This is a genomic window from Pseudomonas vlassakiae (assembly GCF_014269035.2).
GTDB lineage: Bacteria > Pseudomonadota > Gammaproteobacteria > Pseudomonadales > Pseudomonadaceae > Aquipseudomonas > Aquipseudomonas vlassakiae.
This window is the reverse complement of sequence record NZ_JABWRP020000010.1, coordinates 111,985-222,609: the sequence shown is the minus strand read 5'-3', so window position 1 is coordinate 222,609 and position 110,625 is coordinate 111,985. Positions and strand designations below refer to the sequence as shown.

The 110,625-nt window shown below is 63.2% G+C and carries 96 protein-coding genes and 1 pseudogene (1 of these 97 only partly in view); 58 read left to right on the top strand and 39 right to left on the bottom strand.

Annotated elements, in window-relative coordinates; translation table 11 throughout:
* Window positions 1-375: 375 nt before the first annotated feature.
* Window positions 376-1,257: a formate/nitrite transporter family protein gene (locus HU738_RS15295; protein ID WP_054886928.1), complete on the top strand. Its 882-nt coding sequence runs from the start codon at window positions 376-378 to the stop codon at window positions 1,255-1,257.
* Window positions 1,258-1,259: 2 nt separating this feature from the next.
* Here HU738_RS15295 and HU738_RS15290 read toward each other — a convergent pair whose 3' ends face one another.
* Window positions 1,260-2,354 (bottom strand): MBL fold metallo-hydrolase, encoded by a 1,095-nt coding sequence (locus tag HU738_RS15290; RefSeq protein ID WP_186601391.1) that lies wholly within the window; start codon window positions 2,352-2,354, stop codon window positions 1,260-1,262.
* Window positions 2,355-2,484: 130 nt separating this feature from the next.
* Between HU738_RS15290 and HU738_RS15285 the strand changes: the two genes are divergently transcribed.
* A complete protein-coding gene (locus HU738_RS15285; RefSeq protein ID WP_186601398.1) occupies window positions 2,485-3,558 on the top strand; it encodes a diguanylate cyclase in 1,074 nt (357 codons plus the stop codon).
* A gap of 55 nt (window positions 3,559-3,613) precedes the next feature.
* The gene (locus tag HU738_RS15280; RefSeq protein ID WP_186601390.1) at window positions 3,614-6,184 is read left to right on the top strand and encodes a bifunctional diguanylate cyclase/phosphodiesterase; all 2,571 of its coding nucleotides are present in this window, start codon (window positions 3,614-3,616) and stop codon (window positions 6,182-6,184) included.
* A gap of 8 nt (window positions 6,185-6,192) precedes the next feature.
* Here HU738_RS15280 and HU738_RS15275 read toward each other — a convergent pair whose 3' ends face one another.
* A complete protein-coding gene (locus HU738_RS15275) occupies window positions 6,193-6,513 on the bottom strand; it encodes a DUF2025 family protein (RefSeq protein WP_176507425.1) in 321 nt (106 codons plus the stop codon).
* Window positions 6,514-6,600: 87 nt separating this feature from the next.
* Complete coding sequence (locus HU738_RS15270; RefSeq protein ID WP_186601389.1) at window positions 6,601-7,542, bottom strand: LysR family transcriptional regulator; 942 nt, start codon at window positions 7,540-7,542, stop codon at window positions 6,601-6,603.
* Window positions 7,543-7,654: 112 nt separating this feature from the next.
* On the opposite strand from HU738_RS15270, the gene HU738_RS15265 reads away from it, so the two are divergent.
* Window positions 7,655-8,413, top strand: coding sequence for an SDR family NAD(P)-dependent oxidoreductase (locus HU738_RS15265; RefSeq protein WP_186601388.1), 759 nt, complete (start codon window positions 7,655-7,657; stop codon window positions 8,411-8,413).
* A gap of 38 nt (window positions 8,414-8,451) precedes the next feature.
* On the opposite strand, the gene HU738_RS15260 is transcribed toward HU738_RS15265, so the two are convergent.
* The 7 genes from HU738_RS15260 to HU738_RS15235 form a co-directional block, all read right to left on the bottom strand.
* The gene (locus tag HU738_RS15260; protein ID WP_186601387.1) at window positions 8,452-9,321 is read right to left on the bottom strand and encodes an efflux RND transporter periplasmic adaptor subunit; all 870 of its coding nucleotides are present in this window, start codon (window positions 9,319-9,321) and stop codon (window positions 8,452-8,454) included.
* An 11-nt stretch (window positions 9,322-9,332) separates the two neighbouring features.
* Complete coding sequence (locus tag HU738_RS15255) at window positions 9,333-9,539, bottom strand: DUF1656 domain-containing protein (protein WP_054886934.1); 207 nt, start codon at window positions 9,537-9,539, stop codon at window positions 9,333-9,335.
* The gene (locus HU738_RS15250) at window positions 9,526-11,514 is read right to left on the bottom strand and encodes an FUSC family protein (RefSeq protein WP_186601386.1); all 1,989 of its coding nucleotides are present in this window, start codon (window positions 11,512-11,514) and stop codon (window positions 9,526-9,528) included. Before HU738_RS15250 ends, HU738_RS15255 begins: the two co-directional genes overlap by 14 nt.
* Window positions 11,515-11,680: 166 nt before the next feature.
* On the bottom strand, window positions 11,681-11,797 hold the full coding sequence (ccoM, locus tag HU738_RS26135) for a cytochrome c oxidase subunit CcoM (protein WP_054886936.1): 117 nt from the start codon (window positions 11,795-11,797) through the stop codon (window positions 11,681-11,683).
* Window positions 11,798-11,932: 135 nt separating this feature from the next.
* Window positions 11,933-12,094, bottom strand: a complete 162-nt coding sequence (locus HU738_RS15245; RefSeq protein WP_165837386.1) for a hypothetical protein — start codon at window positions 12,092-12,094, stop codon at window positions 11,933-11,935.
* Window positions 12,095-12,161: 67 nt separating this feature from the next.
* On the bottom strand, window positions 12,162-12,491 hold the full coding sequence (locus HU738_RS15240; RefSeq protein WP_176507420.1) for an aspartate-semialdehyde dehydrogenase: 330 nt from the start codon (window positions 12,489-12,491) through the stop codon (window positions 12,162-12,164).
* A 106-nt stretch (window positions 12,492-12,597) separates the two neighbouring features.
* On the bottom strand, window positions 12,598-13,290 hold the full coding sequence (locus tag HU738_RS15235; RefSeq protein ID WP_186601385.1) for a M949_RS01915 family surface polysaccharide biosynthesis protein: 693 nt from the start codon (window positions 13,288-13,290) through the stop codon (window positions 12,598-12,600).
* A 132-nt stretch (window positions 13,291-13,422) separates the two neighbouring features.
* Between HU738_RS15235 and rapA the strand changes: the two genes are divergently transcribed.
* Both rapA and HU738_RS15225 read left to right on the top strand, forming a co-directional pair.
* A complete protein-coding gene (gene rapA / locus HU738_RS15230) occupies window positions 13,423-16,269 on the top strand; it encodes an RNA polymerase-associated protein RapA (protein ID WP_186601384.1) in 2,847 nt (948 codons plus the stop codon).
* A 197-nt stretch (window positions 16,270-16,466) separates the two neighbouring features.
* On the top strand, window positions 16,467-18,731 hold the full coding sequence (locus HU738_RS15225; RefSeq protein WP_186601383.1) for a putative bifunctional diguanylate cyclase/phosphodiesterase: 2,265 nt from the start codon (window positions 16,467-16,469) through the stop codon (window positions 18,729-18,731).
* Here the strand turns inward: HU738_RS15225 and HU738_RS15220 are convergent.
* On the bottom strand, window positions 18,631-19,518 hold the full coding sequence (locus HU738_RS15220) for an NAD(P)-dependent oxidoreductase (RefSeq protein WP_186601382.1): 888 nt from the start codon (window positions 19,516-19,518) through the stop codon (window positions 18,631-18,633). The two genes, HU738_RS15225 and HU738_RS15220, sit on opposite strands and share 101 nt — an antisense overlap.
* 198 nt (window positions 19,519-19,716) lie before the next feature.
* On the opposite strand from HU738_RS15220, the gene HU738_RS15215 reads away from it, so the two are divergent.
* Window positions 19,717-21,900, top strand: coding sequence for a hypothetical protein (locus HU738_RS15215; protein WP_186601381.1), 2,184 nt, complete (start codon window positions 19,717-19,719; stop codon window positions 21,898-21,900).
* Between the two features lie 160 nt (window positions 21,901-22,060).
* Here the strand turns inward: HU738_RS15215 and HU738_RS15210 are convergent, their stop codons facing one another.
* Window positions 22,061-22,366 (bottom strand): DUF2288 domain-containing protein, encoded by a 306-nt coding sequence (locus tag HU738_RS15210; RefSeq protein ID WP_186601380.1) that lies wholly within the window; start codon window positions 22,364-22,366, stop codon window positions 22,061-22,063.
* Between the two features lie 360 nt (window positions 22,367-22,726).
* On the opposite strand from HU738_RS15210, the gene HU738_RS15205 reads away from it, so the two are divergent.
* The 7 genes from HU738_RS15205 to HU738_RS15175 all read left to right on the top strand — a co-directional run bounded on the left by HU738_RS15205 (window position 22,727) and on the right by HU738_RS15175 (window position 30,144).
* The gene (locus tag HU738_RS15205) at window positions 22,727-23,842 is read left to right on the top strand and encodes a branched-chain amino acid ABC transporter substrate-binding protein (protein ID WP_054886945.1); all 1,116 of its coding nucleotides are present in this window, start codon (window positions 22,727-22,729) and stop codon (window positions 23,840-23,842) included.
* Between the two features lie 185 nt (window positions 23,843-24,027).
* Window positions 24,028-24,951, top strand: a complete 924-nt coding sequence (livH, locus tag HU738_RS15200) for a high-affinity branched-chain amino acid ABC transporter permease LivH (protein ID WP_054886946.1) — start codon at window positions 24,028-24,030, stop codon at window positions 24,949-24,951.
* On the top strand, window positions 24,948-26,204 hold the full coding sequence (locus HU738_RS15195; RefSeq protein ID WP_176507412.1) for a high-affinity branched-chain amino acid ABC transporter permease LivM: 1,257 nt from the start codon (window positions 24,948-24,950) through the stop codon (window positions 26,202-26,204). The genes livH and HU738_RS15195 overlap by 4 nt, the downstream gene beginning before the upstream one ends.
* Window positions 26,201-26,968: a high-affinity branched-chain amino acid ABC transporter ATP-binding protein LivG gene (gene livG / locus HU738_RS15190; protein ID WP_054886948.1), complete on the top strand. Its 768-nt coding sequence runs from the start codon at window positions 26,201-26,203 to the stop codon at window positions 26,966-26,968. Before HU738_RS15195 ends, livG begins: the two co-directional genes overlap by 4 nt.
* Window positions 26,969-27,670: an ABC transporter ATP-binding protein gene (locus HU738_RS15185; RefSeq protein ID WP_003254879.1), complete on the top strand. Its 702-nt coding sequence runs from the start codon at window positions 26,969-26,971 to the stop codon at window positions 27,668-27,670.
* Between the two features lie 88 nt (window positions 27,671-27,758).
* Window positions 27,759-28,433 carry a COG3650 family protein gene (locus HU738_RS15180; protein ID WP_186601379.1) on the top strand — a complete coding sequence of 225 codons (675 nt, stop codon included), beginning with the start codon at window positions 27,759-27,761 and terminating at the stop codon, window positions 28,431-28,433.
* Between the two features lie 103 nt (window positions 28,434-28,536).
* Window positions 28,537-30,144 carry an NAD(P)/FAD-dependent oxidoreductase gene (locus HU738_RS15175; protein ID WP_186601378.1) on the top strand — a complete coding sequence of 536 codons (1,608 nt, stop codon included), beginning with the start codon at window positions 28,537-28,539 and terminating at the stop codon, window positions 30,142-30,144.
* A 106-nt stretch (window positions 30,145-30,250) separates the two neighbouring features.
* Here HU738_RS15175 and HU738_RS15170 read toward each other — a convergent pair whose 3' ends face one another.
* The 6 genes from HU738_RS15170 to dinG form a co-directional block, all read right to left on the bottom strand.
* On the bottom strand, window positions 30,251-30,715 hold the full coding sequence (locus HU738_RS15170) for an outer membrane lipoprotein (protein ID WP_054885828.1): 465 nt from the start codon (window positions 30,713-30,715) through the stop codon (window positions 30,251-30,253).
* A 221-nt stretch (window positions 30,716-30,936) separates the two neighbouring features.
* On the bottom strand, window positions 30,937-31,584 hold the full coding sequence (gene pdxH / locus HU738_RS15165) for a pyridoxamine 5'-phosphate oxidase (protein WP_176507409.1): 648 nt from the start codon (window positions 31,582-31,584) through the stop codon (window positions 30,937-30,939).
* A gap of 19 nt (window positions 31,585-31,603) precedes the next feature.
* A complete protein-coding gene (locus tag HU738_RS15160) occupies window positions 31,604-32,581 on the bottom strand; it encodes an OmpA family protein (protein ID WP_176507408.1) in 978 nt (325 codons plus the stop codon).
* Between the two features lie 99 nt (window positions 32,582-32,680).
* Entirely contained in the window at window positions 32,681-33,826 is a 1,146-nt protein-coding gene (locus tag HU738_RS15155; RefSeq protein WP_186601377.1) for a serine hydrolase domain-containing protein, read from the bottom strand.
* Between the two features lie 144 nt (window positions 33,827-33,970).
* The gene (locus HU738_RS15150) at window positions 33,971-36,208 is read right to left on the bottom strand and encodes a beta-galactosidase (protein WP_186601376.1); all 2,238 of its coding nucleotides are present in this window, start codon (window positions 36,206-36,208) and stop codon (window positions 33,971-33,973) included.
* Between the two features lie 81 nt (window positions 36,209-36,289).
* Window positions 36,290-38,434 carry an ATP-dependent DNA helicase DinG gene (dinG, locus tag HU738_RS15145; RefSeq protein WP_099815178.1) on the bottom strand — a complete coding sequence of 715 codons (2,145 nt, stop codon included), beginning with the start codon at window positions 38,432-38,434 and terminating at the stop codon, window positions 36,290-36,292.
* Between the two features lie 99 nt (window positions 38,435-38,533).
* On the opposite strand from dinG, the gene HU738_RS15140 reads away from it, so the two are divergent.
* Window positions 38,534-38,998: a CopD family protein gene (locus HU738_RS15140; protein ID WP_176507404.1), complete on the top strand. Its 465-nt coding sequence runs from the start codon at window positions 38,534-38,536 to the stop codon at window positions 38,996-38,998.
* 99 nt (window positions 38,999-39,097) lie between these two features.
* Here HU738_RS15140 and HU738_RS15135 read toward each other — a convergent pair whose 3' ends face one another.
* From HU738_RS15135 to HU738_RS15120, 4 genes are all read right to left on the bottom strand, one after another.
* Window positions 39,098-39,856, bottom strand: coding sequence for a collagen-like protein (locus HU738_RS15135; protein ID WP_186601375.1), 759 nt, complete (start codon window positions 39,854-39,856; stop codon window positions 39,098-39,100).
* Window positions 39,849-40,124, bottom strand: coding sequence for a DUF1145 domain-containing protein (locus HU738_RS15130; protein ID WP_176507402.1), 276 nt, complete (start codon window positions 40,122-40,124; stop codon window positions 39,849-39,851). Before HU738_RS15130 ends, HU738_RS15135 begins: the two co-directional genes overlap by 8 nt.
* A gap of 101 nt (window positions 40,125-40,225) precedes the next feature.
* Window positions 40,226-40,939, bottom strand: coding sequence for a PA1041 family peptidoglycan-binding anchor lipoprotein (locus HU738_RS15125; RefSeq protein WP_186601374.1), 714 nt, complete (start codon window positions 40,937-40,939; stop codon window positions 40,226-40,228).
* A gap of 84 nt (window positions 40,940-41,023) precedes the next feature.
* Complete coding sequence (locus tag HU738_RS15120) at window positions 41,024-41,713, bottom strand: PA1041 family peptidoglycan-binding anchor lipoprotein (protein ID WP_186601373.1); 690 nt, start codon at window positions 41,711-41,713, stop codon at window positions 41,024-41,026.
* 159 nt (window positions 41,714-41,872) lie between these two features.
* Between HU738_RS15120 and HU738_RS15115 the strand changes: the two genes are divergently transcribed.
* The 5 genes from HU738_RS15115 to HU738_RS15095 all read left to right on the top strand — a co-directional run bounded on the left by HU738_RS15115 (window position 41,873) and on the right by HU738_RS15095 (window position 46,475).
* Window positions 41,873-42,367 carry a DUF6231 family protein gene (locus HU738_RS15115; protein ID WP_054885839.1) on the top strand — a complete coding sequence of 165 codons (495 nt, stop codon included), beginning with the start codon at window positions 41,873-41,875 and terminating at the stop codon, window positions 42,365-42,367.
* A gap of 2 nt (window positions 42,368-42,369) precedes the next feature.
* On the top strand, window positions 42,370-42,846 hold the full coding sequence (locus HU738_RS15110) for a YchJ family protein (RefSeq protein ID WP_186601372.1): 477 nt from the start codon (window positions 42,370-42,372) through the stop codon (window positions 42,844-42,846).
* Window positions 42,847-42,848: 2 nt separating this feature from the next.
* Window positions 42,849-43,325: an LEA/WHy family protein gene (locus HU738_RS15105; RefSeq protein ID WP_054885841.1), complete on the top strand. Its 477-nt coding sequence runs from the start codon at window positions 42,849-42,851 to the stop codon at window positions 43,323-43,325.
* Window positions 43,326-43,332: 7 nt separating this feature from the next.
* Entirely contained in the window at window positions 43,333-43,536 is a 204-nt protein-coding gene (locus HU738_RS15100) for an SEC-C metal-binding domain-containing protein (protein ID WP_060486211.1), read from the top strand.
* 497 nt (window positions 43,537-44,033) lie between these two features.
* Window positions 44,034-46,475, top strand: coding sequence for a penicillin acylase family protein (locus HU738_RS15095; RefSeq protein ID WP_186601371.1), 2,442 nt, complete (start codon window positions 44,034-44,036; stop codon window positions 46,473-46,475).
* A gap of 45 nt (window positions 46,476-46,520) precedes the next feature.
* Here HU738_RS15095 and HU738_RS15090 read toward each other — a convergent pair whose 3' ends face one another.
* A complete protein-coding gene (locus HU738_RS15090) occupies window positions 46,521-46,946 on the bottom strand; it encodes a type II toxin-antitoxin system HicB family antitoxin (RefSeq protein WP_186601370.1) in 426 nt (141 codons plus the stop codon).
* 271 nt (window positions 46,947-47,217) lie between these two features.
* Between HU738_RS15090 and HU738_RS15085 the strand changes: the two genes are divergently transcribed.
* The 5 genes from HU738_RS15085 to pdeM all read left to right on the top strand — a co-directional run bounded on the left by HU738_RS15085 (window position 47,218) and on the right by pdeM (window position 54,278).
* Window positions 47,218-48,234: a ligase-associated DNA damage response exonuclease gene (locus HU738_RS15085; protein WP_176506040.1), complete on the top strand. Its 1,017-nt coding sequence runs from the start codon at window positions 47,218-47,220 to the stop codon at window positions 48,232-48,234.
* The gene (locus tag HU738_RS15080; protein WP_186601369.1) at window positions 48,231-49,889 is read left to right on the top strand and encodes an ATP-dependent DNA ligase; all 1,659 of its coding nucleotides are present in this window, start codon (window positions 48,231-48,233) and stop codon (window positions 49,887-49,889) included. The genes HU738_RS15085 and HU738_RS15080 overlap by 4 nt, the downstream gene beginning before the upstream one ends.
* 98 nt (window positions 49,890-49,987) lie before the next feature.
* The gene (locus tag HU738_RS15075; RefSeq protein ID WP_186601368.1) at window positions 49,988-51,103 is read left to right on the top strand and encodes a succinylglutamate desuccinylase/aspartoacylase family protein; all 1,116 of its coding nucleotides are present in this window, start codon (window positions 49,988-49,990) and stop codon (window positions 51,101-51,103) included.
* A 68-nt stretch (window positions 51,104-51,171) separates the two neighbouring features.
* Window positions 51,172-53,622 carry a ligase-associated DNA damage response DEXH box helicase gene (locus tag HU738_RS15070; RefSeq protein ID WP_186601367.1) on the top strand — a complete coding sequence of 817 codons (2,451 nt, stop codon included), beginning with the start codon at window positions 51,172-51,174 and terminating at the stop codon, window positions 53,620-53,622.
* Window positions 53,619-54,278 (top strand): ligase-associated DNA damage response endonuclease PdeM, encoded by a 660-nt coding sequence (pdeM, locus tag HU738_RS15065; RefSeq protein ID WP_186601366.1) that lies wholly within the window; start codon window positions 53,619-53,621, stop codon window positions 54,276-54,278. Before HU738_RS15070 ends, pdeM begins: the two co-directional genes overlap by 4 nt.
* 1 nt (window position 54,279) lies before the next feature.
* Here the strand turns inward: pdeM and HU738_RS15060 are convergent, their stop codons facing one another.
* Together HU738_RS15060 and dcd are read right to left on the bottom strand one after the other, a co-directional pair.
* Window positions 54,280-54,507, bottom strand: coding sequence for a hypothetical protein (locus HU738_RS15060; RefSeq protein WP_099815169.1), 228 nt, complete (start codon window positions 54,505-54,507; stop codon window positions 54,280-54,282).
* Between the two features lie 99 nt (window positions 54,508-54,606).
* Window positions 54,607-55,173, bottom strand: a complete 567-nt coding sequence (gene dcd / locus HU738_RS15055) for a dCTP deaminase (protein WP_003254920.1) — start codon at window positions 55,171-55,173, stop codon at window positions 54,607-54,609.
* 328 nt (window positions 55,174-55,501) lie between these two features.
* Here dcd and HU738_RS15050 point away from each other — a divergent pair, with 328 nt between their 5' ends.
* Window positions 55,502-55,711, top strand: a complete 210-nt coding sequence (locus HU738_RS15050) for a cold-shock protein (RefSeq protein WP_003254922.1) — start codon at window positions 55,502-55,504, stop codon at window positions 55,709-55,711.
* 202 nt (window positions 55,712-55,913) lie between these two features.
* Here the strand turns inward: HU738_RS15050 and apbC are convergent, their stop codons facing one another.
* Entirely contained in the window at window positions 55,914-57,008 is a 1,095-nt protein-coding gene (gene apbC / locus HU738_RS15045) for an iron-sulfur cluster carrier protein ApbC (protein ID WP_186601365.1), read from the bottom strand.
* A gap of 156 nt (window positions 57,009-57,164) precedes the next feature.
* Here apbC and metG point away from each other — a divergent pair, with 156 nt between their 5' ends.
* From metG to HU738_RS15010, 8 genes and pseudogenes are all read left to right on the top strand, one after another.
* Complete coding sequence (metG, locus tag HU738_RS15040) at window positions 57,165-59,204, top strand: methionine--tRNA ligase (protein ID WP_054885852.1); 2,040 nt, start codon at window positions 57,165-57,167, stop codon at window positions 59,202-59,204.
* An 89-nt stretch (window positions 59,205-59,293) separates the two neighbouring features.
* On the top strand, window positions 59,294-59,842 hold the full coding sequence (locus tag HU738_RS26015) for an Rnf-Nqr domain containing protein (protein ID WP_225923470.1): 549 nt from the start codon (window positions 59,294-59,296) through the stop codon (window positions 59,840-59,842).
* Window positions 59,839-60,477: pseudogene (locus HU738_RS15035) on the top strand (RnfABCDGE type electron transport complex subunit B); the annotation flags it as partial. The gene HU738_RS26015 and the pseudogene HU738_RS15035, both read left to right, overlap by 4 nt.
* A gap of 25 nt (window positions 60,478-60,502) precedes the next feature.
* Window positions 60,503-61,474, top strand: a complete 972-nt coding sequence (locus tag HU738_RS15030; protein ID WP_186601397.1) for an RnfABCDGE type electron transport complex subunit D — start codon at window positions 60,503-60,505, stop codon at window positions 61,472-61,474.
* Entirely contained in the window at window positions 61,471-62,073 is a 603-nt protein-coding gene (locus tag HU738_RS15025; protein ID WP_186601363.1) for an RnfABCDGE type electron transport complex subunit G, read from the top strand. Before HU738_RS15030 ends, HU738_RS15025 begins: the two co-directional genes overlap by 4 nt.
* Window positions 62,066-62,584, top strand: coding sequence for an Rnf-Nqr domain containing protein (locus HU738_RS15020; protein WP_186601362.1), 519 nt, complete (start codon window positions 62,066-62,068; stop codon window positions 62,582-62,584). Before HU738_RS15025 ends, HU738_RS15020 begins: the two co-directional genes overlap by 8 nt.
* A gap of 4 nt (window positions 62,585-62,588) precedes the next feature.
* The gene (gene nth, locus HU738_RS15015) at window positions 62,589-63,227 is read left to right on the top strand and encodes an endonuclease III (RefSeq protein ID WP_186601361.1); all 639 of its coding nucleotides are present in this window, start codon (window positions 62,589-62,591) and stop codon (window positions 63,225-63,227) included.
* Between the two features lie 104 nt (window positions 63,228-63,331).
* Entirely contained in the window at window positions 63,332-63,508 is a 177-nt protein-coding gene (locus tag HU738_RS15010; RefSeq protein ID WP_027918964.1) for a PA3496 family putative envelope integrity protein, read from the top strand.
* A gap of 44 nt (window positions 63,509-63,552) precedes the next feature.
* On the opposite strand, the gene HU738_RS15005 is transcribed toward HU738_RS15010, so the two are convergent.
* Entirely contained in the window at window positions 63,553-64,179 is a 627-nt protein-coding gene (locus HU738_RS15005; protein WP_186601360.1) for a response regulator transcription factor, read from the bottom strand.
* Window positions 64,180-64,483: 304 nt separating this feature from the next.
* Between HU738_RS15005 and HU738_RS15000 the strand changes: the two genes are divergently transcribed.
* Window positions 64,484-64,912: a hypothetical protein gene (locus HU738_RS15000; RefSeq protein ID WP_186601359.1), complete on the top strand. Its 429-nt coding sequence runs from the start codon at window positions 64,484-64,486 to the stop codon at window positions 64,910-64,912.
* Between the two features lie 78 nt (window positions 64,913-64,990).
* Here the strand turns inward: HU738_RS15000 and HU738_RS14995 are convergent, their stop codons facing one another.
* Entirely contained in the window at window positions 64,991-66,208 is a 1,218-nt protein-coding gene (locus HU738_RS14995) for an argininosuccinate synthase (protein ID WP_186601358.1), read from the bottom strand.
* Between the two features lie 447 nt (window positions 66,209-66,655).
* Complete coding sequence (locus tag HU738_RS14990; RefSeq protein WP_176506030.1) at window positions 66,656-67,603, bottom strand: flagellar protein MotY; 948 nt, start codon at window positions 67,601-67,603, stop codon at window positions 66,656-66,658.
* A 130-nt stretch (window positions 67,604-67,733) separates the two neighbouring features.
* On the opposite strand from HU738_RS14990, the gene pyrC reads away from it, so the two are divergent.
* Both pyrC and rnt read left to right on the top strand, forming a co-directional pair.
* On the top strand, window positions 67,734-68,780 hold the full coding sequence (gene pyrC, locus HU738_RS14985; protein ID WP_186601357.1) for a dihydroorotase: 1,047 nt from the start codon (window positions 67,734-67,736) through the stop codon (window positions 68,778-68,780).
* A 59-nt stretch (window positions 68,781-68,839) separates the two neighbouring features.
* Complete coding sequence (rnt, locus tag HU738_RS14980) at window positions 68,840-69,451, top strand: ribonuclease T (RefSeq protein WP_225923474.1); 612 nt, start codon at window positions 68,840-68,842, stop codon at window positions 69,449-69,451.
* 96 nt (window positions 69,452-69,547) lie between these two features.
* Here the strand turns inward: rnt and HU738_RS14975 are convergent, their stop codons facing one another.
* A complete protein-coding gene (locus HU738_RS14975; RefSeq protein ID WP_027918971.1) occupies window positions 69,548-70,150 on the bottom strand; it encodes a peroxiredoxin in 603 nt (200 codons plus the stop codon).
* 214 nt (window positions 70,151-70,364) lie between these two features.
* Here HU738_RS14975 and HU738_RS14970 point away from each other — a divergent pair, with 214 nt between their 5' ends.
* Together HU738_RS14970 and bfr are read left to right on the top strand one after the other, a co-directional pair.
* Window positions 70,365-70,586, top strand: coding sequence for a bacterioferritin-associated ferredoxin (locus tag HU738_RS14970; protein WP_054885863.1), 222 nt, complete (start codon window positions 70,365-70,367; stop codon window positions 70,584-70,586).
* Between the two features lie 201 nt (window positions 70,587-70,787).
* Window positions 70,788-71,261, top strand: coding sequence for a bacterioferritin (gene bfr / locus HU738_RS14965; RefSeq protein WP_176506029.1), 474 nt, complete (start codon window positions 70,788-70,790; stop codon window positions 71,259-71,261).
* A 58-nt stretch (window positions 71,262-71,319) separates the two neighbouring features.
* Here the strand turns inward: bfr and grxD are convergent, their stop codons facing one another.
* Window positions 71,320-71,655, bottom strand: a complete 336-nt coding sequence (gene grxD / locus HU738_RS14960; RefSeq protein WP_054885865.1) for a Grx4 family monothiol glutaredoxin — start codon at window positions 71,653-71,655, stop codon at window positions 71,320-71,322.
* 91 nt (window positions 71,656-71,746) lie between these two features.
* Window positions 71,747-73,855 (bottom strand): molybdopterin oxidoreductase family protein, encoded by a 2,109-nt coding sequence (locus HU738_RS14955; RefSeq protein ID WP_186601356.1) that lies wholly within the window; start codon window positions 73,853-73,855, stop codon window positions 71,747-71,749.
* Window positions 73,856-74,239: 384 nt separating this feature from the next.
* On the opposite strand from HU738_RS14955, the gene argF reads away from it, so the two are divergent.
* Window positions 74,240-75,160, top strand: a complete 921-nt coding sequence (argF, locus tag HU738_RS14950; protein WP_186601355.1) for an ornithine carbamoyltransferase — start codon at window positions 74,240-74,242, stop codon at window positions 75,158-75,160.
* Window positions 75,157-76,266, top strand: coding sequence for an ABC transporter ATP-binding protein (locus tag HU738_RS14945; RefSeq protein WP_054885868.1), 1,110 nt, complete (start codon window positions 75,157-75,159; stop codon window positions 76,264-76,266). Before argF ends, HU738_RS14945 begins: the two co-directional genes overlap by 4 nt.
* 37 nt (window positions 76,267-76,303) lie before the next feature.
* Here HU738_RS14945 and ybaK read toward each other — a convergent pair whose 3' ends face one another.
* Window positions 76,304-76,774, bottom strand: a complete 471-nt coding sequence (gene ybaK / locus HU738_RS14940) for a Cys-tRNA(Pro) deacylase (RefSeq protein WP_054885869.1) — start codon at window positions 76,772-76,774, stop codon at window positions 76,304-76,306.
* Window positions 76,775-77,076: 302 nt separating this feature from the next.
* Between ybaK and HU738_RS14935 the strand changes: the two genes are divergently transcribed.
* From HU738_RS14935 to glpD, 4 genes are all read left to right on the top strand, one after another.
* Entirely contained in the window at window positions 77,077-77,928 is an 852-nt protein-coding gene (locus HU738_RS14935) for an MIP/aquaporin family protein (protein ID WP_176506026.1), read from the top strand.
* A gap of 42 nt (window positions 77,929-77,970) precedes the next feature.
* Complete coding sequence (gene glpK / locus HU738_RS14930; RefSeq protein WP_176506025.1) at window positions 77,971-79,470, top strand: glycerol kinase GlpK; 1,500 nt, start codon at window positions 77,971-77,973, stop codon at window positions 79,468-79,470.
* Window positions 79,471-79,571: 101 nt separating this feature from the next.
* Window positions 79,572-80,327 carry a DNA-binding transcriptional repressor GlpR gene (gene glpR / locus HU738_RS14925; RefSeq protein ID WP_054885872.1) on the top strand — a complete coding sequence of 252 codons (756 nt, stop codon included), beginning with the start codon at window positions 79,572-79,574 and terminating at the stop codon, window positions 80,325-80,327.
* A 251-nt stretch (window positions 80,328-80,578) separates the two neighbouring features.
* Window positions 80,579-82,105, top strand: a complete 1,527-nt coding sequence (gene glpD, locus HU738_RS14920; RefSeq protein ID WP_186601354.1) for a glycerol-3-phosphate dehydrogenase — start codon at window positions 80,579-80,581, stop codon at window positions 82,103-82,105.
* A 21-nt stretch (window positions 82,106-82,126) separates the two neighbouring features.
* On the opposite strand, the gene HU738_RS14915 is transcribed toward glpD, so the two are convergent.
* Window positions 82,127-86,263, bottom strand: a complete 4,137-nt coding sequence (locus tag HU738_RS14915; protein ID WP_367616170.1) for an NEL-type E3 ubiquitin ligase domain-containing protein — start codon at window positions 86,261-86,263, stop codon at window positions 82,127-82,129.
* Window positions 86,264-86,620: 357 nt separating this feature from the next.
* Between HU738_RS14915 and HU738_RS14910 the strand changes: the two genes are divergently transcribed.
* From HU738_RS14910 to aauR, 6 genes are all read left to right on the top strand, one after another.
* The gene (locus HU738_RS14910) at window positions 86,621-87,538 is read left to right on the top strand and encodes a glutamate/aspartate ABC transporter substrate-binding protein (RefSeq protein WP_186601352.1); all 918 of its coding nucleotides are present in this window, start codon (window positions 86,621-86,623) and stop codon (window positions 87,536-87,538) included.
* A 145-nt stretch (window positions 87,539-87,683) separates the two neighbouring features.
* Complete coding sequence (locus tag HU738_RS14905; protein ID WP_176506021.1) at window positions 87,684-88,430, top strand: amino acid ABC transporter permease; 747 nt, start codon at window positions 87,684-87,686, stop codon at window positions 88,428-88,430.
* Window positions 88,431-89,102: an amino acid ABC transporter permease gene (locus HU738_RS14900; RefSeq protein ID WP_054885876.1), complete on the top strand. Its 672-nt coding sequence runs from the start codon at window positions 88,431-88,433 to the stop codon at window positions 89,100-89,102.
* On the top strand, window positions 89,099-89,833 hold the full coding sequence (locus HU738_RS14895; protein WP_003258023.1) for an amino acid ABC transporter ATP-binding protein: 735 nt from the start codon (window positions 89,099-89,101) through the stop codon (window positions 89,831-89,833). The genes HU738_RS14900 and HU738_RS14895 overlap by 4 nt, the downstream gene beginning before the upstream one ends.
* Before the next feature lie 69 nt (window positions 89,834-89,902).
* Window positions 89,903-91,807 (top strand): two-component sensor histidine kinase AauS, encoded by a 1,905-nt coding sequence (gene aauS, locus HU738_RS14890; protein WP_054885877.1) that lies wholly within the window; start codon window positions 89,903-89,905, stop codon window positions 91,805-91,807.
* Window positions 91,804-93,132, top strand: coding sequence for a two-component response regulator AauR (aauR, locus tag HU738_RS14885; RefSeq protein ID WP_176506020.1), 1,329 nt, complete (start codon window positions 91,804-91,806; stop codon window positions 93,130-93,132). The genes aauS and aauR overlap by 4 nt, the downstream gene beginning before the upstream one ends.
* 10 nt (window positions 93,133-93,142) lie before the next feature.
* Here aauR and HU738_RS14880 read toward each other — a convergent pair whose 3' ends face one another.
* Entirely contained in the window at window positions 93,143-94,138 is a 996-nt protein-coding gene (locus tag HU738_RS14880) for an alpha/beta fold hydrolase (RefSeq protein ID WP_186601351.1), read from the bottom strand.
* A gap of 198 nt (window positions 94,139-94,336) precedes the next feature.
* On the opposite strand from HU738_RS14880, the gene metR reads away from it, so the two are divergent.
* Window positions 94,337-95,254 (top strand): transcriptional regulator MetR, encoded by a 918-nt coding sequence (gene metR, locus HU738_RS14875; RefSeq protein ID WP_003258025.1) that lies wholly within the window; start codon window positions 94,337-94,339, stop codon window positions 95,252-95,254.
* Here metR and HU738_RS14870 read toward each other — a convergent pair.
* Entirely contained in the window at window positions 95,238-95,651 is a 414-nt protein-coding gene (locus HU738_RS14870) for an NUDIX hydrolase (protein WP_186601350.1), read from the bottom strand. The genes metR and HU738_RS14870 overlap by 17 nt on opposite strands.
* Before the next feature lie 90 nt (window positions 95,652-95,741).
* Between HU738_RS14870 and HU738_RS14865 the strand changes: the two genes are divergently transcribed.
* Both HU738_RS14865 and HU738_RS14860 read left to right on the top strand, forming a co-directional pair.
* Window positions 95,742-100,025 (top strand): DEAD/DEAH box helicase, encoded by a 4,284-nt coding sequence (locus tag HU738_RS14865; RefSeq protein WP_186601349.1) that lies wholly within the window; start codon window positions 95,742-95,744, stop codon window positions 100,023-100,025.
* Window positions 100,026-100,161: 136 nt separating this feature from the next.
* A complete protein-coding gene (locus tag HU738_RS14860) occupies window positions 100,162-101,772 on the top strand; it encodes an FMN-binding glutamate synthase family protein (RefSeq protein ID WP_186601348.1) in 1,611 nt (536 codons plus the stop codon).
* Window positions 101,773-101,927: 155 nt separating this feature from the next.
* Here the strand turns inward: HU738_RS14860 and HU738_RS14855 are convergent, their stop codons facing one another.
* Window positions 101,928-103,346 (bottom strand): amino acid permease, encoded by a 1,419-nt coding sequence (locus HU738_RS14855; RefSeq protein ID WP_186601347.1) that lies wholly within the window; start codon window positions 103,344-103,346, stop codon window positions 101,928-101,930.
* A gap of 389 nt (window positions 103,347-103,735) precedes the next feature.
* Between HU738_RS14855 and HU738_RS14850 the strand changes: the two genes are divergently transcribed.
* The 3 genes from HU738_RS14850 (at window position 103,736) to HU738_RS14840 (ending at window position 108,256) form a co-directional block, all read left to right on the top strand.
* On the top strand, window positions 103,736-106,873 hold the full coding sequence (locus tag HU738_RS14850) for a transglycosylase domain-containing protein (protein WP_186601346.1): 3,138 nt from the start codon (window positions 103,736-103,738) through the stop codon (window positions 106,871-106,873).
* A gap of 86 nt (window positions 106,874-106,959) precedes the next feature.
* Window positions 106,960-107,505: a PadR family transcriptional regulator gene (locus HU738_RS14845; protein WP_186601345.1), complete on the top strand. Its 546-nt coding sequence runs from the start codon at window positions 106,960-106,962 to the stop codon at window positions 107,503-107,505.
* On the top strand, window positions 107,498-108,256 hold the full coding sequence (locus HU738_RS14840; RefSeq protein ID WP_186601344.1) for a siderophore-interacting protein: 759 nt from the start codon (window positions 107,498-107,500) through the stop codon (window positions 108,254-108,256). The genes HU738_RS14845 and HU738_RS14840 overlap by 8 nt, the downstream gene beginning before the upstream one ends.
* 119 nt (window positions 108,257-108,375) lie before the next feature.
* Here the strand turns inward: HU738_RS14840 and HU738_RS14835 are convergent, their stop codons facing one another.
* Entirely contained in the window at window positions 108,376-109,011 is a 636-nt protein-coding gene (locus tag HU738_RS14835) for a Pr6Pr family membrane protein (protein WP_176506005.1), read from the bottom strand.
* Between the two features lies 1 nt (window position 109,012).
* Window positions 109,013-109,234 carry a VF530 family protein gene (locus HU738_RS14830; RefSeq protein WP_186601343.1) on the bottom strand — a complete coding sequence of 74 codons (222 nt, stop codon included), beginning with the start codon at window positions 109,232-109,234 and terminating at the stop codon, window positions 109,013-109,015.
* Between the two features lie 163 nt (window positions 109,235-109,397).
* Here HU738_RS14830 and HU738_RS14825 point away from each other — a divergent pair, with 163 nt between their 5' ends.
* Window positions 109,398-110,625, top strand: partial view of a TonB-dependent receptor gene (locus tag HU738_RS14825; RefSeq protein WP_186601342.1) — the 5' portion only. 812 nt of this gene lie beyond the right edge of the window; only the first 1,228 of its 2,040 coding nucleotides appear in the window; its start codon is at window positions 109,398-109,400; the stop codon falls past the right edge of the window.

Here is a 110,625-nt window from a genome sequence, read left to right as displayed (position 1 = left end):
GATGCTGATAATCTTTGTGACTATCAGTCCGTACTCACAAGCACCCACACGAATTGCTTGATTCAATTTGTTAAAGAGCGTTTGGCCAAGAGCGTTTCGCCTCAACCGAGGCGCGCATTCTACGCCTTCCTCATTTGCTGTCAAGCGTTTATTTTGAAGTTTTTCGAAACCAATTTCTTTCAAAAGCCTTCAACTTCAACAACTTACGCCTGCCTCGTTGCGTTCAACGCTGCGAGGAGGCGAATAATACGCGCTTTGAAATCAGAGTCAACACCTTGATCTGAAAAAACTTTAGAGAGGCCTCTGCAGCGGCTTGGCAACTAAATGCATGCTGCACCGCTCTGTAGAGAATCCCCCCCTTGGAGCGTAACGACCATGAGCGATGCGCAGAGCGAAAAGACCCCTGGCCTGTCGGCGGACGAAGAGAAGGAAGTCAGCCATAACCAGCCGCCGCGGGCTGCGGTACTGCACGAGATCATTCGATACCAGGGCGACCAGGAACTGGAGCGCACACTCGCTGCACTCTGGTGGTCTGCCCTTGCCGCCGGCCTGACCATGGGCCTGTCACTGATGGCCATGGGGCTGTTCTATGCGCGGTTGCCCGAAGGCGGGAGCGCCCAGGTCATCGCCAGCATTGGCTACAGCGCCGGCTTTCTTGCGGTGATCCTGGCACGCCAGCAACTCTTTACCGAAAACACCCTCACCGCCGTGCTGCCGGTCATGACCACGCCAAGCCTGGCCAACCTCGGGCGCTTGCTGCGGCTGTGGGGCGTAGTGCTGCTCGGCAACCTGGCGGGCACCTTGCTGGTAGCCTGGGTAATGCTCGAACTACCGATCTTCGACAGCAAGACCGACGTGGCCTTCCTCGAAGTCGGGCGCAAAGTCATGCAGAACGACATCAGCCAGATGTTCGCCAAAGGCATCGTTTCGGGTTGGATGATCGCCACCATGGTCTGGATGATCCCGTCCATGGAGCATGCCAAGATCTGGATCATCCTCATGATCACCTACCTGATGGCGCTGGGCGACTTCACCCATATCGTCGTGGGTTCGGTGGAAGTGTCCTACCTGGTGTGGGCGGGCGACGAAACCTGGCGCAGCTTCTGGCTGGAGTTCGCCTTGCCGACCCTGGCGGGCAATATCGTAGGCGGCAGTTTCATCTTTGCCCTGATCAGCCATGCACAGGTGCGCAGCGACAGCGGCAAGCCGCCATCGCAGCTATTAAAGGACGAAGAGCGTCGACAAGGCCGGAATTGAACTCAGCGCGCTGCCAATGCCCGTTCGACCGCCCTGCCCCGCTGATGCGTGGGGTGCGGCTGCCACCAGTTCTGGCCCTCATGGGGAGAGTCGATACTTACCCGTTCGCCCATCTGAGGCGTGCTCAGGCGCACCTGGGCCGCCGCTGCCAGGGCGACAATACGTTCGAACGGCTCCTGCCATCCGTGGATGGACAGGTCGAAGGTGCCGTTATGGATCGGCAGCATCCAGCGCCCACGCAGGTCCAGATGTGCCTGCAGGCTCTGCTCTGGTTGCATGTGCACGTTGGGCCAGGCCACGTTGTAGGCACCGGTCTCGATCAATGTCAGGTCGAACGGCCCGAAGCGCTCGCCGATTTCGGCAAACCCCTTGAAGTAACCGGTATCACCGCTGAAGTAGACACGCGTCTGGTCGTCTATCAGCACCCAGGAAGCCCACAAGGTGCGGTTGCTGTCGAACAGGCCGCGTCCTGAAAAATGTTGCGCGGGCGTGGCGACGAAACGCACACCCTCGACTTCGGTTTCCTGCCACCAGTCCAGTTGCACGACCTTTGCCGCAGGCACTCCCCATTCGATCAGCAAGTCACCCACCCCGAGCGGCGCCAGAAAGCGCTCGGCACGCAGGGCCAGTCGGCGTATCGCCTGCTCATCCAGATGGTCGAAATGGTCATGGGACAGAATCACCGCCGTCAGCGGCGGCAACTCATCCAGCGCCAGCGGTGGCGCATGAAAGCGCAGCGGCCCGGCCCACTGCACCGGCGAGGCGCGTTCGGCAAACACCGGGTCGGTAATGAAGTAGCGACCGCGCAGCTTGAGCAATACCGTGGAGTGGCCCAGGCGCCACAGGCTGTGGTCCGGTGCATCGAGCACCTGCTGGCGGGTCATCGGCTGCACGCTGATCGCGGTTGCCGGCCGGGTTTCCGCCGGCTTGCGCAGAAAAAGGTACTTGAGGCCGATGCGCAGCTTCTTGAGCACGCCATCCTGCGGCAGGCTGGCCTGGTTGTGAAAACGTCCGTCCCGCTGTGGCGCCGGTTGGTCGCCAGGATTAGCCGTGGGAGCCATGAGCAGCAGCACTCCAAGCAAGAGGAAAGGCTTCATGTTACCCCACTGGGATCACATCAACCGTGAATTGGCTTGTAAGGTCATTTTTCGTCGATGAAACACTGTTCGACAATATTCACGTGAGTTATGCGATAAACGGCACCCCAGCAGAAGAACAACGACCATGATGGACAATCGCAGCGGCAAGGGACTTTCTTTCGTCAAACGCATCTACCTGCCGCGTGTCATCGGCCTGGGGATCGGCCTGTTCAGCGTAGCCGCCGGCGTGGCACCGCTGGCGCCGCCAACCTGGGTCTGGGTGCTGTTGCTGTTCAACGGTCTGCTGTGGCCCCATGTTGCCTATCTATGGGCAACACGTTCGGCAGCCCCTTATCAGGCCGAACAACGCAACCTGCTGCTGGACTCGCTGCTGGGTGGCTTCTGGACCGCGGCCATGCACTTCAACCCGCTGCCAACCGTGACCGTGCTGTCGATGATGACCATGAACAACGTGGCCGCAGGCGGCAAGCGCCTGATCGTTCGCGGGGTAATCGCGCAGCTGGCCGGCATGCTGCTGGGTAGCGCGTTGCTGGGCACCGGGCTAGAGCTGACCGCCACGGCGCTGCAGATCTACGCTTGCCTGCCAATGCTGACCCTCTACCCGATGGCACTGGGCTGGGTCTGCTACCGCCTGGCGATCAAGCTGGGAGAGCACAAGCGTCGCCTCAGCGCCCTGAGCCTGACCGACAGCCTGACCGGCCTGCTTAATCATGGTGCCTGGAAAGACCTGCTGCTGCTCAGGTTCCAGGCCTGCCGGCACCAACCGTCCGCGGCCGTGATCGCACTCATCGACATCGATCACTTCAAGACCATCAACGACACCTTCGGCCATGTGGTCGGTGATTGTGTGCTGCGCCAGATGAGCGAGGCGCTCAAGCGCACCCTTCGCGAATCCGACCAAGCCGGGCGTTACGGCGGCGACGAGTTCTGCGTGATCCTGCCCGACGCCAGTGAAGCCCAGGCCTGCCAGGCCATGGAGCGTTTGCGTGAGCACGTCGCCAGCTACCGCAACCCACAGCTGCCGCACCTGCGCATCAGCTTGAGCATCGGCCTGGCGGCTTTCCACGCCGACCTGCAGTCCGCCGAGCACTGGCTGGAGCAGGCCGACAAGGCACTGTACAGCGCCAAGCGCCGCGGGCGCGACCAGATCAATTTCGCCCAAGGCGAGGCCACCGCGCTCAGGCTGGCCTATCCTGACTGAGCCTCCTTGCTGATTGCCCGGCTGGGAGTTGCAGTCAACAAGGAGTCGTTTGCGCATGGCCAGGACCGCCAGCCCTCTCCCTCACCTTCACGTCCGTCGTCTGATCGGTTTTTTCTGCGTGGTGTTCGGCGTGGTCTGCCTGATCACCCTCGGCGCACTGTTCAACATCGCGTCCACCCTCGACCAGCAGGAAAAACAACGCAGCGCCTTCCATGCCAGCCAGGCGCTGAAACAACGCCTGCTGGCCTCACGGCAGTTTCTGTCCAGCTATGCAGTGTGGGACGCCGCCTTCGAACACCTGGCAGGCAAGGTCGACTGGCACTGGGCCTATGAAGAAAAGAACGTCGGCGAATCGCTGTACAGTGCCAGCGGCTACGAAGGTGTGTTCGTGGTCGATGACCAGCACACCCGCTACGCGCTGTTCAAAGGTGCGCCTACCGAGGCAGCTGCGGGCAGTTTCATCGATGCGCCCCTGCCTGAAATCATCGCGGCCGCACGCTCAGCCGCTAGCGCTCGCGGGCAGGTCAACCGTTTCGTCCTGTTCAACAACTGGCCGGCGGTACTCAGTGCTGCCGCCGTGCGCCCGGACAAGGACGTCACCGCAGCAGAGGTGAGCCAGGCACCGGTCATGCTATTTATCGACCAGCTGACCGAAGCCAAGCTCGCGCACCTGGGCGAAGTGGCTGGCCTTGCGCACATGCATATAGAAAAGAACGAGGAGCCCGAGCCCGGTCGCCAGCAGATTGCCTTGGGCGACACCGGCTATCGCCTGGCCTGGAGCAGCCCGGTGCCCGGTCGGCAGCTGCTCTGGGCCGTACTGCCGCCCTTGCTCTGCGCGCTGCTGATACTGGGCTTGGTGATGCTCTACCTGTTTCGTCTGGCGTTGCGCAACGCCCGCGTCATCGACCTCAGCCTGCAGCACCTGCAAACGAGCAATCAGGCGCTCGAGGCCAGTGAGCAACGTTTTCGCGCAGTGGCCGAGGCCTGCTCCGACTGGATCTGGGAAACCGACCGACAGCAACGGCTCACCTACCTTTCCCAGCGCTTCGTCAGTGTTACCGGCGACCCGGTCGAGACATGGCTTGGCCAACCCCTCAATCAACTGCTCAGCTGCGAAACCACGCCGTTATCAGCCTGGCTCGATGGGCAGATCGAGGCCGACTCGGAACAACCGGCCAACCTGCGTTGCGCCTACCCCGACCACAACGGCCTGAGCCGCTATTGCCGCATATCGGCACGGGCCATCAAGCTCGACGGCAAGCCCGTCGGCTTTCGCGGTACGGCCAGCGATATCACCGACGAAGTCGAGGCCCACGCGCGCATACAGCACCTGTCGTTGCACGACCCACTGACCGGCCTGGCCAATCGCAACAAGCTGGCCAGGCACCTCGAACAGGCGCTGTTGCGCGGCAGCGACTCACCGCCGCTGACCTTGCTGCTGCTCGACCTGGACAACTTCAAGCCGATCAACGACTCCCTCGGCCATACCGCAGGTGATGCCGTGCTGCAGGAAGTGGCTGCACGCCTGCGCGACACCACACGCGACGTCGACCTGGTGGCGCGCCTGGGCGGTGATGAGTTCGTCCTGGTACTGCAAGGCTTGGATAACCGCAGCGAAATCGACCGCCTCTGCCGGCGCCTGATCGAACTGCTGCAGCAACCCATTGCGTTTGAAAACCAGCAACTGGACATTGGTGTCAGCATCGGCATTGCCCAGACGCGCGAGCCGGGCTTCGATGCTGGCGAGCTGATCCGCTGCGCCGATATCGCCCTGTACCAGGCCAAGGTCGACGGCAAGGGCACTTGGCGCTACTTCGCTGCCGCGATGAACCAGCAGATCCAGTACCGCCGCCAACTGGAAAACGATTTACGCCGCGCCCTGAAGAACAACGAGCTCGTCCTCCACTACCAGCCACGCTATCGCCTGAACGATTTGCGCATCGTCTCGGTCGAGGCCTTGCTGCGCTGGCAGCACCCGCAGGAAGGCCTGCTCGCGCCGGATACCTTCATCCCGTTGGCCGAGCAAAGCGACCTGATCGTTGCCCTCGGCCGCTGGGTGCTGAGCGAGGCCTGCCGCAGCGCCCGCGACTGGCCCGCCCCTCTGCTGGTTTCAGTAAACCTGTCACCTGCGCAATTCATGCGCAGTGACGTGGTCGCCGACATGCGCGAAATCCTCTTGCAAACCGGCTTTCCTGCTCAGCGGCTCGAGCTGGAAATTACCGAGAATGTGATGCTCAACAACATCGAAGGCGCCCTGGGCACCATGCTTGCGCTCAAGGAACTGGGCGTGCGGCTGAACATGGATGATTTCGGCACCGGCTATTCCTCGCTGGGCTACCTGCGGACCTACCCGTTCGACAGCATCAAGATCGACAAGCGTTTCATCGCCGGCCTGGCCAACAACACGGGAAGCGACCGCGCCGTGGTACAGGCAATCATCAACCTGGGTGAGGCGATGGGGCTGACGGTGACGGCCGAGGGCGTGGAGACCGAGCAACAATTGCTGGCACTGCAGAACGACCGCTGCCATGAAGTGCAGGGCTATTACCTGAGCCGGCCTCTGGACAAGGCCGGCTTCGAGCGATTGTTGCAACAGGAGCCTGGCTGGGCCGCAAACGCCTCTTGAACCGCGGCTCAGCGCAGCGAGCGCTCAGCCACGATTTCCGGAAGGTCACTGCGCCGAAGGTAGATGCGCAACGGCTCGCCAATGTTCAGCCGGTCGTCCACATGCTGCTCCAGCAACAGTGCCAGACGCTCCCGGCACAGCGCCATGCGCGCGTCCTGTTGCGGCCGCCAGACGAACTCGCTGCAGGGGGTGATGCTGTCATCCGCCACGTCCATGCCGAACGCGTCCTCGGAAAACCGCACGATATGGACGCCGCGCTTGCGATGAAAACCGACAAAGCCATTGAGCTGGTCGGCAGCGCTGCAGATGTCTTGGGAAGTGATGGCCATGACGTAACCTCGCAAATGAACGGAAGTGACGCACGCCAGGCAGGTAACGGTCGCCTCTGATGGGCGACGCGCAGTGGGCAGCCTAGCTCATGTGCTCATCGTTGTGCCAAGGTTTTCGTTGCCCGGCAGCGGGTCGACCTGCGACGCCAGCAACCCGCCCAGCCAGCTCATGAAAGCCTGGACACGACGTGGTACATGGCGTTGCCGGGCATACAACAAGGACACCGGCATGGCCTGGGCCTGCCAGCCGTGCATGACCTCTACCAACTCGCCGCTTGCCAGGTGATGCGCGACACCCACTGCCGGCACCTGGATCAAACCAAGGCCCGCCAGGCATGCCGCCGAATAGGCCTCGGCGTTATTGACCGTGACCGCGCCGCCCATGGGCTGAAAGCACACCTGGCCACCCTGCACATATTCAAAACCGGCACTGCGCGCCCCCAGGTTGCGCACATAGTGAACCAGGCAGTGCCCGGCCAGGTCTTCCAGGCGTTGCGGCACCCCGCAACGGGCAAGGTAGGCGGGGCTGGCGCAATTACGCATGCTCAACTGGCCGACAGGCCGCGCCGCGACATCCAGGTCGCTCAGCGCACCGATGCGCATCACACAGTCGAAACCTTCGCGCAGCAGGTCAACGTGTCGATCGGTGCAACTGATCTCCACCTCCAGCCTGGGAAATCGTGACAGGAACTGCGGCAAGGCTGGAATGATCACCCGGCGGGCCATCATGGTCGGCATGTCGATCCGCAAGCAGCCGGCCAGTTCGGTATCATCGGCACGGAACAGGCTCTCGATCTCGTCCATGCCCGACAGCAAATCCTTGCTGCGCTCATACAGCAGAACACCGTCCTGGGTCGCCTGGACGCGCCGCGTGGTGCGGTTGAACAGGCGCGTGCCGAGTAACTGCTCAAGCGCCCTGACCTGCTCCGATACCGTCGAGCGTGGCAGGCCCAGGCTGTCTGCCGCCAGGGTGAAACTGCTCAATTCGCTGACCCGAACAAACGTGCGCAGCAGTTCCAGCTTGTTCATCTTCACCCCGACTGTTCGAAACACACGAACAGTATTTCCGATTCTGCTGGATTTAACAGCCGTAACGCGATCAATAACCTGTCCTTCATCCACCACCCAAGAGGGATACGACATGACTCGCAAGATCGCGCTGATCACTGGCGCCAGCCGTGGCCTGGGCCGCAATGCCGCCGAACATCTGGCTGCACGCGGTATCGACATCATCGGCACCTACCACAGCAAGGCTGACGAGGCCCAGCAGGTGGCCAAGGCCCTCGAAGCGGCTGGCGCCAAGGCTGTCATGCTGCAACTGGACGTCGGCGACTGCAGCAGCTTCGCCAGCTTTGCCGAACGCCTGGGCACGACCTTGCAGCAACGCTTCGGCCGTGAGCGCTTCGATTTCCTGGTCAACAACGCCGGTATCGGCCTGAATGTGCCGTTCAGCGAAACCACCGAGGCACAATTCGACCAGTTGCTGAACATTCAGCTCAAAGGGCCATTCTTCCTCACCCAACGGCTGCTGCCGTTGCTGGTCGATGGCGGGCGGATCGTCAACGTGTCGTCCGGGCTCGCGCGTTTTGCACTGCCCGGGTATGCCGCCTATGCGGCCATGAAGGGCGCGATGGAGGTATTGACCCGGTATCAGGCCAAGGAACTGGGGGCACGCGGCATTCGGGCCAATATCCTCGCGCCGGGGGCGATCGAGACTGACTTTGGTGGCGGAGTTGTGCGCGACAACCAGCAGGTCAATGATTTCATTGCCGGCAATACTGCGCTGGGGCGGGTCGGGTTACCGGACGATATCGGCGCTGCCATTGCGCTGCTGCTGGATGAAGGCAATGGCTGGATTACCGGGCAGCGGCTGGAAGTGTCGGGCGGGATGTTCCTTTAAGGCCGCAAAGACGGGGCCGCTTTACGGCCCCCATGGCCTCATCGTTCCGCCTGATGCTCATGCACCTGCACGCTGGCGGTCATTCCCGCGCTCAGGTGCACGTCCTCAGGAATCTGGTCCAGCCTGATCCGTACCGGTATGCGCTGCGCCAGCCGCACCCAGTTGAAGGTCGGTTCCACCACCGGCAGCAGCTGGCTGTCCGGGTTGCTGTTGCTGTCGGTGATACCACGGCTGATGCTTTCCACATGGCCCTGCATGGCATTGCCTGCGCCCATCAGCCAGACCTTGACCTCGTCGCCAACCTGAATGCGCGGCAGCTTGGTCTCCTCGAAATAGGCCTGGATGTAGAACGTCGAATCATCCACCAGGGCCATCACCGATTGGCCGGTATTGACATAGTTGCCCTCGGCCAGGCGCAGGTTGGTGATATGCCCGCTACGCGGCGCCCGCACTTCGCTGCGCGCCAGGTTGATCTTCGCCACCTGCAACTGGGCTTCGGCCTCGTGCAGTTCACCACGGGCTATGGCGGCGTTGATCTGGGCGTTTTCGCGCAGCTCGGCACTGATCGCCTCCGGGCCCAAGGCCGTGCGCCGCGCCGCTTCACGCTCACGCAGGTGCAACTGCTGGGCGCGGGTTTCAGCCACCGCGCTGGCCTGGTCGAAGGCGGCCTGGAAGCGCTCGCGATCAATGCTCATCAACAGGTCGCCCGCCTTGACCTGCTGGTTGTCCTGCACCTTGAGCTCACGCACCCATCCAGACACATCCGGGGCGATCACCACCACATCGGCGCGCACCCTGGCATCACGCGTCCACGGCGTGAGCATGTAGTACTGCCAGAGCTTGAAACCGGCCAGAACGGCAATGGCGACCACGCACAGGGTCACCAGCACACGAACGACAGCACGCATCGAATCACTCCTTACAAAGGCCCCAGCAGGCGAACCACCAGGAACAGCACACAAACGAACAACGCCGTGTCGAACAGCGCTTCATGCCAGATCCAGCGCCCCAACGGTGTGGCCTGCACCAGCAGGCGCAGCACGCCGGTCAGCGCCAGCGCCATCAGCACGTAAATCAGGAACGGGCTGAGCAGCACACCGCCCAGCTCCCACTCACGCAAGCCCATGTTCATCCCCCTGCGAACGGCACCATTTTCCCCAGCTCTTCTGCAACTGCAGCACCGCACCTTGGGCAAGGCGCAACGGGTCACTGGCCGGCGCTCGTTGCAAAGCCGCGATGAACCGCTCGCTGGCCGCATCCAGGCGCTGCTCGCGGCCTACCGCCGGGCCTTTGGCCAGTACCGCTTCGACCTGCTGCAGGTACTCGCGCTCCGCAGCCCCCAACGGCACCTGGGCCACCGCCAGGCACATGCGCAGATGCACCAGTTCGTCACCGATATCCAGCCCATGCAATCCGTCATCCCAGCGCTTGCGCTCGGTGGCCGGCAATTCGCTGGCATGCCGGGCCAATTGCATCAGGCGGTCGGCCATGCGCCCGCCAAACCAACTGTCGGCACCGCGCAGATCGCGCCGGGTCAGGCGCACCAGGTCACTCTGGGTCGCGGCGCGCAGGCGCCGGCCAAGCCAGGCCGGGTGGCGGAACACCAGCAGGCGGAACGCCAACACGGCGGCGCCCACGCCCACCAACATGGCCAGGGCGCTGTTGAGCATGGTCGCCACCCCGAAGGTCATGGCATTGAGCGGCGACACCAGCACGATGAAGTGCAGGCAATAAGAGGTCGCGGTGGCACCGGTACGCGGATGGGCCATGCCCAGCGCACCAAAGAACAGCGGCACGCCCATGCCCAGGCAGAGCATGGCGAAGCTACTCCACTGCGGCAGGATGATCTGCCCGACCAGAAAGGCCGTCGGGATCGCCAGGAAGATGCCGCGCAAGAAGCTCAGACCGATCTGTGCGCCATTCTCGCGGCTGGCGAACAGGCTACAGACCACGCAGGTCAGCACCAGGCCGCCCGGCGCCGACGGCCAGGCAGTGGCCAGCCAGAAGCTGCTCATGACCAGGAAGGCCAAGGCGCTGCGTGAACCGAACAACAAAGCCAGCGACCAGTCGCGGTGCGCCGCCAGGCCCTGGGCGACATCCTTCGGCGCCCTGCCCGCCTCGACATCGTCCAAGGCCTGGGTAGCAGCCATGGCGAAGTCCAGCAACAAGGCCATGCGTGCCAGGCAGAAGTGCTCGGCAGAACTGATCTGCTCGTCATGCGCGGCGTCCCAGATGCGCTGGCGCAGCACCAGCAGGCTCGGCTGATCAGGTTTGACCAGCAGGGCTCGCAGCTCTTCGAGCCAAGGACCGAGGTGCGCGGTTTCGCGCTCGTCCAGCTGCCGCCACTGCCGACGGACCGAGCGTGAAATACGCAGCAACACCATGAGCTTCTGGCTCAACCCGCGAATGGCCTTGGCCCGCAGCCGGCCGCGTCGGCCCTCGAACCAGGCGTGCTCACGCTGGGTATCGATGGCGACTATACGGCCGAGGCTGTCCAGCAACCCTTTGCGCGCTTCATCTTCGCCGCCGAGCATGGCGCTTGCCGCCTGCAGGCCATTCTGCCACGCCTGACGAGCCTGCCCGGCGAGCTGCTGCTCGACCCGCATGGGCCAGATCAGCGCACTGCTGGCCGTGGCGCAGAAGATACCCAGGCAGATTTCGGTGCAACGTGCCACCGCCTGGTCGAACACCTGCAAGGGATGACTGATGGCAGGCAAGGCGATGATGGCGGCGGTATAGCCGGCCAGCACGAACGAATAGGCCCAGGCACTGCGCAGCTGTGTGGAGGCCGCCGTGCACAGGGCCAGCCACAATGCCAGGGTGATCAGGAACAACCAGGGGGCCTGGGCGAACAGGCCGATGAACACCACCGACATCAGCGTGCCGACCAAGGTACCCGCCAGCCGCGCCAGGCCCTTCTGCACCACCATCCCGGACAACGGTTGGGCGACGATGAATGCGGTCATCAATGCCCAGGACGGTTGCTCCAGCCCCCAGCGCATGGCCAGCCACAGTGCCAGGCCCGCACCTAGCAGGGTCTTGATGGCGAACTTGATGGCAAGGCTGCTGGGTGCGAAAAGGGCCTGGAAGGTGATGGGCACGTAACGGACCTTGTGGGGGTGTATTGATAAACGATAGACAACGCAGCGAAGGATACCCACGAGACGATTAATTAGCTAGCTAATCATCTTTAGCGACAAAAACGCAGGCAAAAAAAAGGCGACCGAAGTCGCCCTAAATGCCTTGCGTGCTCGTGGATCCGGAAGGTCAGCGTGGCTTGCGCTTCTGTGCGTCCTTCCAGATGAAAATGCCCAGACCGGCAAAGAATGCAAACATCAACCCGACCGTTACCACGCCCGCGATAACCACATTGTCGAAGAACATGCTGGCCTCCCGATTCGTTTGCCGTTGTCCGATGGATGCAAGGTAACGAATACGGCGGCGGGGAAAATTGATCAGAGTCAATGCTGCCCGGGACCGGGCACGCGAGGCGGGTGCAGGTTTGACCTGCGTCAAGTTTCAGCGCTTCTTGGGCTTGCCCTTGGGCTTCTTTTTCTTCGCGGTGGCAAGTGGCATGGCCTGCTCGAATGCCTGGCGCACCTCGTTCAGGCGTTTTTCCTTGAGGTCATGGATGCGCTTGGCGCGCTCGGCATCGAAGTCGATGAGGTTGTCTTGGCTCATGGGTAGGCTCGACGATCTACAGAGACTTGCATCATGAAGCCAGGCGCTGGCCGTGACCAGCCCCGCGTCAGACTTCGATATCGACCAGCAGGCCCTGGCGCGGATGATCACCGATCAATGGCGCCACCGGTACGGTGTTGTCAGCGTTGACTTCATCGCCAGGCACGGCGCTGTAACGCTCCTCATCACCCTTATTGTTGCGCCGCTGCTGGCGGCGCTGCTCTTCACGCAGCAGCAAGGCTTGCTCCTGGGGATCGCGCTGCTGCTTGAGGTCGATGGCGCTTTCGTTGGACGAAGGCTGCACAGGCACCACCGGCTTGATGTCGGGGGTCTGTTTGACCGGGTCATGTTGCGAGGTCACGGGGGCAGCACTGAGCGGGATGATCGGCGGCAGCATGGAAATTCTCCTGTGCCCACTGTATCGGCCATCCGTTAGCCAGCTTGAGCGTCAAAGGTGAGGACGTGCGGCCACCACAGCCGCGCCTTGCCAGTATCGACCGCCGTTACTCGGCTTCATCCTCAGGGTCATCGTCTGCTGGCGGGCTGGCTTCGCTCCAGGGCCGCTTGTAGACCTGTTGCCAGACCGCATCCATGTGCTCACGCAGCACTTGGGGCGCGTTCTTCAACGAAGCGCTGTCTTCACGTTCGCCACCAACCGGCTCTTCACCTGCCGGGGTGATCAGCGACTGGCCAGTGATGGTGTAGGCATTCTGCCCTTCGCGCATCTCGATGGCGATGTCATGCGGGTCGATGCCACCACCACAGAAGGCGTGGCTGGCCACGGTCACTTCGGCGACGCCGTCCTTGTTCAAGTCACTGACATCACTGACATCGGTATAGAAGTCGACATCCAGGTCCAGCCCTGGGCAGGTGGTTTCCTGCTCGATCTGCCAACGCGGCTTGAACGCATCACCCTCGGCGGTGCGACCATACAGGGTGGCCTTCAGCACCACCTTGTCGACCTCCTGCTCGGACTCGGCATCGACTGCCTGGCCATCGCTGCGGCTAAGCACAAGCAGCCCTTCGCCGTCGCGGTCACGGAAATGCACGCTCTTGATCGGCGTCTGCACGCCCAGCACTTCGAGCTGCTCGACGGGGATCGCAGGCAAGGTTTCGAAATTTTTCTGCTCACAGGCGGCCAGCAGCAAGCTAGCTATGGCCAGGGAAGTGTGCAACCAGCGGTGCTTGAGCGGCATATCGGTGCGTAGCCCTCGTCAGCAAGACGGTATTCTGCAATGAAACAGCTAGACTCATGGACTTCTGGTCTATGGTCCGCCCGGCCTATCCGTTAACATAGCCGGCTTTTTCATCGCGGGAGTTCAGGCAGTATGGCGCAGCAGTATCAACCGGGGCAACGCTGGATCAGCGACAGTGAAGCGGAGCTTGGCCTGGGGACTATCCTGGCGCAGGATGGCCGCCTGTTGACCGTGCTCTACCCGGCCACTGGCGATACCCGCCAGTATTCCCTGCGCAATGCGCCGCTGACCCGCGTGCGTTTCTCTCCGGGTGACCAGATCACGCACTTCGAAGGCTGGAAGCTGACCGTCCGCGAGGTCGAGGACATCGACGGGCTGATGGTCTACCACGGCCTGGATGGCCAGAACCAGGCGCGCACCCTGCCGGAAACCCAGCTGTCGAACTTCATCCAGTTCCGCCTGGCCAGCGACCGCCTGTTCGCCGGGCAGATCGACCCGCTGTCGTGGTTCAGCCTGCGCTACAACACCCTGCACCACACCAGCAAGCAGATGCAGTCGTCGCTTTGGGGCCTGGGCGGTTGCCGTGCACAACCGATCGCCCACCAGTTGCACATTGCCCGCGAAGTCGCCGACCGCAGCGCCCCGCGTGTATTGCTGGCCGACGAAGTGGGCCTGGGCAAGACCATCGAAGCCGGCCTGGTGATTCACCGCCAGCTGCTGTCGGGCCGCGCCAGTCGCGTGCTGATCCTGGTCCCTGAAAACCTCCAGCACCAATGGCTGGTGGAAATGCGCCGGCGCTTCAACCTGCAGGTCGCCCTGTTCGACGCCGAGCGCTTCATCGAAAGCGACGCCAGCAACCCGTTCGAGGATGCCCAGTTGGCGCTGGTTGCCCTGGAATGGCTGGTCGATGACGAAAAGGCCCAGGACGCGCTGTTCGCCGCGGGCTGGGACCTGATGGTAGTCGATGAGGCGCATCACCTGGTGTGGCACGAAGATCAGGTCAGCGCAGAGTACGGCCTGGTCGAGCAGCTGGCGCAAGTCATCCCAGGCGTGCTGCTGCTGACTGCCACCCCCGAACAGCTCGGCCAGGACAGCCACTTCGCCCGTCTGCGCCTGCTCGACCCTAACCGTTTCCACGACCTCGCGGCGTTCCGCGCCGAGAGCGAAAACTACCGCCCGGTGGCCGAAGCCGTGCAAGAGCTGCTCGAAGAAGGCCGCCTGTCACCCCAGGCCCATGCCACCATCCAAGGCTTCCTCGGCGCCGAAGGCGAAGCCTTGCTGGCTGCAGTCAACGATGGCGATACCCAGGCCAGTGCCCGCCTGATCCGCGAACTGCTCGACCGCCACGGCACCGGTCGCGTGCTGTTCCGCAACACCCGTGCGGCCGTCCAGGGCTTCCCCGAGCGCCAGCTGCACCCCTATCCCCTGGCCAACCCCGCGCAATACCAGGACCTGCCCGCCGGCGAACACGCCGAGCTGTACCCGGAGGTGGCCTTCCAGGCCCAGGGTGACGTCAGCGATGACGAACGCTGGTGGCGCTTCGACCCACGGGTCGACTGGCTGATCGACACGCTGAAGATGCTCAAGCGCACCAAGGTCCTGGTGATCTGCGCCCACGCCGAAACCGCCATGGACCTGGAAGACGCCCTGCGCGTGCGCTCCGGTATCCCGGCCACGGTGTTCCACGAAGGCATGAGCATCCTCGAACGCGACCGCGCCGCGGCCTACTTCGCTGACGAAGAGTTCGGCGCCCAGGTGCTGATCTGCTCCGAGATCGGCAGTGAAGGCCGTAACTTCCAGTTCGCCCATCACCTGGTGATGTTCGACCTGCCAGCCCACCCGGACCTGCTCGAACAGCGTATCGGCCGCCTCGACCGGATCGGCCAGAAGCACACCATCGAACTGCACATCCCGTACCTGCAGGACAGCCCGCAGGAGCGCCTGTTCCAGTGGTACCACGAGGGCCTGAACGCCTTCCTCAATACCTGCCCGACCGGAAACGCCCTGCAGCACCAGTTCGGCCCGCGCCTGCTGCCGATGCTCGAAGGCGGCGATGCCAAGGCCTGGACTGCGCTGGTCAGCGAGGCCCGCGCCGAGCGCGAGCGCCTCGAGGCAGAGCTGCACAGCGGCCGTGACCGCCTGCTGGAGCTCAACTCCGGTGGTGCTGGCGAAGGCCAGGCACTGGTCGAGGCGATCCTTGAACAAGACGATCAATTCGCCCTGCCGATCTACATGGAAACCCTGTTCGACGCCTTCGGCATCGACAGCGAAGACCATTCGGAAAACGCCCTCATCCTCAAGCCGAGCGAAAAGATGCTCGACGCCAGCTTCCCGCTGGGCGACGACGAAGGCGTGACCATTACCTACGACCGCGCCCAGGCGCTGTCGCGGGAAGACATGCAGTTCCTGACCTGGGAACACCCGATGGTGCAGGGCGGCATGGACCTGGTGCTGTCCGGTTCGATGGGCAATACGGCGGTGGCGCTGATCAAGAACAAGGCACTCAAGCCGGGTACCGTGCTGCTCGAACTGCTGTTCGTCAGCGAAGTGGTGGCGCCCCGCAGCCTGCAACTGGGCCGCTACCTGCCGCCAGCAGCACTGCGCTGCCTGCTCGATGCCAACGGCAACGACCTGGCTTCGCGGGTGGCGTTCGAAACCCTCAACGACCAGCTCGAAAGCGTGCCACGAGCCAGCGCCAACAAGTTCGTCCAGGCCCAGCGTGACGTGCTGGCCAAGCGCATCAGCGGCGGTGAAGCCAAGGTCATGCCAGTGCACGTCGAGCGTGTGGCCGAAGCCCAGCGCCGCCTGGTCGCCGAAGCCGATGAAGAGCTGGCACGCCTGACTGCCCTGCAAGCTGTCAACCCGAGCGTGCGTGACAGCGAGATCGAAGCGCTGCGCAAGCAGCGTGAACAAGGCCTGGCGATGCTCGACAAGGCTGCGCTGCGCCTTGAAGCGATCCGTGTGCTGGTCGCCGGCTGATCGACTTGCCATAGGACTGGGGGGCGATTGCGCCCCTCCCGTTCGTTATGCCAACTGGCTATCAACGGCAGAACCAAATCGTTGAAGTCAAAGTGCCACTAGCCAGGAAGGTTCCACGACCTGTTTCTATACTGCCCCAGAACAGTCTCCACAGCGCTTGAACGGAGACGAGTGAAAACTCGAGCAAAGGGCAAGCAATGGAATGGCTGGGGCTGCAACTGTTCACCGAACTGCCGGCAACCGGGCGCATCGTCATTGACTGCCGCCATGAACCGCTGCTGATTCTGATTGCCTTCGCCGTGGCCAGCGCAGCCTGCTTTGCCACCCTCGACATGGCCGAGCGCCAATCCCATAGCGAACAGCGCGCAGCACAGCGGCAGTGGCGCATGCTCGGTGCCTGCTGCCTGGCTGGCGGTATCTGGGCCATGCACTTCATCAGCATGCTGGCCTTCCAGGCCCCGCTGGAAAAGCACTACGACGTTTCGCTGACCGGCCTGTCACTGCTGATCGCCCTGATAGCAGCCTGGTTGGCAATGACCAGCCTCGACCGTACCCATATGCGCCTGCACCACTACCTGCAAAGTGCCTTGCTCATCGGCCTGGGTATCATCCTCATGCATTTCGTTGGCATGGCCGCGCTGCAGACCGGTGCTCGGCAGTACTACCAGACCACGCTATTGCTGAGCAGCGCCGCCATCGCCCTGCTCACCAGCCTCGCCGCCTTGCTGCTGGCCCGTTACTTCCGCAATGGCAGCGGCAACCTGCACCAGACCCTGAAATATGGCGCCAGTTTGCTGATGGCCGGCGGCATCGTTGCTACCCACTTCACCGCCATGGCCGCCATGACCCTGGTCATCCCCGCCTCTACCGCCCTGAGCCTGCCAACGAGCGACAACAGCCTGCAGCTGGGGCTGACCGTAGCCTTCATCACCTTGCTGATCAGTGGCAGCAGCATCAGTGCCGCCCTGGCCGACAAGAAGCTGCAGAGCAAGGAAGACGACCTGCGCCGTTATGGTGTCCTGCTCAGCCAGTTGGACCAGGCCCGCGAATCCCTGCAACAGGCCGCCCATTACGACGCCCTGACCAACCTGGTCAACCGCCGTGGTTTCAACCAGATTTTTGCCGAACGCCTGGCAGCACAGAACCCCGGCGAACACCGCCTGGCAGTGATGTTTCTCGACATCGACCACTTCAAGCGCATCAACGACAGTCTCGGCCACGATGCCGGCGACGAATTGCTCAAAGTCATCGCCAACCACATCAAGGCAGCCACCCGCAGCCACGACCTGGTCGCCCGCTTCGGCGGTGACGAATTCTGCGTGGTCACGGCGCTCAACAACCGTGACGAGGCACGCCACCTCGCACAGCGCATCATGCAACGGATGAAAGACCCGATTGACCTGGGCGGCCGGCGCATGGTCATGACCACCAGCATAGGCATCAGCATCTATCCCGATGACGGGCTGAACGCCGAAGAACTGCTCAAGCATGCCGACCTGGCCCTGTATCAATCCAAGGGCAGCGGCCGCAACAGCCTGCACTTTTTCAACAGCAGCTTGAAAAACCGCGCCAGCCTGGCCTTGCAACTGGAAGAGGAACTGCGCATCGCCCTGCTCGAAGAACGAGGGTTGTGCGTGCACTACCAACCCATTTTCGACGTGCGCACCGGCCAGGTCGCCAAGCTTGAAGCGCTGGTACGCTGGCAGCACCCGCTGCACGGGCTGATGGGGCCTGACCGGTTCATCAGCATTGCCGAAGCCAACGGCCTGATGGTCGACCTCGACCTGTGGGTGCTACGTCACGCCTGCCAGGACCTGGCCCGGCTTCAGCAGCATGGTTTTCCCAGCCTCAAGCTCACGGTCAATTGCTCGGCGGTGACCCTGGGCGATGAAACCCTGCCTAATGAAGTGGAAATGGCGCTGTACCAGGCGGGCCTGGCACCTCGCCATCTTGAGCTGGAGGTCACCGAGCATGCATTGATGGGCGACATCGAGCACACCGTCAGCCTGCTCAAGCGCATTCGCGACCAAGGTGTCGGCCTGTCGATCGATGATTTCGGTACCGGCTATTCGTCGCTGGCCTACCTCAAGCGCCTGCCGCTGGACGTGCTGAAGATCGACCGCTCGTTCCTGCAGGACGTGCCCGACAGCCAGAAGGATCGCGAGATCATCCAGGCGATCATCGCCATGGCCCACACCCTGCACCTGGAGGTGGTCAGTGAAGGCGTGGAAACCGTCGAGCAGCACGAATTCCTGGCCTGCAATGGCTGCGACTATCTGCAGGGTTTTCTGCTCAGTCGCCCGCTACCGCTGAGCGAATTGCGCTCGCTGCTCGATCAGCTCGACCGCCAGGACGCTGTGTTCAGGCCTTGTTGCGATACAGCTCTACCAGGGTCGCCGGATCTTTTTGCAGATATCCCTGGCTACCGTGCAGGCGCATCAACTGCGCGGCAAGGCCACTGAGCGGCGTTGCCGTGCCCTGCTCGCGGGAGAGCTTGACGGCCCCGTCCAGGTCCTTGAGCAAGGTACGCACATGCCACTTGACCGGCTCGAAGCGGCTTTCGGCCATCTGCGGTGCCAGGATCTGCAACGGCTTCGAATCGGCAAAGCCACCAGCAAGCGCTTCGGCGATCAGCGTGGCGTCAACGCCTGACTGTTCGGCCAACGCCACCACCTCGGCAATTACCAGCGCGTTGCAGGCCACGATCATCTGATTGCAGGCCTTGGTCACCTGCCCTGCTCCCACCCCCCCCATGTGCGTCACCCGCTGGCCGAGCACCTGCAGGACCGGGCGGGCCCGCTGCAGATCCGTGGCCTCGCCCCCCACCATGATCGCCAACGTACCCGCCTCGGCGCCTGGCGTGCCACCCGACACGGGCGCATCCAGCCAGGCCATGCCACACAACGCAGCCAGTTCGGCAGCCATCTCCCGCGTGGCAGTCGGCTCCAGGCTGGAGAAGTCCACCAGCAACTGCCCGCTGCGCCCGCCCTCGGCGATGCCTTGCTCGCCAAACACCACCTCCCGTACCACCGCCGTGTCGGCCAGGCACAGCAACACCATGTCACTGACACGGCTCAGCTCGGCCGGGCTGGTCGCCAGCCGCGCACCGGCGGCCACCAAGCTGGCGCATTTGTCCGGGCTGCGGTTCCAGACCGTCAGCGGATAACCCGCCGCCAACAGGCGCTGGCACATCGGCAAGCCCATCAGGCCAATCCCGGCGAATCCCAACGAAGGCAGTGCAGTACTCATGAACGACTCCAGGCAGAAGATTAAAGAAGCGCGACAAACGGGCGATGCAATGCCAGCTCGACTGAAAGTTTCTTAAAACAAGTAAGGGAAACCCCTATCGCATCCGCAAATGGCGCACTGATAGAGTCGCGGCGCTTTGCGTGATGGCCATATGGCATAACCCTCTGATAATCACTTACACCAGGCAAATGGCGCACTATGACCTCTACGAACACTTCTGCCAATGCGGTCCCCGAGTCTTCGAGTCTCTCCCCCTTACCGACCGCCAATGGTGTTCGTGACACGCTGCCGGCACGCAGCTCACCGGCTCAGCAGTACCTGTACTTCACCGAGCAGGACATGCAGCGGATCCTCGACAACCTCGACGGCCTGCGTGACCTGGTGTTTCCCGGTAACCAGCACATCGAAGAAGACGGTCCCCTGCGCCTGGAGCAGCAGTTTCCGTCGGTCTGCCTGATCGGCCTGGGCCGTTGCGGCTCGAACATCGCCCTGGACGTGGCGGAACTGGTCTACAACGCCCGTACCTTCTTCCTCAACGAGTTCAACAATGAAGACCGCATCAAGGGCGAGTCGGGCTACAGCCCGGCACGCTGGATCCGCCAGAACCTGCGCCTGGTGCAGAACAAGGGGGTCAAGCCGGTGTTCCTGGTCGAACCGCTGGTGATGCTGGGCGACCTGGACAAAGACATCGCCGGGCGTATCCGCTTCTCGCGCAAGGGCGAGCGTGGCGAGTTCCTGCGTGACTACAGCAAGATGAAGATCATGGACCTGTCCGAGGTGCATGCCGGGGGTGCCGGCAACGCCCCGATCCTCGGCCAGTACCTGGCCAAGATCATCCTCAACAAGGACACCCAGCGCTTCTCCAGCGCCGACTGGAAGCTGATCCATTCGTACCTGATCGACTCCTGCGGCATCAAGGCCAACCAATCGCGGCTGTACTTCTACATCTTCAGTGCCGGTGGCGGTACCGGTTCAGGCATGGCCTCGGAGTTCGGCCTGGCCCAGCAGTACTCGTACATGAACAAGACCTTCGACACCAAGCCTGCCGACGAGAACGACGGCAAGAGCGGCCACTCGTTCGTCTTCGAACCGATCTTCACCAGCGGCATTTGCGTGCTGCCCAATGCTACGGACCATCGCAGCGAGATGTCCGAGGCCCTGCACATCAACGCCGGCCGGCTGTTGTGCAAATACCTCTCGGAAGAATGGGACTTCTCGTACAACTTCGATAACGAAGACAGCAGCGAGGCCAGCGTGATGGGCCGTATCCGCCCGTGGAACGCGATGATGCTGATCTCCAACGACATCATGCGCTACGCCGAAGAAAGCGATGACGGCACCATTCACAACATCGACGTCAACGCGATGGAGAAGCACGCCAACCAGTACATCTCCCAGCAGATCTTCAACATCCTCACCGCCCAGGCGGTGACCACCGACTACGACCAGAACTACTTCCGCCGCGCCGGCATCGATATTGGCGAAACCATCCGCCTGGATGCCAACGACCTGTTCATGAGCCTGGCCGGCCCGGTGGCGATTGCCTATGCTGAATCGGTGGTGCCGGAAGTGCCCGCGCAAGGCACGGACAAGTTCAAGGTGTTCGAGCGCGAAAGCCCGCGCCTGGATATCGACGACCTGTTCTTGCGCTCCATCGACCTGCCGCACTTCAACAAGCAGACCCAGGCCATCGAAGGCATCAGCCTGCTGCCGATCGAGTCGCGCCGTTACCGTGCGGCCCTGGAGCAATACCAGGCCTCCGGTTACGACGCCGCCGCGCTGCATGACCTGCACTTCTTCAAGAACTGCTCGTCGGTGGTGTCGATCGTCTCGCTGCCCAAGGACTACAAGCTGTCGTACATGGACCTGAACCGGCTCAAGACCCACCTCAACAGCCTGTTCCCCAACACCACGCTCAAGCGTTACGCCCTGGTGATCGGCGCCTCGGCCAACCTGTCACTGACCACCCTGATCGCCAAGAGCCCGTGCCTGTCGGATGATTTCCTGACCTTGATCGTGGCCTTCATCAAGCGCTGCTTCGCCCGCCCCCCATACCGCTTCGATGACACGCTGGACAACGCCATCCTCGAGTTCATTACCAGCGAGCACTTCGAAGAGGCGCGGATCGACGACCTGCTCAACGAGTTCGAAAACCCGGCCAAGATCCTCGATACCAACTGGTATGCGATCAAGCCGATGTACGAGAAGAAGTACCGCGAACTGATCAGCGACAAGAGCCGCTTCGTGTCGATCAACGATATTCGCCTGTCGCGCGAATGCGTAAAGAAGGCGGTGAAGTACCTGCGTGAGATCTTCCGCCACCGCATCGGCAAGACCCGGGTGATTTCGCTCAACAACCATACCGGCCGCGTCGACTACTGACCCTCATGGGGCCGCCCGGCGGCCCCGATTACGCATGCCGTAAATTGTTACCGCAGCGCCGAAACAACCCACCACTGTTACCAACTTCCACCTTACGTGAGCGTCAACACGCACCCGCATTGGGCAGCTGTGTGATTTTACGCACTAAAAAAGCGCATCGTTATTCCGCTTGCCTGACCTGGATCACGATGAACGGCGAAACCACCACCGCCCATATCTCTGGATCGCGGCTTTGCAGGTCGAGTGCCTGCTCGGCGCTGACCGGCCCGACAGTGCCATCACTACGCCACTTGGCGAAGATCTCGCTGCGATTCTCGGCCATTGCCGCAGCAACCTCGATCAGGTCGAGACTGTGGTCGACCCAAATCAGGTCACCCTTGGCCCAGAAACGCTCCAAAGCCTTCCACTCGATTGTCGCCGTCTCGCCGAGCAATTTGGCATAGAGGGTGCTTGTTTGATCAGTCATGGGTTTGTACCCGCAAATTCGGCCAATGAAAAAAGGCCGGCATTTTTGCAGAAAAACCCGGTTTCAAATATGTAATTTGGTCGATTGGCCCCGAAGTTGTGGGGTGGGGCCGTTGATGCAGGCAAAGTGATGGCGCTTTTCTGTATCTTTGTGTCGATCATGCGACAACCCGCGAACCAGGCACTTTTTGCCCGCTTTTCAAGCGCGCGAACAGCGCTCTACACTGTACCGGTACAGTTCCGGGACATGTTCCGGGGGAAGGTGGGCATGCAGTATGGCGTGGCCATGCCGCATATCCCGCCCGGTCTGTAGCCCTGGCCGCCAGGACTATAAGAATTACAACAGAATGAGTGGAGCACTATGATCAAGATTTCCAAGCTGTTCGCCGCAATGGTACTGGCCGGGGTAGCCAGCCATTCGTTTGCCGCCGATACCATCAAGATCGGGATCGCGGGCCCCAAGACCGGCCCTGTGACCCAGTACGGCGACATGCAGTTCATCGGCGCCAAGCAAGCCATCAAGGATATCAACGCCAAGGGCGGCGTCGATGGCAAGCTGCTCGAAGCCAAGGAATACGACGACGCCTGCGACCCTAAACAGGCCGTGGCCGTCGCCAACAAAGTGGTCAACGACGGCGTCAAGTTCGTCATCGGCCACCTGTGCTCCAGCTCCACCCAGCCAGCGTCCGACATCTACGAAGACGAAGGCGTGATCATGATCACCCCGGCCGCCACCTCGCCGGAAATCACCGCCCGTGGCTACAAGCTGATCTTCCGCACCATCGGCCTGGACAGCGCCCAAGGCCCTGCTGCCGGCAACTACATCGCCGACCACGTCAAGCCGAAAGTGGTTGCCGTGCTGCATGACAAGCAGCAGTACGGTGAAGGCATCGCCACTGCGGTCAAGCAGACCCTGGAGAAGAAAGGCACCAAGGTGGCCGTGTTCGAAGGCCTGAACGCCGGTGACAAGGACTTCTCCTCGATCATCCAGAAGCTCAAGCAGAACAACGTCGACTTCGTCTACTACGGCGGCTACCACCCAGAGCTGGGCCTGATCCTGCGCCAAGCCCAGGAAAAGGGCCTGAAAGCCAAGTTCATGGGCCCGGAAGGCGTGGGTAACGACTCCATCTCGCAGATCGCCCAGAACGCCTCCGAAGGCCTGCTGGTCACCCTGCCGAAGTCGTTCGACGCCGACCCTGAGAACAAGGCCATCGTCGACGCCATCAAGGCCGACGGCAAGGACCCGAGCGGCCCGTTCGTGTTCCCGGCCTACTCGGCCGTCGAGCTGATCGCCAAAGGTATCGAAGCCGCCAAGTCCGAAGACACCGACAAGGTGGCAGCCGCCATCCACGCCGGCAAGTTCAAGACCCCGACCGGCGAACTGTCGTACGACGAGAAAGGCGACCTGAAAGACTTCAAGTTCGTGGTCTACGAATGGCACTTCGGCAAGCCGAAGACCGAAGTCTCCCCTCAGTAACTGCGTGACTAATAGCTGACCTACGAGCCCACTGTGCGAGCAGTGGGCTTTGTTTTATGAGGTTCATGGGCCTGATCCCCGCGATCCGGGGGCCGACCCACCTGAAAATCTTAAAACCGTCACCCGCGGTTTCCTGGCCTTACCCCCGCCAGCGAAATGCAAATCAGGTTTTTAGGAGCGCTGTAATGCCTGAGATCTACCATTTCTTCCAACAACTGGTTAATGGATTGACCATCGGCAGCACCTATGCCTTGATCGCCATCGGCTACACGATGGTGTACGGCATCATCGGCATGATCAACTTCGCCCACGGCGAGGTGTACATGATCGGTTCCTACGTGGCCTTCATCGCCCTGGCGGGCCTGGCCATGATGGGTATCCATTCGCTGCCGATCCTGATGACCGTCGCCTTCGTCGCGACGATCTGCGTCACCAGTGCCTACGGCTACAGCATCGAACGGGTTGCCTACCGCCCCCTGCGCAACAGCAACCGCCTGATCCCGCTGATTTCTGCCATCGGCATGTCGATCTTCCTGCAGAACACGGTCTTGCTGTCGCAAGATTCGAAGGACAAGTCCATTCCCAACCTGATCCCGGGGAGCATCTCCTTCGGGCCGGGCGGCGCGGAAGAGGTCCTGGTTTCCTACATGCAGATCCTGGTGTTCGTGGTCACCCTGGTGGCCATGACCTGCCTGACCCTGTTCATCTCCCGTTCCCGCCTGGGCCGCGCCTGCCGCGCCTGTGCCGAGGACATCAAGATGGCCAACCTGCTGGGCATCAACACCAACAACATCATCGCCCTGACCTTCGTCATCGGTGCCGCCCTGGCGGCCGTGGCGGCCGTGCTGCTGAGCATGCAGTACGGGGTGATCAACCCCAACGCCGGTTTCCTGGTGGGCCTCAAGGCCTTCACCGCGGCGGTACTGGGCGGCATCGGCAGCATCCCGGGCGCCATGCTCGGCGGGCTGGTGCTGGGCGTGGCCGAAGCCTTCGGCGCCGACATTTTCGGCGACCAGTACAAGGATGTGGTGGCATTCGGCTTGTTGGTTCTTGTCCTGCTGTTCCGGCCGACCGGCATCCTCGGCCGCCCGGAGGTTGAAAAAGTATGAACAGAAATCTCAAACAGGCGTTCTTCAGCGCCTTGCTGGTGTGGGCCGTGGCCTTCCCGGTGCTGGGCCTGAAACTGAGCATCGACGGCATCAGCCTGGCGGTGCACAGCCAAGGGTCGTTCACCATCAGCATCATCGCCGTGTGTTCGGTGCTGATGTTCCTGCGCGTGCTGTTCGACAAGCAGTGGAATTCGGTGATGGGCCGTCGCTCGGACCGCAAACTGATCCCGCCAGCCGTCAGCAACTACCTGACCCTGCCGAAAACCCAGCGCTATGTGATCATGGGCCTGATCGTCGCGGCCCTGGTATGGCCGTTCTTCGGCTCGCGCGGGGCGGTCGACATCGCCACGCTGATCCTGATCTACGTGCTGCTGGGCCTGGGCCTGAACATCGTGGTCGGCCTGGCCGGCCTGCTGGACCTGGGCTACGTCGGCTTCTACGCCGTCGGCGCCTACAGTTATGCGATGCTCTCGCACTACCTGGGCTGGAGCTTCTGGGTCTGCCTGCCGATTGCCGGCCTGATGGCTGCCACCTTCGGCTTCCTGCTCGGCTTCCCGGTGCTGCGCCTGCGCGGCGACTACCTGGCGATCGTGACCCTCGGCTTCGGCGAGATCATCCGCCTGTTCCTGCGTAACCTCACCGACTGGACCGGCGGCCCCAACGGCATCAGCAACATCCCCAAGCCGGAGTTCTTCGGCCTGACCTTCGAGCGCAAGGCTGCCGAAGGGATGCAGACCTTCCACGAGTTCTTCGGCCTGGAATACAACTCGATCAACAAGGTCATCTTCCTCTACCTGGTCGCCCTGCTGCTGGCGCTGCTGGCACTGTTCGTGATCAACCGCCTGCTGCGCATGCCGATCGGCCGCGCCTGGGAAGCGCTGCGCGAAGACGAGATCGCCTGCCGTGCGCTGGGCCTGAACCCCACCGTGATCAAGCTCTCGGCGTTCACCCTGGGTGCCTGCTTCGCCGGTTTCGCCGGCAGCTTCTTCGCTGCGCGCCAGGGCCTGGTGACGCCGGAGTCGTTCACCTTCATCGAGTCGGCGATCATCCTCGCCATCGTCGTGCTCGGCGGCATGGGCTCACAACTGGGCGTGATTCTCGCGGCCATCGTGATGATCCTGCTGCCGGAGCTGATGCGTGAGTTCAGCGAATACCGGATGCTGATGTTCGGTGCGCTGATGGTGTTGATGATGATCTGGCGTCCGCAAGGCCTGCTGCCTATGCAACGTCCCCACATGGAGCTGCGTCGATGAGCCGCGAAATTCTGCAAGTCAGCGGCCTGAGCATGCGCTTCGGCGGCTTGTTGGCGGTCAACGGCGTGGGCCTGACCGTCAAGGAAAAACAGGTGGTGGCGCTGATCGGCCCGAACGGTGCCGGCAAGACCACGGTGTTCAACTGCCTGACCGGCTTCTACAAGCCCAGCGGCGGCACCATTCTGCTCGACGGCCAGCCGATCCAGGGCCTGGCCGGCCACCAGATCGCCCGCAAGGGGGTGGTGCGGACCTTCCAGAACGTGCGCCTGTTCAAGGAAATGACCGCGCTGGAAAACCTGCTGATCGCCCAGCACCGTCACCTGAACACCAACTTCTTCGCCGGCCTGTTCAAGACCCCGAACTTCCGCCGCAGCGAGAAGGAGGCCATGGAGCGCGCCCAGTACTGGCTGGACAAGGTCAACCTGACCGAGTTCGCCAACCGTACTGCCGGCACCCTCGCCTACGGCCAGCAACGCCGCCTGGAAATCGCCCGCTGCATGATGACCCAGCCACGGATCATCATGCTCGACGAACCCGCCGCGGGCCTGAACCCGAAGGAAACCGAAGACCTCAAGGCACTGATCGCCTACCTGCGTGAGTCGCACAACGTCACCGTGCTGCTGATCGAGCACGACATGAAGCTGGTGATGAGCATTTCCGACCACATTGTCGTGATCAACCAGGGCACGCCCCTGGCCCACGGCACGCCGCAGGAGATCCGCGACAACCCTGATGTGATCAAAGCCTACCTGGGGGAAGCGTAAATGCTGAAGTTCGAGAACGTTTCCACCTTCTACGGCAAGATCCAGGCGCTGCACAGCGTCAACGTGGAGATCAACCAGGGCGAGATCGTCACCCTGATCGGCGCCAACGGTGCCGGCAAGTCGACCTTGCTGATGACCCTGTGCGGCTCGCCGCAGGCGCACAGCGGCAGCATCAAGTACCTGGGTGAAGAGCTGGTCGGCCAGCCGTCTTCGCACATCATGCGCAAGAGCATCGCGGTAGTGCCGGAAGGCCGCCGCGTGTTTGCCCGCCTGACCGTCGAGGAAAACCTGGCCATGGGCGGCTTCTTCACCGACAAGGGCGACTACCAGGAGCAGCTGGATAAGGTCCTGCAGCTGTTCCCGCGCCTGAAGGAGCGCTACATCCAGCGCGGTGGCACCATGTCCGGTGGCGAGCAGCAGATGCTGGCCATCGGCCGGGCGCTGATGAGCAAGCCCAAGCTGTTGCTACTGGACGAGCCGTCGCTGGGCCTGGCGCCGATCATCATCCAGCAGATCTTCGACATCATCGAACAGCTGCGCCGCGATGGCGTGACGGTGTTCCTGGTGGAGCAGAACGCCAACCAGGCGCTGAAGATCGCAGACCGGGCGTATGTACTGGAAAACGGCCGGGTGGTGATGCAAGGCACCGGTGAAGCACTGCTGACCGACCCGAAAGTGCGCGACGCCTACCTGGGTGGTTGAATGAAAAAGGGCCTTCGGGCCCTTTTTTCTGCCTGCAGGACGTGTATCGTGGCCAGCTCTTTGGCAAAGATTCCCCGGAGCCCGCCCCATGCGCCTCACCCCTACCCTGTTGCTCACTGCCCTGCTGCCCCTGTTTGCCGGCTGCCAGTTGCTGGCCGAGCAGCCCCGTGACCCGAACATCGGTACCACGCGCATGCAGGGCGAGCTGAGCGCAGGCGGCGGCCGGCTGTTGTTCAAACCCTGCGGTGAAAGCCGCCACTTCGTGATCAACGATGTCGCCGGCACGGGCATCCTCCAGGAGTCCGTGAGCCTGGCCAAGGATGCCAAGGCCAAGCTGTTCGCCGACGTGCGCGGGCGCCTCACCGGCAACAAGCAGGCCGACAACGATGGCCAGCTGGAAGTCAGCCGCCTGTACCGCCTGGAACCTTCCACCCGCGCCTGCGACGACCCCAACTTCAAGCAGCTGACCCTGCGCGCCAATGGCCACGAGCCGGACTGGGACATCAAGGCCAGCGGCAAGGGCATGGTGCTCAACCGCGTCGGCAAGGACCCGCTGCCTCTGCCGTTCCTCGAAGAAGAAGTGCCCGGCGGCGGCCTGACCCTGACCAGCGAAGCCAACGGCCAGCACGTTGAACTGTGGGTCGCCCCGCAACGTTGCGTCGACAGCATGAGCGGCGCCGTGCGCCACCTGGGCGCCGAGCTGCGCATCGACGGCCAGACCCTGCATGGCTGCGGTTACTACGGCGGTGCCCGCGACAACTGATCGCCGGGCGCTTTTATCCTGCCAGTCGGGGCGGCATACAGCTTATACTTGGCGGTTTGTGTAAAGCCGCCGGCCGCCCATGGCCGGGATACTGGACCCTGCCATGCTACGAATCACCGAACTCAAGCTGCCCCTGGACCATCCCGACGAAGCCCTGCGTGATGCCATTGTCCAGCGCCTGGGCATCCGCGATGAGCAACTGCTCAGCTTCAATCTGTTCAAGCGCAGCTACGATGCGCGCAAGAAGAACAGCGAGCTGCTGTTCATCTACACCATCGACCTGGAAGCCAGCAACGAAGCCGAGCTGCTCAGCAAGTTCGCCGACGATCACAACATCAGCGTGGCACCCGACGTCACCTACAAGTTCGTCGGCCATGCCCCTGCCGACCTGCAGGAACGCCCGATCGTGGTCGGCTTCGGCCCCTGCGGTATCTTTGCCGGCCTGTTGCTGGCGCAGATGGGCTTCAAGCCGATCATCCTTGAGCGCGGCAAGGAAGTGCGCCAGCGCACCAAGGACACCTGGGGCCTGTGGCGCAAAAGCGTGCTCAACCCCGAGTCCAACGTGCAGTTCGGCGAAGGCGGCGCCGGGACCTTCTCCGATGGCAAGCTCTACAGCCAGATCAAGGACCCGAACCACCACGGCCGCAAGGTCCTGGAAGAGTTCGTCAAGGCCGGTGCACCGGACGAGATCCTGTACATCAACAAACCGCACATCGGCACCTTCCGCCTGACCGGCATGGTCGAGCAGATGCGCCAGGACATGATCGCCCTGGGCGCCGAAGTACGCTTCCAGGAAAAGGTCACCGACCTGCTGATCGAGGACGGACAGCTGACCGGCGTGGTGCTGGAAAGTGGCGAACAGCTGCACTCGCGTCATGTGGTCCTGGCCCTGGGCCACAGCGCCCGTGACACCTTCCGCATGCTGCACGCCAAGGGCGTGTACATGGAAGCCAAGCCGTTCTCGGTGGGCTTCCGTATCGAACACCCGCAAACGCTGATCGACAAGGCGCGCCTGGGCAAATACGCCGGTCACCCGAAACTCGGCGCCGCCGACTACAAGCTGGTGTACCACGCCAAGAATGGCCGTTCGGTGTACAGCTTCTGCATGTGCCCAGGCGGCACCGTGGTGGCCGCCACCAGCGAGCCGGGCCGCGTGGTGACCAACGGTATGAGCCAATATTCGCGTAACGAGCGCAACGCCAACTCCGGCATCGTCGTCGGCATCGACCCCGAGCGCGACTACCCGGGCGGCCCGCTGGCCGGCATCGAGTTGCAGGAGCGCCTTGAAGCCCATGCCTACGTGATGGGTGGCAGCAACTACCAGGCCCCGGCGCAGCTGGTGGGCGACTTCGTCGCCGGCAGGCCGTCCACCGCGCTGGGCAGCGTCGAGCCTTCGTACAAGCCGGGGGTGACCCTGGGTGACCTGGCGCCGAGCCTGCCGGACTTCGCCATCGAGGCGATCCGCGAGGCGTTGCCGGCCTTCGACCGCCAGATCAAAGGCTACAACCTGCACGATGCGGTGTTGACCGGGATCGAGACACGCACCTCATCGCCACTGCGCATTACCCGTGGCGCGGACTTCCAGAGCCTGAACCTGAAGGGACTGTTCCCGGCAGGTGAAGGTGCGGGGTATGCCGGGGGGATTCTCTCGGCAGGCGTGGACGGTATCCGCATTGCCGAAGCCGTGGCTCGCGACATGCTCGGCCTGTAAAGCTGCAGGCCTCTTCGCGGCGGTTCGACGCCTCGAAGAGGCCGATGCAGGAAAACAAAAAAACCGAACAGGCCTGGCCCGTTCGGTTTTTTATTGACCGCTACGATCAGTGCGAAACGCGGCTGGTACCATCGACGGTCATGATGCGCACGCGGTCGCCAACGCGGAAGATCTCGTTCTGCTGCACGGCTTGCACATAGGCGCGCATGCTGCCGTCGTCTTCACGTACAGTGATTTCCACGCCCTGGGTGCGGGTCAGGCCTTCTTCGGCAGCGGAACCTGCCAGGCCACCGGCCACGGCACCGATCACCGCGGTGACGATGCTGCCACGGCCACCGCCAATGGCGCTGCCGGCGACACCACCGACGATAGCGCCAGCACCACCACCGATCGGCGTCTTGGTGCCTTCGATCTTGACCGGGCGCAGGGATTCGATGGTTCCCATGCGCACGGTCTGCACGCGACGGGCCTCATCACGGGAGTAGCTGTCACCGGTCAGGCTCGAGGCACAGCCACCGAGCAGCAGCGACATGGTGGTGAACGTCGCCACCAGCAAAGCGGATTTACGCATGGGTACAGTCTCCAGAAAACAGGTGTCCATTAGACGCTACGCGTTGACAGCTGTCACGGCGCCCGCACAAAAAATAAAATTTCATTCAGCCCCTGTACAGCCTTGTACGGGCAGTAATGGGGGCGTTACAGATCAGACAGAGGATAGCCACGAATTACTTCATCAACTGTGAAGAAGTGTCGGCTTGAGGGCAACGGGGCTGCCTGACAGCCCCGTGGATGTCAGGGCGCCAGGCGCTCTCGCGTCCACTGCCCGTCTACCAGGCGGTAGTTCAGGCGGTCATGCAGCCGGCTGGCCCGGCCCTGCCAGAACTCGATCCGCTCAGGCAGCAGACGGTAGCCCCCCCAATGTTCCGGGCAATGCGGCTGGGTATCGGAGAAGCGCGCTTCGGTGGCCTTGACCAACCCTTCGAGCTCCTCGCGATTGGCAATCACGCGACTCTGCGGCGAGGCCCAGGCCCCCAGGCGGCTGCCCAGCGGGCGTACCTGGTAGTAGTCGTCCGACTCCTTGGCCGTGACCTTTTCCACTCGACCTTCGATCCGTACCTGGCGCTCCAGCGCCGGCCAGAAAAAGGTCATGGCAGCGAACGGGTTGGCCTGCAGTTGCTGGCCCTTGGCGCTGTCATAGTTGGTGAAGAAGGTGAATCCACGGTCATCAAGGCCCTTGAGCAGCAGCACACGACAGTGCGGGCGGCCTTCGCCATCGACGGTGGCGAGTGTCAGGGCATTAGCCTCCACAGGAGGCTGCTCGGTCTTCACCGCATCGGCAAACCACTGGTGGAACAGGGCGAACGGCTCACCCGGGGCCTGGGCTTCGGCCAGGCCATCACGGGTGTAGTCGCGGCGCATATCGGCCAGGGATTGGGTCATGGCTGCGTTTCCTTGACGATCAGTTGGTCTTCGCAGGGCTATTGGCCGCTACCTTCTTGTCAGTGGTAGCGGCTTTCTTGGCGGCCGGCTTGGCTGGCGCGGCTTTTTTCTTGGCGGTGGTCTTCGCTGCAGGTTTGGCAGCGGCTTTCTTCGCTGCTGGCTTGGCGGCCGCTTTCTTGGTTTCAACAGGCTTGGCGGCAGGTGCCTTGGCATCCTGCACGGCAACCATCGAAGCCGGGGTCGCAGCCGGGGCTGGCTGCTGATACTTGGCCAGCAAGGCAACCATGGTGTTCTGCGGCGTCAGCAGCATTTCCACGCGACGGTTCAGGGCGCGGCCTTCGGCGCTGTCGTTGGCGGCACGCGGCATTTCCGCGCCCATGCCCTTGAGCGACAGGCGGTCACGCTGCAGGCCACTCAGGCGGAAGATCGCCGATACCGAGGCGGCACGCTCCAGGCTCAGCTTCTGATTGGCAGCGGCAACACCACTGCTGTCGGCATGGCCAAGCACCAGCACAGCCGTCTTCGAGTCGCCTTCGACAGCCTTGGCCACGCGGGTGATCGGAGCGAGGGTCATCGGCAACAGCATGTTCGGGCGGTCCGGGTTGTACGAGCTGTCGACCGGGATGGTCACCACCAGCACGTTGTCGCGGCGCTCAAGCTCGAGCTTGCTGTCCTTGATCGCGTCACGCAGCTTGGGCTCGTACTGGTCCAACCAGGCCTGGGTGGCCTTTTCGTCGATTTTCGGCACGACCGGCCCTTTGGCCTGCTTGTCGTCACCGCCAAATGGCCACCACCAGTGGCTGGCGCTCTCGGACTTGGCGTCCGCCTTGGCGACTTTATCGGTGACCGCCGCTTTCACTTCCTTGTCAGCGACCTTGTCCGAACCGAACGGCCACCAGTTGCTGCCGCCATCCTTGGCGGCGTCCTGGGAATGGCTGGCGCAACCGGTCATAGCGGCCAGGCACAGGGCGAGAGCTAAGGTTTTATGTGAAGACATCAGCGATACACCATGAAATTGAAAGATATTTTGCCAACGCACTTCAGGCGTTGGCATTGAGGATAGTCAAAGGGGCTGCGTAATACCCGCTTTACCCGATCAAAGGCAAGTGCCAAGCACGCGTACCAGTTGCTGGGCTCTTGGGTCCATGAGCACGTAAGGGCCAAGGGTATTGACCACGAAGCCGAACGCCACGTCGTGCTCCGGGTCGGCAAAACCGACCGAACCGCCAGCACCTGGATGGCCAAACGCACGGGCGCCGAGGCCAAAGGTGGCGTTGGCCACATCGGGCTGGTCGAGCATGCAGCCCAGGCCGAAACGGGTCCGGGTCAACAAGGTACGGTCCTCGCCCAGGCTGTGTTCGCGGGTCAGTTCGTCGAGCAGTTCGGATTCGAGCAGGCTGCCATCGAGCAGGCCGGCATAGAAACCTGCCAGGCTGCGTGCATTGCCATGGCCGTTGGCCGCCGGCTGCTGCATGCGCCGCCATTCAGGCTTGTTGGTGCTGGTCAGGATGGCCGGCGGGTTGGTGAAGGCGCGAGTCGACAGCGCCGCGGGCTCACGCATGGTCACCTGCTGCAGGCGCTGGGCTGCGGCATCACCCGCGTTGCCCTTGCCACGGGCAATGTGCGCCACGCGGTGGAACTCTTCGTCGGCCAGGCCGACGTGGAAGTCCAGGCCCAGCGGCCGGGCAGTACGAGCGACGATTGAGTCACCCGGGCCGCGGCCATCGACGCGGCGGATCAGTTCGCCGATCAGCCAGCCATAGGTGATGGCGGCGTAGCCGTGTTCGGTGCCGGGCGTCCACCACGGCGTCTCGGCGGCCAGGGCATCGACCATGGCCTGCCAGTCGTACAGGGCTTCAGCCGGTAGCAGCTCGCGGATGGCTGGCAGGCCTGCACGGTGGCTGAGCAATTGACGCAGGGTGATGTTGTGCTTGCCGGCCTGGGCGAACTCCGGCCAGTAACGGGCCACCGGGGCATCCAGGGCCAGTTTGCCCTCACCCACCAGCTGCAACGCAGTCACGGCGGTGAAGGTCTTGGTGCAGGAAAACAGGTTGGCAATGGTATCGCTGTGCCAGGCCTGCTGGCCGTCCTTGTCGGCAGTGCCTGCCCACAGGTCGACCACGGTCTCGCCACCGACCTGGATGCACAGCGCAGCGCCACGCTCCTGGGGATCCTCGAACAGTGCCGCGAACGCTTCACGCACTGCTTCGAACTTCAGCTCATAGTGACCCTGGATCTGCACCCGCTGTTCTCCGTACGACCATGCTGACAAAGGCGTGCATTGTTTCAGTAGTTGGCGGTTTTGCCTACTGGGCGAAGCCGGACGGACGCTGCCGAAGCGGCAGGATCCAATGGGCCAGGGGCGCTGAACGCCCCCGGTAGAGATTCAGGGGGCTTTTTTCTCCAGTTCGCTGCGCAACTGACCAACGGCCTGCAGGTTGCTCTTGCGCACCGCCTCGACGAAACCCGGGTACGCCACATCGGTGATCGCCACCAGGCCCAGGTGGCCGTTCTCGCCATCGAGCAAGCGCCCGCTGGCCGGTTGGTCAAGGTATTGGAACCAGTGCGCGCCCACGATCATCGGCTGTGCCAGCGCGGCCTTGAGGAAGTTGCCATAGGCCGGCCCGCGGTCTTCTTCCCTGGCTACTTCCACTGGCCCTGGCCAGAACGGCCCGCGGTCGCGGGAACCGAACTGGAACTCGGACACCAGCACCGGCTTGTCAAGTTCGGCCAAGCGGGCAAAGTCATAGCCATCCTCGGGCTTGAGGGTATAGAAGTTGAAACTCAGGACATCGCAGAACTCGGCGCAGGCCTTGACCGCTTCCGGGGTGCTCACGGCATAGCGGCCACCCAGCAGCAGGTGGTTGGGTGCATGCCATTTCAGTGCGTCGGCGATGGTCTTGAAGTAGGTCTCGGCGAATACCTGCTGGAAATACTGGTAATCACGCTCGATTTCCGGGTGCTCGGGATTCGGCAGCGGGGCCTCGAAGCCTGGGTCTTCCATCAACTCCCAGGCCTGCAGGTCGATCCCCCAGGCCTTGGACAGCCCCTCCTGGTTGCGATACTTGTCGCGCAGCTGCTTGAGGAAAGCGCGCTTGGCCGGCACGTCGGTGGTCAGACGCAGTGTCCCGTAGGCCAGGCCATAGCGCGCCTTGGGGTCGTTGCCGGGTGCCGCCCAGGCCAGTTCGTTGTCGGCGAAATAGCCGATCAGCCAGGGGTCGTCACGGTGATCCCGCGCGGCAATGGCCACGGCGCGCTCCGTGGCCATGGCAAAGCGTGGGTCGAACGGGTCGGGCATGCGGCCCCACCAGTCCATACCGGTGCTGATGCTGGCATAGTCACCGACGATCGACAGCGGCAAGGTGTAGGGCATGCGTTTGGCCTGGCCGATGGCAGGGTCGCTCCAGTTGCCCAAGGTATTGAAGCCCCAGGCCTGCAGCCGGTCCAGCGTGTGGGCCTGCCACCGCTCGGCATCCAGTGCCAGCGCTGGGCACTCGGGTGTGGCCTGGCCTTGCACGGCAGGCGGGCAAGGTTTGCCATAGGTGCGCTGGATATTCGCGGCGTAGAAATCGAACCAGCGCCCTTGCTTGAAATTGCGCCCTTGCGACGAGGCGTTGCCATCGTCGTTATTGCCTTCACCATAAAAGGCCGTCAGCGCGTCGCCTTCACCTGGCAAGGCTTTGAACATCCCCTCGCGGCCGGCAACGTAGGTACGCCCGCCATCGGCGGCCACGGCATTGACCCCCAGCGAATAAAACGGGTGGCCTTCCGGTGTGACCAGGTACCAGCGGCCTGCGCGCTTCTCGGTGCGGAAAAAGCCCTTGGCGGCGAACGCCGGGCCGGCCAGCACGCCACCGTAGCTGTCCAGTTGCTGTTTCTCACGGTCAGCCAACCAGCTCTTGAGCTGCTGCTGTTCACGCGCGTCAGCCGCCTTTAGCTGCTCGTCACTGGTAATCTTCTCGGGCCAGTTGCCCCGGGTGGACTGGCCGTAGGCATCGATCAACGCGTGGTAGGCCGCCTGGTAGGCCTGGTCGTCGTCCTGGATGCCGACCTTTTCGATCAGCAGGTTCTGCGCCACCTTCGGGTTGGGTATGGTCAGGCTGACGGACACCACCTGCTTGAGATCCAGTTCACCGGCACTGCTGGTCAGCAGCAACCGCTGCCCGTCATAGACCCATGGCATCGGCGGGCCGGCCCGCATGCCCTGGCTCAACGGCGAACTGGCCGTGAGCGGAACCATGACGGTTTGCGCAGGCCCGGCAGGCAGGTCGATACGACTGGTCAGCGTGCGCCCGTCACTGCCGAGCAGCGTCACGTCGACGGTCAACGCCCAATCCTGGGCGCTTTGCATGCGCAAGGTGAGGTAACGCCCCGCCGACCAGTCCCACACGCCGCTCTGCGGGCTCAGGCGCAAGGTCGGCCGTTCGACCGGATTGAACACCACCCGCCTGAGCACCTCGCCCTCAGCCGTCTGCTCCGCATTGTACTGCGGCATGCCGGTGCCTTCGGTCGCCACATTGACCACCGAGGCCGGGCGGACGAAGCTGAACAGCGTCTGTTGCCCGGCCAGCAAAGGCGTGCTGAACAACAGCGTGAATACCACGGGCAAGGTGTGGCGGATCATAAGGCTGGGGCTCTCCTTCCAGGCCCTCATGGGCCCGCGGCTGAGTCATGGACAACGGGCCGGCGCATCGTGCGCCTGCCCTCAGGAAATCTCCCGCCGGAATGGCGGCAGCGCATTGAGAATAGCCTTGCCATAGCGCTGCGTGACCAGGCGCCGATCAAGCAAGGTGATGACGCCGCGATCCTGCTCGGTCCGCAACAGGCGACCGCAGGCCTGGATCAGACGCAGCGAGGCGTCGGGCACGGCAATCTCCATGAACGGGTTGCCGCCACGGGCTTCGATCCATTCGGCCAGTGCTGCTTCGACCGGGTCGTCGGGCACGGCGAAGGGGATCTTGGCGATGACCACATGCTCACAGTAGGCACCTGGCAGGTCGACACCCTCGGCGAAGCTGGCCAGGCCGAACAACACGCTGTGCTGGCCATCGTCGACCCTTGCCTTGTGCTTGTTCAAGGTTTCCTGCTTGGACAGGTTGCCCTGGATCAGCACCAGCTTGCGCCAGTCGCGGTCCAGGCCGTCGAACACTTCCTGCATCTGCTTGCGCGAAGAGAACAGCACCAGCGCGCCGCGGGCATCTTCGACGATGCCTGGCAGTTCGCGAATGATCGCCGCAGTGTGTGCCGCCGCGTCGCGCGGATCGGCCTTGAGGTCGGGGACCCGCAGCAGGCCGGCATCGCCATGCACGAACGGGCTGGGCACCACGCAAGTGACGGCATCGCGGGGCAGCCCCGAGCGCATGCGGAAACGGTCGAACTTGCCCAGTGCGGTCAGCGTGGCCGAGGTCACCAGAGCGCCATGGGCAACGCTCCAGAGGCTGCGGCGCAGCATGTCGGCGGCAAGAATCGGGCTGGCATTGACCTCGATGTCGAACAGCGCGCCGCTTTCGGCCAGGGTCAGCCAACGCGCCATGGGCGGGCTGTCCTCCGGGTCCTCGGTGGTGAACGCGGTCCACAGCTCCCAGTTGCCCTGGGCGCGAGTGACCAGGCTGCCGAACAGTGGGTACCACTCCTCGGCCTGGTGGCTGGCGATGCCGATGTTGACCTCGCCGTCCATGCCTTCCTTGAGCAGGTCGGCCAGGCGGGTGAACAGGTCATTCAGGCGGGCGAAGCCCTTTTTCAGCTCGATACCGACTTCGCGGATCTGCTCCGGCACCACGCCGCCCTCAAAGCGATAACGCGGACGCTCTCGGCCTTCGGTATCCTCGCTCGGGCGGAAATCGGCGACCTGCTCGCACAGGGTGAACATGAACTGCTGCTGGGTGCGCACTTCCCGCGCCAGCTCCGGCACCTGTTCGATGTACTTGCCCAGGTCGCCCGGCAAGGGGTGCTGGGCCAGCAACTTGGTGAGGTTCTTGGCAGTCTGCTCCAGCCAGTCGGCGGTGGAGCGCAGGCGCGAATAATGGGCGAAGTGGCCGATGGCCTTGTCGGGCAGGTGGTGGCCTTCATCGAACACGTACACCGTGTCGCGCGGGTCAGGCAGCACTGCGCCTCCGCCCAGGGCCAGGTCGGCCAGGACCATGTCGTGGTTGGTGACGATCACATCGACCTTGCCCATGCCTTCACGGGCCTTGTAGAACACGCACTGCTGGAAGTTCGGGCAGTGGCGGCCGGTGCACTGGCTGTGATCGGTGGTCAGCCGCGCCCAGTCCTGGTCCTCGATGGCCTCCGACCAGCTGTCGCGGTCGCCGTCCCAACGGTTGCCGGCGAGCTTCTCGATCATGCTGTTGAACAGCTTCTGGCTGCGCTCGTCAACCTCGATGTGGAAGCCTTCTTCCTCGAACAGCTGGGCAGTGGCCGACTGCGCGTGGCCCTCCTGCAGCAGGATGTCGAGCTTGGACAGGCACAGGTAACGGCCGCGGCCCTTGGCCAGGGCGAAGCTGAAGTTCAGGCCGCTGTTGCGCATCAGGTCCGGCAGGTCCTTGATGACGATCTGCTCCTGCAATGCCACGGTCGCGGTGGCGATCACCAGGCGCTTGCCAGCGGCCTTGGCGGCCGGGATCGCGGCCAGCGCGTAGGCGACCGTCTTGCCGGTACCGGTGCCCGCTTCCACCGCAACCACGGCGGGCTCGCCGGCGCGACGGCCTTCGTCGTCACAGGCGATGTCGCCGAGCACCTTGGCCACTTCGGCGATCATCAGGCGCTGGCCATACCGCGGCTTGAGGCCCTTGGCTTCGAGAAAACGCGTGTAGGCGCCCTGAATGGTGGCTTTGAGTTCGTTGCTGATCATGGTCTGCAGGCGCCCGGAGGGCTGGATATATTTTCAGTGTTTCGCATGGGGCGGCTATCATACCCCGCTATTGCCCTTTGTGCCGCATGGAGATCCCGGATGCTTGCCTTTGCCCTGCCCTACACCTTGCATGTCCTTGCCGCCCTGATATGGGTCGGCGGCATGTTCTTCGCCTGGCTGGTGCTGCGCCCGGCAACGGTTGCAGCCCTTGAAGGGCCTGCCCGCCTGCGCCTGTGGGTGGAAGTTTTCCGACGCTTCTTCGTCTGGGTCTGGCTGGCCGTGGCGATTCTGGCGATCAGTGGTATCGGCATGTTGCACATGCGTTTCAGCGGCTTCGAGACTGCGCCCAAATATGTACACGTGATGATTGGCGGCGGGATTGCCATGTTCGCGCTGTTCATGCGCATCCAGGCATTGCTGCTGCCGGAGCTCAAGGCGGCGGTACAGGCTGAGGACTGGCCGGCCGGCGCTGCGGTGCTCGGGCGGATTCGACGGATGGTGGGGATCAACCTGCTGCTGGGCCTGGCGGTCGTTGCGGTGGCCAGTTCCCGGCTGTTGATGTGAGGGGTTCTACGCGGCATTTTCAGTGCCTGTGAGATCGAGCGCCGCCCGCGCGGCGCTCGATCTCACAGGCCCTACAACTCTAAAGTCAGGCCCTCAGCCTCAGAGACGCTGTAAAATCAGTTCACCCTCGGCGCCTGCCAACCCAGGTCGCCCTTCCTGCCCCGGGCGGCCATTGGCTCCGGCGTCGGTGCGATACACCAGGCACCCCTTGCTCGCCCCGCCTTTACCGGCCTTGCCCGCCGCCCCGGGCTTGCCCGGCGCACCACCCTCCAGGCGTACCACGATGCGTTCCTGCGGGAACCCTTGCGGCAGGTTCAGGCGAATCCGCCCGCCGGGTGCACCGTCATGCCCGTTGCCACCATCATCACCATTCGCCCCTTTGCTTGCCTGGCCCCAGGCACAACCTCCCGCCTGGCCATTGGCGCCATCAAGGCCCATGTAACCCGGCGCTCCGGCGCCGCCACGGGCATCGATGGCCAGGCGTTCGGCGTCGACCTTGGCGAGGGTCAATTCCAGGCTGCGCCCGGAGCGGGCAGCCCGTTCGTAGGTACCGGGCGCCCCTGGCGCGCTGATCTCACTGCCCTCGCCCAGCACAGCATCACGTACCTCGATAAGCAGCGGTGTTTCGGCAGGCGCAATGGCAATCCGCGCATCGCGGCCCAGCTGCAGATGATCGACCTTCAGTTCGGTCAATGTGGACGGCAACAGCAAGGTCGCCGAATCCGCGACATTCAACTGCTCCAGGTGCACGCTGGCCGACTTGTTCGGCAGCCGCAACATCGAGTGCGAGGCAACCTCAAGGCTCTGCGCCTGTGCCACGGGCGCGGCCAATACCGCCAGCAACATCAATTTACGCATGGCGAGGCGCCTCCTGCGGACGGGGAATGGACATGACATGAAAAATACCGGTCAGCAGGATCTGCAACCGGTCGAACCAGCGATGGCTGCGGCCACGCAAGCTGCCATTGAAAAACAGCATTTCGAGAACATGCAGGCCCAGCACAAAAATGCCCAAGGCATTGATCAACAGATTCAACGGCAACGGTTGCGGCATCATCAGGTTGAACAGCACCACGCCCCAGAACGCCACGGTCAGGACCTTGCCCAGGCCCAGGATGAACTTCATACCCCGCCCCTACGTGTCTATTTATTGTTATGTCAACGCGGCCCGAGCAAGCGCGCCGCGCAGCCAACACTACCTGCATGCCCAGGCACGCGCCAGCACAGTCAGTTGAGGTGCAGGTCCACCCGTCGGTTGTGCGCACGCCCTTCATCGGTGGCGTTGTCGGCGATCGGCTCATGGGCACCACGGCCCTCGCTGGTCACCTTCTGCGGCGCCAGGCCCTGACTGATCAGGTATTCGGCGACACTGGCGGCGCGGCGTTCGGAAAGCGCCTGGTTGTAGTTGTCTGAGCCGACGTTGTCGGTATGCCCGACCACCTTGACACGCGTGACACCCAACTCGCTGAGGCGCGGCAGCAGGCTTTTCAGGCGTTCTTCGCTACCCGGGGTGAGATCGGCGGAATTGAACGCGAACATCACCTGGCCCTGGTCATCGAGGCTGATCACCTCAGGCTTGGGCTGTGGTGCGGGTTGCGCCGGCGGATACTGCGGCAGCGGGCAGCCCATGTGGTTCACCGCTGTATTGGCCGGGGTGTCGGGGCAGCGGTCGCGACGGTCGAACACACCGTCACCATCCTCGTCACCATCCTGGGCATAACAGATCAGCCCACCGGTGATCGCGCCGAGGGCGCCGAGGCCAGCCGCCCAGCTCGAGTTTTCGATGGCGCCAAGGCCACCCCCCACCGCGCCACCGAGCAGGCTGCAGACGGGCCACGTCCTTTGATTGAGGGGCGCACTGCCGTCACTGTGGGTGGCGCAGCCTGCAAGCAGGCTGGTAACCAACAGCAACGGCATCGCCGCCTTCGACATAACACTCATGATGAATGCTCCTGTGTCATCGGCCACCGCTGGCGGGATTGAAGATGCGCCCGCGCCACTTCACAAGGCGCGGGCGCCGTGACGTCAACGCTGGATCTTGATTTCGGTACGACGGTTCATGGCACGCCCCTCGGCCGTGGCATTGTCCGCCACTGGCTGGGTTTCGCCTGCGCCTGCCACCGAAACGAAGCTGGCGCGAGGCACACCGCTGTCGATCAGGTAATCGGTTACCGCATGGGCACGGTGCTCGGACAACTTCTGGTTGTACTTGTCGGAGCCCACGCTGTCGGTGTGGCCAGTCACGCTCAGACGGGCGCCCGGGGCCTCTTGCTTGAGGCGCGTGGCAACCGTGTTCAGGCGCTCCTTGTCGGCCGCAGTCAGGCGCGAAGAGTTGAATTCGAAGTGCACATCACGAATGACGATCACTTCTTCCTTCTGCACCACCACTTCCTCGACCACTGGTGGAGGCGGTGGGCAGCCATTGGCATCGACCTTCACGCCGTGCGGCGTACCCGGGCACTTGTCACGGCTATCCGGCACGCCATCACCGTCTTCGTCGCCATCGCCGTGAGCCCAGCAATAGCCTGCCGCCAGGCCACCGCCGAGCAGCGCGCCCCAGCCAGCCCAGCTGGAACTCTCGATGGCACCCAGGCCGGCACCGGCAACGCCCCCGACGGCAGCGCATTTCGGCCAGTCGGTTTTTTGCAAACCTGCACAACCAGTCAACACACTGGTGAGCAGTACCAGGGGTAACGCTGTGCGTACTATGCTCATTTTCGTAGCTTCTCCTAGGGGAATCGGCATAAGGCCGATCTCTGGGAGTAAAGACCGCGCAATCCATCCCTGCCAGCAACAAGCCACGACGCGGCCTCTTGCCTCTATGCCGGCGGGCAGCAGCCCGCTAGTCTTGGATGACTTGAACGAGGATTGGCAATGACCGACGGTTTTTCCCAGCGCACGCCGCAACAAGCCCTGGCCGCGCTGCTAGAGCGCTTCACCCCGCAGCGCCTGCTGCTGGTGGGCACCCGCTTCCCGGCCCTGGATGCCTTTGCCCAGGCGCACCCCCAGGTGGCCATCGAAACCTGCGCGCCGGGGCCATTGCCGGCAGCGCTGGCTGCGCAGCGCTTCGACCTGGCAGTGCTGGTGGACTGCCTGGAACACCTGCCCAAACGCACCGGCCTGCAATTGTTGGGCGGCATCCGCAACCTCAACGCAAGCCGGGTTGCAGTGCTGGCCGACCTGCCCGCCTGCGGTTGGCAAGACACCGATTTCTTTTCGCTGGCGCTGTCGGCCAGCGAGAAATTCCGCCGCGACGAGCAGGTGTTGAGCTTGTTCACCTATGATCTACATGACTACAAGCAGGTCCCGGACTGGCTCAACGCCAAGTTCTGGGCCAACCCTGAAAACTTCGGCAAGTATTGGTGGTGATGATGAGTGTCTCGGTTTGCCCTTGTGGCAGCGGCAACCTGCTCGACGCCTGCTGTGGGCATTACCATGCCGGCACTGCGGCTCCCGACGCCCAGACGTTGATGCGTTCGCGCTACAGCGCCTATGTATTGGGGCTGGTCGACTACCTGGTGGCCACTACCCTGCCGGCCCAGCAGGAGGGGCTGGACCGTGCCGCCATGGCAGCCTGGAGCGCCCAGAGCACCTGGCTGGGCCTGGAGGTGGAAAGCGCCGAAGTACTCGGCGGCCAGCCCGAACACGCCTTCGTGACCTTCACCGCACGCTGGCATGACCAGGCGGGCGACCATCAGCACCGCGAGCGCTCTGCTTTCGTGCAGCACGAGCGGCGCTGGTATTTCATCGACCCCACCGTTGCGCTCAAGGCCGGCCGCAACGACCCCTGCCCCTGCGGCAGCGGGCAGAAATTCAAGAAATGCTGTGCCAGCTACGTTGGCAGTTGAGCATGATTGCCGCCACCCGCCTGCTCTTGCTCGGCGCCCTGCTGGGGCTGCTGGCGGGCTGTGCGAGCTGGGGCGACGATGATACGCGCGAGCCGGAATTGCACCTGGACAAGGTGGAAACGGTAAAGGCGCGGCTGCTGCAGCAGGAATTCGTCCTGCACCTGCGCGTCGACAACCCCAACGACAGCCGCCTGTTCATTCGCAACCTGAGCTATTCGGTGTGGCTCGACGACCTGCTGCTGGCGCAGGACGAAGTGAGCCTCTGGCGCAGCGTCGGCGGGCATGCCCGGCGCACGTTCAAGATCACCGCGCGAACCAACCTGTGGCAGCACCTGAAGCCGTTGGCCAAGCTGCTCAAAAGCGGGCAGCCACTGCATTACCGCCTGCGGGGCGAGCTGGAGACCGGGCTGATCATCCATCAGGACCTGCACTTGTCGCGCAGTGGTGAGATAATCCCCGGCGATCTCATACCGGAGTAACCCTGCAATGACCCAGCAACCCCATGTTCATGGCCCGGACTGCAACCACGGTCACGATCATCAGCATGATCACGACCACGGCCATGTACACGGCCCGCACTGCAACCATGGCCACCAGGAGCCTGTGCGCAACGCCCTGAAGGACGTCGGCCGCAACGACCCGTGCCCGTGCGGCAGCCAGAAAAAGTTCAAGAAGTGCCACGGCGCTTGATGGCTGTAAGGCTGTAAGGCTGTAAGGCTGTAAGGCTGTAAGGCTGTAAGGCTTGAGAAAGCATCTGGGCTGACAAGTGCATGCCTGAAGCCCTCTGGCGCCTGTGAGACCGAGCGCCGCCCGCGCGGCGCTTCGCGGGGCAAGCCCGCTCCCACAGTCTGTTTCGGGCCAGTTACTTCTGCCTCCTCCGCACTCGTCCCCTTGGCGCATGGCTTGAAATAGATGAAGTAACGGCACTGTTCTCCTCAATATCGAAGGGAACAAACAAGGCGGGCAGCGGTGGCATCACAAGTGTAACTGGCCCGAAACAGACTGTGGGAGCGGGCTTGCCCCGCGAAGCGCCGCGCGGGCGGCGCTCGAACTCACAGGCGCTGAACATCTCAAGGCAGGCACATCTGCGTCCCCTTATTCCGCCTTGCAAGCACACTGAAAACCCTTTCGGCATGCTACCTTTAGCGCCTCTCACAACCCCGCCACGCCCTGCAGGAGCCCTTGTCATGGCCGCCCCCGTCCTTCCTCCCTTCCGCCTGCGGTTCAGTACCACCGCCACGCTGCTCGGCATGCTCGGGCTCGCCGGCTGCCAGATGGGTGGTTACCAGGACAGCGTGCCACCCTCCACCGGCGTTCAGCCACTCAAAGGCCTGGCGCAGAATGTTTCGGTCCGGCGCAACGCCATGGGCGCACCGCTGATCGAAAGCAGCAGTTTCCATGACGCGCTGTTCACCCTGGGCTATGTGCATGCCGGCGATCGCATCGAGCAAATGCTTGCCATGCGCCTGCTCGCCCAAGGCCGCCTGGCGGAGCTGGCCGGCAGCGAAGCGCTGGATATCGACCGGCTGATGCGCGCCGCTAACCTGAAGCAGAACGCCGCCCAGCAGTACGCCGATGCCTCGCCGCGTCTGAAGCGCTTCTTTGAAGTGTATGCCCGTGGGGTCAACGCCTACCTGTTCCGCTACCGCGACAAGCTGCCGGCCAACCTGGCCAGCAGTGGCTATCGCCCGGAGTACTGGAAGCCTGAAGACTCGGCATTGATCTTCAACCTGTATGCCTTCAGCCAATCGGTAAACCTGCAGGAAGAACTCAGCGCCCTGACCCTGGCGCAGAAAGTCGGCAACGACAAACTGCCCTGGTTGTTGCCCGGCGCACCGGACGAGCCGCTGGCAGAAGCCGAGGTGGAAAAACTCAAGGGCCTGAACCTGAGCAGCCAACTGCCAGGTTTGCCCGCGCTGGCAGCAGCCAGCCAGAAACTTGCCGATCTCGACCTTCTCGGCAGCCCCGGTTCGGCCAACCTGGCGCTGGGCCCGCAACGCAGCCGCAGCGGCAAGAGCCTGCTAGCCAGCGACAGCCGTGCAGCCTGGGCGCTGAGCCCGGTGCAGATCCACACCGGCAAGTACCAGGTCGCAGGCCTGTCATTGCCCGGCCTGCCCATCGTGCTGGCCGGCTACAACGGCAAGCTGGCCTGGAGCAGCAGCGCGGTGATGGCCGACAACCAGGACCTGTATCTGGAGCAGCTGCGCCACGCCGGCAGCCAGGTGACCTATCTGGCCGACGGCAAGTGGCTGCCGGCCCGCGCCCGCAGCGAAACCTTCTTCATCCGTGGCCAACGCCCAGTGCGCGAGGTGATGTACGACACCCGGCACGGCACCCTGCTCCCGCAGGCAGGCAGCGCCAGCCTGGGCCTGGCCCTGAGCCTGCCGCAACTCAAGGGCGACCGTAGCCTCGACGCGCTGTTCGACCTGACCCGCGCGCAGAATGTCGAGCGCGCCTTCGACAGCACCCGCGAAGTTGCCACTGCCGCGCTCAACTTCGTCTTCGCCGAGCCCGAGCACATCGGCTGGCAGGTCAGCGGCCGCTACCCGAACCGCCGTGAAGGCCAGGGCCTGCTGCCATCGCCCGGCTGGGAGGGTCGCTATGACTGGGATGGCTATGCCGACCCGATGCTGCATCCCTATGACCAGGACCCTGCGGCCGGCTGGATCGCCCATGCCAACCAACGCAGCCTGCCGCGTGGCTACGGCATGCAGCTGTCGAGTACCTGGTACTACCCTGAACGCGCCGAGCGCCTCGGCCAGCTGGCCGGCAACGGTCGGCACGACAACCGCAGCCTGATGGCCCTGCAGAACGATCAGGTGACGCTGCTGAGCGACAAGCTCAAGCAAATGTTCGACGCCCCCGGCATGGCCCAGCCGCTCAAGCAGGCGATCGACGCCCTGCCTGCATCCCAGCGTGACAAGGCGCGCGACACCCTGGCCCGGCTGAAGGCCTTCGACGGCCGCCTGAGCCCGGTCTCGGCCGATGCCGCGCTGTACCAGCTGTTCCTTCAGGAAGTGGCCCGGCAGACCTTCCTCGACGATCTCGGTCCGGAATCGAGCCCGGCCTGGCAAGCCTTCGTCAGCAACGCCCGCCTGTCGTACTCGGCCCAGGCCGACCACCTGCTGGGCCGCGACGATAGCCCGTTCTGGGATGATCGCACCACGCCGCAGAAAGAGGACAAACCGGCCATCCTCGCCCGCAGCCTGGCGGCCGCCGTGGATACTGGCACCGCGCAACTGGGCAGCGACCGACGCGCCTGGCAGTGGGGCAAGCTGCACCAGTACCGCTGGCCGGCCCCTGCTTACCACGGCCTGGGCGACCCACTGAGCCGCTCACCGATGGCGGCCGGTGGCGATTTCACGACCCTGGCCCTGACCCCTTACGCCTGGGGCAGCGATTTCAACACCCGCCTGCCGGCCTCGGCACGCATGATCGTCGACTTCGGCCAGGCCGAGCCGCTGCAGGTCCTGACCAGCAACGGCCAGTCGGGCAACCCGGCCAGTGCGCACTACAGCGACGGGTTGGACGCCTGGTTCAAGGGGCGGTTCATGAGCCTGCCGCTGCAGCCGCAGAACTTCGGGCGGGCCTATGGCAGCCAGCGGTTGACCCTGGTACCGGGCCGCTAGTGAAAAAAGCCGCCTGGACTGGCGGCTTTTTCTTTCTTGGGGACGTCAAGCCGTGACGACAGCGAGTTCGATTCGCTGACCGAGCACATGCAATGCATGCTCAACCTGCTCGATCTTCGAACGATGCAAGAGATCCACCAGGCGATCGACCTGAGGGCGATTGACGCCCAGACGCCGCGCCATCTCGGTCTTGCTCACTTTCTGCTCAACCATGGTATTCCACAGGGCTGCCTTCGCCGCCGTCAGGGCCGGCAAGCGTACGACAGGCTGGTCAGCCGATCGCTTGGCAGGTAGCGGTATCGCAATCTTCTGGTCGACATAGAATGAAAGTGCGGACTCCATGGCGTCTACAGCATCGAACAGCGCCTCTTCCTCGGTATCGCCTGCACTGGACATCTCAGGCACATCTGGGCAACTGATCCAGACACTGCCCGCCTCTCGATGAATGATTACTGGATAGTCAAAGGTCATGGTGTTCTCCCCTCATTTCAACATTCGCCCCGGCCCAGATCGTTGCGGACGATAAATGTGAGCCCGTAGTAAACCGCGAATGGCGGGTCTGCGTTTCTGAACAATGTGTTGTCTTTTTCGCTGCTTCACAACGTTGGAGGAAATGGCCGCCAGCGGTTGACACTGGTGCCTGACCGCCCTTGACCCAGGTGGGGGCCGGCGCTCGTCATCGTCCGAACTTCCCCCACCCTGTGACGTTCTCAACTGGTAAGCCCTCTACCCAGGCATTACCATGGACCTTGTCATCGCCCGCCCCGAAGGCCTGTACTGCCCGCCTGGGGACTTCTATATCGACCCCTGGCGTCCGGTCGAGCGCGCCGTGATCACCCACGGTCATGGCGACCATGCCCGCACCGGCAATCAGCACTATCTGACCGCCGCCCCCGGAGCCGGCATCCTGCGCAGCCGCCTGGGCCAAGGCATCGACCTGCAGACCCTGCCCTACGGTGAACGCATCCAGCATCACGGCGTCACCCTCAGCCTGCACCCGGCTGGCCATGTGCTGGGTTCGGCACAGGTGCGTCTTGAGTACCAAGGCGAAGTGTGGGTCGCTTCGGGTGATTACAAAGTCGAACCGGACGGCACCTGCACAGCCTTCGAGCCGGTGCGCTGCCATACCTTCATCACTGAGTCCACGTTCGGCCTGCCGATCTACCGTTGGCCCAGCCAGGCGGATATCTTTGCCGGGATCAATGCCTGGTGGCGGAGCAACTGTGAACAAGGCAAGGCCAGCGTGCTGTTCTGCTATGCCTTCGGCAAGGCTCAGCGAATTCTCCATGGCCTGGACCCGGACATCGGGCCGATCCTCGTGCATGGCGCTGTCGAGCCGCTGAACCGGGTATACCGCGAAGCCGGTGTGCAGCTGCCGACCACCCGCTATGCCGGTGAGGTCCCGCGCAACGACCCGCTGCTGCGCCAGGCATTGATCCTGGCGCCGCCCTCCGCTGCCGGGAGTAGCTGGATGCGCCGTTTCGGCGAATACAGCGATGCCTTTGCCAGCGGCTGGATGCTGTTGCGCGGTACCCGCCGTCGGCGTGGTGTCGACCGTGGCTTCGTGTTGTCCGACCACGCCGACTGGCCGGGGTTGCTGTGGGCCATCGAGCAGACAGGTGCCGAGCGGGTCATGGTCACCCACGGGTCAGTGAATGTGCTGGTGCGCTACCTGAACGAACAAGGCCTGGATGCCCGTGCCTTCGTGACCGAATACGGCGAAGAGGATGACATCACAGCCACGGAGCCCGAGGAATGAAAGCCTTCGCCGAACTGTACCTGCGCCTGGATGCGACCACCTCCAGCAACGCCAAGCTCGAAGCCTTGCGTGACTACTTTGCTGCAGCGCCCGCCGAAGATGCTGCCTGGGCCGTCTACTTCCTGGCGGGCGGGCGTCCGCGCCAGTTGGTGCCGACCCGCGTCTTACGCGAATTGGCCACGGCCTTGGCGGGGTTGCCCGACTGGTTGTTCGAAGAGAGTTACCAGGCAGTCGGCGACCTGGCCGAAACCATCTCGCTGCTGTTGCCGCAAGCCTTCCATGCCAGCGAAGACGGCCTGGCACACTGGGTCGAAGCTCATCTGTTGCCCTTGCGCGGCCTGCCGCCAGAGGAACTCCAGCGACGCCTGCCCCCGCTGTGGGCACAGCTGGACCGCCCCAGCCTGATGCTGTGCCTGAAGCTCATCACCGGCAGCTTTCGCGTCGGTGTGTCCAAGCTGCTGGTCACGCGCGCCCTGGCGCAACTGGCGGGCCTCGATGCCAAGCGCGTGGCCCAGCGCTTGGTCGGCTATACCGATATTGGCCACCGCCCGACAGCCGCCAGCTACCATCGGCTGATCGCCGAAGAATCCAGTGATGAACATAGCCAGCGGGGTGGCCAACCTTATCCCTTCTTCCTCGCTCACGCCCTGCAGGCACCGCCCGAGCAGTTCGAAGCGCTGCTCGGGCCTCCGGCTGGCTGGCTGATCGAATGGAAGTGGGATGGCATACGCGCTCAAGTGGTCAAGCGTGATGGCCAGCTGTGGATTTGGTCCCGAGGCGAAGAACTGGTCACCGAGCGCTTTCCCGAACTGCACAGCCTGGCCGAAAGCTTGCCCGATGGTACGGTGCTCGACGGTGAGATATTGGTCTGGAAGCCCGGCGTCGATGCCGGCGTACCGGCAGTGCAGCCGTTCGCCGTGCTGCAGCAGCGCATCGGCCGCAAGACCCTGGGCAAGAAATTGCTGGCGGACGCCCCGGTGGTACTGCAAGCCTATGACTTGCTGGAGTGGCAAGGTGAGGACTGGCGCAGCCGGCCTCAACATGAACGGCGCCAGCAACTGCAGCGCCTGTTGGCAGAACATCCCTTGGCCCCCCTGCTGCTTTCACCACTGCTCGAGGGCAACGACTGGCGCGAACTGGCGCGGCAACGCGAGCAATCGCGCAACCTGGGTGTGGAGGGCTTGATGCTCAAGCAGCGTGACGCGCTGTACGGCGTGGGCCGGACCAAGGACATGGGGTTGTGGTGGAAGTGGAAGATCGACCCGTTCAGCATCGATGCGGTGCTCATTTACGCCCAACGCGGCCATGGCCGCCGTGCCAGCCTCTACAGCGACTACACCTTCGCCGTGTGGAATGCGCCGGCGGGCACGCCCGACCGCGCGCTGGTGCCCTTCGCCAAGGCTTACTCCGGGCTCAGCGACGAAGAGATGCGCAAGGTGGATGCGATCATTCGCAAGACCACGGTGGAAACCTTCGGGCCGGTGCGTAGCGTCACCCCGACACTGGTCTTTGAGCTGGGCTTCGAGGGCATCGCGCTGTCCAAGCGCCACAAGAGCGGTATCGCCGTGCGATTTCCGCGGATGTTGCGCTGGCGCCTGGACAAACCGGTCGATGAAGCCGACGACCTGGCAAGCCTGCAGGCATTGTTGGTCTGAAAGAAGGCCTCACGGTGAGGCGCGGTAACGGAAATTATGCTTCTATCTTTGTGCCGACCCGTGTCGCAGAACGTTTTCGCCACGCAGCCAGGACCCCCATGCACCATTCAACCCACGACTTGCTATCGCCCGTACCGGGCATTTCCCGCCAATTGCACAGCTTCCACTTCGGCCCACGGGGTGGCGCCAAGGTGTATATCCAGGCCTCGCTGCATGCCGACGAGCTGCCCGGCATGCTGGTCGCCTGGCATCTCAAGCGTCGCCTCGCCGAACTGGAACAGCAGGGTCGCCTGCTGCGCGAAATCATCCTGGTCCCGGTGGCCAACCCGGTCGGCCTGGAACAGGTGATGCTGGATGCGCCCCTGGGCCGTTTCGAACTGCAGAGCGGCGAGAACTTCAACCGCAACTTCGTCGACCTGTCCGACAGCATCGGCGACCAGATCGAAGGTCATCTGAGCCAGGACCCGGCGCACAACGTCGCGCTGATCCGCGAGTACCTGCGGCGTGGCCTGGATGCCCACCCGGCGCGCACGCCGTTGCAGTCGCAGCGCCTGACCTTGCAACGGCTGGCCTGCGATGCCGACCTGGTGCTGGACCTGCACTGTGATTTCGAAGCGGTCGAGCACCTCTATACCACCCCGGAAGCCTGGCCGCAGGTCGAGCCACTGGCCCGCTACCTGGGTGCCCAGGCCAGCCTGTTGGCCACCGACTCCGGCGGGCAATCGTTCGACGAATGCTTCAGCCTGGTCTGGTGGCAGCTGCAGCAACGCTTTGGCAAGCACTTCCCGATCCCGCTGGGGAGCCTCTCGGTCACCGTAGAACTGCGGGGCCAGGCCGACGTCAGCCACGACCTGGCCAGCCAGGATTGCCAGGCGATTCTCGACTACCTGACCCACGCTGGCGTCATCGAAGGCACCGCCCCCCCACTGCCCGAGCTGCCGCGGCCGGCCACCCCACTGGCCGCAGTCGAACCCGTGGCAGCGCCCCTTGGCGGGCTGCTGGTGTATCACGCCCGCCCCGGTCAGCCGCTGGAGGCCGGGCAACTGATCGCTGAAGTCATCGACCCGCTCAGCGACAGGGTGACGGCCGTGCGCAACAGCCAGCCTGGCTTGCTCTACGCCCGCAGCGTGCGGCGCATGGCCACGGCCGGCATGGTCATCGCCCATGTCGCCGGCGAGCAGGTGCTGCGCAGCGGCTACCTGCTGGCCAACTGATCGGTTAAAACCAAAACGTGCGGCGAGTGGTCTGTAGAAACACAGCCTGCGCAGGACTGCTCGCCCCCATGCCCGCCGCTTCCAACCTCGCCGATACCTGGTTCGCCGCCCGCGGCTGGAAACCCTTCGCCTTCCAGCGCCAGGTATGGGCAGCAGTCGGACGTGGCGAATCAGGCCTATTGCATGCCAGCACCGGGGCGGGCAAGACCTATGCGGTCTGGCTGGCTGCACTGCGCGCCTTCGCCACAGCCGCCAGCGGGCGGCAGCCGGCCGCACTGCAGGTGCTGTGGATCACCCCCATGCGCGCACTGGCGGCTGATACCGCGCGCGCGCTGCAAGCGCCAGTGGATGAGCTCGGCCTGAACTGGACGGTCGGCGTGCGCAGCGGCGATACCGCCAGTGCCGAGCGCGCTCGCCAGGCCCGGCGCCTGCCAAGCGTGCTGATCACCACGCCGGAAAGCCTGACACTGCTGCTGACCCGGGCCCAGGCCGCCGAAGACTTCGCCAGCTTGCGCCTGGTGGTGGTAGATGAATGGCACGAACTGCTTGGCAACAAGCGCGGCGTTCAGCTGCAACTGGCCCTGGCCCGCCTGCGCCGCTGGCATCCGGGCCTGATCACCTGGGGCTTGTCGGCCACGCTCGGCAATCTGCCGCACGCCCACGACGTGCTGTTGCCGGGCGGTGGTCTGCTGGTGAAAGGTCGCCAGGACAAACAGCTGCTGGTCGACACCTTGCTGCCCGATGCCATCGAGCGCTTCCCCTGGGCCGGGCACATGGGCCTGAAGATGCTCGACCAGGTAGCCCATGAACTCGACGCCAGCTCGAGCAGCCTGGTATTCACCAACACCCGTGCCCAGGCCGAACTGTGGTACCAGGCCCTGCTCGACGCCCGCCCCGATTGGGCCGGGCAGATTGCCTTGCATCATGCGTCGCTGGCCCGGGCGACCCGCGACTGGGTCGAGCAGAGCCTCAAGCAGGGCACGCTCAAGGCCGTCATCTGCACCTCCAGCCTGGACCTGGGGGTGGACTTCCTGCCGGTCGAACGGGTGCTGCAGATCGGTTCGGCCAAAGGCATTGCCCGCCTCATGCAGCGCGCCGGGCGCTCTGGCCATGCCCCGGGGCGCCGCTCACGCGTCACCCTGGTGCCCACCCATAGCCTGGAGCTGGTGGAGGCTGCCGCCGCCCGGGCAGCCCTGGCCGCCGGCCATATCGAAGCGCGCCGCTCGCCGCGCCTGTGCCTGGACGTGCTGGTCCAGCATCTGGTCAGCATGGCCCTGGGCGCTGGCTTTCGGCCTGACGAACTGCTCGCGGAAGTCCGCAGTACCTGGGCGTTCCGTGAGCTGCGTGACAGCCAGTGGCAATGGGCGCTGGATTTCGTCAATCACGGCGGCCACGCATTGACGGCGTACCCCGACTATCAGCGTGTCGAGGCGCACCCCGACGGGGTCTGGCGGGTGGCCAGCGAGCGCCTGGCGAGGCGTCACCGCATGGGCATCGGCACCATCGTCAGCGACGCCAGCCTGCAACTCAAGTATTGGAGCAAGGGTGGGGGCGGCAAGCACCTGGGCAGTGTCGAGGAAGCCTTCATCGCCCGCCTGCGCCCCGGCGATACGTTGGTGTTTGCCGGGCGGGTCCTGGAGTTGGTACGGGTAGAAGGGATGACCGCCTACGTGCGCCGCAGCACTGCGCGCAAGGCCGCCGTGGCGCGCTGGAATGGCGGGCGCATGCCACTGTCCAGCGAGCTGGCCGACGCCGTGGTCGAACAGCTCGATGCTGCGGCGCATGGGGCCTGTCACGGCCCGGAGATGCAGGCCGTGCGGCCGCTGCTGGCCTTGCAGTCGAAGTGGTCAGCCTTGCCCACCCGCGGCACACTGCTGGCCGAAACACTGGGATCACGCCAGGGCTCGCATCTGTTCCTCTACCCGTTTGCCGGGCGCATGGCCAACCTGGGCCTGGCCAACCTGATCGCCTGGCGGGTAAGCCGGGTGCAGCCACTGTCGGTATCCATCGCCGTGAACGACTATGGTTTCGAACTGCTCAGCCCCAGTACCGTGGATTGGGCCAGTTGCCTGCCAGACGCGCTGTCGGGCGACAACCTGCTGGAGGACGTGCTGGCCAGCCTGAACGCTGGCGAAATGGCGCTGCGACGCTTCCGCGAAATCGCCCAGATTGCCGGGCTGGTGTTCGGCGGCTACCCGGCCGCACAAAAGAGCACCCGACAGATTCAGGCTTCCAGCGGGTTGTTCTATGAAGTATTCCGCAAACACGACGCCAGCAACTTGCTGCTCGGCCAGGCGCGCGATGAAGTACTGAACGAAGAACTGGAGATCGAGCGCCTGCACCGGCAGTTGCTCAAGATGCAAAACCTGCAACTGGACCTGCGCATGCTGCAACGGCCTGGACCCCTGGCATTCGCCCTGCTGGTCGAAGGCATGCGCGAGACCTTGAGCACGGAAAAGCTGACGGACCGCATTGCACGGATGGTGACCGACCTGGAAAAAGCGGCAAACCGGCCATGACTACCTATCTGTCTGTCGAACACTGTGGCGAAACGCTATGGCTGCTTCCGGACAAGGCCATCTATTGGCCGGCCCGCCGCACCTTGCTGGTGGCCGACGTTCATATCGGCAAGGCAGCCAGTTACCGGGCACTGCATCAACCCGTTCCGCGTGGTACCACCAGCGCCACCCTGGCACGCCTGGATAGATTACTGCACAGCTACGCCTGCGAGCAGCTGATCATCCTCGGCGACTTCCTGCATGCCCGCGCTGCCCTGGCGCCGGCGACGCAGGCCAGCCTGCAGGCATGGAGAGCCCGCCACAGCGCGATGCGGGTAGTCCTGGTGCGGGGTAACCATGATCGCCACGCCGGTGATCCGCCGGTGCAACTGGGGATCGAAGCAGTAGACGAACCCCTGTTGCTGGCGCCCTTTGCCCTGCAGCACGAACCGACGCCGCACCCCAGCCACCCGGTACTCGCCGGGCACGTGCATCCGGTGTTCGTGCTGCGAGGGCGGGCGCGGCAAAGGTTGAGGCTGCCGTGCTTCCTGATCGATGCTCAGGTCAGCCTGCTCCCGGCGTTCGGTGAGTTCACCGGTGGCTGGTTGGTCGAGCCAGGTTCCGATACGCGGGTTTTCCTGGCTGGAGGCGACCAGGTCTGGGCGCTGGCCAACTGAGTCAGGCGACAGGAGACGGTGGTGGCTCGTCGGGAAGGGTTGGCTCACCGGGCTCCATCGGGGGATGTTCACCAGGCTCTGGCGGCTGCGGCGTATCAGGATCAGGCTGGTGCGGCACGCCGCCAGCCTGCACGGGCAGCGGGTGCGCCAGCAGTGACCAGGCCAGCAACCCGATCTGGTTGGGCTGCAGTACAGCCAGCTTCGCACTGATTGCGGGGTTGAGTTTCATTGGCAGCTCCTGGACGAGGGCCGACACGCTGCATACGTATCGGCACTGTTCAACCTGTTGGAGTGCCATCAGGGAAACTAATTCCCTGCGCTCGTCGGATCAGGTGCGTGGCAGGGTGACGCCGCGCTGCCCCTGGTACTTGCCGCCCCGGTCCTTGTACGACACTTCACATTCTTCATCGGACTGCAGGAACAGCATCTGCGCCACGCCTTCGTTGGCGTAGATCTTGGCCGGCAGCGTGGTGGTGTTGGAGAACTCCAGGGTCACGTGGCCTTCCCACTCCGGCTCCAGCGGGGTGACGTTGACGATGATGCCGCAACGGGCGTAGGTGCTCTTGCCCAAGCAGATGGTCAGCACATCACGCGGAATGCGGAAGTACTCGACGGTGCGAGCCAGGGCGAAGGAGTTCGGCGGGATGATGCAGACGTCGCTCTTGATGTCGACGAAGCTGCCGGCGTCGAAGTTCTTCGGGTCGACGGTGGCCGAGTTGATGTTGGTGAACACCTTGAATTCGTCGGCGCAGCGCACGTCATAGCCGTAGCTGGAAACGCCAAAGGAGATGACACGGTTGTCCTGCTCGCCGCGCACCTGGCGCTCGACGAACGGTTCGATCATGCCGTGTTCCTGCGCCATGCGGCGAATCCACTTGTCCGATTTGATGCTCATGGCGGGGTGTCCTGAAGAGTTGCGAGGGGAAAATCCAGACGCGCATCTTACCGGTCCCGGCGCCCGGGTTAAAGTTCCACTGCCCCATCCCGCGCCGGACGTGGGTTGCAGCCGCCGTCGATCCGAATTTGCGTAAAGCGTTCACAGACCATTGGCAGCTCGTGGAAAGTGGGGTAAGGTGGCGCCACTGTGCTGCACGTGACACCGAGAATCTCTAGTTTGATGCACGATCCTGATCGGCCCATCGCTGAATTTTCTGCTCTCTTTGCGCTCAGTCCCGGCCAGGGTTTTTCCTGACCGTTATCAAATTGTCCAAGGAGACAGAAAAATGTCCAACCGTCAATCCGGTGTTGTTAAGTGGTTCAACGATGAGAAAGGCTACGGCTTCATCACCCCTCAGTCGGGCGATGACCTGTTCGTGCACTTCAAAGCCATCCAAGCTGACGGCTTCAAAACCCTGAAAGAAGGCCAGGCTGTTACTTTCGTCGCTACCCGCGGCCAGAAAGGCATGCAGGCTGAAGAAGTTCAGATCGCCTAAGTCGATCTCAGCTTCCTAGCTTTCAAAAAAACCCGCCTTCTGGTGGGTTTTTTTATGCCTGACTGAAAAATATCCGCGGCCTTGTGGGAGCGGCCTTGCGTCGCGAAAGGGCCGCAAAGCGGCCCCAGCTATACTTGCTTGATGCACACATATTGGGGGCGCTTCGCACCCCTTTCGCGACGCAAGGCCGCTCCCACAGGTTTCAGTCCTCGCTGATGGTGATGCTCGGCATCGCCGGCGCCGCCGCTTCCTGCAGCACGATCCGTGCGCCCACCTGGCGGGCCAGTTCCTGGTAGACCATGGCAATCTGGCTTTCCGGCTCGGCGATTGCCGTTGGCTTGCCGCTGTCGGCCTGCTCGCGGATCAGCATCGACAGCGGCAGCGAGGCCAGCAGGTCGACACCGTACTGCGCCGCCAGCTTCTCGCCACCGCCTTCACCGAACAGGTGCTCGGCATGGCCGCAGTTCGAGCAGATGTGCACGGCCATGTTTTCCACCACGCCCAGCACCGGGATATTGACCTTGCGGAACATCTCCACGCCCTTCCTGGCATCCAGCAGGGCCAGGTCCTGTGGCGTGGTGACGATCACCGAACCGGCCACCGGCACCTTCTGCGCCAGGGTCAGCTGGATATCGCCGGTTCCCGGCGGCATGTCGATGACCAGATAATCCAGGTCGTCCCAGGCGGTCTGGGTCACCAGCTGCAGCAGCGCCCCCGATACCATCGGCCCACGCCAGACCATCGGCGTGTTGTCATCGGTGAGGAACGCCATGGACATCACTTCCACGCCATGGGCCTTGATCGGCACGAACCACTTCTGCTCGCGGATTTGCGGGCGGGTACCCTCGGCGATACCGAACATCACGCCCTGGCTGGGGCCGTAGATATCCGCATCGAGAATGCCCACGCGGGCGCCTTCACGGGCCAGGGCCAAGGCCAGGTTGGCCGCGGTGGTCGATTTGCCGACACCGCCCTTGCCCGAGGCCACGGCAATGATGTTCTTGACGTTGGCCATGGCCGGCACCTGGGCCTGGGCCTTGTGGGCGGCGACGACACAGTCGATCGACACCTGGGCCGAGCTGACGCCGTCGAGATTCTCGATCGCGGTCTGCAGCACCTGGGCCCAACCGTTCTTGAACAGGCCGGCGGCGTAGCCCAGTTGCAACTGCACAGCGACTTGCCCGCCCTGGATGTCGATGGCGCGCACGCAACCGGCGCTGACCGGGTCCTGATTCAGATAGGGGTCGGTGTACTGGCGAAGCACGCCTTCGACGGCGGCACGGGTGACGGCACTCATGGACACTCCCATTGGCAAACTGAGTACGAAACAGACGCCTATCCTAACCCGTCAATCGTCAGCAGATGCGTGCTTGGGGTGAAATATCTTCGCCGGCCCTTTATAGTGGCCGATCACCCTCATTTTTACCCGAGCCAGATAAGTAGCCGAGCCACCATGTCCGAGCCACGTCAGATTCTCGTTACCAGCGCCCTGCCCTATGCCAATGGATCCATCCACCTTGGCCATATGCTGGAGTACATCCAGACGGACATGTGGGTGCGCTTCCAGAAACTGCGCGGCAACCAGTGCATCTACGTCTGCGCCGACGACGCCCACGGCTCGGCCATCATGTTGCGTGCCGAGAAGGAAGGCATCACCCCTGAGCAGCTGATCGCCAATGTCCAGGCCGAGCACAGTGGTGACTTCGCCGACTTCCTGGTGGACTTCGACAACTTCCACTCTACCCACAGTGACGAAAACCGCGAGCTGTCAGGCCTGATCTACGGCCGTCTGCGCGACGCAGGGCACATCGCCACCCGTTCGGTGACCCAGTATTTCGACCCCGAAAAGGGCATGTTCCTGGCCGACCGTTTCATCAAGGGCACCTGCCCGAAATGCGCGGCTGAGGATCAGTACGGCGACAACTGCGAAAAATGCGGCGCCACCTATGCCCCCACTGAACTGAAGAACCCCAAGTCGGCCATCTCCGGGGCCACTCCGGTGCTGCGCGATTCCCAGCACTTCTTCTTCAAGCTGCCTGACTTCCAGGCCATGCTGCAGCAATGGACCCGCAGCGGAACCCTGCAGGACGCCGTGGCCAACAAGCTTGCCGAATGGCTGGATTCCGGCCTGCAGGAGTGGGACATCTCGCGTGATGCGCCGTACTTCGGCTTCGAGATCCCGGGCGAGCCTGGCAAGTATTTCTACGTCTGGCTGGACGCGCCAATCGGCTACATGGCCAGCTTCAAGAACCTGTGCGCACGCCGCCCGGAGCTGGACTTCGACGCATTCTGGAACGAAGGCTCCAAGGCCGAGCTGTATCACTTCATCGGCAAGGACATCGTCAACTTCCACGCCCTGTTCTGGCCTGCCATGCTCGAAGGTGCCGGCTTCCGCAAGCCGACCGCAGTCAACGTGCACGGCTACCTGACCGTCAACGGCGCCAAGATGTCCAAGTCGCGCGGCACCTTCATCAAGGCCCGCACCTACCTGGACCACCTGCACCCGGAATACCTGCGCTACTACTACGCCGCCAAGCTCGGCCGTGGCGTCGACGACCTCGACCTGAACCTCGAAGACTTCGTGCAGAAGGTCAACTCCGACCTGGTTGGCAAGGTGGTCAACATTGCCAGCCGTTGCGCCGGCTTCATCCATAAAGGCAATGCCGGCGTGATGGTCGCTGGCGATGCTGCGCCGGAGCTGACCGAGGCCTTCCTCGCCGCCGCCCCGTCGATCGCCGAAGCCTATGAGGGCCGCGATTTCGGCCGTGCCATGCGTGAAATCATGGCCCTGGCTGACCGCGCCAACGCCTGGATCGCCGACAAGGCACCTTGGTCGCTGGCCAAGCAGGAAGGCAAGCAGGACGAGGTCCAGGCCATTTGCGCCCAGGGCATCAACCTGTTCCGCCAGCTGGTGATCTTCCTCAAGCCCGTGCTGCCGCTGCTCGCCGCCGATGCCGAGGCATTCCTCAACGTCGCGCCACTGACCTGGAACGACCATCAATCGCGCCTGGAAAACCACCAGCTGAACCCGTTCAAGGCGCTGATGAGCCGTATCGAACCTGCCAAGGTCGAAGCCATGGTCGCTGCCAGCAAGGAAGACCTGCTGGCCGCCGAAGCCCAGGCACCCGCCGGCAACGGCGAGCTGACCAAGGACCCGCTGTCTGCCGAAATCGAGTTCGACACCTTTGCCGCGGTCGACCTGCGTGTCGCACTGATCGTCAAGGCTGAAGCCGTGCCCGGCGCCGACAAGCTCCTGCAGCTGACCCTGGATATCGGCGACGAGCGCCGCAACGTGTTCTCCGGCATCAAGTCGGCCTATCCGGATCCCTCCAAGCTGGAAGGCCGCCTGACCATGATGGTGGCCAACCTCAAGCCGCGCAAAATGCGCTTTGGCGTCTCCGAGGGCATGGTCATGGCAGCCGGCCCTGGCGGCGAAGAGATCTACCTGCTCAGCCCTGACAGTGGCGCCAAGCCAGGTCAGCGCATCAAGTAAACCTTCTGCCCCGGCCTTACCGCCGGGGCAGTTCCATCTGCAGCACCAACGCCGGACGTTCCAGGCGATTCCCAGCTATCGTCATTCACATGAACGACTCCATGCTGATCCTCGCCAGCGCTGCGCTGGTCAGCCACCTGCTTGTGCAAGCACAGCCGTCAAGCCGCCTGCGCCTGCAGGTCTGTGGCCTGGCGGGGGCCCTGTCCATAGTGCTCGGAGCGAGCGGCGGGCAAGTGCTCGAACGGCTCATCGTGGCGCCCTGGCAGTTGCAGGACCTGCGCCTGTTCCTGCTGTTGCCCTGGCTGGCATTGCTGGCATGGGGCGTACCGAAGGTGCTACGCAGGTTACGACCGCAGTGGCCCACCAGCGGGCTTGCACTGCCATTGCTGGGCAACGCCTTGCTGCTCGGCCTGACGCTGCAAGTGACGGGAGAGGAAACCTCGTTGCTTGCTACGTTGCGCTGGGGGGCATCGGCCGGCATTGGCTTCTGGCTGGCGCTGGTGCTGTTCGACGACCTGCACCAGCGCAGCCAGCAGGCGGAAGTACCGGCCGCGCTGCGCGGTTTGCCGATTACCTTGATCGGTACAGGCGTCATGGCCTTGGCGTTCTGCGGATTCAACGGACTTTTCATTCAATGAACTTGATTCAACGCATCGATGCCCTGCTGCCACAAACCCAATGTGGCAAATGCGGCCACAACGGCTGTCGGCCCTACGCCGAAGAACTGGCTGCGGGCGGGGCCATCAACAAGTGCCCGCCAGGTGGCAGCGAAACCATCGCTGCGCTGGCAGCGCTGCTCAAGCAGCCATTGCTTGCGCCTGACCCGCTGCGCGGCAGCGCACCGCCCCAGGTCGCCTACATTCGCGAAGCCGAATGCATCGGTTGCACCAAGTGCATCCAGGCCTGCCCGGTCGACGCCATCGTCGGCGCCGCCAAGTTGATGCACACGGTCATTGCCAGCGAATGCACCGGCTGTGACCTGTGCCTGGCGCCCTGCCCGGTCGATTGCATCGAGATGCAGCCACTACCAGCAGGGGTGGTACCGATCGTCAGCGGCCTGGCTCATTCTCCCGAACAACTGCAGGCCCGCCGCCAGCGCCGCGATCAGGCGCGCCAGCGCCACCAACAGCGAAACGCCCGCCTGCAACGCGACATCGCGCGCCGTGAGGCGCAGCGCCTGGCGCGTACGGCCGAAGCCACACAAGGCACGGCAGACCCGATCAAGGCCGCCCTGGAGCGCATCAGGGCGCAGAAAAGCGCCGCTGCCGATGCGCTGCCCACAGGCGCCGGGCATGAACATGGCAAGCCCTGACCCACGGCTACGCGCAGCCATGGGCCTGGTGCTGCTGGCCTGCATACCCGGCTTGCTCGCCACCCTCTGGACACAGGGCTGGGGAGTCCTGTTCAGCCTGTTGCTGTGTGCCAGCAGTGCGCTATGTTGCGAGGCGGCCTTGCTGGCTGTGCGTCGCCAGCCTGTTCTACCGGCATTGAACGATGGCAGTGCCCTGGTGACTGCCGTGTTGCTGGCCATCGCCCTACCCGGCCAGGCGCCTTGGTGGGTGCCAGTGACAGCAGCAGGCATTGCCATAGGTGTCGGCAAGCAGGCCTTTGGCGGAGTGGGCCGCAATCTGTTCAACCCGGCCATGGTCGGTTACGCCTTCGTGCTGCTGAACTTTCCGCTGCACATGAACCACTGGCCCAACCACGCCATTGGCTTTGTCGACAGCCTGCAGCAGGTAGCTGGCGGGGGCGGCCAGATTGATGCCTGGGCGGGGCCGACCATTCTCGATGGCCTGCGCCATAACCGCAGCCTGACCCTCGACGAACTGTTCGCCAGTCACCCCGGCTTTGGCAATGTGGGCGGTCGCAGCAGCGAATGGATCAATCTGGCCTTGCTGTTCGGCGGGCTGTTTCTCCTGCAGCGCAAGGTGATCAGCTGGCATGCCCCGGCAGGGCTGCTGGGCAGCCTTTTCCTGTTCAGCCTGCTGGCCTGGAATGGCTCCGGTTCGGATTCGAACGGCTCGCCACTGCTGCATCTGTTCAGCGGTTCAACGATGCTGGCAGCGTTCTTCATCGCCACCGAGCCGGTGTCCGGCCCAAGGGCGAATCTGGCCAGGCTGCTGTTCGGTTTCGGCGCAGGCGCGCTGATCTACCTGATTCGCACCTGGGGCAGTTACCCGGATGGCACGGCCTTCGCCATCCTGTTGATGAACCTGGCGGTGCCCGCGCTGGATCGGTTCGCCTTGCAGCGCCAACAGGTTGCGCCATGATCGCGCCCGTGCGCAGCAGCCTTTTGCTCCTTGCCGTCAGCGGGTCGGCCATCGCATCAGCGCTGGCTTGGCAGCACTGGACTCGCCCGGCCATCATCGATGCCGAGCGCCAGCTTCAGGCAAGCCAGTTGCTGGCGGTGCTGCCCACGCAAAGCTACGACAACCGCCCTTTGGACAGCGCGTTGCCATTGCCCGCCGAACAGCCGCAGCACAGCAAGGTACTCGCGGCTTATCGCGCGAGCCACGGGACTTTGCCAACAGCCATCGTGCTGGTGAGCCAGGTGCAGGGCTATGCCGGCCCCATCAAGCTGACCATCGCCATCGCTGCCGATGGCCGCCTGATCGGCACTCGGGTGGTCGAACAGCAGGAAAGCCCTGGGTTGGGCGGCCAGATTGCCGATCCGCAGTCTGGCTGGCTGAACCAGTTTGCCAGGCACGGCCTTGGCGACCGCTGGGCAATCAGACGCGACCAGGGCGATTTCGATCAGTTGGCCGGCGCGACCGTTACGTCCCGGGCCGTCATCGATGCCCAGCAGGAGGCCTTGCGGTTTTTTGATCAGCATCGCAGCGAACTGCTTGGAACCTCTCCCCATGAATAGATTCTGCCTGCTGATCACCGGCCTGGCTCCGCTGCTTGGCGCGACTGGCACTGTCACCCATGCACTGGCCATCGCCGCGTGCATATGGGTGATGATCCTTCTCCACCAAGCCTTGCTTGGCCCGCTGCGGGCATCACTCAGCGGCGCCATGTACTGGCTGGCAAGCCTGCTGCTGCTGGCTGCGCTTGGCAGTTGCCTGCAATTGGCACTACGTGCCTGGGCATTGCCCTTGGCGCAGGCGCTTGGGTTTTATCCGGCGCTGATTTGCCTGCAGTGCCTTGCCGTCGACAGGTTGCTGCCAACAGTAGGGCGCTGGCGGCATCTGTTACGCCATCTGAGTGGCCTGCTGCTCACCTGCCTGCTGCTTGGCGCGGCGCGCCAGTGGCTGGAGGCGTTCGCAGGCATGCACCTGGCCCACCTGCCATCCGGTGGGCTGCTACTGCTCGGCGCGCTGCTGGCCTTGTACAATCGGCTTTGCCTCACCCTCACTCGTCGTCAAGGAAAGCGTTGAAACCATGAATGCCGCCAAACGCCTGGAGATCTTTCGCAGGCTGCACGAAGACAATCCCGATCCGAAAACGGAATTGGCTTACACCACCCCCTTTGAGCTTCTGGTTGCCGTGACGCTTTCCGCACAGTCCACCGATGTCGGGGTCAACAAGGCCACCGCACGCCTGTTTCCGGTCGCCAATACACCGCACGCCATCTACGCGCTGGGTGTCGAGGGGCTGAGCGAATACATCAAGACCATCGGCCTCTATAACAGCAAGGCCAAGAACGTCATCGAGGCGTGCCGCCTGCTGATCGAGCGCCATGGCGGCGAAGTGCCGCAAACCCGAGATGCACTGGAAGCGTTACCAGGCGTTGGGCGCAAGACCGCCAACGTGGTGCTCAACACCGCCTTCCGCCAGCCAACCATGGCGGTGGACACGCACATATTCAGGGTCAGCAACCGCACCGGCATCGCGCCTGGCAAGACCGTACTGGAAGTCGAGAAGAAACTGGTCAAGTTCGTACCCAAGGACTACCTGCTCGACGCTCACCATTGGCTCATCCTGCATGGCCGCTACGTGTGCCAGGCACGCAAGCCTCGTTGTGGCAGTTGCCGCATCGAAGATCTGTGCGAATACAAGCACAAGACCTGCGACGATTGAGCCAATAGCAAAAATAGCTGCGTTGCGATTGAAAAAATCTTTTTTACCGGACATCGCTTTCTCGTTATAAGGACGGCCAATGGCCCTTTGGCTTGGAGCGACTCATGAGTACCGATAAAGACGACCTGTCGATCGAAGATGACTTTGCTACCGCTGACGACGAAGCGGAGCCTCAGGTAGAAACCGCGAAAACCAACCTGAGCAAGCGTCGTACCATTGACAACCTCCTCGAAGAGCGACGCCTGCAACGGCAACTCGCCGATTTCGACTACGACCTTTAGCCCCCTCCAAAGCCTCCCTTGCGGAGGCTTTGTCCATGGCTGTTTCAGCTCAGGCCATGGCGGCGGGCCAGCTCGATCAGGTCCACCAGCGAATGGGCATTGAGCTTCAGCAACAGGCGCGTCTTGTAGGTGCTGACCGTCTTGTTGCTGAGGTACATGCTGTCGGCTATCTCCTTGTTGGAGCGTCCCCGCGCCAACTGCTGCAGGACCATCATCTCCCTGGCAGACAGGCGATCGACCATTTCCGTTTCGCTTACTCCTCCAACCCGGCCGCGTGACTTGTGCAAGGCCTGGTTCGGGAAATAACTGTAACCAGAGAGCACAGCCTTGATGGCGCTCAGCAGCTCGGTGAGCTCCTGCTGCTTGTATACATAGCCAGCGGCGCCCGCTTGCATGCAGCGCATGGAGAAATGCCCGGGCGCCTGCGAGGTCAGTACCAGCACACGACTGCCAGGACTCGCTGCTGCCATCCGGCCAATGACCTCCAGGCCGTCGAGCTTGGGGATGCCGATATCCAGTACGACAATGTCGGGAAGGTGTTCGCGAGTGAGCTGCAAGGCCGCTATGCCGTTGTCTGTTTCCGCGACAACATCGTACCCATGCCGCTCCATCAGCATGCGCACTGCCAAGCGTATGACCGGATGATCATCCACGATAAGGACTTTGTTCATACGATATCCATCATTCGTTATTTTACTTTGACGACGGCTTCACAATAACCGAGCAGAACGCTCAATGGCGCATCCATTCCCCCCTCAAATAACCGAATAGATGAACCCTACGTCGGTTTGGGAATTTTCCTACAAGAAAAAATTTACAACCTTGTCTCTAGAGTGATTGAGAACTTCTGAATGTGCTTGAGCGATTTGTTCCCGTCACATCCGCCGAACAATTCCCGCCCCCGGAAAAAGTCCACAATTTGGTTGAGGCAGTCAGTGGGTTATTCATAGGCAACACATGCAGGAGGCCACTAACATGACTGAGAACCAACCTGTCGCTCCGCTGACCATAATCGCCATATTTGCAGGCATCATCGAAGCCTCTGCCTTGGCTACCTTGCCTTTCCTCAGCGATAAAAGTCAGACCTACTACACCTGGTTCCTTGTAGGATTTCCTTTCTTCCTCACGGCACTGTTCTTCCTCACCTTGAACTTCAACTCCAAGTCCTTCTACAAGCCTGATCAGGCCGGGCCTCAGCCAAAAGCCGAGCCAGCGCTGCGCGCCGATACACAAGAAACAGTGACCGTGATGTTCTCCGGCCCTGACGCCCAGAAACGGATAGAACAACATGTCATGCAAGCCATTGCCCAACCGCTTGCCGAAAACAGGCACTGGCGCTTGTGCAATATGGATCTGCAACAGTGCGTACTTCTTTCAACCACCCGCCTGAGGGATAAGCCATGACATCGATCAGCCCCCATTCAAGAGGGCAAAAAAAACCCCGGCCAGAGCCGGGGTTCGTTTGCCACTTCAGCCGGGTGCTCAGAGCATCCCACGACCTTTGTTGGCAGCGATGCGCATGCGCAGCGCGTTGAGCTTGATGAAGCCGGCAGCATCGGCCTGGTTGTAGGCGCCGCCATCTTCTTCGAAGGTCGCGATGTTGGCATCGAACAGCGAGTCGTCCGACTTGCGGCCAACCACGATGACGTTGCCCTTGTACAGCTTCAGGCGCACGACGCCATTAACGCTGACCTGCGAAGCGTCGATCATCTTCTGCAGCATCAGACGCTCCGGACTCCACCAGTAGCCGGTGTAGATCAGGCTGGCGTATTTCGGCATCAACTCGTCTTTCAGGTGAGCGACTTCGCGGTCCAGGGTGATCGACTCGATGGCACGGTGGGCCTTGAGCATGATGGTGCCGCCAGGGGTCTCATAGCAGCCGCGGGACTTCATGCCCACGTAACGGTTCTCTACGATGTCCAGACGGCCGATACCGTTGGCGCCGCCGATGCGGTTCAGTTCGGCAAGCACGGTGGCCGGGGTCATGTCGACGCCGTCGATGGCGACGATGTCACCATTGCGGTAGGTCAGCTCGATGTAGGTAGCCTGGTCCGGGGCGTTCTCTGGCGAGACGCTCCAGCGCCACATGTCTTCTTCGTGCTCGGTCCAGGTATCTTCCAGCACACCGCCTTCGTAGGAAATGTGCAGCAGGTTGGCGTCCATCGAGTATGGCGACTTCTTCTTGCCGTGACGCTCGATCGGAATGCCATGCTTTTCGGCGTAGTCCATCAGCTTTTCGCGGGACAGCAGGTCCCACTCGCGCCATGGAGCGATGACCTTGACGCCAGGCTTGAGCGCGTAGGCACCCAGCTCGAAACGGACCTGGTCGTTACCCTTGCCGGTCGCGCCGTGAGAAATGGCGTCGGCACCGGTTTCGTTGGCGATTTCGATCAGGCGCTTGGCGATCAGCGGGCGGGCGATGGAAGTACCCAGCAGGTACTCGCCTTCATAGACGGTGTTGGCGCGGAACATCGGGAAGACGAAATCACGCACGAATTCTTCGCGCAGGTCGTCGATGTAGATCTCTTTTACGCCCATCGCCTGAGCTTTGGCGCGAGCCGGCTCGACTTCTTCGCCCTGACCCAGGTCAGCGGTGAACGTCACCACTTCGCAGTTGTAGGTATCCTGCAGCCACTTGAGAATCACCGAAGTATCAAGGCCGCCGGAATACGCCAGTACGACCTTTTTTACGTCCGCCATGCCATCACTCCACGGGGTTGTACGGAAAGGGGCCGATTCTACCGGCGTTGCGGATAAATTTACAGTGGGGCGACAGCTTCTGACGACAAAGCGACAGGAACTGTCGGTAGCGCGACGTGCTTGCCGTAAAAGGTTCAGCGCCTATCAGATCGAGCGCCGCCCGCGCGGCGCATCGCGGATAAATCCGCTCCTACAGATTGTTTCGGGCCAATCACGCCTGTACCGCCAACAGGGGTCGCCTTGGTGCATGACTGAAGACGATGAAAAGCAGTGATGCCCACCTTCATACCGAAGGAAACAAACAAGGCGAACAGCGGTGACCTCACAGGATTGACTGGCCCGAAACAAACCGTAGGAGCGGATTTATCCGCGATGCGCCGCGCGGGCGGCGCTCGATCTCACAGGCGCTGAAGATGTTGTGGCAAGCACCCTGTGGCGCTGATGAAATCAGGGTGCCTTCGCTCCGGGCGCTGGTGCAGCTGGCGCAGGCGGAACAGCAGATGCAGCCGGCACCGTTTGCTGCACCACCGGTTTCTCTGCCATCGCCACCCGATCCAGCTCGATATTCACCCGCCGGTTACGTGCCCGATTGGCCGGGCTGTTGTTTTTCACCAGCGGATAGCGCTCGCCATGGAAGCGCACGACGATCTGTTCTTCCGGCACACCATGGGCCTTGAAGTAATCGGCAACGGCCAAGGCCCGACGTCGCGAAGCATCGCGATTGGTCAGGCGGTTACCGCTGTTGTCGGAATGGCCGTTGAGTTCGATGTGGTTCACCGTCGGGTCAGCCTTGAGGTAATCGAGGATCACGTCCAGCCGCGCACGGGCATCGGCGTCCAGGTCGAAGCCGCCGCCCGGGAAGCCCACCTGGGTCTGGCGCACCTGGTCATAGTTCATCGGCAGCATCTTGCTGGCACAGGCCTGATAGTCGCCATAGGCCTTGGCGAAGCTGACCGGCAGCACGCGTACTTCCATCGCCCTGCCGCCTTCGCCGGTGTAATTGCGCACCACCGTGCTGCGTCCATCGAGCAGGCCGTTGATCAGGCGGCTGGCCTGGCTCTGCGACGAGCTGAACAGCACGCCGCTGCGGGCCATGCGCACAGCGCCGAGGTTCACATCCGCGCGGCCCGGCTGCCAAGGGGCAGCGGCAGCCAGCAAGGTGGCCGAACCTGCGCCCAGCACATTGCTGTGCGAACGCAGCTGGAACACCGGCTGCTCACCGGCCTTGCGCACGAACTCGCCACTGCCGAAACCGTCGATCGGCTGGATCAGGCGGCATTCGAACTGGTCACCCTCGACTTTCCAGGCGACATTCTCCATGCGGGTCTGGAAGGTCAGTGCACCGGCCGGCAGGCTGGCGACAAGGGTCAACAGGGCTAGGTAACGCTGGCGCACGGGTGGCTCCACAAATTCTGACGGCTTACAGGCAGGCTATCGGACGCTCGCCGGAAAACTTGATAGCCGTGCTCGGACCGGGGTTTTCCGGTAGCATTGGGGCCTGAGTTCGACCCGCCTGGAATTCCCAATGTCCGATCGCCTGACCCTCCTGCGTCCCGACGACTGGCACATCCATCTGCGCGATGGTGCCGTCCTGCCCCATACCGTTGGCGATGTGGCGCGTACTTTCGCCCGTGCCATCATCATGCCCAACCTGGTTCCGCCGGTGCGCAATGCCGTCGAAGCCGGCGCCTACCGCGAGCGCATCCTTGCCGCACGCCCGGCTGGCAGCCGCTTCGAACCGCTGATGGTGCTGTACCTCACCGACCGCACCAGCCCCGAGGACATCCGCGCGGCCAAGGCCAGCGGTATCGTCTACGCCGCCAAGCTGTACCCGGCCGGCGCGACGACCAACTCCGATTCGGGCGTGACCAGCATCGACAACATCTTCCCGGCCATCGAGGCCCTGGCGGACGTCGGCATGCCCTTGCTGGTGCACGGTGAAGTCACCCGCAGCGAAATCGACGTGTTCGATCGCGAGAAGCGCTTCATCGACGAGCACATGCGCCGCCTGGTCGAGCGCTTCCCGACCCTGAAAGTGGTCTTCGAGCACATCACCACAGGCGACGCCGCGCAGTTCGTCACCGAAGCCCCGGCCAACGTTGGTGCAACCATCACTGCCCAGCACCTGCTGTACAACCGCAACCACATGCTGGTCGGCGGTATCCGCCCGCACTTCTATTGCTTGCCGATCCTCAAGCGCAACACCCACCAGGTGGCGCTGCTGGACGCGGCCACCAGCGGCAACCCGAAGTTCTTCCTCGGCACCGACTCGGCACCGCATGCCCGTCACGCCAAGGAAGCCGCCTGCGGTTGTGCCGGCTGCTACACCGCATACGCTGCCATCGAGATGTACGCCGAGGCGTTCGAGCAGCGCAATGCGCTGGACAAACTGGAAGGTTTCGCCAGCCTGCATGGCCCGGCCTTCTATGGCCTGCCAGCGAACACCGACACCATTACCCTGGTTCGCGAAGAATGGACCGCCCCGGACAGCCTGCCATTCGGCGAGCAAACCGTGATCCCGCTGCGCGCCGGTGAGAAACTGCGCTGGCGCCTGCTGGAGGACAACGCGTGAGCGAAGACCTGTACGAAGACGACCAGGACGGTCAGGTCGGCGGCGGTTCGCGCCACCCGATGGCCGAGCGCTTCCGTGGCTATCTGCCGGTAGTCGTGGATGTCGAGACTGGCGGCTTCAACAGCGCCACCGACGCCCTGCTGGAAATTGCCGCAGTGACCATCGGCATGGACGAAAAGGGCTTTCTGTTCCCAGAGCACACCTACTTCTACCGGGTCGAACCGTTCGAAGGGGCCAACATCGAGCCGGCCGCGCTGGAGTTCACCGGCATCAAGCTGGATCACCCGCTGCGCATGGCGGTGAGCGAGGAAAGCGCGCTCACCGACATCTTCCGCGGTGTGCGCAAGGCGCTCAAAGCCAACGGCTGCAAACGGGCGATCCTGGTCGGCCACAACAGCAGCTTCGACCTTGGCTTCCTTAATGCGGCGGTCACGCGTAACGACATCAAGCGTAACCCGTTCCACCCGTTCTCCAGCTTCGACACGGCGACCCTGGCTGGGCTGGCCTACGGCCAGACCGTACTGGCACGAGCCTGCCAGAGCGCCGACATCGACTTCGACGGGCGTGAAGCGCACTCGGCGCGTTACGACACCGAGAAGACGGCCGAGCTGTTCTGCGGCATCGTCAACCGCTGGAAGGAAATGGGCGGCTGGCGCGACTTCAACGACTGACCTGAAAAGCTTCGCGGGCGAGCCCGCGAAGCGGCCAGAACAAGCTGGCACAAAAAAAACCGGCCACGTGGGCCGGTTTTTTCATGCGCATGGCAATTACAGCTTGCCAGCGTTCTCGCTCAGGTAAGCAGCCACGCCTTCTGGCGAAGCGGTCATGCCCTGGTCGCCTTTCTTCCAGTTGGCAGGGCAGACTTCGCCGTGCTCTTCGTGGAATTGCAGGGCGTCGACCAGACGCAGCAGCTCGTCCATGTTGCGGCCCAGCGGCAGGTCGTTGACGATCTGCGAACGGACAACACCGTTGGTGTCGATCAGGAAGGCGCCGCGGAAGGCTACGCCGCCTTCGGACTCGACGTCGTAGGCCTTGCAGATTTCGTGAGTGATGTCGGCAGCCAGGGTGTACTTGACCTGGCCGATACCGCCGGCATTGACCGGGGTGTTACGCCAGGCGTTGTGGGTGAAGTGCGAGTCGATCGAAACGCCGATCACTTCGACGTTGCGCGCCTGGAAGTCAGGGATGCGGTTGTCCAGGGCGATCAGCTCGGACGGGCAGACGAAGGTGAAGTCCAGTGGGTAGAAGAACACCAGGCCGTACTTGCCCTTGATAGCCGAAGCCAGGTTGAAGCTGTCGACGATTTCGCCATTGCCCAGGACAGCTGGGACGGTGAAGTCGGGGGCTTGTTTGCCAACGAGTACGCTCATTGTAATCTCCTGATGAGGGTGAAGAACCGTTTGCCGGGCCAAGGCAGGCTTGCCCGACATCCAACAAAGGCTGACCATCATACACGGCTTCCAGTGACAGGCCGAATGCAACCGTCGGTCGCTCAAGCACGGCCCTTTCAGAAAGTCCTTTGACAAGCATTCTCATTAACATTAAGCTCCAACCCATCGACTCAACCCGCGATGGTCAGCCCTTATGTATGTGTGTCTTTGTGTCGGCGTCACCGACGGACAGATCCGCGATGCGATCTATGAAGGATGCTGCAGTTACAAGGAAGTCCGTGCAGCGACCAACGTCGCCAGCCAGTGTGGCAAATGCGCCTGCCTGGCCAAAGAGGTGGTCCGTGAGACCCTCACCGAATTGCAGGTGAGCCAGCACGCCGCCCTGCCCTATCCGGTGGAATTTACTGCTGCCTGATATTACCGAATTCGAAGAACCGGACCCCGTGTCCGGTTTTTTTATGCCTGAATATCAATAAGTTAGGGTTCCAACGCGGTTCACAAACATTCTTATTCCTATTAATTTTCACTTATTATTCAAACACTTAGGTTTGACAGCCCCCCGTTACAGGCTCAAACTTCGCTGTATTGGCACACTTCTACAGGGCAGGAACCCGACATGAAAGGCGACGTAAGCGTCATCCAGCATCTCAACAAGATCCTCGGAAACGAGCTGGTCGCGATCAACCAGTACTTCCTGCACGCGCGCATGTATGAAGATTGGGGCCTGAACAAGCTCGGCAAGCACGAGTACAAGGAATCCATCGATGAGATGAAACACGCTGACAAACTGATCAAGCGTATTCTTTTCCTCGAAGGCATCCCCAACGTTCAGGACCTTGGCAAGCTGCTGATCGGTGAGCACACCAAAGAGATGCTCGAGTGCGACCTGAAGATCGAACAGAAAGGCCTGGTCGACCTGAAAGCCGCCATCGCCCATTGCGAAACCGCTGGCGACTTCGGCTCGCGTGACCTGCTCGAAGACATCCTCGAGTCCGAGGAAGAACACATCGACTGGCTGGAAACCCAGCTGGGCCTGATCGACAAGATCGGCATCGAGAACTACCTGCAGTCGCAAATGGGCGAAGAATAAAATTCCCGCCCCATGAAAAAACCCGCTCTGAGCGGGTTTTTTCATGGCTGCCTGATGATCAGGCTTCGGAAGCCTTGGCCTTGGCGGTGGCGTCCTTGATCAGGGTCTGCAGCTCACCCTTCTCGAACATTTCCAGCATGATATCGCTACCGCCAACCAGCTCGCCGGCTACCCACAGTTGCGGGAAAGTCGGCCAGTTGGCGTATTTTGGCAGGTTGGCGCGGATTTCCGGGTTCTGCAGGATGTCGACGTAGGCGAACTTCTCGCCGCAACCCATCACAGCCTGCGAAGCACGCGCGGAGAAGCCACACTGCGGGGCATTCGGCGAGCCTTTCATGTAAAGCAGAACGGTGTTGTTGGCAATCTGCTCTTTGATCGTTTCGATGATATCCATGTAGCACCTCGGCTGAACTTTCCGACGCGATCGTCGGCACGGTGAGGCATTGTATCGGAAAGCCGAGCAGCGTGCTCGGCCTTACCGTTGCTCAGGCAGCCTCGACCTGCACGGGCACGCCATTGAGCGCAGCATTGCCGGAAACCGCGTCACGCAGGCGCTCGTCCGTCAGGTCATTGGCGCTCACACCGGCTTGTGCCTGGGCGACCTGCAACTGAACGCCCTGGCGACCATGACCGAAACCATGGGGCAGGCTGACCACCCCGGGCATCATGTCTTCACAGGCCTGCACCTCGACTTCCAGCAGGCCAGTGCGCGAACGGATACGCACCCGCTGGCCATCCTGCAATTGCCGGTCATGCATGTCGTGGGGGTGCATCAGCAGTTGATGACGCGGCTTGCCTTTGACCAAGCGATGATAGTTGTGCATCCACGAATTGTTGCTGCGCACATGGCGTCGACCGATCAGCAGCAATTCGCCCGGCGCAGGAGGCGCCTGCGAGGCCAACCGCTGCAGGTCATCCAGCAGCACCTGCGGCGCCGCCTCGACGGCTTTGCTGGCGGTTGCCAGGCGCCTCGCCAGGTTGGCGCGCAGCGGTCCCAGGTCAAGCCCGTGGGGGTATTGCTCCAGCGCCTGCAGCGACAGGTTCCAGGCGCTGGCCTCGCCATAGCGCCCCTTGCGCAGGGCCAGATCGATCATCTGCGCTGGCGGCCAGGTCGGTTTCAGTTCCAGTTCTGCGCGCTTGGCGAAGGCCTGGGCGAGGCCGACGAAAATCTCCCAGTCATGCAAGGCACCTGCCGGCTTGGCCAGGATGGCGCGATTGAAACGGGTCACGTTGCGCACGGCCAGCAGGTTGAAGGTGCTGTCGTAATGGTCGTTTTCCAGCGCTGAGGTCGACGGCAGGATCAGGTCGGCGTGACGGGTAGTTTCATTGATGTAGAGGTCGATGCTGAGCATGAACTCGAGGCCTTCCAGCGCCGCATCCAGCTGCCGGCCATTGGGGGTGGACAGCACCGGATTGCCGGCGACCGTCACCAGGGCGCGCACCTGACCCTCCCCCGGGGTCAGCATCTCCTCGGCCAAGGCCGCCACGGGCAGCTCGCCCGCGTACTCCGGCAAACCCGAGACGCGGCTCTGCCAGGCATTGAAATGGCCACCTGAGGTGGCCGCCACCAGATCGACCGCAGGCTCGGTGCACAGCGCTCCACCCTCTCGGTCGAGGTTGCCGGTCACCAGGTTGATCATCTGCACCAGCCAGTGGCACAACGTGCCGAACGCCTGGGTCGAGACCCCCATGCGGCCATAGCAGACCGCCTTGTCCGCAGCGGCAAAGTCCCGCGCCAATTGACGTATCTGACTGGCGGCGATGCCACAGTGTGCGCTCATCGCTTCTGCGCTAAACGGCGCAATCGCTTCGCGTACCGGCTGCAGGCCGCTGACCGGCAAATGCGAGCCGCGCGTGAGCCCTTCATCGAACAAGGTGTTGAGCAGGCCACAGAGCAAGGCAGCATCGCCGCCGGGCCGGATGAACAGATGCAAGTCGGCCATGGCAGCGGTTTCGCTACGGCGGGGATCGACCACTACCAGGCGCCCCCCTCGACCACGCAGGGCTTTCAGGCGTTTTTCCACGTCGGGCACGGTCATGATGCTGCCATTGGAGGCCAGCGGGTTGCCACCAAGGATCAGCATGAAGTCGGTATGGTCGATATCCGGTATGGGCAACAGCAGGCCGTGGCCATACATCAGATGGCTGATCAGATGCTGTGGCAACTGGTCGACCGAGGTGGCAGAGAAGCGGTTGCGGGTCTTGAGCAGGCCGAGGAAGTAATTGCTGTGGGTCATCAGCCCATAGTTGTGCACGCTGGGGTTGCCCTGATAGACCGCCACAGCATTGCGCCCGTGGGCCTGCTGGACCGCCCACAACCTGTCGGCGGCCAAGGCGAAAGCTTCATCCCAGCCAATCGGCTGCCACTCGCTCCCGACCCGCCGGTGAGGCTGGCGCAGGCGGTCCGGGTCGTTCTGGATATCCTGCAGGGCCACTGCCTTGGGGCAGATGTGGCCCCGGCTGAATGGGTCTTGCGGGTCCCCCTTGATCGAGCTGATCAGCGCCTGCCCGTCTTGTTCATGGCTGACTTCAATGTTCAGGCCGCAGATCGCTTCGCACAGGTGACAGGCACGGTGATGCAGGGTCTTGGTCATGGCCGCTTCTGCCTTGGTGGTGTAAGGGCTGGTTGAGCAACGACTATGCGCCGCAGCACTCGCCCCGGCCAGCGTGCTTCGCGGCGTGAATCCCGCGACATCAGGCGTACGATTCGCGACAGCCATTTGCCAAATTGCCAGCAAGCCGTGTACAACCTTCTGTAGCAAATAAAAAACAGCACTGGCTCAAGGGGGATGACACCCTTTGTAACCTGTCAAGCACCCTCTGCTGTTTCCCCCTCTTGGTTTCAGGCGACATTTAATTATAGTATTGCGCCTTTCCCCATTTCGTCCGCCCCGTGCGGCTTACGCCGCAGGTCACCCCCGTTGTCAAAAAAAACCATACGGTCGACCTGCATACCGTTGCAGATAAGGTAGTCAATCATGAGCGCTAGGCACTTTCTCTCCCTGCTGGATTTCACCACCGACGAATTGCTCGGTGTGATCCGCCGAGGCATCGAGCTGAAGGACCTGCGCAAGCGAGGCGTGCTGTTCGAGCCCTTGAAGAATCGCGTGCTGGGCATGATCTTCGAGAAGTCCTCGACCCGTACCCGTGTGTCGTTCGAAGCAGGCATGATCCAGCTGGGTGGCCAGGCCATCTTCCTCTCGCCGCGCGACACCCAGCTGGGCCGTGGCGAACCGATCGGCGACAGCGCCATCGTGCTGTCGAGCATGCTCGACGTGGTGATGATCCGTACCCACGCCCACAGCACCCTGACCGAATTCGCTGCCAAATCCCGCGTGCCGGTGATCAACGCCTTGTCCGACGAGTCGCACCCGTGCCAGTTGCTGGCCGACATGCAGACCTTCTTCGAGCACCGCGGCTCGATCCAGGGCAAGACCGTGGCCTGGATCGGCGACGGTTTCAACATGTGCAACTCGTACATCGAGGCGGCCAGGCAGTTCGACTTCCAGCTGCGCATCGCCTGCCCGGAGGGCTACGAGCCCGATCCGCGCTTCATGGCCCTGGGTGGCGATCAGGTGCAGATTGTCCGCGATCCGCAGGAAGCCGTGCGCGGTGCGCACCTGGTGACCACGGATGTCTGGACTTCCATGGGCCAGGAAGAGGAAACTGCACGGCGCCTGGCGCATTTCGCGCCTTACCAGGTCACCCGCGCATTGCTCGACCTGGCGGCACCCGACGCCCTGTTCATGCACTGCCTGCCCGCCCACCGGGGCGAGGAAATCAGCCATGACCTGCTCGACGACCCTCGTTCGGTCGCCTGGGATCAGGCTGAGAACCGCTTGCATGCACAGAAGGCCCTCCTCGAATTCCTTGTCGAACCGGCTTACCACCACGCATGAGTCAACCCCTACTGCTCAACCTGCGCAACCTCGCCTGTGGCTACGGCGAGCAGCGCATCGTCCAGAACCTCAACCTGCATTTGAACGCAGGCGACATCGGTTGCCTGCTGGGTTCATCGGGTTGCGGCAAGACCACCACCCTGCGTGCCATCGCCGGCTTCGAGCCGGTGCACGAGGGTGAAATACAGTTGGCCGGCGAGGTGATTTCCCGCGCTGGCTTCACGCTGGCTCCGGAAAAACGCCGGATCGGCATGGTGTTCCAGGACTACGCCCTGTTCCCGCACCTGACCGTGGCGCAGAACATCGCCTTCGGCATCGCCAAGCACCCGAACCAGGCGCAGGTGATCGAAGAGATGCTCGAACTGGTCAAGCTCGCCGGCCTTGGCGGGCGCTACCCGCATGAGCTGTCGGGTGGCCAGCAACAGCGTGTCGCCCTGGCGCGTGCCCTGGCACCGGAGCCACAGCTGTTGTTGCTCGACGAACCGTTCTCCAACCTCGACGTGGAACTGCGCCGGCGCCTCAGCCACGAAGTGCGCGACATCCTCAAGAGCCGCGGCACCAGTGCGATTCTGGTGACCCATGACCAGGAAGAAGCGTTTGCCGTGAGCGATCACGTCGGTGTGTTCAAGGAAGGCCGGCTCGAACAATGGGATACGCCGTACAACCTGTATCACGAACCACAGACGCCGTTCGTGGCCAGTTTCGTCGGCCAGGGCTACTTCATCCGTGGCCAGATGAGCAGCCATGAAGCGGTCAATACCGAATTGGGCGAGCTGCGTGGCAACCGCGCCTACAGCATGGCGCCGGGCAGCTCGGTGGATGTGCTGCTGCGCCCTGATGACATCGTGCCGGCGCCAGGCAGCGCACTGCAGGCCAACATCGTCGGCAAGAGCTTCCTGGGTGCCTCGACGTTGTACCGTTTGCAATTGCCCACTGGCAGCCAGCTCGAAGCGATCTTCCCGAGCCACATCGACCACCAGGTGGGTGAGGACGTAGGTATCGCGGTGAAGGCCGATCACCTGGTGCTGTTCCCCGTGCCGGGCAGCGTCGCGACGCAGTCGGCGCGCCAGGAGAATGGGGTTCGCCGCTACAGCTCGGCGACCTGATTGCAGAACCCGGGGCCGCGGTGCGGCCCCAATGGTTTCAAACCTTACCGATGGCGGCGAATGCACCCTGGGTATGCTCGGCCAGCACCGCCGCCGCCAACTCGACCTCCAGCCCCCGCCGTCCGGCGCTGACATGGATGGTGGCAAAATCCTGCGCCGAATCATCGATGAAGGTGCGCAGCCGCTTCTTCTGCCCCAAGGGGCTGATCCCACCCACCAGGTAACCGGTAGCCCGCTGGGCCACAGCCGGGTCTGCCATTTCGCACTTCTTCACGCCAGCCGCATGGGCCAGCGCCTTGAGGTCCAGCGTCCCGACCACCGGCACCACCGCCACCAGCAACTCGCCCTTCTCGCTGCTCGCGAGCAAGGTCTTGAACACCTGCTGCGGTTCAAGGCCGAGCTTTTCCGCCGCCTCCAGCCCATAGGACGCCGACTTGGGGTCATGCTCATAGCTGTGCACGCGATGTTCGGCGCGGGCTTTTTTCAACAGGTCGAGTGCGGGGGTCATGCATTGCTCCGGTCCGGGACAGGTCGCGGCTACTTTAGGGCAAATCCTGCATCCCAGCCAGCCAACGGCTGACGCGGCCGTCTACGACGGGCTTCAGCCCTTGAAACAGGCGAGCAAAACGTGACTACCCGTTCACTTTCGACCTTTGACATCAGCGTTTCTTGTCTATATTTTTTCGTTTCTGAATAAATGGTGCACTTTTAAGGTGCGCTTCTTAACACCCGCCTGAGGTCAATGGGGATAGACATCAGGCTTTGCTGTCGAGCGCTTTGCGCCTCACAACAAAAACAACGAGGTCATACATGACGACTGCACTACGCGAACCCACTCTATCCAGCCAATGCCTGGCCGAGTTTCTCGGCACCGCCTTGCTGATCTTCTTCGGCACGGGTTGCGTCGCCGCCCTCAAGGTCGCCGGCGCCAGCTTCGGCCTGTGGGAAATCAGCATCATCTGGGGCGTCGGCGTAAGCATGGCGATCTACCTCACCGCGGGCATTTCCGGCGCGCACCTGAACCCGGCCGTGAGCATCGCGCTCACCCTGTTTGCCGGCTTCGACAAGCGCAAGCTGCCGTTCTACGCGCTTGCCCAGGTCTGCGGCGCATTCTGTGGCGCCGCGCTCGTTTACACGCTCTACAGCAACCTGTTCTTCGATTTCGAACAGGCCCACGCCCTGTTACGTGGCAGCACCCAGAGCCTCGAACTGGCCTCGGTATTCTCGACCTATCCGCACCCATCACTGTCCACTGGCCAGGCATTTCTGGTCGAGGTGGTGATCACGGCGATCCTGATGGCCGTGATCATGGCCCTGACCGACGACAACAATGGCCTGCCGCGCGGCGCCATGGCGCCTCTGCTGATCGGCCTGCTGATCGCCGTGATTGGCAGCGCCATGGGCCCGCTGACCGGCTTTGCGATGAACCCGGCCCGCGATTTTGGGCCCAAGTTGATGACCTTCCTGGCTGGCTGGGGCGAAATCGCCTTCACTGGCGGTCGGGACATTCCCTATTTCCTGGTTCCGGTGTTCGCACCGATCCTCGGCGCTTGCCTGGGTGCCGCTGCCTACCGCGGCCTTATCGCCCGCAACCTGCCGACGGCGCAAGGCGCAAGCGCCGAGACAACCGACAATCGCCAGGGCGATACTCAAGCCAACTGATGCTGGCGCCCTGAACTCCTCTTTTATGCAAGGCCTACGACCATGACAGACACCCAGGATAAGAACTACATCATCGCCCTGGACCAGGGCACCACCAGCTCGCGAGCGATCATCTTCGACCGCGATGCCAACGTGGTCGGTACCTCGCAGCGCGAGTTCGCCCAGCATTACCCGCATGCCGGCTGGGTCGAGCACGATCCGATGGAGATCTTCGCCACCCAGAGCGCGACCATGGTCGAGGCCCTGGCCCAGGCCGGTATCAGCCATGCCCAGGTGGCCGCGCTGGGGATTACCAATCAGCGTGAAACCACCGTGGTGTGGGACAAGGAAACCGGCCGACCGGTATACAACGCGATCGTCTGGCAATGCCGCCGCAGTACCGAGATCTGTGCCCAGCTCAAGCGAGATGGCCATGAAGACTACATCCGCGAGACCACCGGCCTGGTCACTGACCCGTACTTCTCCGGCACCAAGCTGAAGTGGATCCTCGATAACGTCGAAGGTGCCCGCGAACGCGCCGAGCGCGGCGAACTGCTGTTCGGCACCATCGATACCTGGCTGATCTGGAAGTTCTCCGGCGGCAAGGTGCATGTCACCGACTACACCAACGCTTCGCGTACGCTGATGTTCAACATCCACAGCCTGCAGTGGGACCAAAAGCTGCTGGAAATCCTCGGCATCCCGCGGCAGATGCTGCCCGAAGTTCGCCCCTCGTCGGAAGTGTACGGCCACACCAAGAGCGGCATCGCCATCGCCGGTATCGCCGGCGACCAGCAGTCGGCGCTGTTCGGCCAGATGTGCGTGGAGCCAGGCCAGGCCAAGAACACCTACGGCACCGGCTGTTTCCTGTTGATGAACACCGGCAACCAGGCCGTGAAGTCTTCCCACGGCCTGCTCACCACCATCGCCTGCGGCCCGCGTGGCGAGGTGGCCTATGCCCTGGAAGGCGCGGTCTTCAACGGTGGTTCCACCGTGCAGTGGCTGCGTGACGAGCTGAAAATCGTCAACGATGCGCTGGACACCGAATACTTCGCCAGCAAGGTCAAGGACAGCAACGGTGTGTACCTGGTGCCTGCGTTCACCGGTCTCGGCGCGCCCTATTGGGACCCGTATGCCCGCGGCGCGCTGTTTGGCCTGACCCGTGGCGTGAAGGTCGACCACATCATTCGCGCCGCGCTGGAGTCGATTGCCTACCAGACGCGCGACGTGCTCGACGCCATGCAGCAGGACTGCGGCCAGCGCCTGTCGGAACTACGCGTGGACGGTGGCGCAGTGGCCAACAACTTCCTCATGCAGTTCCAGGCCGACATCCTCGGTACCTGCGTCGAGCGCCCGAAAATGCGCGAAACCACCGCCCTCGGCGCCGCCTACCTGGCTGGCCTGGCCTGTGGCTTCTGGAGCGGCCTGGACGAACTGCGCGACAAGGCGATCATCGAGCGCGAGTTCAGCCCGCAGCTGGACGAGGCCGCCAAAGAAAAGCTGTACGCCGGCTGGAAGAAAGCCGTCGAGCGCACCCGTGACTGGGAAGATCACGAAGCGTAAATCAGGCCGGGGCCGCCACGCGGCCCCACTGGTCTACTGGCCGTCATCCCCTTCCTACGGCATCATTGCAGAATTTGCTCGGCAGCCCCAAAGGACCGCCCATGAATCTGCACCCACGCCAACAACAAATCCTCGAACTGGTGCGCGATCGCGGCTACGTCAGTATCGAAGAAATGGCGCAGCTGTTCGTCGTCACACCGCAAACCATCCGCCGCGACATCAACCAGCTCGCCGAACTCAACCTGCTGCGCCGCTACCATGGCGGTGCGGCCTATGATTCGAGCATCGAGAACACCGCCTATGCCATGCGCGCCGACCAGATGCGCGATGAAAAACAACGCATCGCCGAAGCGGTGGCGCGGCAGATTCCCGACCATGCCTCATTGTTCATCAACATCGGCACCACCACCGAATCGATTGCCCGGGCATTGCTCAACCACAACCACCTCAAAGTCATCACCAACAACCTGCATGTGGCCGCGATTCTCGCCGCCAAGGATGACTTCGAGGTGCTGGTAGCCGGCGGCACTGTCCGTCGTGATGGCGGCGTGGTGGGCCAGGCCAGCGTCGACTTCATCAACCAGTTCAAGGTTGATTTCGCCCTGGTCGGCATCAGCGGCATCGATGAGGACGGTAGCCTGCTCGATTTCGATTATCAGGAAGTACGGGTTTCCCAGGCGATCATCGCCAATGCCCGCCAGGTCGTGCTGGCCGCCGACTCCAGCAAGTTCGGGCGCAACGCCATGGTGCGCCTGGGGTCGATCAGCCTGGTCGACTGCCTGGTGACCGACCAGGCACCTGCGCCTGCCCTCACTCAATTGCTGAACCAGTACAAGATTCGGCTTGAGGTGGTGTGAGGGCCTCTGGGCGCATGCCATAAGCCTTTTAGCGCCTGTAAGATCGAGCGCCGCCCGCGCGGCGCTCGGTCTTGCAGACGCAAAATACCTCAAACCGATCACCCAGAATTTTCGTAAATGTTCACTTTCTTGTCATCTGATCAGTTTTTTCTATAAGGACTGACTGGCGACCGGCTTCATGTTGCGCTAGTATTTTCGGAAACGAACATTAATGTTCATATTCGATGTGAACAGCCCAGGAGGCCTTGCCCGTGTCCCAGCCCGTTTCGTCCCAGCTTCCACCTGCCGACTGCTATGACCTCGTCGTGATCGGCGGTGGCATCAATGGCGTGGGCATCGCTGCCGACGCTGCCGGCCGAGGCCTCAAGGTGTTCCTCTGCGAGAAGGACGACCTGGCCCAGCACACCTCCTCGGCCAGCAGCAAGCTGATCCACGGTGGCCTGCGCTACCTGGAGCACTACGAATTCCGCCTGGTGCGCGAAGCGCTGGCCGAACGTGAAGTGCTGCTGGCCAAAGCCCCGCACATTGTGAAGCCAATGCGCTTCGTGCTGCCGCACCGCCCGCACCTGCGCCCGGCCTGGATGATCCGGGCCGGCCTGTTCCTTTACGACCACCTGGGCAAGCGCAAGCGCCTGGGTGCCTCGCGCAGCCTGCGCTTCGGCCCGGGCTACCCGCTCAAGCCGGCAATCACCCGCGGATTCGAATATGCCGACTGCGCCGTGGACGATGCCCGTCTGGTGGTGCTCAATGCCATGAGCGCCCGTGAAAACGGCGCACACATCCACACCCGCACCCGCTGCCTGCGCGCCGAGCGCGTGGACGGTCTCTGGCAGGTGGAGCTGCAGCACGCCGATGGCAGCTTGCAGACCCTGCGTGCCCGGGCGCTGGTCAACGCGGCCGGGCCATGGGTCGCCAGCTTCATCAAGGACGATCTCAAGCTCGAAGCGCCTTATGGCATCCGCCTGATCCAGGGCAGCCACCTGATCGTGCCGCGCCTGTACGAAGGCGAACATGCCTACATCCTGCAGAATGAAGACCAACGCATCGTCTTCTGCATTCCTTACCTCGAGCGTTTCACCCTGATTGGTACCACCGACCGCGAATACAGCGGTGATCCGGCCAAGGTGGCAATTACCGAGCAGGAGACCGACTACCTGCTCAAGGTAGTCAACACCCATTTCAACCATCAACTGGTTCGCGGCGATATCGTGCACACCTATTCCGGGGTTCGCCCGCTGTGCAACGACGAATCGGACAACCCGTCCGCCGTGACCCGCGACTACACCTTGGCGCTGTCGGCCAGCGCCGGCCAGGCACCGCTGCTGTCGGTATTCGGTGGCAAGCTGACCACTTACCGCAAGCTGGCCGAATCGGCAATGGCCGAGCTGAAGCCGCACTTCCCGCACATGGGCGGCAGCTGGACGGCCAACGCGCCACTGCCAGGCGGTGAGGACATGACTACCGTGCAGGCGCTGCTCGATGCGGTACTGGCGCGCCATGGCTGGTTGCCGGTGGACATCGCCAAACGCTGGGTGCTGACCTATGGGTCTCGCGTATGGCAACTGCTCGACGGCGTACAGGGCCCGGAACAGTTGGGTCAGGCCATTGGCGGTGGGTTGTTCGGCCGCGAAGTGGATTATCTGCGCCGTCAGGAATGGGCATGCGACGCCGAAGATATCCTTTGGCGTCGCACCAAGCTCGGGCTGTTCACCAGCGAGGGCGAACAGCAGGCATTGAAGCATTACCTGCAGCAGTCCGGCCACGAGCAGGCCGCCTGATGCGCAGCGGTCTCGTGGCCCTCAGTCACGAGACCCTCGGGCATTCGCCCATACCTCGGTGGTCAGGTTGCGGATCATGGCCGCCTCTTCGGTTTCATGCTCGCGCATCAGGCTTCCCACCTGCTCGACGTACGCGCCTTCCTGCGCCTCCCTGGCCGTTGTTTCAAGCGCCTCCAGCCGCTCATGGAAGGGAGCGTGAAAGCTTTCGAAACGTTCTGGATAGGTCTCGCGCAGGTAGGCCTGCCAGAAAGGTCGCCGTGCCAGCGCATCCAGCATGCCGATATCGGTATCCGAACGCACCACTTCCAGCTGTGCCTGCGCCAGATCGGCCGGCGTGACGCGGGCAAATGCCTCATAGTGCATCTCGTCTGGAGCAACCGGCAGATCAAGCGCCCCGGCAAGCCGTGTACGGTAGTACAAACGTATCTCGATCTCGTCGACCCTCACCACGGATGCCGCACGCAACCTGTTAACATGCCGCGTCGCAATCGTATCGAGCAGGTCCAGACGATGCAGTTGCCTGCCCAGGCGCAGCAAACGGCTGGCGCGCACTGCCACGGGCACGCCGTCGATACCCTCATGAACGAGGATCGCCACCTCCATCTGGTTGAGCATGATCAATAGACGGTCCTCACAACTGCGCGGCGCTTCGGCCTCGCGAAAGACCTGTTCGCGCAGCACCTCATTGCTTTCGCAAGCGTTCAGCAGCCGCCACACTCGACGCCGATAGTGGCGCGGCTGCGCTTCGAAGTCTTCGCTTTCGGCGAAGTCGGCGAGAAACGTGAACAGCCCCGCGGAACCCGGCTCTTCTCGCAAACGGTCCCAGGTGGCTTCACGTTGTGCACGCAGCCCCGGCTCCTGGCGGCCCACCCAGGTGGTACGGGTATCGGCGGTGACCGCTGCATGAACATAGGCCGCACCGCCCCTGGCTCGGCTATCGGTGACGCCGTGGGCCTCATCATGAAGTGCTGCACTGCGTTCATCCAAAGGATTGTCGTGCAGGTTCAGCTGCCTCAGACGTTGGCGCAGCCCTCGCACCTCCTGGTGCAGCTCGCTGATGCGGTTGTCACGCAGATCGGCATGCGCCAGCAATGGCAGGTTCTCGATGACCCTGCCCAGGTCGACCTGGCCAGTGCCACGCAAGCTGATTTCCCGTACATGGTGCAATGCCGACAGACCTGGAGCGTCGCCAAGCAGATTGAAGCTGAGGTTAAGGCTGTACAGGCGGCGCAGGCCGGCCAGCCGCTGGCTGCCGGCGTCATCCAGGACGATCTGGTTATTGCCCAGGTCGAGCCTGCGCAGCCGGGAAAGATGCTCGATGCCCTCGGGGAGCTGGGTGAGGTGGTTGCCGCTGAGGTCGAGTTCGACCAGGTTGGGAAACAGGCGCAGGAATGCCGCATCGATGCGCTGCAGCTGCATGTTGCGCAAGGCCAGGCGCTGTACGTGGACGAAGCTGATGCCCGGCGGCAAGGTCGGCAACTGAGCGACGCGCTCGCCATCGATGCGCAGTTCATAATGGTCGTTGTCATCGACCAGCTTGCGCCGCCAGCTTCGTCGCAGGGTATCAGCGACGCGCCGGCGGCGAATGGCATCGATGGGGTTTTGCCAATCGGATTGCCATTGCTGCAGCACATCGCGCAGCTCATTCAGTTGACGCTGCAGCGTCGTGTAATGATCCCACAAGCTTTCGCCTCGCTGGCGCACGGCATTCAGGTAGGCATCGAGTTGCAGCTCGCTGAGCGTGGGGAATATCTGATGGATGCCGCGCCGGATTGCCTGCTGGCTGCTTTCACCGCTGGCGCCATTGAGCCGGTAGCCCAGTCGCCCGTCGGCGAACCGCCGCGGTGGACGCACACGATGACCTTCCGGCGCCAGCCCGACTAGCTTGGCAGACAACTCACGTTGCGCGGCGAGGGTTTCAAGCAACCAGTCACGTAACTGCACGACCTGCAGCGACGGATGCCCCAGTGCCGTTTTCTGTTGCCCGTCCAGGCAGCGCAACACGGCCTGCAGCAAGGTCGTCGGCGGCTCCCCCGCTGCCTCGGCCATGGCGTAGCCCCGCTCATGCCTGATGAGGGTGCGGACCTGCGAAGCCTGGTTGTTGCGGCTGGCGAACAGCAGCAGCCCATCCAGTTTGCCGGCGCGCAGTTCCACGCGAACCGAAGCGGGCCATGGCACATGGTGATCGACCAGGCCCAGCACCAGGCGCTCAGTGTCGGTGTTGGCCAGCCCGCCCAGGGCTATGCCCAGCCCGGCCTTGTCGAGCCGATTTTCACGCAGATAGCGACGTGCCCGCTCCGCCATGCTCAACGGCGGCCGCTGCGTACTGCGCAGAGCCTGCAGTTGCTCGCTGCTGGTGTGTTCGATGATTTCCTGCGCAGCGTCCGGGGTAAGCCCTTTGAACGCGCGGATGAGCAAGGTCTGGTCTGCGCTGGGCACCTGGCGCAGGCTGGCAAGCTGCTGCTCGAACGCTGTGCCGTTGAGCAGCGGCTCGCTGGCGTGCAGTTTCAGCCGTGCGTGCATGTCCAGCAGGCGCGCTGGAACAGGCGCGCCCTCGACGCACAGACGCCGCATCTGCTCAGGCCCAAGGCCGGTCACGCGCATCAGCGTACTGGCCTCTGTCGAGAGCATATCCGCGAAGCGATCGGCATCCAGCCCCTGCAACAGGGACGACGGGACACTCTCGAACTGGGCTGCAGTCTGGCCTTTGCGGAGCCTCACGCCACCGTGGTCCATCACTTGAGGCACCAGCTGGTCGATGAAAGGCGCTTGCCGCACGGCGTGGATCACACCGGCGCTGGCGACACCCAGCGCCACGCTCCCGGCGACACTGAAGAGGTGGTCGACTGCCGCTGCCCGGTCGCCCAAGCGCCAGGCTTCATAGCCCTCGTAGACTTCATCCAGCAACTGCGCGGCATTCACCGCCAACATGAGCTCGCCAACCACGGGCACAAAGAACGCCGCCATGTTGAGCAGATCCAGCCCGGCATTGAGCATGCGGTTCAAACGCTCATGCCGGCGCTTACGATCCTCGATATCCTTGGGCACCGCCATGAACGCTGCATCGGCGAAGAGCTTCTGGACCTGCTCGGCCCCTAGGAAAGCAAACAGGTCTCGCTCCAGGGCGAAACTGCGCCCATCCAGTTGCGGCGGCGCATGAGCCCCCGCTCTTTTCACGGCATCAGCAAAGTGCCGGGCAAAATCATGCAGGTCTTCTGCCTTGACGAAACGGTGGAAGAAGGCGCGGTAGGCCGGATCACGCAACTGCACTGCCAAAGCATCATAGGCGGCAGCCCAGGTGTCGTGAGACTGCAATTCCCGAACGGGGTCGCCCGGGATCCACAAGGTCACCTCGTCAAGCTCGCCACCCGCCACTGGCCGGTACTCCAAAGCCACCACGCCGACCATCGGTTTACCCAACAGGTAGAGCTGGCAGGCCGTCCAGTGGGCTCCCGCGGTTGACACGCCTGCCTCACTGTCGAGCAAACCCAGCAAGCGCTGCAGATCCGCTTCATCGATCAGCCCCTTGATCCGCGATGCATAGACCGACGCACGCATGCGGGTGCGCAAGCTGTCCGCAAAGCGCTTCTCTACAACGTTGTGATTGGTGTCTACAGGCTGCCCCCGGGGTGGTGCGGGCTTCAGCACTTTCCTGAGCAACGCCTGGTACTTCGCACCGATATCAAGGTCACGGCACAACTTGGCGTAGCGCCTGAAGGACAGGTCCAGCACTTCACCGTTAGCGCTTGTCAGCTGGGCCTCACGCAAGAGCCAGGACCTGGTTTCGTCCTCATCGAAGTTATGCAGGGCCGCGGCAAGCAAGGTCTGCCGCGAGCGATAGGTGATCGTTGGCCGGTGCGATTTCGATGCCGAAGGCAGCTCGAATTGTTCTTTGATATCCACAAAGCAATACCGAGGTTCGACATGATCCGCTCCGGCCAGTTGCAATGCCTGCCTGAGCTGCACCAGCGCAAAATCGTCAAGGGCAGGTATCTGTCGCAGCACCTGCTGCAGGCGATCAGCCGCCGCCTGCTGGGCCAGCAACGCCCGTTGATACCCATCACGATGTTCGGTTGCGGCGCCTGTCAGCCAGGACGGCAATTGGCGGGCGATCAGGTGGTCGACCGAGCCATTGGGAAAAATAGCAGTGCCATTCACGATTGCGCTCTCCAGGGAAGGAAAGCGCCATGAGAGCATCGCCCTTTAGCGGCCAGGTGGTATCCAATGCCAGCGCATGGGCCTGCAAACCCAGCTATGGCGAACCCGCCCACCCATTCGGATTTCCGAACAGCCCATGCCCATTCATTCGGAAATCCGCATGCGCAACCGGGTGGCAAATAGTGCCCACAGCCATTGCCATCCTGTAAACACAGGGCGTTATGATCGGTCCCAGAGCTTGGCACGACTCATGCTCTACACTTGGTAGCCGAATGCAATCGCTTCTAGCGGTATTCGTTGAACGAAAGAGTCCGCCAACGGCTCCATAAAAAAAACAAACACGTCGAGGAAAATTTGATGCGCATCGTTCGTCATCTGTTGGGCGCAACCATCGCCGCCGCGATCATCGCTTCGCCAGTTATGGCCGAAGAACTGACCGGCACCCTGAAGAAGATCAAGGACTCGGGCACCATCACCCTGGGCCACCGCGACTCTTCGATTCCATTTTCCTATCTGGCCGGCGGTCAAACGCCCGTGGGCTACTCCCACGACATCCAGCTGGCCGTGGTCGATGCCCTGAAAAAACAACTGGGTACCGACATCAAGGTCAAGTACAACCTCGTTACTTCCCAGACCCGCATCCCGCTGGTGCAGAACGGCACCGTCGACCTTGAGTGCGGCTCCACCACCAACAACGTCGAGCGCCAGCAGCAAGTCGGCTTCTCGGTCGGCATCTTCGAAGTCGGCACCCGCCTGCTGACCAAGGTCAAGGACGGTCAGCCTTCCTACAAGGACTTCCCGGACCTGGCCGGCAAGAACGTGGTGACTACCGCCGGTACCACCTCCGAGCGCCTGCTCAAGGCCATGAACGCCGACAAGCAGATGAAGATGAACGTGATTTCCGCGAAGGACCACGGTGAAGCCTTCAACATGCTCGAAAGCGGCCGCGCCGTGGCCTTCATGATGGACGACGCCCTGCTCGCCGGTGAGATGGCCAAGGCGCGCAATCCAAAGGACTGGGTCATTACCGGTACCCCGCAGTCGTACGAAATCTACGGCTGCATGGTGCGCAAGGATGACCCGGCCTTCAAGAAAGCGGTCGATGACGCCATCGTCGCGTACTTCAAATCGGGCGAAGTCAACAAGAGCTACGACAAGTGGTTCACTCAGCCGATCCCGCCAAAGGGCCTCAACCTGAACTTCCAGATGAGCGACGAGCTGAAGAAACTGATCGCCGAGCCGACCGACAAGGCCGCCGACGAGAAGAAGTCCTGATCCTCAGCAGTTCGTGGCCTGCTGCTCGCTAGCGCGAATCAATCCTGCAGGCCACCCATTAGTGTCTAACCTTTCATCCGAGGGCGCCCAGCGCCCCCGGATGCTCGAAGGTGCCCGTGAAACAACCGTCTGAGGGGAAATCCCGATGAATTACAACTGGGACTGGGGCGTGTTCTTCAAGTCCACCGGCGTGGGCAGCGAGACCTATCTGGACTGGTACATCACCGGTCTGGGCTGGACCATCGCCATCGCCATCTCCGCCTGGGTCATCGCACTGCTGCTGGGGTCGGTCCTCGGTGTCATGCGTACCGTGCCGAACCGTCTGGTATCGGGCATCGCCACCGCCTACGTGGAGCTGTTCCGCAACGTGCCGCTGCTGGTGCAGCTGTTCATCTGGTACTTCCTGGTGCCGGACCTGCTGCCCGAAGGCCTGCAGGAATGGTTCAAGCAAGACCTCAACCCGACCACCTCGGCACTGATCAGCGTGGTCATCTGCCTGGGCCTGTTCACTGCCGCCCGCGTCTGCGAACAGGTACGCACCGGCATCCAGGCGCTGCCGCGCGGCCAGGAAGCCGCCGCCCGCGCCATGGGCTTCAGCCTGCCGCAGATCTACAACAACGTGCTGCTGCCGCAGGCCTACCGGATCATCATTCCGCCGCTCACCTCGGAATTCCTGAACGTGTTCAAGAACTCCTCGGTGGCCTCGTTGATCGGCCTGATGGAGCTGCTGGCGCAGACCAAGCAGACCGCCGAATTCTCGGCCAACCTGTTCGAGGCCTTCACCCTGGCCACGCTGATCTACTTCACCCTGAACATGGGCCTGATGCTGCTGATGCGCATGGTCGAGAAGAAAGTCGCCGTGCCTGGCCTGATCTCCGTGGGGGGCAAGTAAATGGACATGGATTTCAGCGAAATCATCCCCGCCCTGCCGGCCCTCTGGGACGGCATGCTGATGACCCTGCAACTGATGGTCATGGGTGTGGTCGGCGGTATCGTGCTGGGTACCATCCTCGCACTGATGCGCCTGTCGTCGAGCAAGCTGCTGTCGCGTGTGGCCGGTGCCTACGTCAACTACTTCCGTTCGATCCCGCTGCTGCTGGTGATCACCTGGTTCTACCTGGCGGTGCCGTTCGTGCTGCGCTGGATCACCGGCGAGGACACCCCGGTGGGTGCGTTCACCTCGTGCGTGGTGGCGTTCATGATGTTCGAGGCCGCCTACTTCTGCGAAATCGTCCGCGCCGGCGTGCAGTCGATCTCCAAGGGCCAGATGGGCGCAGCCCAGGCCCTGGGCATGACCTACGGCCAGACCATGCGCCTGATCATCCTGCCCCAGGCCTTCCGCAAGATGACCCCGCTGCTGCTGCAGCAGAGCATCATCCTGTTCCAGGACACCTCGCTGGTGTACACCGTGGGCCTGGTGGACTTCCTCAACTCGGCACGCTCCAACGGCGACATCATCGGGCGCTCCCATGAGTTCCTGATCTTCGCCGGGGTCGTGTACTTCGTCATCAGCTTCTCCGCTTCGTGGCTGGTCAAGCGCCTGCAAAAAAGGATCACCGTATGATTTCCATCAAGAACGTCAACAAGTGGTACGGCGACTTCCAGGTGCTGACCGACTGCAGCACCGAGGTCAAGAAAGGTGAAGTGGTTGTGGTCTGTGGTCCCTCGGGCTCGGGCAAATCGACCCTGATCAAGTGCGTCAATGCGCTGGAGCCGTTCCAGAAGGGCGACATCGTGGTCGACGGCACTTCGATCGCCGATCCCAAGACCAACCTGCCCAAGCTGCGTTCGCGGGTGGGCATGGTGTTCCAGCACTTCGAGCTGTTCCCGCACCTGAGCATCACCGAGAACCTGACCATCGCCCAGCGCAAGGTGCTCGGCCGCAGCGAGGCGGAAGCGACCAAGAAGGGCCTGGCCCTGCTCGACCGCGTCGGCCTCGGCGCCCACGCCAAGAAGCACCCCGGCCAGCTGTCTGGCGGCCAGCAGCAGCGCGTGGCCATTGCCCGCGCGCTGTCGATGGACCCGATCGTCATGCTGTTCGACGAACCGACCTCGGCGCTGGACCCGGAGATGGTCAACGAAGTACTGGACGTGATGGTCGAGCTGGCCCACGAAGGCATGACCATGATGTGCGTGACCCACGAAATGGGCTTCGCCCGCAAAGTGGCCAACCGGGTGATCTTCATGGACAAGGGCAACATCATCGAGGACTGCCAGAAGGAAGACTTCTTCGGCAACCCGAGCGCTCGCCACGAACGCACCCAGCACTTCCTCAGCAAGATCCTGCAACACTGATTCGGCAACAACGGCACCGCTGCCCGGGTTCGCCCGGCAGCGGGTGCTGGCCGTGACAAGGCCACTGTGATGAAATGCGACCCTTCGCTTCTTCTCCCTGCCAAGCCCGCCGTGAAATCCCGCCTGATTCGCCAATTGCTGCTGCCGCCCCTGATCATCCTGCTGATGGTCGGACTGGGCATGGCCGGCTTCCTGATCAGCGAAAGCAATGGCATCCGCACCTTGAGCGAAAGCGGCGAACGTGCGCTGGAGCTGCATGCGCGAACGGTCGAGAGCGAAATCAGCAAGTACACCTACCTGCCGAGCCTGCTGGAGCTGGAAGACAGCGTCTCGCAGCTGCTCACCGACCCTGATGGCGCCAACCGGCAGACCGTCAACGAATACCTCGAAGGCCTGAACCGCCGCAGCCGCAGCCGGGCGATCTTCGTGCTCGACACCAACGGCCGTGTACAGGCCAGCAGCAACTGGCGCGACGCCGACTCGTTCCTCGGTGAAGACCTGTCGTTCCGGGCCTATTTCCAGAGCGCCGTGCGTGGCGAACCGGGCCGCTTCTACGGGATCGGCAGCACCACCGGCGAGGCTGGCTATTACCTTGCTCACGGCCTGGAAGAACACGGCAAGATCATCGGCGTGGCGGTGATCAAGGTGCGCCTGGATACCCTGGAAGAGCGCTGGCAGCGGGCCCGCCTGGAAGCCTTCGTCAGCGACGAGAACGGCATCATCATTCTTTCCAGCGACCCAGCCCGGCGCTTGAAGTCGGTGCGCCCGCTGACTCCGCAAATCAAGGAGCGCCTGGCGCGCAGCCTGCAGTATTACTGGTGGCCGCTGAACGAGCTGCAGCCATTGGCGCGGGAGACCCTGGCCGATGGCGTGGAGAAGCTGACCTTCCCGGCCAACGCCGAAACGGCCCAAGGCAAGCCCCATGAAGTGAGCTACCTGGCCCAGACCCGGCGCCTGGCCGATACGCCCTGGCACTTCACCCTGCTCACCCCGCTGCAGGACCTGCGCCGCGAGTCCATGGTGCAGGGTATCCTGGTCGGCGTGGCCTTCGCCCTGCTGACCATCCTCGGCATCGCCTGGAACGAACGGCGCAAGGTCGTTGCCACACGCCTGGCCGCCCGCGAGGCACTGGAAGAAGCCAACAGCCAGCTGGAGCGGCGCATCGCCGACCGCACCGCCGACCTGCGCGCCAGCAACGAACGGCTCAAGGGCCAGATCCGCGAACGCCGGCATGCCGAACAGACCCTGCGCCATGCCCAGGACGAACTGGTCCAGGCCGGCAAGCTGGCGGCGATCGGGCAGATGTCCACCAGCATCGCCCACGAACTCAACCAGCCTCTGGCGGCGCTGCGGACCCTGTCTGGCAACACCGTGCGCTTTCTCGAGCGGGGTGCACTGGACACCGCCAGCACCAACCTGCGCACCATGAACGGCTTGATCGACCGCATGGGCCGCATCACGGCCAGCCTGCGCTCGTTCGCCCGGCGCGGTGACGACAGTGGCCAGGCTTCGCTGGCCAAGGCCGTGGAGGCGTCCTTGCAGGTACTGAACGACCGCATCACGGGCTGCAACCTGCAGTTGCACCACCAGTTCGACGACCAGCAACTGGCCATCGACCAGACCCGCCTTGAGCAGATCCTGGTCAACCTGATCGGCAACGCCCTTGACGCCATGGCCACCCAGCCACTGCCCGAGCTGTGGCTCGAAGGCGAGCTGCAAGGCGACAAGTATCGCCTGCGGGTACGCGATAACGGCCACGGCATCGATGCCGAAACCCGCAAGCACCTGTTCGAACCTTTCTTCACCACCAAACCGGGCGAACATGGCCTGGGCCTGGGGCTGACCTTGTCGGCGAGCCTTGCCGCCGCTGCCAAGGGCAGCCTGAACGTCGAGCACCCCGCCACCGGCGGCACGGCCTTCGTCCTCGCCCTGCCTTTGGTCACGCCCCCCAGCGAATCGGCAGAGCAACCATGAACCAAGCGCCACTTACCGTTCTGATCGTCGAAGACGACCCGCATGTGCTGCTCGGCTGCCAGCAGGCATTGGCCCTGGAGGACATTGCCTGCGAGGGTGTCGGCAGTGCTGAACAGGCCCTGGAGCGCATCGGCGATGATTTTGCCGGCATCGTCGTCAGCGATATCCGCCTGCCAGGCATCGATGGCCTGGAGCTGCTCAACCGCCTCAAGGCCCGCGACCGCAGCCTGCCGGTGGTGCTGATCACCGGCCACGGTGATATCGACATGGCGGTTGGTGCCATGCGCAACGGCGCCTACGATTTCATGGAGAAGCCGTTCTCCCCCGAGCGTCTGGTCGATGTGGTGCGCCGCGCGCTGGAGCAGCGCGGGCTGTCCCGCGAAGTGGTGGCCCTGCGCCGGCAACTGGCCGAGCAGAGCAGCCTGGAGGGGCGCATCATCGGCCGCTCGCCTGCGATGGAACACCTGCGCGAGCTGATCGCCAACGTCGCCGATACATCGGCCAACGTGCTGATCGAGGGGGAAACCGGCACCGGCAAGGAGCTGGTCGCCCGCTGCCTGCACGATTTCAGCCGGCGCCAGGGCCAGCCGTTCGTGGCGCTGAACTGCGGCGGCCTGCCGGAAAACCTGTTCGAAAGCGAGATCTTCGGCCACGAAGCCAACGCCTTCACCGGTGCCGGCAAGCGCCGCATCGGCAAGATCGAACACGCCAATGGCGGCACGCTGTTCCTCGACGAGGTCGAGAGCATGCCGATCAACCTGCAGATCAAGCTGCTGCGCGTACTGCAGGAACGCACCCTGGAGCGCCTGGGCTCGAACCAGAGCATCGCGGTGGATTGCCGGGTGATTGCAGCCACCAAATCCGACCTCGACGCCCTCGGGCAGACCGGGCAGTTCCGTAGCGACCTCTATTACCGCTTGAACGTGGTCACCCTGGAGCTGCCGCCGCTGCGCGAACGTCGGGAAGACATCCTGCAACTGTTCGAGCACTTCCTGCAGCAGTCGGCGCTGCGATTCGACCGCGAAGCACCGACGCTGGACAGCCAGACCCTGTCGCGCTTGATGGCCCATGACTGGCCGGGCAACGTGCGCGAGTTGCGCAACGTGGCCGAGCGCTATGCCCTTGGGCTGCCAGCCTTCAAGAAAGGCCCGAGCGGCGGCGCCAGCCAAGGGCTTGGCTTTGCCGAGGCGGTGGAAGCGTTCGAACGCAACCTGCTCAGTGACGCCCTGCAGCGCACCGGTGGCAACCTCAGCCAGGCCAGCCAGGAGCTGGGCATGGCCAAGACCACGCTGTTCGACAAGGTCAAGAAGTACGGGCTCGGCTGACGACGCAGCATCAAAGCCCTGCGATATGGGTCACATCCTGCCGGTGCGCCTGCAGATAAGGCAGCACCGCCGCCAGCAACGGTGCCTTGAAGGGCTCCTGGAAGCGATGTGCCAAGCCCGGAATCAACCTCAGCTGGCTGCCCTGGATATGCGCTGCCAGGTGCACCCCATGCATCACCGGCAACAGCGGATCGGCCGTGCCATGCACCACCAGCGTCGGCACCCGTAACTCATTCAGTAACGGCACCCGGCTCGGCTCGGCCAGGATCGCCATGATCTGGCGTTTTGCCCCCTCCGGGTTGAACGCCCGGTCATACGCTATCGCCGCCTGCTGCAGCAGCACCGCCCGGTCATCGTGCACCTGTGGGCTACCCAGCGCCGCCAGCAGGTCGGCCTGCTGCTCGATGGCCACCTCGCGATTCGGCGCACTGCGCCGCGCCAGCAACTGCACCAACGCCGGATCAGGTGCCGGCAGCCCGGCCGCTCCCGAACTGGACATCACCAGGGTCAGGCTACGCACCCGCTCCGGGGCCATGGCTGCCAGGTGCTGGGCGATCATCCCACCCATGCTCACCCCCAGCACATGGAACTGGCGGATGCCCAGTACGTTCATCAACTGCAGGCCATCATCGGCCATGTTGGTCAGGGTATAGGGCGCCGCTACCGGCAGGCCCAGCTTGTAGCGCAACAGTTCGACCGTGAGGTTGGCCGAAGGCGGCAGCTGGTTCCATCGCGACAGGCCGACATCGCGATTGTCGTAGCGAATGACCCGAAAGCCCTGGCGGCACATTGCCTCGACCACATCGTCAGGCCAATGGATCAGTTGCCCGCCCAGGCCCATGACCAGCAGCAAGGCCGGATCGCGAGGCGCGCCGACGCTTTGATAGACCAGGCTCAGGTTGCCGACTTCGGCACGTTGTACCGGCACATGGACGTCGCAGCGCGTGTCGGCGAAGCTGGCCGAAGCGCTGGACAGCAGAAAGAAAAACAGCAGAAAAGCCCGCATGAAAGAAACACCAGAATGCAGATCCCCAGTAGAGCGCGAGTCTGATGACTTTCCTTCGGGCGCGCTGCCACAGTTCAGTGACAGTTTGATGAACCCTGCCGAGCGGTGCGGCTGATCGTCCAGTCGACAGCCTGGGGCAACATGAGTGAAACTCAACTGATTCCCCGTTTTCTCAAAAAATGTTCTCGGAGACAGCCCGTGCTGGAGATCCGCCACCTGAAAACCCTTCATGCCCTGCGCGAGGCCGACAGCCTGGTTGAGGCGGCCGAACGCCTGCACCTGACCCAGTCGGCGTTGTCGCACCAGTTCAAGGAGCTTGAAGAGCGCCTGGGCCTGCCACTGTTCGTGCGCAAGACCAAGCCGATCCGCTTCACCAGCGCCGGCCTGCGCCTGTTGCAACTGGCCGATGCCACCCTGCCGCTGCTGCGCGGCGCCGAGCGTGACATCGCTCGCCTGGCGGGTGGCACCGCCGGGCGCCTGCACATGGCCATCGAGTGCCACAGTTGCTTCCAGTGGCTGATGCCAACCATCGACCAGTTCCGCGATGCCTGGCCGGAAGTGGAGCTGGACCTGGCCTCGGGCTTCGCCTTCGCCCCGCTGCCGGCGCTGGCGCGGGGCGACCTCGACCTGGTGGTGACCTCCGACCCGCTGGACCTTGCCGGCATCACCTATGTGCCGCTGTTCACCTACGAGGCCATGCTCGCCGTGGCCAACCAGCACCCGTTGGCCAGCAAACCGTACATCGTGCCCCAGGACCTGCTCGACCAGACCCTGATCACCTACCCGGTGGAGCGCGACCGCCTGGACATCTTCACCCGCTTCCTGGAGCCGGCCGACATCGAGCCGGCTGCCGTGCGCACGTCCGAGCTGACAGTGATGATGATGCAACTGGTCGCCAGCGGCCGTGGCGTCTGCGGCATGCCGCACTGGGCCCTGCATGAATACAGCTCGCGCGGCTATGTGAAGGGCAAGCGCCTGGGCGAGAAAGGGCTGTTCGCCACGTTGTATGCGGCGGTGCGCACCGACATGCTCGATGCGCCCTACATGCGCGACTTCCTGCTGACCGCCAAGGACACCTCGTTCGCCACCCTCGACGGGGTCAGCGCGGTACGCTGACCGCCTGGCGGTACAGCGGCAGTATCAGGTCGCGGGTCAGCGGCGCCAGGTCCAGCGTTTCGGCCTGATCGGCGGCCAGCCACCGCACTTCTTCGATTTCCGCCGCCGGGGCTACAGCCTCGGCACTGTCGACGCGGAACAGTTCGGCCTGCACCTCGCAGCCCGGCTCGTTGGCGGCCGGCGCGCTGAACTGGCCCAGGGGCACCGCGTGGGCGGGGTCGATACGCAGGCCCAATTCTTCGAACAACTCGCGTGCCAGCGCCTGGACAGGCGACTCTCCGGCATCGATCTTGCCACCTGGCTGCATGAACGCCTCGGTGCCACGCTTGCGCACCAGCAGGGTGCGGCCTTGCGGGTCGATCAACAGGGCGGCGGCGATGCGGATGATAGTGGGCATGGGTAGGCTCGCTGAAAAACCGACAGTCTACAGAAGATCGACGACGAACGGCCCCTTGCCAACCCGCCCATCACCCGCCATAACGGACTCATGAACCTGCCAGCCCACCAGCACCCGGTGCTCGAGCTGTTCCACCCGGCCGTCGGCACCTGGTTTCGCCGTCACTTCGCCACGGTCACCGATGCCCAGGCCCGTGCCTGGCCGCTGATCCATGCCGGCCAGTCGATGCTGCTCGCCGCGCCAACCGGTTCGGGCAAGACCTTGAGCGCCTTCCTGGCGGTGCTCGACGAACTGGTCCGCGAGGGGCTGGAGCATGGCGGCGAGCTGCCTGCTCACACCCAGGTCGTCTACGTCTCGCCTCTCAAGGCGCTGTCCAACGACATCCGCCTGAACCTGCAGGCCCCGCTCGAAGGCATCAGTCAGGCGCTACAGGACCAGGGCCTGAAAGCGCCACGCATCACCACCGCCGTGCGCACTGGCGATACGCCGCAGAAGGAACGCACGGCGATGCGCAAACTGGCACCGCATATCCTGGTGACCACTCCCGAATCGCTGTACGTACTGATGGGCTCGGCTTCCGGCCGCGAAGGCCTGGCCAGCGTGCACACGGTGATCGTCGACGAGATCCATGCCCTGGCCGGCAACAAGCGCGGAGCCCACCTGGCGCTGACCCTGGAGCGCATGCAAGCCTTGTGCGGGCGGCCACTGCGGCGCATCGGCCTGTCCGCCACCCAACGCCCGGTGGAGCGCGTGGCGCAGTTCCTGGTCGGCTGCCAGCGTCCTTGCGCGATCATCGACGTTGGCCATGCGCGCCAGCGCGACCTCGCCATCGAAGTGCCCCCGGTGCCACTCGGCGCGGTCATGGCCACCGACGTCTGGGGCTTGGTCTACGATCGCCTGGCTGCCTTGGCCCGCGCACATCGCACCACACTGGTATTCGTCAACACCCGGCGCCTGGCCGAACGCATCACCCGCCACCTCAGCGACCGCCTGGGTAAAGCGGCCGTGGCCGCGCACCATGGCAGCCTGGCCAAGGAATTGCGCCTGGACGCCGAACAGCGCCTGAAGCACGGCCAGCTGCAGGTGCTGGTGGCCACCGCCTCGCTGGAGCTGGGCATCGACATCGGCGACGTCGACCTGGTCTGCCAGATCGAGTCGCCCGGCTCGATCGCCGCCTTCCTGCAGCGCGTCGGGCGCTCCGGGCACCAGGTTGATGGCATTCCCAAAGGGCGGCTGTTCGCGACCTCACGAGATGACCTGATCGAATGCGTGGCGCTGCTCGATTGCATCCGCCTCGGCGAACTCGACGAGTTGCATATCCCCAAGGCCCCCCTGGATGTGCTGGCCCAGCAGATCGTCGCCGAAGTCAGCAACCAGGCCTGGCAGGAACAGGCGTTGCTTGACTGCCTGCGCCAGGCAACGCCATACGCAGAACTCGACCCAAGGCGTTACCAGGCGCTGTTGTGCATGCTCGCCGAGGGCTACAACGGCCGCCAGGGTATCCGCAGCGCCTACCTGCACCGCGATGCGGTCAGCGGCACGTTGCGCGGCCGCCGGGGCAGCCAGCTGACGGCGCTGACCAGCGGCGGCACCATTCCCGACAACGCCGACTACGCGGTGCTGCTTGAACCACAGGCGCTGAACATCGGCAGCGTCAACGAAGATTTCGCCGTGGAGAGCATCGCAGGCGATATCTTCCAACTGGGCAACGCGTCCTACCGCATCCTCAGGGTCGAGCCTGGCCGGGTGCGGGTCGAGGACGCCCAGGGCCTGCCGCCGACCATCCCGTTCTGGCTTGGCGAAGCACCGGGGCGCAGCGATGAACTGTCCGCGGCGGTCGCCCGCCTGCAGGCGCGCCTCGATGAACAACTGGTGCTGAACGACGGCGATCTTGCTGCGGTGCAGCAGTGGCTGCAAGCCACGTTCGACCTGGATGAGGCCAGCGCCAGCCAGCTGCTCGACTACCTCGCCCGCACCCACCAAGTGCTGGGCGCCCTGCCCTCACAGCAGACCTTGGTGATGGAGCGCTTCTTCGACGAGTCCGGCGGTACCCAACTGATCATCCACTCGCCCTATGGCAGCCGCATCAACCGTGCCTGGGGCCTGGCCCTGCGCAAACGCTTCTGCCGCACCTTCAATTTCGAGCTGCAGGCCGCGGCCAGCGAGGACGCCATCGTGCTGTCGCTGTCGACCAGCCACAGTTTCGAGCTGGATGAAGTGTGGCGCTACCTCAACAGCCGCAGTGCCGAGCAGATCCTCATCCAGGCCGTGCTCGACGCGCCGTTGTTCGGCGTGCGCTGGCGCTGGAATGCCGGCGTGGCCATGGCCTTGCCGCGCTTCGTCGGCGGGCGCAAGGTGGCGCCGCAGATCCAGCGCATGAAGAGCGAAGACCTGATCGCTGCGGTGTTCCCCGACCAGATTGCCTGCCTGGAGAACATCGTCGGCGAGCGGCAGATCCCTGATCACCCACTGGTCGAGCAGACCCTCGACGACTGCCTGCACGAGGCCATGGACAGCGAAGGCTGGCTGGCGTTGCTGCGGCGCATGGAAAGCGGCCAGGTGCGCCTGCTGTGCCGCGACCTGCCAGCGCCCTCGCCACTGGCCTCGGCGATTCTCAATGCCAGGCCGTACGCCTTTCTTGATGACGCGCCGCTCGAAGAGCGGCGTACCCAGGCGGTGCTCAATAGGCGCTGGAATGAAGTTCACAGCGGCGATGACCTCGGCGCGCTGGACGCCGATGCGATCACCGCCGTGCAGGCCGAAGCCTGGCCGCAGCCGAGCAATGCCGACGAGATGCACGAGGCGCTGATGACCCTGGGCGCCATCAGCCATGAGGAAGTCCAGGCCAACCCCAGCTGGGACCTGCTGCTGCGTCAGCTGGCCAAGGCCGGGCGAGCCCTGCGCCTGACCGATGAAAAGCTGTGGCTGGCGCGCGAGCGCCTGAACCTGCTGCAAGCGCTGTATCCGTCTGCACACATGGAGCCTGCGCTGGACGTACTGCCCGGCTTCGATCAGGCCATCGACCCGGACAGCGCATTGCGTGAACTGCTACGCGCCCGCCTGAGCGGCTACGGCCCGCAGAGCGTGGCGCAAATCAGCGCACCACTGGGCAAGCCTGCTGTTGAGGTCGAGCAGGCACTGGCCCGCCTGGAAGCCGAAGGCTATGTGTTGCGTGGCCACTTCAGCCCTGGGGCGCTGGACCTGCAATGGTGCGAGCGCCATCTGCTGGCACGCATCCATCGCTACACGGTGAAACGCCTGCGCCGGGAGATCGAGCCCGTCAGCCTGCAGGACTTCATGCGTTTTCTGTTCGACTGGCAGCACCTGGCCGCTGATGAGCGCCTGCGTGGCCCGGATGCGGTAGCCGAAGTGCTGGGCCAGTTACAGGGTTTTCCGAGTGCGGCCGGCGCCTGGGAAGCGGAACTTCTGCCCGCACGAATCAAGGACTACAGCCCGCACTGGCTGGACGATGCCTGCCGCAATGGGCAATTCGCCTGGAGTCGGCTGGCGGCGACGGCGGCGAGCAATACCTTGTCGAGCACGCCTTTGGTGTTGCTGCCGCGTGAGCACTTGGCCCTGTGGCGCAGCCTGGCCCCCGAGCCGGCCCCTGAAGCACTTGGGGGGCGGGCCCAACGGGTGCTGGAGGCGTTGCAGACCCAAGGTGCGTTGTTCTTCGACGAACTGACCGCTGAGGCCCACCTGCTGCCCAGCGAGCTGGAAACGGCGCTACAGGAGCTGGTCGGTGCCGGCCTGGTAGGCGCCGACAGTTTCACCGGCCTGCGCAGCCTGATTACCCCGGCGGCGAAGCGCACCTCGCGCAACAGCCGACGCGGCCACCCGCCAATGTCCAGCAGCATGGCCCACGCCGGGCGCTGGGCCTTGTTGCGTCGGGGCAGCGGCAATGTCGACGAGCACCAGCGCCTGGAGCACATCGCCCGTGCGCTGCTACGGCGCTATGGCGTGATCTGCTGGCGGTTGCTGGAGCGAGAGAGCGATGTGTTGCCGCCCTGGCGCGAGCTGCTGCGCTGCTACCACCGGCTGGAAGCGCGTGGCGAGATTCGTGGCGGGCGTTTCATTGCCGGGCTGGCCGGCGAGCAGTTCGCCTTGCCGGAGGCGGTCGGGTTGTTGCGCCAGGTTCGTCGGCGAGCCCTGGATGCAGAACTGGTGGTGGTGAGTGCCAGCGACCCGCTGAACCTGATCGGGTCGTTGTTGCCTGGGGCGAAGGTGCCTGCTGTCGGTGGCAACCGGCTGCTGTACCGCGACGGTGTGCCGGTGGCGGTGCGGGTGGCTGGGCACTACAGCTATCTGGTGGATGCCTCGGCGCAGGAGCAGGACGTTTGGAAGCAGAAATTGCTGCGTACACCGACAGGCTAAAACCTTATCGGCGAATACCCCCAGGCGAGAATGATTTTCGCTACCCCGATTTCGATTTGCACTGCCACGCAACTTGGCTATGGTCGGGGTTTGCCCCAGGCCCTGAGCCTGACCGCGCCATCGCAAGGACCCCCGTATGAGCCTGTCACTTCTCAGCCGTTATGCCTGCTTCACCGCTTGTGTACTGTTCACCCTGGCGAGCCTGCCGTTCCTCCACCACGAATGGCTGTGGCCGTTCACCCTGGCCACTGCGGTACTCAGCCTGATCGGGGTGTTCGACCTGCTGCAGCAGCGCCACGCGGTGCGCCGCAACTATCCGATCCTCGGCAACATCCGCTACCTGGTCGAGGCCATCCGCCCGGAAATCCGCCAGTACCTGCTGGAAGCCGACAGCGACGCCCTGCCCTTCTCCCGCGCCCAGCGCTCGCTGGTGTACGCCAGAGCCAAGAACGAAGCCTCGGACAAACCCTTCGGTACCCTGATCGACGTCTACGAGTCGGGCTTCGAGTTCATCGGCCACTCCATGCGCCCGGCGCCGCTGACCGACCCGGCAAGCTTCCGCGTCATCGTTGGCGGCCCACAGTGCAGCCAGCCGTATTCGGCATCGATCTTCAACATCTCGGCCATGAGCTTCGGCTCGCTCAGTGCCAACGCCATCCGCGCCCTGAACAAGGGCGCCAAGCTGGGCAACTTCCACCACGACACCGGTGAAGGCAGCATCAGCCCCTACCACCGCGAACACGGTGGCGACCTGGTGTGGGAACTGGGCAGCGGTTACTTCGGCTGCCGCACCGCGGACGGGCGCTTCGACCCGGAACGTTTCGCCGCACAGGCCCGTACCCCGCAGGTACGGATGATCGAGATCAAGATGAGCCAGGGCGCCAAGCCCGGCCACGGCGGCATACTGCCCAAGCACAAGGTGACCGAGGAAATTGCCGAAACCCGCGGTGTGCTGATGGGCGAGGACTGCATTTCGCCCTCGCGCCACAGCGCCTTCTCCACCCCGATCGAGATGATGCACTTCATCGCCCAGCTGCGTGAGCTGTCCGGTGGCAAGCCGGTAGGCTTCAAGTTCTGCCTGGGCCATCCGTGGGAATTCATGGGCATCGCCAAGGCCATGCTGGAAACCGGCATCCTCCCCGACTTCATCGTGGTCGATGGCAAGGAAGGCGGCACCGGCGCCGCGCCAGTGGAGTTCACCGACCACATCGGCGTGCCGCTGCGCGAAGGCCTGCTGTTCGTGCACAACACCCTGGTTGGCCTGAACCTGCGCGACAAGATCAAGCTCGGTGCCAGCGGCAAGATCGTCAGCGCCTTCGACATCGCCAGCGTGCTGGCCATCGGCGCCGACTGGGCCAACTCGGCGCGCGGCTTCATGTTCGCCATCGGCTGCATCCAGTCGCAGAGCTGCCACACCAACAAGTGCCCGACCGGCGTCGCGACTCAGGACCCGTTGCGCCAGCGCGCGCTGGTAGTGCCGGACAAGGCTCAGCGGGTGCTGAACTTCCACCACAACACCCTGCGTGCGCTGGCCGAGATGCTGGCCGCAGCGGGCCTCGAGCACCCGGCGCAGCTGGAGGCCAAGCACCTGGTGCGGCGCGTGTCGGCCACCGAGATCAAGCTGTTCTCGCAGATGCATGTGTTCCTCAAGCCAGGCGAGTTGCTCACCGGCGAGGTCAATGGGCAGTTCTATTCGCGTATGTGGCAGATGGCCCGGGCCGACAGTTTCGAGCCGATGGCCGCCTGAAAACGTTCAAGGACTGCGACTTGAAATGCTTCCTGATCAAGGACACCGCGCTGCTGGGCATCAGCCTGATGATCCTGGCTCAGGGCCTGGCGCCAGCAGGCACGGCAGCGAGCCGCTGACAACGAGGCCCCGGCTCCAGGCCGGGGCTTTCGGGTTCAGGCGAGGCCGTCGACCGCGCCGGGCTCCTGGCGCGGTGCCAGACGCAGCGTGTAGTACAGCACCGTCAGCACAACCAGGAACGCCGGGCCGATATACAACGCCACGCGGGTATCCTCGAAGTACGCCATCAGGCCCACCACCAGCACCAGGAAGGCCAGGGCCAGGTAGGAGCTCAGCGGCCACAGCCACATGCGGTACTTCAGCCCCTTCTGCTCGGTGGTCGACAGGCCGGCGCGGAACTTGATCTGCGCCAGCAGGATCATCACCCAGGTCCAGATCGCGCCGAAGGTGGCGATCGAGGTCACCCAGACGAACACCTTTTCCGGCACCAGGTAGTTGGCCAGCACGCCCAGCAGCAGTGCACCGATCGACAGCAGCAGGGCATTGCGCGGCACGCCGCTTTTCGAAGTGCGGGCGAAGGCAGCCGGGGCCTGGCCGTTCTGCGCCAGGCTGTAGAGCATGCGCCCGGTGCTGAAGATGCCGCCGTTGCACGACGACAGCGCAGCGGTAATCACCACGAAGTTGATGATCCCGGCAGCGGTCTTGATGCCCAGACGCTCGAAGGTCATGACGAACGGGCTGCCCTGGCTGCCGATGCCGTCCCATGGGTAGATCGACAGGATCACGAACAGGGCGCCGACGTAGAACAGCAGGATGCGCCAGAACACCGAACCGATCGCCTGCGGGATGGTTTTCTGCGGGTTGCGTGCTTCGCCGGCGGTCAGGCCGATCATTTCCACGCCAAGATAGGCGAACATGACCATCTGCAGCGACATCAGCACACCGGTCACACCATTAGGCATGAAGCCGCCGTTGCTCCACAGGTTGGCGATGCCCACGGCGACGCCATCATTGCCGAAACCAAACGCGATCACGCCAATGCCGCCGAGGACCATGGCAATGATGGTGACGATCTTGATCAGGGCAAACCAGAACTCGAACTCGCCAAACGCCTTGACCGCGATGAGGTTGACTGCGCCCATGCTGCCCAGCGCCATCAATGCCCAGATCCAGCGCGGCACATCAGGGAACCAGATGCCCATGTAGATAGCCACCGCAGTGATTTCCGCGACGCAGGTCACCAGCCACAGGAACCAGTAGTTCCAGCCGGTGAGAAAGCCCGCCAGTGGACCAAGGTAGTCCTGGGCATAGCGGCTGAACGAACCGGCGACCGGGTTGTGCACGGCCATCTCGCCGAGGGCACGCATGATCACCAGGATCGCCAGGCCACCAATGATGTAGGAAAGCATGATCGCAGGACCGGCCATTTCAATGGCTTTGGCCGAACCGAGGAAAAGTCCGACGCCGATACAAGCGCCCAGCGCCATCAAACGGATGTGCCGTTCGCCCAGCTCACGCTTGAGCGGGCCGCCCTCGGTGGGCTCGGCAGGGGCAGAAGGGTTGCCGACTGGCATAGCAATACAACCTCATTTTGTTATTGGAGTAGACCTTCGTGCAGCACCGGCCCTGCCGATAGGCGGGACGTTGGCTTGCCAGGCTGGCCTCGTGGGCCGGCCCGTGTGCCGGGCTAGAGCGGCCGGCACGGCGAAGGGCCGAGCAGTATAGGAAGTCCGATACAGGGATTTTCGCTGTATAAGCAGGAAAATTCAGCGAGTTTTTCGGGGCTGTTGCGCCAGCCCCAATTCCACTACCACCCTATCAACAACGTCACAGGACTAAACCCACACCAAAGCCGCATAGTCCTACACCGCTATTCTCGGCTTCCTACAAATTTTTCACCTGCTCCCACCAACGTCTAAGCTTCAGACAAGCAAGACGAAGATACCTGGCCGGATAGAAGACTATGGGCGCATTGTGGCAATCGGAACCAACCAGAACGGAAGCATCTGAAGCACCTCCGGCCATGACGCCACAACCGCAGCCCCCACGTCAGCGCAGGCTCTGGTGGCGGCTGATTTTCCTGATCCTGCTGGTGGCACTGATCGCCATCGGTTTTGCTGCCTACGACGAGTTCCGCACCTCCAACCTGCAGTCGCGCGAATTCAGCAAGCTGGCCACCACCCTCACCTATTCGCTGCAGCCAGGGCCGAGCGATGCGATCATCTATCCGGGCGAAGGGCCATTTGACAAGCGCCTGGGCTACAGCGGGCTGGGCGAGTTCCTGCCACGCCTGCTGAAGCGCGACTACCTGATCAGCGAGCAGGTGCGGTTTTCCCCGGCGCTGATGCGCTATGTCGAACATGGCCTGTTCGCGCCGTACATCGAAAAGATCCAGGCCGGCCTGTCGATCACCGACTGCCGGGGCGAGACGCTTTACCAGTACAACTACCCGCAACACCTGTACCCGGATTTCGCCTCCATTCCGCCGGTGATGGTCAACAGCCTGCTATTCATCGAGAACCGCGACCTGCTCGATACCAAGGATGTCAAGAACAACCCGGCCGTGGACTGGCCGCGCTTTGCCAAGGCCGCGTACAGCCAGGTGGCCAAGTACCTGGCCTTGCCTGGCCAGTCAGCGGGTGGCAGTACCCTCGCCACCCAACTGGAGAAGTACCGCCACTCACCGGATGGCCTGACCGTCAATGGTGCCGAGAAGATCCGCCAGATGATCTCGGCCAGCGTACGCGCCTACCAGGGCGGCCCCGACACCAGCGAAGCGCGCCACCGCATCGTGCGCGACTACCTCAACAGCGTGCCGCTGTCGGCAGTGCCCGGGCATGGCGAGGTACATGGCATGGCCGAGGGCCTGCGGGTGTGGTACGGCGCCGATTTCGATCAGGTCAACCAGGCCCTGACTTCCACCGCCACCGACCCTGAAAGCATGGCCGCACGCGGCCTGGCCCTGCGCCAGGTGCTGTCGCTGATGATTGCCCAGCGCCGCCCTTCGCATTACCTGTCCAAGGGCCGGGTCGAACTGGCCGAACTCACCGACGCGCATATCCGCGTACTGGCGGCCGCCAAGATCATCGAGCCACCGCTGGCCAGTGCGGCGCTGGCCAGCAAGGCGGTCTACCGCGACTGGGTCGCCCAGCCGACCATCGTGCCGATCATCACCAACAAAGGCATCAGCCTGGCGCGCAACCGCCTGGCAGCCATGCTCAACCGCCCGCTGTACGATCTCGACCGCCTCGACGTGTCAGCCACCAGTACCCTGCAGGCTGACCTGCAGTTGCAGGTCAGCCAGTACCTGAAAAACCTTGCCGACCCGGAGTTCGCTGCGCAGATGGGCCTGATCGGCGAACGCCTGCTCACCGCCAAGACCACCGACCAGGTGAGCTACAGCTTCACCTTGTTCGAGCGCACGGCCGATGGCTCACGGGTTCGGGTGCAGACCGACAGTACCAACCAGCCCTTCGACATCAACGAAGGCAGCAAGCTGGAACTGGGCTCGACCGCCAAGCTGCGGGTGCTCACGACCTACCTGGAGATCATCGCCGAGCTGCACGACAAGTACGCCGGCAAACCTGCCGCCGAGCTGAAGAAAGTCGAAGTCGCCGAACTCGACCGCATCACCCAGTGGTCGCTGGAATGGCTGGCTCAGAACAGCAAGAACCAGAGCCTGGACGCCATGCTCGATGCGGCGCTGGAGCGCAAGTACTCGGCCAACACTGGCGAGGCCTTCTTCACCGGTGGCGGCATGCACGTGTTCAACAACTTCCGCAAGGAAGACAACAACCGCAACCCGACCCTCAAGGATGCCTTGCGCGAGTCGATCAACCTGCCATTCATCCGCCTGATGCGCGACCTGGTGCGCTACGTCACCTACCAGCAGCCGTTCAACCGCGTGCCGCTGCTCAAGGACGACTCCGACCCGCGCCGCCAGGAATACCTGGCCCGCTTCGCCGACAAGGAAGGCACCAGCTACCTGATGCGCTTCTGGAAGAAGTACCAGCGCAAGACCTCCCAGCAACGCCTGGACACCTTCCTCGACAGCATGCGCGCCACCCCGCAGCGCCTGGCTGCGGTGCACCGTTACCTGTTCCCGGAAGCCGGCCAGGAAACCTTCAATGCCTTCGTCCGTGCCCACAGCAAGGATGACAAGATCGCCCTGGGCAAACTCACCGACGGCAAGCTGGCGGAGATGTACGAAGCCTATGGCCCAGGCAAGTACGACCTGCCCGACCAGGGCTACATTGCCAAGGTCCATCCGCTGGACCTGTGGCTGCTGGGCTACCTGTTGAAGAACCCGAGCTCCACGCTCACCGAAATGGTCAATGCCAGCCGTTTCGAGCGCCAGGAAGTCTACAGCTGGCTGTTCAAGAGCCGGCACCAGGGTGCGCGTGACAGCCGCATCCGCACCATGGTCGAGATCGAGGCGTTCCTCGACATCCATCAACGCTGGAAACGCGTGGGCTACCCGTTCGATCACCTGGTACCCTCACTGGCAACCGCCATCGGCAGCTCCGGCGACCGCCCGGCTGCGCTGTCGGAACTGGTCGGCATCATTCAGAACGATGGCGTGCGCCTGCCGACGCTGCGTATCGACACTTTGCATTTCGCCGCCAATACGCCCTATGAAACCAAGCTGGTCAGCGACCCGGACCGTGGTGTGCGTATCCTGCCGGTGGCCGTGGCGCGGGCGCTGAAGGGTGCCATGTCACAGGTGGTCGACGCCGGTACCGCACGGCGCATCTCCGGCAGCTTCAAGCTCAATGACGGCACGCCGCTGGTAATGGGCGGCAAGACCGGTACCGGCGACAACCGTATCGAGAGCTTCGGTGCCGGCGGTCGGCTGATCGGCTCGCGTTCGCTGAACCGTACTGCCACCTTCGTGTTCTTCCTCGGCGACAACCACTTCGGCACCCTGACGGCCTTCGTGCCTGGGCGCTCGGCTGAGGCGTTCAAGTTCACGTCGGCATTGCCCGTCCAGGTGCTCAAGGGCATGGCGCCCATCCTGATGCCGTACTTACAACCGGGCAACCCGAACGAATGCAAGCCACCGCAGGTTGCGATGCATGGCAACGATTCATCCAAGACGTAGATGATAATCATCGGCATTTAGAGGCTTGTATTTAGATATATCTTGAGTAATATCTTGCGATATATCTAAACAGCGGAAGCCTGCTAATGCGTGACCATGGCGCACATGACCCTTTTGAACGCCGCCCCGCCCGGGGCGAGCGTGGCCCGCGGGTGTTCGCCCCGGGTGACCTCAAGCTGCTGATGCTGTCGATGCTCTGCGAGCAACCGGGCCACGGCTATGACCTGATCCGCCAGATCGAGAACCTGTTCGACGGCAACTACACGCCGAGCCCCGGGGTGATCTACCCCACCCTCAATTTCCTCGAAGAAGCCGAACTGATCAGTGGCCAGGTGCATGGCAGCAAACGCCTGTACGCCATCACCGCAGCCGGCCGCACCGCATTGGCCGATCAGGCCGTCGCCCTGGATGGCGTGCGCATGCGCATCGAAGTCAGCAAGCGCGCCCTGCGTGGCCACGACCGCCCGCCAGAAATCCACGAAGCGGTCGGCAATTTGCGCCATGCCCTGCACATGCACAGCGGCCGCTGGACACCGGAAGAAATCGAACGGGTACGCAACCTGCTCAACGACACTGCCAAGGCCATTGCCTCCGGGCCAGCCGATCCAGTCAGGGAGAATCCTCATGAGTGACACCATTCACCGCGTCAATCACGAAATCCGCCAACGTCGCTTGCAGGTACTGCGGGTGACCGACCTCACCCCGCGCATGCGCCGCATCACCCTGGGTGGCGCCGAGCTGCAAGGTTTCACCAGCCTGGGCAGTGACGACCACATCAAGTTGCTGTTCGCGGAAACTGCCGAGCAGCAGCAAGCCATCGACGCCCGCAACCTGGGCCGTGACGGCGGCGCTCGGCCAACCATGCGCGAGTACACGCCGCGCCGTATCGACCTGGTGGCCAACGAACTGGACATCGACTTCGTGCTGCACGGCGACGGCCCTGCTTCGACCTGGGCTGCGCAGGCAGAACCTGGGCAAACGCTGAACATCGCCGGGCCTCGGGCATCGATGGTGGTACCGGATATTTTCGACAGCTACCTGCTGGTGGGTGACGAAACGGCGATTCCGGCGATTGGCCGGCGCCTGGAAGAACTGCCAGCAGGGCGTCGCGTACTGGCGCTAATCCAGATCGAAGATGAGCAGGAGCGCCAGCCATTGCCGAGCGCGGCGCAGGTGGAAGTCATCTGGGTCAAGCGGGATGAAGATCTGCTGGCGTTGCTGAAGGGGCTGGAACTGCCCGAAGGCAAGCTTTACAGCTGGGTCGCACTGGAAAAATCGCTGACCCGGCAGGCCAAGGCACTGCTGCTGGAGAAGGGCGTGGCCGAAGATGCCCTCAAAGCCGCCGCTTACTGGCGTGCCGACGGAACTGCCGACGACGAGTGATCAGCGCTCTCCTGCACTGGCCTCTTCGCGGGTAACCCCGCTCCTACAGGTACTGCATAGGCTCAAGGTCAGTGGTATCCCTGTGGGAGCGGGTTTTCCCGCGAAGAGGCCGGTACAGCTCAAGCCAATCGGTACCTTCCCCGCCACCGGTCCAGCGCCAGCAACACCAGGCCAATTCCCCAGAATCCCGCCAACACGCCCAGGGCATTGAGCATCACCTGCCCGTAGCCCAGGCTCGCCACGTCGATGAACGGATAGGCATACGCCCCAATCTCACGCCCCCGCCACAGTGCATAGGCGAAATACACCGCTGGGTAAAGTGCCCACACCATCAGGTGCCGGAACCGCAGGCTGCCCTTGGGCACCTCGAACCACCAGTACAAGGCAAACAGCAGCGGCATCACATCGTGCAGCAGTTCATCCGCCAGCCACTGCCAGCCCTCGGGCTGCCACAGGTGGCGCAGCAGCACGCTGTAGGCAAGGGCCACCAGCACGATGCTGGCGGCCACCGCCGAACTCACCGATGGCGACAGAAAGAAGCGCCTGGCCGCCGACTCCCGGCCAAAGGCCGCGTAGCTGAGCACCGTCGCCACCAGGGTATTGGTCAGTACCGTGAAGTATCCGAATAGATTGATCAGCCCGCCAATCAGGCTGGCCTGCTCCTGCCAGCGCGCCAGCAGCACCAGGTAGACCTGCACCGCCAGGCCGAACCAGCCAAGCAATGCCATTGACGTCAGCCAGGGGCGCCGTGGCATGTCAGGCCTGGCGCTGCAGCTTCACGTACAACTGCTCGACCTTCTCCCGCGCCCAGGGCGTCTTGCGCAGGAAGGTCAGGCTCGACTTGATGCTCGGGTTGCTCTTGAAGCAGCGCACGTCAACGCGTTCGGCCAGGCCCTGCCATTGGTAGTTCGCCACCAGTTCGGTGAGGATCTGTTCGAGGGTCTTGCCGTGCAGCGCGTTGTGTTGGGCCGTGCTCATGCCAGTGCTCCGTAGGAAAGATGCGCACCTTACACGAGTGTAGTGGTGGGTGGGATGTGTAGTGCTTGCGGAAAAACCGCTGGCCAGGCGCAAAACCTCTGTGCTGAAATAGCAATGTTATATTGTAACAGCACAAATATCTGCCAAGGAACGCCTCATCCCCATGCTGCACATCCCGCTTCGTCTCTCCCCCCTCGCTGTTGCCCTGTGGCTCGCTTCGTCACCCAGCCAGGCCGTGGAACTGGAACCTCAGGTCATCACCGCCAACCCCTTAGGCAATCGTCAAGTGGCTACACCCAGCACCGTCCTTGCAGGTGACGACCTGCTGCGACAGCAGCACGGCAGCCTCGGTGAAACCCTGAACAAGCAACCCGGTGTGGCCTCCACCTGGTTCGGCCCTGGCGCCAGCCGCCCGGTGATTCGTGGCCTGGACGGCGACCGCATTCGTATCCTGCGCAATGGCGTGGGGGCCCTGGATGCCTCGTCGCTGTCCTACGACCACGCGGTGCCGCTGGACCCGGTCACGGTCGACCGCGTGGAGATCGTCCGCGGCCCGGCCGCCCTGCTTTACGGCGGCAATGCCATCGGCGGCGTGGTCAACACCTTCGACAATCGCATCCCCGATTCACCGATCGAGGGCATCCACGGTGCCGGCGAACTGCGCTACGGCGGCGCCGACACCACCCGCAGCAGCGCCGGCAAGCTGGAAGCCGGTGACGGCACCTTCGCCTTGCACCTGGACGCCAACAGTCGACAGTTCAACGACCTGCGCATCCCCGGCTACGCGCAGAGCGCCAAGGTCCGTGACGCCGACGCACCAGGCAGCCGCCACCGCCTGGAAAACAGCGACGGCCGCCAGGACGGTGGCGCGATCGGCGGCTCCTACAACTGGGAGCATGGCTACGCCGGCCTGTCCTACAGCCGCTACGACAGCAACTACGGTTCGGTGGCCGAATCCGGCGTGCGCCTGGACATGAAGCAAGACCACTACGCCTTTGCCTCGGAACTGCGTGACCTGGACGGCCCCTTCAGTTCGGTCAAGGTCGATGCCGGCTACACCGACTACGAGCACAGCGAGATCGAAGAAGGCGAGGTGCATACCACCTTCAAGAACAAGGGCTACGAAGCCCGTATCGAAGCGCGTCATCAGCCGCTCGGCCCGCTTGAAGGGGTGATCGGCGCGCAGGTCAGTCGCAACGAATTCTCGGCATTGGGCGAGGAAGCCTTCGTCCCGCACACCGACACCGACAGCCTGGCGCTGTTCATGCTCGAACAATGGCAGGCCACCGAGCGGCTGAACCTGAGCCTGGGCGCGCGCATGGAACATACTCGGGTCGACCCTGATGCCAAGGGTAACGAGAACTTCGTCGATGCCGACAGCGCCAGCAGTT

What these genes read in the sequence shown, in the direction of transcription:
- apbC (WP_186601365.1), bottom strand. Translation starts at nt 57,008, where the DNA reads ATGAGTGCCGTCACCCGTGCCGCCGTCGAAGGCGTGCTTCGCCAGTAC.
- HU738_RS15030 (WP_186601397.1), top strand. Translation starts at nt 60,503, where the DNA reads ATGGCAAGCCCTGACCCACGGCTACGCGCAGCCATGGGCCTGGTGCTG.
- HU738_RS14900 (WP_054885876.1), top strand. Translation starts at nt 88,431, where the DNA reads ATGGACATGGATTTCAGCGAAATCATCCCCGCCCTGCCGGCCCTCTGG.
- HU738_RS15285 (WP_186601398.1), top strand. Translation starts at nt 2,485, where the DNA reads ATGGACAATCGCAGCGGCAAGGGACTTTCTTTCGTCAAACGCATCTAC.
- HU738_RS14855 (WP_186601347.1), bottom strand. Translation starts at nt 103,346, where the DNA reads ATGCCAGTCGGCAACCCTTCTGCCCCTGCCGAGCCCACCGAGGGCGGC.
- HU738_RS15075 (WP_186601368.1), top strand. Translation starts at nt 49,988, where the DNA reads ATGCACCATTCAACCCACGACTTGCTATCGCCCGTACCGGGCATTTCC.
- HU738_RS15215 (WP_186601381.1), top strand. Translation starts at nt 19,717, where the DNA reads ATGACCTCTACGAACACTTCTGCCAATGCGGTCCCCGAGTCTTCGAGT.
- HU738_RS14870 (WP_186601350.1), bottom strand. Translation starts at nt 95,651, where the DNA reads ATGCCCACTATCATCCGCATCGCCGCCGCCCTGTTGATCGACCCGCAA.
- HU738_RS14835 (WP_176506005.1), bottom strand. Translation starts at nt 109,011, where the DNA reads ATGCCACGGCGCCCCTGGCTGACGTCAATGGCATTGCTTGGCTGGTTC.
- ccoM (WP_054886936.1), bottom strand. Translation starts at nt 11,797, where the DNA reads ATGTTCTTCGACAATGTGGTTATCGCGGGCGTGGTAACGGTCGGGTTG.
- HU738_RS14905 (WP_176506021.1), top strand. Translation starts at nt 87,684, where the DNA reads ATGAATTACAACTGGGACTGGGGCGTGTTCTTCAAGTCCACCGGCGTG.
- HU738_RS14865 (WP_186601349.1), top strand. Translation starts at nt 95,742, where the DNA reads ATGAACCTGCCAGCCCACCAGCACCCGGTGCTCGAGCTGTTCCACCCG.
- HU738_RS15110 (WP_186601372.1), top strand. Translation starts at nt 42,370, where the DNA reads ATGAGTGTCTCGGTTTGCCCTTGTGGCAGCGGCAACCTGCTCGACGCC.
- HU738_RS15255 (WP_054886934.1), bottom strand. Translation starts at nt 9,539, where the DNA reads ATGGGCTTGCGTGAGTGGGAGCTGGGCGGTGTGCTGCTCAGCCCGTTC.
- rnt (WP_225923474.1), top strand. Translation starts at nt 68,840, where the DNA reads ATGGCCGAGCGCTTCCGTGGCTATCTGCCGGTAGTCGTGGATGTCGAG.
- HU738_RS15195 (WP_176507412.1), top strand. Translation starts at nt 24,948, where the DNA reads ATGAACAGAAATCTCAAACAGGCGTTCTTCAGCGCCTTGCTGGTGTGG.
- glpR (WP_054885872.1), top strand. Translation starts at nt 79,572, where the DNA reads ATGAATCTGCACCCACGCCAACAACAAATCCTCGAACTGGTGCGCGAT.
- HU738_RS14955 (WP_186601356.1), bottom strand. Translation starts at nt 73,855, where the DNA reads ATGACCAAGACCCTGCATCACCGTGCCTGTCACCTGTGCGAAGCGATC.
- HU738_RS15170 (WP_054885828.1), bottom strand. Translation starts at nt 30,715, where the DNA reads ATGCGTAAATCCGCTTTGCTGGTGGCGACGTTCACCACCATGTCGCTG.
- HU738_RS15245 (WP_165837386.1), bottom strand. Translation starts at nt 12,094, where the DNA reads ATGAGCCAAGACAACCTCATCGACTTCGATGCCGAGCGCGCCAAGCGC.
- HU738_RS15205 (WP_054886945.1), top strand. Translation starts at nt 22,727, where the DNA reads ATGATCAAGATTTCCAAGCTGTTCGCCGCAATGGTACTGGCCGGGGTA.
- HU738_RS15270 (WP_186601389.1), bottom strand. Translation starts at nt 7,542, where the DNA reads ATGAACAAGCTGGAACTGCTGCGCACGTTTGTTCGGGTCAGCGAATTG.
- HU738_RS15095 (WP_186601371.1), top strand. Translation starts at nt 44,034, where the DNA reads ATGGCCGCCCCCGTCCTTCCTCCCTTCCGCCTGCGGTTCAGTACCACC.
- aauR (WP_176506020.1), top strand. Translation starts at nt 91,804, where the DNA reads ATGAACCAAGCGCCACTTACCGTTCTGATCGTCGAAGACGACCCGCAT.
- HU738_RS14935 (WP_176506026.1), top strand. Translation starts at nt 77,077, where the DNA reads ATGACGACTGCACTACGCGAACCCACTCTATCCAGCCAATGCCTGGCC.
- HU738_RS15005 (WP_186601360.1), bottom strand. Translation starts at nt 64,179, where the DNA reads ATGAACAAAGTCCTTATCGTGGATGATCATCCGGTCATACGCTTGGCA.
- glpK (WP_176506025.1), top strand. Translation starts at nt 77,971, where the DNA reads ATGACAGACACCCAGGATAAGAACTACATCATCGCCCTGGACCAGGGC.
- HU738_RS14910 (WP_186601352.1), top strand. Translation starts at nt 86,621, where the DNA reads ATGCGCATCGTTCGTCATCTGTTGGGCGCAACCATCGCCGCCGCGATC.
- HU738_RS14860 (WP_186601348.1), top strand. Translation starts at nt 100,162, where the DNA reads ATGAGCCTGTCACTTCTCAGCCGTTATGCCTGCTTCACCGCTTGTGTA.
- dinG (WP_099815178.1), bottom strand. Translation starts at nt 38,434, where the DNA reads ATGATCAGCAACGAACTCAAAGCCACCATTCAGGGCGCCTACACGCGT.
- argF (WP_186601355.1), top strand. Translation starts at nt 74,240, where the DNA reads ATGAGCGCTAGGCACTTTCTCTCCCTGCTGGATTTCACCACCGACGAA.
- HU738_RS14970 (WP_054885863.1), top strand. Translation starts at nt 70,365, where the DNA reads ATGTATGTGTGTCTTTGTGTCGGCGTCACCGACGGACAGATCCGCGAT.
- ybaK (WP_054885869.1), bottom strand. Translation starts at nt 76,774, where the DNA reads ATGACCCCCGCACTCGACCTGTTGAAAAAAGCCCGCGCCGAACATCGC.
- livG (WP_054886948.1), top strand. Translation starts at nt 26,201, where the DNA reads ATGAGCCGCGAAATTCTGCAAGTCAGCGGCCTGAGCATGCGCTTCGGC.
- dcd (WP_003254920.1), bottom strand. Translation starts at nt 55,173, where the DNA reads ATGAGCATCAAATCGGACAAGTGGATTCGCCGCATGGCGCAGGAACAC.
- HU738_RS14975 (WP_027918971.1), bottom strand. Translation starts at nt 70,150, where the DNA reads ATGAGCGTACTCGTTGGCAAACAAGCCCCCGACTTCACCGTCCCAGCT.
- HU738_RS26015 (WP_225923470.1), top strand. Translation starts at nt 59,294, where the DNA reads ATGAACGACTCCATGCTGATCCTCGCCAGCGCTGCGCTGGTCAGCCAC.
- aauS (WP_054885877.1), top strand. Translation starts at nt 89,903, where the DNA reads ATGAAATGCGACCCTTCGCTTCTTCTCCCTGCCAAGCCCGCCGTGAAA.
- nth (WP_186601361.1), top strand. Translation starts at nt 62,589, where the DNA reads ATGAATGCCGCCAAACGCCTGGAGATCTTTCGCAGGCTGCACGAAGAC.
- HU738_RS15010 (WP_027918964.1), top strand. Translation starts at nt 63,332, where the DNA reads ATGAGTACCGATAAAGACGACCTGTCGATCGAAGATGACTTTGCTACC.
- livH (WP_054886946.1), top strand. Translation starts at nt 24,028, where the DNA reads ATGCCTGAGATCTACCATTTCTTCCAACAACTGGTTAATGGATTGACC.
- HU738_RS15160 (WP_176507408.1), bottom strand. Translation starts at nt 32,581, where the DNA reads ATGTCTTCACATAAAACCTTAGCTCTCGCCCTGTGCCTGGCCGCTATG.
- grxD (WP_054885865.1), bottom strand. Translation starts at nt 71,655, where the DNA reads ATGGATATCATCGAAACGATCAAAGAGCAGATTGCCAACAACACCGTT.
- HU738_RS15090 (WP_186601370.1), bottom strand. Translation starts at nt 46,946, where the DNA reads ATGACCTTTGACTATCCAGTAATCATTCATCGAGAGGCGGGCAGTGTC.
- HU738_RS15225 (WP_186601383.1), top strand. Translation starts at nt 16,467, where the DNA reads ATGGAATGGCTGGGGCTGCAACTGTTCACCGAACTGCCGGCAACCGGG.
- HU738_RS15070 (WP_186601367.1), top strand. Translation starts at nt 51,172, where the DNA reads ATGCCCGCCGCTTCCAACCTCGCCGATACCTGGTTCGCCGCCCGCGGC.
- HU738_RS15135 (WP_186601375.1), bottom strand. Translation starts at nt 39,856, where the DNA reads ATGCGTAAATTGATGTTGCTGGCGGTATTGGCCGCGCCCGTGGCACAG.
- HU738_RS14845 (WP_186601345.1), top strand. Translation starts at nt 106,960, where the DNA reads ATGCGTGACCATGGCGCACATGACCCTTTTGAACGCCGCCCCGCCCGG.
- HU738_RS14880 (WP_186601351.1), bottom strand. Translation starts at nt 94,138, where the DNA reads ATGCGGGCTTTTCTGCTGTTTTTCTTTCTGCTGTCCAGCGCTTCGGCC.
- metG (WP_054885852.1), top strand. Translation starts at nt 57,165, where the DNA reads ATGTCCGAGCCACGTCAGATTCTCGTTACCAGCGCCCTGCCCTATGCC.
- HU738_RS15050 (WP_003254922.1), top strand. Translation starts at nt 55,502, where the DNA reads ATGTCCAACCGTCAATCCGGTGTTGTTAAGTGGTTCAACGATGAGAAA.
- HU738_RS15125 (WP_186601374.1), bottom strand. Translation starts at nt 40,939, where the DNA reads ATGAGTGTTATGTCGAAGGCGGCGATGCCGTTGCTGTTGGTTACCAGC.
- HU738_RS15105 (WP_054885841.1), top strand. Translation starts at nt 42,849, where the DNA reads ATGATTGCCGCCACCCGCCTGCTCTTGCTCGGCGCCCTGCTGGGGCTG.
- HU738_RS15280 (WP_186601390.1), top strand. Translation starts at nt 3,614, where the DNA reads ATGGCCAGGACCGCCAGCCCTCTCCCTCACCTTCACGTCCGTCGTCTG.
- HU738_RS15260 (WP_186601387.1), bottom strand. Translation starts at nt 9,321, where the DNA reads ATGCGTGCTGTCGTTCGTGTGCTGGTGACCCTGTGCGTGGTCGCCATT.
- HU738_RS15080 (WP_186601369.1), top strand. Translation starts at nt 48,231, where the DNA reads ATGAAAGCCTTCGCCGAACTGTACCTGCGCCTGGATGCGACCACCTCC.
- HU738_RS15275 (WP_176507425.1), bottom strand. Translation starts at nt 6,513, where the DNA reads ATGGCCATCACTTCCCAAGACATCTGCAGCGCTGCCGACCAGCTCAAT.
- rapA (WP_186601384.1), top strand. Translation starts at nt 13,423, where the DNA reads ATGGCGCAGCAGTATCAACCGGGGCAACGCTGGATCAGCGACAGTGAA.
- pdxH (WP_176507409.1), bottom strand. Translation starts at nt 31,584, where the DNA reads ATGACCCAATCCCTGGCCGATATGCGCCGCGACTACACCCGTGATGGC.
- HU738_RS15000 (WP_186601359.1), top strand. Translation starts at nt 64,484, where the DNA reads ATGACTGAGAACCAACCTGTCGCTCCGCTGACCATAATCGCCATATTT.
- HU738_RS15265 (WP_186601388.1), top strand. Translation starts at nt 7,655, where the DNA reads ATGACTCGCAAGATCGCGCTGATCACTGGCGCCAGCCGTGGCCTGGGC.
- HU738_RS15100 (WP_060486211.1), top strand. Translation starts at nt 43,333, where the DNA reads ATGACCCAGCAACCCCATGTTCATGGCCCGGACTGCAACCACGGTCAC.
- HU738_RS14945 (WP_054885868.1), top strand. Translation starts at nt 75,157, where the DNA reads ATGAGTCAACCCCTACTGCTCAACCTGCGCAACCTCGCCTGTGGCTAC.
- pdeM (WP_186601366.1), top strand. Translation starts at nt 53,619, where the DNA reads ATGACTACCTATCTGTCTGTCGAACACTGTGGCGAAACGCTATGGCTG.
- HU738_RS15290 (WP_186601391.1), bottom strand. Translation starts at nt 2,354, where the DNA reads ATGAAGCCTTTCCTCTTGCTTGGAGTGCTGCTGCTCATGGCTCCCACG.
- HU738_RS14850 (WP_186601346.1), top strand. Translation starts at nt 103,736, where the DNA reads ATGGGCGCATTGTGGCAATCGGAACCAACCAGAACGGAAGCATCTGAA.
- HU738_RS15140 (WP_176507404.1), top strand. Translation starts at nt 38,534, where the DNA reads ATGCTTGCCTTTGCCCTGCCCTACACCTTGCATGTCCTTGCCGCCCTG.
- HU738_RS15175 (WP_186601378.1), top strand. Translation starts at nt 28,537, where the DNA reads ATGCTACGAATCACCGAACTCAAGCTGCCCCTGGACCATCCCGACGAA.
- HU738_RS15130 (WP_176507402.1), bottom strand. Translation starts at nt 40,124, where the DNA reads ATGAAGTTCATCCTGGGCCTGGGCAAGGTCCTGACCGTGGCGTTCTGG.
- HU738_RS14895 (WP_003258023.1), top strand. Translation starts at nt 89,099, where the DNA reads ATGATTTCCATCAAGAACGTCAACAAGTGGTACGGCGACTTCCAGGTG.
- HU738_RS15240 (WP_176507420.1), bottom strand. Translation starts at nt 12,491, where the DNA reads ATGCTGCCGCCGATCATCCCGCTCAGTGCTGCCCCCGTGACCTCGCAA.
- HU738_RS15185 (WP_003254879.1), top strand. Translation starts at nt 26,969, where the DNA reads ATGCTGAAGTTCGAGAACGTTTCCACCTTCTACGGCAAGATCCAGGCG.
- HU738_RS15025 (WP_186601363.1), top strand. Translation starts at nt 61,471, where the DNA reads ATGATCGCGCCCGTGCGCAGCAGCCTTTTGCTCCTTGCCGTCAGCGGG.
- HU738_RS15120 (WP_186601373.1), bottom strand. Translation starts at nt 41,713, where the DNA reads ATGAGCATAGTACGCACAGCGTTACCCCTGGTACTGCTCACCAGTGTG.
- HU738_RS14995 (WP_186601358.1), bottom strand. Translation starts at nt 66,208, where the DNA reads ATGGCGGACGTAAAAAAGGTCGTACTGGCGTATTCCGGCGGCCTTGAT.
- HU738_RS15060 (WP_099815169.1), bottom strand. Translation starts at nt 54,507, where the DNA reads ATGAAACTCAACCCCGCAATCAGTGCGAAGCTGGCTGTACTGCAGCCC.
- HU738_RS14840 (WP_186601344.1), top strand. Translation starts at nt 107,498, where the DNA reads ATGAGTGACACCATTCACCGCGTCAATCACGAAATCCGCCAACGTCGC.
- HU738_RS15020 (WP_186601362.1), top strand. Translation starts at nt 62,066, where the DNA reads ATGAATAGATTCTGCCTGCTGATCACCGGCCTGGCTCCGCTGCTTGGC.
- HU738_RS15235 (WP_186601385.1), bottom strand. Translation starts at nt 13,290, where the DNA reads ATGCCGCTCAAGCACCGCTGGTTGCACACTTCCCTGGCCATAGCTAGC.
- HU738_RS15220 (WP_186601382.1), bottom strand. Translation starts at nt 19,518, where the DNA reads ATGAGTACTGCACTGCCTTCGTTGGGATTCGCCGGGATTGGCCTGATG.
- HU738_RS15210 (WP_186601380.1), bottom strand. Translation starts at nt 22,366, where the DNA reads ATGACTGATCAAACAAGCACCCTCTATGCCAAATTGCTCGGCGAGACG.
- HU738_RS15180 (WP_186601379.1), top strand. Translation starts at nt 27,759, where the DNA reads ATGCGCCTCACCCCTACCCTGTTGCTCACTGCCCTGCTGCCCCTGTTT.
- HU738_RS15115 (WP_054885839.1), top strand. Translation starts at nt 41,873, where the DNA reads ATGACCGACGGTTTTTCCCAGCGCACGCCGCAACAAGCCCTGGCCGCG.
- HU738_RS14830 (WP_186601343.1), bottom strand. Translation starts at nt 109,234, where the DNA reads ATGAGCACGGCCCAACACAACGCGCTGCACGGCAAGACCCTCGAACAG.
- HU738_RS15085 (WP_176506040.1), top strand. Translation starts at nt 47,218, where the DNA reads ATGGACCTTGTCATCGCCCGCCCCGAAGGCCTGTACTGCCCGCCTGGG.
- bfr (WP_176506029.1), top strand. Translation starts at nt 70,788, where the DNA reads ATGAAAGGCGACGTAAGCGTCATCCAGCATCTCAACAAGATCCTCGGA.
- pyrC (WP_186601357.1), top strand. Translation starts at nt 67,734, where the DNA reads ATGTCCGATCGCCTGACCCTCCTGCGTCCCGACGACTGGCACATCCAT.
- HU738_RS15150 (WP_186601376.1), bottom strand. Translation starts at nt 36,208, where the DNA reads ATGATCCGCCACACCTTGCCCGTGGTATTCACGCTGTTGTTCAGCACG.
- HU738_RS15295 (WP_054886928.1), top strand. Translation starts at nt 376, where the DNA reads ATGAGCGATGCGCAGAGCGAAAAGACCCCTGGCCTGTCGGCGGACGAA.